The organism is Paenibacillus hunanensis, assembly GCF_014645615.1.
GTDB classification, from domain to species: domain Bacteria; phylum Bacillota; class Bacilli; order Paenibacillales; family Paenibacillaceae; genus Saccharibacillus; species Saccharibacillus hunanensis.
Map to the genome: position 1 here is coordinate 115343 of NZ_BMMB01000006.1, position 115343 is coordinate 230685.

106 protein-coding genes (2 of these 106 running past the window's edge) are annotated in these 115343 nt (G+C 45.3%); 66 read left to right on the forward strand and 40 right to left on the reverse strand.

Going from position 1 to position 115343, the window contains the following annotated elements; all coding sequences use genetic code 11:
- Both gntK and IEX62_RS14085 read left to right on the forward strand, forming a co-directional pair.
- Window positions 1–329: the end of a gluconokinase gene (gene gntK / locus IEX62_RS14080; protein WP_188776178.1), read on the forward strand. The gene continues 1252 nt to the left of window position 1, outside the view; 329 of the gene's 1581 nt are visible here — the last part of the coding sequence; its start codon lies beyond the left edge, outside the window; its stop codon occupies window positions 327–329.
- Window positions 330–844: 515 nt separating this feature from the next.
- Complete coding sequence (locus tag IEX62_RS14085; protein ID WP_188776179.1) at window positions 845–1315, forward strand: GNAT family N-acetyltransferase; 471 nt, start codon at window positions 845–847, stop codon at window positions 1313–1315.
- A 22-nt stretch (window positions 1316–1337) separates the two neighbouring features.
- On the opposite strand, the gene IEX62_RS14090 is transcribed toward IEX62_RS14085, so the two are convergent.
- Window positions 1338–1898: a GNAT family N-acetyltransferase gene (locus IEX62_RS14090; RefSeq protein WP_229685788.1), complete on the reverse strand. Its 561-nt coding sequence runs from the start codon at window positions 1896–1898 to the stop codon at window positions 1338–1340.
- Window positions 1899–2154: 256 nt separating this feature from the next.
- Between IEX62_RS14090 and IEX62_RS14095 the strand changes: the two genes are divergently transcribed.
- The 3 genes from IEX62_RS14095 to IEX62_RS14105 all read left to right on the forward strand — a co-directional run bounded on the left by IEX62_RS14095 (window position 2155) and on the right by IEX62_RS14105 (window position 6181).
- On the forward strand, window positions 2155–3618 hold the full coding sequence (locus IEX62_RS14095; RefSeq protein ID WP_188776181.1) for a carboxylesterase/lipase family protein: 1464 nt from the start codon (window positions 2155–2157) through the stop codon (window positions 3616–3618).
- Between the two features lie 788 nt (window positions 3619–4406).
- Window positions 4407–5468: an HD-GYP domain-containing protein gene (locus IEX62_RS14100; RefSeq protein ID WP_229685790.1), complete on the forward strand. Its 1062-nt coding sequence runs from the start codon at window positions 4407–4409 to the stop codon at window positions 5466–5468.
- Window positions 5469–5617: 149 nt separating this feature from the next.
- A complete protein-coding gene (locus IEX62_RS14105; RefSeq protein ID WP_229685792.1) occupies window positions 5618–6181 on the forward strand; it encodes a GNAT family N-acetyltransferase in 564 nt (187 codons plus the stop codon).
- Between the two features lie 376 nt (window positions 6182–6557).
- Here the strand turns inward: IEX62_RS14105 and IEX62_RS14110 are convergent, their stop codons facing one another.
- Window positions 6558–7271, reverse strand: a complete 714-nt coding sequence (locus IEX62_RS14110) for an S-layer homology domain-containing protein (RefSeq protein ID WP_308422646.1) — start codon at window positions 7269–7271, stop codon at window positions 6558–6560.
- A 440-nt stretch (window positions 7272–7711) separates the two neighbouring features.
- Here IEX62_RS14110 and IEX62_RS14115 point away from each other — a divergent pair, with 440 nt between their 5' ends.
- Together IEX62_RS14115 and IEX62_RS14120 are read left to right on the forward strand one after the other, a co-directional pair.
- Window positions 7712–7888, forward strand: coding sequence for a hypothetical protein (locus IEX62_RS14115; protein WP_188776183.1), 177 nt, complete (start codon window positions 7712–7714; stop codon window positions 7886–7888).
- A gap of 114 nt (window positions 7889–8002) precedes the next feature.
- Entirely contained in the window at window positions 8003–8809 is an 807-nt protein-coding gene (locus IEX62_RS14120; RefSeq protein WP_188776184.1) for an alpha/beta hydrolase, read from the forward strand.
- A 436-nt stretch (window positions 8810–9245) separates the two neighbouring features.
- Here the strand turns inward: IEX62_RS14120 and IEX62_RS14125 are convergent, their stop codons facing one another.
- The 3 genes from IEX62_RS14125 to IEX62_RS14135 all read right to left on the reverse strand — a co-directional run bounded on the left by IEX62_RS14125 (window position 9246) and on the right by IEX62_RS14135 (window position 12191).
- The gene (locus IEX62_RS14125; protein WP_188776185.1) at window positions 9246–10328 is read right to left on the reverse strand and encodes a mechanosensitive ion channel family protein; all 1083 of its coding nucleotides are present in this window, start codon (window positions 10326–10328) and stop codon (window positions 9246–9248) included.
- A 382-nt stretch (window positions 10329–10710) separates the two neighbouring features.
- Window positions 10711–10971 (reverse strand): GlsB/YeaQ/YmgE family stress response membrane protein, encoded by a 261-nt coding sequence (locus IEX62_RS14130; RefSeq protein WP_188776186.1) that lies wholly within the window; start codon window positions 10969–10971, stop codon window positions 10711–10713.
- A 320-nt stretch (window positions 10972–11291) separates the two neighbouring features.
- The gene (locus IEX62_RS14135; RefSeq protein WP_188776187.1) at window positions 11292–12191 is read right to left on the reverse strand and encodes a manganese catalase family protein; all 900 of its coding nucleotides are present in this window, start codon (window positions 12189–12191) and stop codon (window positions 11292–11294) included.
- Between the two features lie 454 nt (window positions 12192–12645).
- Here IEX62_RS14135 and deoR point away from each other — a divergent pair, with 454 nt between their 5' ends.
- The 6 genes from deoR to IEX62_RS14165 all read left to right on the forward strand — a co-directional run bounded on the left by deoR (window position 12646) and on the right by IEX62_RS14165 (window position 16513).
- On the forward strand, window positions 12646–13584 hold the full coding sequence (gene deoR, locus IEX62_RS14140; RefSeq protein WP_188776188.1) for a DNA-binding transcriptional repressor DeoR: 939 nt from the start codon (window positions 12646–12648) through the stop codon (window positions 13582–13584).
- Between the two features lie 111 nt (window positions 13585–13695).
- Window positions 13696–13938 (forward strand): DUF6953 family protein, encoded by a 243-nt coding sequence (locus tag IEX62_RS14145; protein WP_188776189.1) that lies wholly within the window; start codon window positions 13696–13698, stop codon window positions 13936–13938.
- Window positions 13939–14170: 232 nt separating this feature from the next.
- A complete protein-coding gene (locus IEX62_RS14150) occupies window positions 14171–14344 on the forward strand; it encodes a hypothetical protein (RefSeq protein WP_188776190.1) in 174 nt (57 codons plus the stop codon).
- A 404-nt stretch (window positions 14345–14748) separates the two neighbouring features.
- The gene (locus IEX62_RS14155) at window positions 14749–15015 is read left to right on the forward strand and encodes a hypothetical protein (protein ID WP_188776191.1); all 267 of its coding nucleotides are present in this window, start codon (window positions 14749–14751) and stop codon (window positions 15013–15015) included.
- 75 nt (window positions 15016–15090) lie between these two features.
- Window positions 15091–15717: a hypothetical protein gene (locus tag IEX62_RS14160; protein ID WP_188776192.1), complete on the forward strand. Its 627-nt coding sequence runs from the start codon at window positions 15091–15093 to the stop codon at window positions 15715–15717.
- A 166-nt stretch (window positions 15718–15883) separates the two neighbouring features.
- Window positions 15884–16513, forward strand: a complete 630-nt coding sequence (locus IEX62_RS14165; RefSeq protein ID WP_188776193.1) for a hypothetical protein — start codon at window positions 15884–15886, stop codon at window positions 16511–16513.
- 170 nt (window positions 16514–16683) lie between these two features.
- On the opposite strand, the gene IEX62_RS14170 is transcribed toward IEX62_RS14165, so the two are convergent.
- The 3 genes from IEX62_RS14170 to IEX62_RS14180 all read right to left on the reverse strand — a co-directional run bounded on the left by IEX62_RS14170 (window position 16684) and on the right by IEX62_RS14180 (window position 21646).
- On the reverse strand, window positions 16684–17877 hold the full coding sequence (locus IEX62_RS14170; protein ID WP_188776194.1) for a DUF418 domain-containing protein: 1194 nt from the start codon (window positions 17875–17877) through the stop codon (window positions 16684–16686).
- A 222-nt stretch (window positions 17878–18099) separates the two neighbouring features.
- A complete protein-coding gene (locus tag IEX62_RS14175; RefSeq protein WP_188776195.1) occupies window positions 18100–19920 on the reverse strand; it encodes an ABC transporter ATP-binding protein in 1821 nt (606 codons plus the stop codon).
- The gene (locus tag IEX62_RS14180) at window positions 19895–21646 is read right to left on the reverse strand and encodes an ABC transporter ATP-binding protein (RefSeq protein ID WP_188776196.1); all 1752 of its coding nucleotides are present in this window, start codon (window positions 21644–21646) and stop codon (window positions 19895–19897) included. Before IEX62_RS14180 ends, IEX62_RS14175 begins: the two co-directional genes overlap by 26 nt.
- A 137-nt stretch (window positions 21647–21783) precedes the next feature.
- On the opposite strand from IEX62_RS14180, the gene IEX62_RS14185 reads away from it, so the two are divergent.
- From IEX62_RS14185 to IEX62_RS14220, 8 genes are all read left to right on the forward strand, one after another.
- Window positions 21784–22608 carry a MerR family transcriptional regulator gene (locus IEX62_RS14185; RefSeq protein ID WP_188776197.1) on the forward strand — a complete coding sequence of 275 codons (825 nt, stop codon included), beginning with the start codon at window positions 21784–21786 and terminating at the stop codon, window positions 22606–22608.
- Window positions 22609–22910: 302 nt separating this feature from the next.
- Window positions 22911–23576: a deoxyribose-phosphate aldolase gene (deoC, locus tag IEX62_RS14190; protein WP_188776198.1), complete on the forward strand. Its 666-nt coding sequence runs from the start codon at window positions 22911–22913 to the stop codon at window positions 23574–23576.
- Window positions 23577–23699: 123 nt separating this feature from the next.
- A complete protein-coding gene (locus IEX62_RS14195; protein ID WP_188776199.1) occupies window positions 23700–24098 on the forward strand; it encodes a cytidine deaminase in 399 nt (132 codons plus the stop codon).
- A 247-nt stretch (window positions 24099–24345) separates the two neighbouring features.
- On the forward strand, window positions 24346–25527 hold the full coding sequence (locus IEX62_RS14200) for a NupC/NupG family nucleoside CNT transporter (protein ID WP_188776200.1): 1182 nt from the start codon (window positions 24346–24348) through the stop codon (window positions 25525–25527).
- Between the two features lie 141 nt (window positions 25528–25668).
- Complete coding sequence (deoB, locus tag IEX62_RS14205) at window positions 25669–26850, forward strand: phosphopentomutase (protein WP_188776201.1); 1182 nt, start codon at window positions 25669–25671, stop codon at window positions 26848–26850.
- Window positions 26851–27093: 243 nt separating this feature from the next.
- A complete protein-coding gene (gene deoD, locus IEX62_RS14210) occupies window positions 27094–27801 on the forward strand; it encodes a purine-nucleoside phosphorylase (RefSeq protein WP_188776202.1) in 708 nt (235 codons plus the stop codon).
- 263 nt (window positions 27802–28064) lie between these two features.
- On the forward strand, window positions 28065–29366 hold the full coding sequence (locus IEX62_RS14215) for a pyrimidine-nucleoside phosphorylase (protein ID WP_188776203.1): 1302 nt from the start codon (window positions 28065–28067) through the stop codon (window positions 29364–29366).
- A 477-nt stretch (window positions 29367–29843) separates the two neighbouring features.
- Window positions 29844–30023, forward strand: coding sequence for an aspartyl-phosphate phosphatase Spo0E family protein (locus IEX62_RS14220; RefSeq protein ID WP_188776204.1), 180 nt, complete (start codon window positions 29844–29846; stop codon window positions 30021–30023).
- Window positions 30024–30106: 83 nt separating this feature from the next.
- On the opposite strand, the gene IEX62_RS14225 is transcribed toward IEX62_RS14220, so the two are convergent.
- Window positions 30107–31603: an RICIN domain-containing protein gene (locus IEX62_RS14225; RefSeq protein WP_373289145.1), complete on the reverse strand. Its 1497-nt coding sequence runs from the start codon at window positions 31601–31603 to the stop codon at window positions 30107–30109.
- 502 nt (window positions 31604–32105) lie between these two features.
- Here IEX62_RS14225 and IEX62_RS14230 point away from each other — a divergent pair.
- Window positions 32106–33137 carry an FIST signal transduction protein gene (locus IEX62_RS14230; RefSeq protein WP_188776205.1) on the forward strand — a complete coding sequence of 344 codons (1032 nt, stop codon included), beginning with the start codon at window positions 32106–32108 and terminating at the stop codon, window positions 33135–33137.
- Between the two features lie 11 nt (window positions 33138–33148).
- The gene (locus IEX62_RS14235; protein ID WP_188776206.1) at window positions 33149–34135 is read left to right on the forward strand and encodes a methyl-accepting chemotaxis protein; all 987 of its coding nucleotides are present in this window, start codon (window positions 33149–33151) and stop codon (window positions 34133–34135) included.
- Window positions 34136–34409: 274 nt separating this feature from the next.
- On the opposite strand, the gene IEX62_RS14240 is transcribed toward IEX62_RS14235, so the two are convergent.
- Entirely contained in the window at window positions 34410–35117 is a 708-nt protein-coding gene (locus tag IEX62_RS14240; protein ID WP_188776207.1) for an MgtC/SapB family protein, read from the reverse strand.
- A gap of 431 nt (window positions 35118–35548) precedes the next feature.
- Between IEX62_RS14240 and IEX62_RS14245 the strand changes: the two genes are divergently transcribed.
- The 4 genes from IEX62_RS14245 to IEX62_RS14260 all read left to right on the forward strand — a co-directional run bounded on the left by IEX62_RS14245 (window position 35549) and on the right by IEX62_RS14260 (window position 39431).
- Window positions 35549–36394 carry an amino acid ABC transporter substrate-binding protein gene (locus IEX62_RS14245; protein WP_188776208.1) on the forward strand — a complete coding sequence of 282 codons (846 nt, stop codon included), beginning with the start codon at window positions 35549–35551 and terminating at the stop codon, window positions 36392–36394.
- A gap of 150 nt (window positions 36395–36544) precedes the next feature.
- Window positions 36545–37213: an amino acid ABC transporter permease gene (locus tag IEX62_RS14250; RefSeq protein WP_188776209.1), complete on the forward strand. Its 669-nt coding sequence runs from the start codon at window positions 36545–36547 to the stop codon at window positions 37211–37213.
- A gap of 136 nt (window positions 37214–37349) precedes the next feature.
- Window positions 37350–38102, forward strand: coding sequence for an amino acid ABC transporter ATP-binding protein (locus IEX62_RS14255; protein ID WP_188776210.1), 753 nt, complete (start codon window positions 37350–37352; stop codon window positions 38100–38102).
- Window positions 38103–38411: 309 nt separating this feature from the next.
- The gene (locus tag IEX62_RS14260; RefSeq protein WP_188776211.1) at window positions 38412–39431 is read left to right on the forward strand and encodes a Gfo/Idh/MocA family protein; all 1020 of its coding nucleotides are present in this window, start codon (window positions 38412–38414) and stop codon (window positions 39429–39431) included.
- A 317-nt stretch (window positions 39432–39748) separates the two neighbouring features.
- Here the strand turns inward: IEX62_RS14260 and dctA are convergent, their stop codons facing one another.
- Complete coding sequence (gene dctA / locus IEX62_RS14265) at window positions 39749–41143, reverse strand: C4-dicarboxylate transporter DctA (RefSeq protein ID WP_188776212.1); 1395 nt, start codon at window positions 41141–41143, stop codon at window positions 39749–39751.
- A gap of 540 nt (window positions 41144–41683) precedes the next feature.
- Between dctA and brfA the strand changes: the two genes are divergently transcribed.
- Window positions 41684–41914 (forward strand): ribosome rescue factor BrfA, encoded by a 231-nt coding sequence (gene brfA, locus IEX62_RS14270; RefSeq protein WP_188776213.1) that lies wholly within the window; start codon window positions 41684–41686, stop codon window positions 41912–41914.
- Here brfA and IEX62_RS14275 read toward each other — a convergent pair.
- The 3 genes from IEX62_RS14275 to fabV all read right to left on the reverse strand — a co-directional run bounded on the left by IEX62_RS14275 (window position 41911) and on the right by fabV (window position 45955).
- Complete coding sequence (locus IEX62_RS14275) at window positions 41911–43212, reverse strand: MFS transporter (protein ID WP_188776214.1); 1302 nt, start codon at window positions 43210–43212, stop codon at window positions 41911–41913. The two genes, brfA and IEX62_RS14275, sit on opposite strands and share 4 nt — an antisense overlap.
- A gap of 557 nt (window positions 43213–43769) precedes the next feature.
- Complete coding sequence (locus IEX62_RS14280) at window positions 43770–44093, reverse strand: DUF3817 domain-containing protein (RefSeq protein ID WP_188776215.1); 324 nt, start codon at window positions 44091–44093, stop codon at window positions 43770–43772.
- Between the two features lie 668 nt (window positions 44094–44761).
- The gene (fabV, locus tag IEX62_RS14285) at window positions 44762–45955 is read right to left on the reverse strand and encodes an enoyl-ACP reductase FabV (RefSeq protein WP_188776216.1); all 1194 of its coding nucleotides are present in this window, start codon (window positions 45953–45955) and stop codon (window positions 44762–44764) included.
- Between the two features lie 445 nt (window positions 45956–46400).
- Here fabV and IEX62_RS14290 point away from each other — a divergent pair, with 445 nt between their 5' ends.
- Window positions 46401–46823, forward strand: a complete 423-nt coding sequence (locus IEX62_RS14290) for a LysM peptidoglycan-binding domain-containing protein (RefSeq protein ID WP_188776217.1) — start codon at window positions 46401–46403, stop codon at window positions 46821–46823.
- Window positions 46824–47325: 502 nt separating this feature from the next.
- Here IEX62_RS14290 and IEX62_RS14295 read toward each other — a convergent pair.
- The 3 genes from IEX62_RS14295 to fdhF form a co-directional block, all read right to left on the reverse strand.
- Window positions 47326–48057, reverse strand: coding sequence for a hypothetical protein (locus tag IEX62_RS14295; RefSeq protein ID WP_188776218.1), 732 nt, complete (start codon window positions 48055–48057; stop codon window positions 47326–47328).
- 635 nt (window positions 48058–48692) lie between these two features.
- Entirely contained in the window at window positions 48693–49184 is a 492-nt protein-coding gene (locus tag IEX62_RS14300) for a helical membrane plugin domain-containing protein (RefSeq protein ID WP_188776219.1), read from the reverse strand.
- A gap of 161 nt (window positions 49185–49345) precedes the next feature.
- Complete coding sequence (gene fdhF, locus IEX62_RS14305) at window positions 49346–52288, reverse strand: formate dehydrogenase subunit alpha (RefSeq protein ID WP_188776220.1); 2943 nt, start codon at window positions 52286–52288, stop codon at window positions 49346–49348.
- Window positions 52289–52641: 353 nt separating this feature from the next.
- Here fdhF and IEX62_RS14310 point away from each other — a divergent pair, with 353 nt between their 5' ends.
- From IEX62_RS14310 to IEX62_RS14325, 4 genes are all read left to right on the forward strand, one after another.
- Window positions 52642–52989 (forward strand): Na-translocating system protein MpsC family protein, encoded by a 348-nt coding sequence (locus IEX62_RS14310; protein WP_188776221.1) that lies wholly within the window; start codon window positions 52642–52644, stop codon window positions 52987–52989.
- 4 nt (window positions 52990–52993) lie between these two features.
- Window positions 52994–53821: a formate dehydrogenase accessory sulfurtransferase FdhD gene (fdhD, locus tag IEX62_RS14315; RefSeq protein WP_188776222.1), complete on the forward strand. Its 828-nt coding sequence runs from the start codon at window positions 52994–52996 to the stop codon at window positions 53819–53821.
- Window positions 53822–53940: 119 nt separating this feature from the next.
- Entirely contained in the window at window positions 53941–54954 is a 1014-nt protein-coding gene (gene moaA, locus IEX62_RS14320; RefSeq protein ID WP_188776223.1) for a GTP 3',8-cyclase MoaA, read from the forward strand.
- Between the two features lie 440 nt (window positions 54955–55394).
- The gene (locus IEX62_RS14325) at window positions 55395–56270 is read left to right on the forward strand and encodes a formate/nitrite transporter family protein (protein WP_188776224.1); all 876 of its coding nucleotides are present in this window, start codon (window positions 55395–55397) and stop codon (window positions 56268–56270) included.
- A gap of 166 nt (window positions 56271–56436) precedes the next feature.
- Here IEX62_RS14325 and IEX62_RS14330 read toward each other — a convergent pair whose 3' ends face one another.
- Together IEX62_RS14330 and IEX62_RS14335 are read right to left on the reverse strand one after the other, a co-directional pair.
- Window positions 56437–58224, reverse strand: coding sequence for a methyl-accepting chemotaxis protein (locus IEX62_RS14330; RefSeq protein ID WP_188776225.1), 1788 nt, complete (start codon window positions 58222–58224; stop codon window positions 56437–56439).
- A gap of 42 nt (window positions 58225–58266) precedes the next feature.
- A complete protein-coding gene (locus IEX62_RS14335) occupies window positions 58267–59280 on the reverse strand; it encodes a BMP family lipoprotein (RefSeq protein WP_373289138.1) in 1014 nt (337 codons plus the stop codon).
- Window positions 59281–59533: 253 nt separating this feature from the next.
- On the opposite strand from IEX62_RS14335, the gene thrC reads away from it, so the two are divergent.
- The 5 genes from thrC to IEX62_RS14360 all read left to right on the forward strand — a co-directional run bounded on the left by thrC (window position 59534) and on the right by IEX62_RS14360 (window position 66216).
- On the forward strand, window positions 59534–60934 hold the full coding sequence (gene thrC / locus IEX62_RS14340; protein ID WP_188776226.1) for a threonine synthase: 1401 nt from the start codon (window positions 59534–59536) through the stop codon (window positions 60932–60934).
- 225 nt (window positions 60935–61159) lie between these two features.
- On the forward strand, window positions 61160–62473 hold the full coding sequence (locus IEX62_RS14345; protein ID WP_188776227.1) for an SMI1/KNR4 family protein: 1314 nt from the start codon (window positions 61160–61162) through the stop codon (window positions 62471–62473).
- 55 nt (window positions 62474–62528) lie between these two features.
- Window positions 62529–62933 carry a GNAT family N-acetyltransferase gene (locus IEX62_RS14350; RefSeq protein ID WP_229685797.1) on the forward strand — a complete coding sequence of 135 codons (405 nt, stop codon included), beginning with the start codon at window positions 62529–62531 and terminating at the stop codon, window positions 62931–62933.
- A 218-nt stretch (window positions 62934–63151) separates the two neighbouring features.
- A complete protein-coding gene (aspA, locus tag IEX62_RS14355) occupies window positions 63152–64561 on the forward strand; it encodes an aspartate ammonia-lyase (RefSeq protein WP_188776228.1) in 1410 nt (469 codons plus the stop codon).
- 377 nt (window positions 64562–64938) lie between these two features.
- A complete protein-coding gene (locus tag IEX62_RS14360) occupies window positions 64939–66216 on the forward strand; it encodes a hypothetical protein (protein WP_188776229.1) in 1278 nt (425 codons plus the stop codon).
- A gap of 179 nt (window positions 66217–66395) precedes the next feature.
- Here the strand turns inward: IEX62_RS14360 and IEX62_RS14365 are convergent, their stop codons facing one another.
- Complete coding sequence (locus tag IEX62_RS14365; protein WP_188776230.1) at window positions 66396–67349, reverse strand: FUSC family protein; 954 nt, start codon at window positions 67347–67349, stop codon at window positions 66396–66398.
- A 269-nt stretch (window positions 67350–67618) separates the two neighbouring features.
- Here IEX62_RS14365 and IEX62_RS14370 point away from each other — a divergent pair, with 269 nt between their 5' ends.
- Window positions 67619–68050, forward strand: a complete 432-nt coding sequence (locus IEX62_RS14370) for a MarR family winged helix-turn-helix transcriptional regulator (protein WP_229685799.1) — start codon at window positions 67619–67621, stop codon at window positions 68048–68050.
- Window positions 68051–68090: 40 nt separating this feature from the next.
- Window positions 68091–68738 (forward strand): nitroreductase family protein, encoded by a 648-nt coding sequence (locus IEX62_RS14375; RefSeq protein ID WP_188776232.1) that lies wholly within the window; start codon window positions 68091–68093, stop codon window positions 68736–68738.
- Between the two features lie 260 nt (window positions 68739–68998).
- Here IEX62_RS14375 and IEX62_RS14380 read toward each other — a convergent pair whose 3' ends face one another.
- The 4 genes from IEX62_RS14380 to IEX62_RS14395 form a co-directional block, all read right to left on the reverse strand.
- Window positions 68999–69760, reverse strand: a complete 762-nt coding sequence (locus tag IEX62_RS14380; protein ID WP_188776233.1) for a YdcF family protein — start codon at window positions 69758–69760, stop codon at window positions 68999–69001.
- A 247-nt stretch (window positions 69761–70007) separates the two neighbouring features.
- Window positions 70008–71354 (reverse strand): amino acid permease, encoded by a 1347-nt coding sequence (locus tag IEX62_RS14385; RefSeq protein WP_188776234.1) that lies wholly within the window; start codon window positions 71352–71354, stop codon window positions 70008–70010.
- Window positions 71355–71576: 222 nt separating this feature from the next.
- Entirely contained in the window at window positions 71577–72251 is a 675-nt protein-coding gene (locus IEX62_RS14390; protein WP_188776235.1) for a DsbA family protein, read from the reverse strand.
- 361 nt (window positions 72252–72612) lie between these two features.
- Window positions 72613–73386: an exodeoxyribonuclease III gene (locus IEX62_RS14395; protein ID WP_188776236.1), complete on the reverse strand. Its 774-nt coding sequence runs from the start codon at window positions 73384–73386 to the stop codon at window positions 72613–72615.
- Window positions 73387–73814: 428 nt separating this feature from the next.
- On the opposite strand from IEX62_RS14395, the gene IEX62_RS14400 reads away from it, so the two are divergent.
- Window positions 73815–74798, forward strand: a complete 984-nt coding sequence (locus IEX62_RS14400) for a hypothetical protein (protein ID WP_188776237.1) — start codon at window positions 73815–73817, stop codon at window positions 74796–74798.
- 91 nt (window positions 74799–74889) lie between these two features.
- Here IEX62_RS14400 and IEX62_RS14405 read toward each other — a convergent pair whose 3' ends face one another.
- A complete protein-coding gene (locus IEX62_RS14405; protein WP_188776238.1) occupies window positions 74890–75819 on the reverse strand; it encodes a helix-turn-helix transcriptional regulator in 930 nt (309 codons plus the stop codon).
- Between the two features lie 674 nt (window positions 75820–76493).
- Here IEX62_RS14405 and IEX62_RS14410 point away from each other — a divergent pair.
- Window positions 76494–77192 (forward strand): cell wall hydrolase, encoded by a 699-nt coding sequence (locus IEX62_RS14410; RefSeq protein WP_188776239.1) that lies wholly within the window; start codon window positions 76494–76496, stop codon window positions 77190–77192.
- A gap of 356 nt (window positions 77193–77548) precedes the next feature.
- On the opposite strand, the gene IEX62_RS14415 is transcribed toward IEX62_RS14410, so the two are convergent.
- Entirely contained in the window at window positions 77549–78982 is a 1434-nt protein-coding gene (locus IEX62_RS14415; protein WP_188776240.1) for a glycoside hydrolase family 1 protein, read from the reverse strand.
- 213 nt (window positions 78983–79195) lie between these two features.
- Between IEX62_RS14415 and IEX62_RS14420 the strand changes: the two genes are divergently transcribed.
- Both IEX62_RS14420 and IEX62_RS14425 read left to right on the forward strand, forming a co-directional pair.
- Window positions 79196–80164 (forward strand): LacI family DNA-binding transcriptional regulator, encoded by a 969-nt coding sequence (locus IEX62_RS14420; protein WP_188776241.1) that lies wholly within the window; start codon window positions 79196–79198, stop codon window positions 80162–80164.
- A 226-nt stretch (window positions 80165–80390) separates the two neighbouring features.
- Window positions 80391–80699, forward strand: coding sequence for a hypothetical protein (locus IEX62_RS14425; RefSeq protein WP_188776242.1), 309 nt, complete (start codon window positions 80391–80393; stop codon window positions 80697–80699).
- A 457-nt stretch (window positions 80700–81156) separates the two neighbouring features.
- Here the strand turns inward: IEX62_RS14425 and IEX62_RS14430 are convergent, their stop codons facing one another.
- From IEX62_RS14430 to IEX62_RS14445, 4 genes are all read right to left on the reverse strand, one after another.
- A complete protein-coding gene (locus tag IEX62_RS14430; protein WP_188776243.1) occupies window positions 81157–81915 on the reverse strand; it encodes an SDR family NAD(P)-dependent oxidoreductase in 759 nt (252 codons plus the stop codon).
- Between the two features lie 743 nt (window positions 81916–82658).
- Window positions 82659–83036 carry a PilZ domain-containing protein gene (locus IEX62_RS14435; RefSeq protein ID WP_188776244.1) on the reverse strand — a complete coding sequence of 126 codons (378 nt, stop codon included), beginning with the start codon at window positions 83034–83036 and terminating at the stop codon, window positions 82659–82661.
- A gap of 338 nt (window positions 83037–83374) precedes the next feature.
- The gene (locus tag IEX62_RS14440; protein WP_188776245.1) at window positions 83375–84526 is read right to left on the reverse strand and encodes a glycosyltransferase family 4 protein; all 1152 of its coding nucleotides are present in this window, start codon (window positions 84524–84526) and stop codon (window positions 83375–83377) included.
- Window positions 84527–84541: 15 nt separating this feature from the next.
- The gene (locus IEX62_RS14445; RefSeq protein ID WP_188776246.1) at window positions 84542–85171 is read right to left on the reverse strand and encodes a YfbR-like 5'-deoxynucleotidase; all 630 of its coding nucleotides are present in this window, start codon (window positions 85169–85171) and stop codon (window positions 84542–84544) included.
- A gap of 170 nt (window positions 85172–85341) precedes the next feature.
- Here IEX62_RS14445 and IEX62_RS14450 point away from each other — a divergent pair, with 170 nt between their 5' ends.
- From IEX62_RS14450 to IEX62_RS24020, 5 genes are all read left to right on the forward strand, one after another.
- The gene (locus tag IEX62_RS14450; protein WP_188776247.1) at window positions 85342–86139 is read left to right on the forward strand and encodes a hypothetical protein; all 798 of its coding nucleotides are present in this window, start codon (window positions 85342–85344) and stop codon (window positions 86137–86139) included.
- 43 nt (window positions 86140–86182) lie between these two features.
- Window positions 86183–86983 (forward strand): hypothetical protein, encoded by an 801-nt coding sequence (locus IEX62_RS14455; RefSeq protein ID WP_188776248.1) that lies wholly within the window; start codon window positions 86183–86185, stop codon window positions 86981–86983.
- Window positions 86980–87759 carry a hypothetical protein gene (locus tag IEX62_RS14460; protein WP_188776249.1) on the forward strand — a complete coding sequence of 260 codons (780 nt, stop codon included), beginning with the start codon at window positions 86980–86982 and terminating at the stop codon, window positions 87757–87759. The genes IEX62_RS14455 and IEX62_RS14460 overlap by 4 nt, the downstream gene beginning before the upstream one ends.
- A gap of 69 nt (window positions 87760–87828) precedes the next feature.
- A complete protein-coding gene (locus IEX62_RS14465; protein ID WP_188776250.1) occupies window positions 87829–88368 on the forward strand; it encodes an SMI1/KNR4 family protein in 540 nt (179 codons plus the stop codon).
- A 179-nt stretch (window positions 88369–88547) separates the two neighbouring features.
- Window positions 88548–89747, forward strand: coding sequence for a DUF2625 family protein (locus IEX62_RS24020; protein ID WP_308422647.1), 1200 nt, complete (start codon window positions 88548–88550; stop codon window positions 89745–89747).
- A gap of 422 nt (window positions 89748–90169) precedes the next feature.
- Here IEX62_RS24020 and IEX62_RS14480 read toward each other — a convergent pair whose 3' ends face one another.
- Window positions 90170–91222 carry a 2,3-butanediol dehydrogenase gene (locus IEX62_RS14480; RefSeq protein ID WP_188776251.1) on the reverse strand — a complete coding sequence of 351 codons (1053 nt, stop codon included), beginning with the start codon at window positions 91220–91222 and terminating at the stop codon, window positions 90170–90172.
- A 646-nt stretch (window positions 91223–91868) separates the two neighbouring features.
- On the opposite strand from IEX62_RS14480, the gene IEX62_RS14485 reads away from it, so the two are divergent.
- From IEX62_RS14485 to IEX62_RS14510, 7 genes are all read left to right on the forward strand, one after another.
- Window positions 91869–92906: a LacI family DNA-binding transcriptional regulator gene (locus tag IEX62_RS14485; protein WP_188776252.1), complete on the forward strand. Its 1038-nt coding sequence runs from the start codon at window positions 91869–91871 to the stop codon at window positions 92904–92906.
- A gap of 318 nt (window positions 92907–93224) precedes the next feature.
- Window positions 93225–93971: an SDR family NAD(P)-dependent oxidoreductase gene (locus tag IEX62_RS14490; RefSeq protein WP_188776253.1), complete on the forward strand. Its 747-nt coding sequence runs from the start codon at window positions 93225–93227 to the stop codon at window positions 93969–93971.
- 47 nt (window positions 93972–94018) lie between these two features.
- Window positions 94019–94594 (forward strand): TetR/AcrR family transcriptional regulator, encoded by a 576-nt coding sequence (locus IEX62_RS14495; protein WP_188776254.1) that lies wholly within the window; start codon window positions 94019–94021, stop codon window positions 94592–94594.
- Between the two features lie 35 nt (window positions 94595–94629).
- Window positions 94630–95202, forward strand: coding sequence for an AAA family ATPase (locus IEX62_RS14500; RefSeq protein ID WP_188776255.1), 573 nt, complete (start codon window positions 94630–94632; stop codon window positions 95200–95202).
- A 406-nt stretch (window positions 95203–95608) separates the two neighbouring features.
- Window positions 95609–96253 (forward strand): FusB/FusC family EF-G-binding protein, encoded by a 645-nt coding sequence (locus tag IEX62_RS14505; RefSeq protein WP_373289146.1) that lies wholly within the window; start codon window positions 95609–95611, stop codon window positions 96251–96253.
- Between the two features lie 127 nt (window positions 96254–96380).
- Complete coding sequence (locus tag IEX62_RS23810) at window positions 96381–96599, forward strand: P-loop NTPase family protein (RefSeq protein ID WP_229685801.1); 219 nt, start codon at window positions 96381–96383, stop codon at window positions 96597–96599.
- Window positions 96535–96912 carry a P-loop NTPase family protein gene (locus IEX62_RS14510; RefSeq protein WP_229685803.1) on the forward strand — a complete coding sequence of 126 codons (378 nt, stop codon included), beginning with the start codon at window positions 96535–96537 and terminating at the stop codon, window positions 96910–96912. The genes IEX62_RS23810 and IEX62_RS14510 overlap by 65 nt, the downstream gene beginning before the upstream one ends.
- A 266-nt stretch (window positions 96913–97178) precedes the next feature.
- Here the strand turns inward: IEX62_RS14510 and IEX62_RS14515 are convergent, their stop codons facing one another.
- The 7 genes from IEX62_RS14515 to IEX62_RS14545 form a co-directional block, all read right to left on the reverse strand.
- Window positions 97179–98246 carry a hemolysin family protein gene (locus IEX62_RS14515; RefSeq protein WP_188776257.1) on the reverse strand — a complete coding sequence of 356 codons (1068 nt, stop codon included), beginning with the start codon at window positions 98244–98246 and terminating at the stop codon, window positions 97179–97181.
- Between the two features lie 147 nt (window positions 98247–98393).
- Entirely contained in the window at window positions 98394–99710 is a 1317-nt protein-coding gene (locus IEX62_RS14520) for a hemolysin family protein (protein WP_188776258.1), read from the reverse strand.
- An 891-nt stretch (window positions 99711–100601) separates the two neighbouring features.
- Window positions 100602–101144: a DUF1697 domain-containing protein gene (locus tag IEX62_RS14525; protein WP_188776259.1), complete on the reverse strand. Its 543-nt coding sequence runs from the start codon at window positions 101142–101144 to the stop codon at window positions 100602–100604.
- Between the two features lie 60 nt (window positions 101145–101204).
- On the reverse strand, window positions 101205–101903 hold the full coding sequence (locus IEX62_RS14530) for a hypothetical protein (RefSeq protein ID WP_188776260.1): 699 nt from the start codon (window positions 101901–101903) through the stop codon (window positions 101205–101207).
- A 135-nt stretch (window positions 101904–102038) separates the two neighbouring features.
- On the reverse strand, window positions 102039–103688 hold the full coding sequence (locus IEX62_RS14535; protein WP_188776261.1) for a DUF6138 family protein: 1650 nt from the start codon (window positions 103686–103688) through the stop codon (window positions 102039–102041).
- A gap of 136 nt (window positions 103689–103824) precedes the next feature.
- Window positions 103825–104193 carry a hypothetical protein gene (locus IEX62_RS14540; protein WP_188776262.1) on the reverse strand — a complete coding sequence of 123 codons (369 nt, stop codon included), beginning with the start codon at window positions 104191–104193 and terminating at the stop codon, window positions 103825–103827.
- Between the two features lie 357 nt (window positions 104194–104550).
- Window positions 104551–106119: a methyl-accepting chemotaxis protein gene (locus IEX62_RS14545; protein ID WP_188776263.1), complete on the reverse strand. Its 1569-nt coding sequence runs from the start codon at window positions 106117–106119 to the stop codon at window positions 104551–104553.
- A 460-nt stretch (window positions 106120–106579) separates the two neighbouring features.
- Between IEX62_RS14545 and IEX62_RS14550 the strand changes: the two genes are divergently transcribed.
- Together IEX62_RS14550 and IEX62_RS14555 are read left to right on the forward strand one after the other, a co-directional pair.
- The gene (locus IEX62_RS14550) at window positions 106580–106981 is read left to right on the forward strand and encodes a hypothetical protein (protein WP_188776264.1); all 402 of its coding nucleotides are present in this window, start codon (window positions 106580–106582) and stop codon (window positions 106979–106981) included.
- A gap of 225 nt (window positions 106982–107206) precedes the next feature.
- A complete protein-coding gene (locus IEX62_RS14555; RefSeq protein WP_188776265.1) occupies window positions 107207–107635 on the forward strand; it encodes a hypothetical protein in 429 nt (142 codons plus the stop codon).
- Window positions 107636–108030: 395 nt separating this feature from the next.
- Here the strand turns inward: IEX62_RS14555 and IEX62_RS14560 are convergent, their stop codons facing one another.
- Window positions 108031–108318 carry a hypothetical protein gene (locus IEX62_RS14560; RefSeq protein ID WP_188776266.1) on the reverse strand — a complete coding sequence of 96 codons (288 nt, stop codon included), beginning with the start codon at window positions 108316–108318 and terminating at the stop codon, window positions 108031–108033.
- Between the two features lie 295 nt (window positions 108319–108613).
- Between IEX62_RS14560 and IEX62_RS14565 the strand changes: the two genes are divergently transcribed.
- The 8 genes from IEX62_RS14565 (at window position 108614) to IEX62_RS14600 (ending at window position 114749) form a co-directional block, all read left to right on the forward strand.
- Window positions 108614–109708, forward strand: coding sequence for a low temperature requirement protein A (locus tag IEX62_RS14565; protein WP_188776267.1), 1095 nt, complete (start codon window positions 108614–108616; stop codon window positions 109706–109708).
- A gap of 160 nt (window positions 109709–109868) precedes the next feature.
- On the forward strand, window positions 109869–110078 hold the full coding sequence (locus tag IEX62_RS14570; protein WP_188776268.1) for a hypothetical protein: 210 nt from the start codon (window positions 109869–109871) through the stop codon (window positions 110076–110078).
- A 349-nt stretch (window positions 110079–110427) separates the two neighbouring features.
- Window positions 110428–110814: a pentapeptide repeat-containing protein gene (locus IEX62_RS14575; RefSeq protein WP_188776269.1), complete on the forward strand. Its 387-nt coding sequence runs from the start codon at window positions 110428–110430 to the stop codon at window positions 110812–110814.
- 18 nt (window positions 110815–110832) lie between these two features.
- A complete protein-coding gene (locus tag IEX62_RS14580; protein WP_188776270.1) occupies window positions 110833–111300 on the forward strand; it encodes a hypothetical protein in 468 nt (155 codons plus the stop codon).
- 163 nt (window positions 111301–111463) lie between these two features.
- Window positions 111464–112300, forward strand: a complete 837-nt coding sequence (locus IEX62_RS14585) for an alpha/beta fold hydrolase (RefSeq protein ID WP_188776271.1) — start codon at window positions 111464–111466, stop codon at window positions 112298–112300.
- Between the two features lie 386 nt (window positions 112301–112686).
- Window positions 112687–113742: an ankyrin repeat domain-containing protein gene (locus IEX62_RS14590; protein WP_188776272.1), complete on the forward strand. Its 1056-nt coding sequence runs from the start codon at window positions 112687–112689 to the stop codon at window positions 113740–113742.
- Window positions 113739–114170, forward strand: a complete 432-nt coding sequence (locus IEX62_RS14595) for a GNAT family N-acetyltransferase (RefSeq protein ID WP_229685805.1) — start codon at window positions 113739–113741, stop codon at window positions 114168–114170. Before IEX62_RS14590 ends, IEX62_RS14595 begins: the two co-directional genes overlap by 4 nt.
- Before the next feature lie 21 nt (window positions 114171–114191).
- Entirely contained in the window at window positions 114192–114749 is a 558-nt protein-coding gene (locus IEX62_RS14600) for a helicase (RefSeq protein ID WP_188776273.1), read from the forward strand.
- A gap of 350 nt (window positions 114750–115099) precedes the next feature.
- Here the strand turns inward: IEX62_RS14600 and IEX62_RS14605 are convergent, their stop codons facing one another.
- Window positions 115100–115343: the 3' portion of an FAD-dependent monooxygenase gene (locus tag IEX62_RS14605; protein ID WP_188776274.1), read on the reverse strand. The gene runs 971 nt beyond the window's last position; only the last 244 of its 1215 coding nucleotides appear in the window; the start codon falls outside the window, past its right edge — the gene reads right to left on this strand; its stop codon occupies window positions 115100–115102.

A 115343-nucleotide genomic window follows, 5' to 3' on the forward strand; every position in this document is an offset into this window, starting at 1 on the left:
GCTCAGAGCTGTGGCGTCAGATGATGGCGGATATTTTTGATCAGCCTGTCATTGTACCGGAAAGTATTGAAAGCTCCTGTCTGGGTGCAGCAGTACTCGGTCTGTACGCAACAGGTCGGATCAAATCACTGGATGCGGTATCCAGTATGATCGGTACAACATATGAGCATCGACCATATAAGGAGCATGCCTCCATCTACCGCGAGCTGCTGCCGATCTATATTCGCATCTCACGTAAATTTGCTGAGGATTATGAGGATATTAGCGAATTCCAGCAACGGATGCTGGAGAAGCGTGGAGAGAAGGAGCCGGAAAAGAGTGATCTGTAAGAGAAGCAAGCAGGGTCGCTTTTGTACAGCTATTTTCTAGAAGTTGGGTGTCACCACGTTAGTCACTTCGAGATCGCTACCTTGTAGACAGCAGGCATCAGCTCTAATGAAGCCGCGTTTACTTGGCGCATGAGCTGGAAATTGAGTAAGCATAAATAGAATAAGTAATAATAAAGACGGGCAATCTACAGACGATAAAGGACTGTGGATCGCCCGTCTTTAGATTGGTAGGCAGGTCATTCAGATGAGAGTGTATAAGCTCCTTTACAGAATCGTAGATATGAAATGCAGAGCCGAGAGTGAGATCATGAAGCGCGGTATATGAAGTCTCATTTGTATACCATTCATGCCGTATCAATTTCCGTGCTCGCTGGATTTATGATAACGGTAAAGCTACAATGAATAAAGGAATACAATACCAGCTTAGCTATACAGATTTCGACGAGGCCGTACATAGTTATTTTCTACAATTGAATATCCCTTACAGCATGTGTAGACGAGAGGAGCTAGAGCAGATGATCGAATTAATACCGATGAATACGGAGCAGTTTATGACATTTCGGGAGCAATCGATGAATGATTTTGCAGCGGAAAAGGTTGCTGCGGGTGAATGGCAGGAAAGTGATGCGTTAGAGCAGGCGATCCAATCCTTTGCTAAATATTTGCCAAATGGTCTGGAGACGGAGGGCGCCTTTATTTATAATGTGCGCGATAGCCAGAGTCAGGAGGATGTGGGCTATTTGTGGGTACAGGTGAATGAGACACCACGGGGTAAAATTGCGTTTATTTACGATATTCTTATTGGGGAGCCGTATCAAAATAAAGGCTATGGTACAGGGACGATGCTCGCGCTAGAACAGGCGATGAAGGAGCAAGAGGTGCAGCGTATTGATCTGCATGTGTTCGGGCATAACGATCGTGCGCTGCATGTGTATCAAAAGGTAGGCTATCATATTACCGATTACCATATGTCCAAAGCATTATAATACACATCAAACAACCGGAGGCTTACATGCCCTCCGGTTGTTTGATCATACGCTCGTAAGCATGACCGCCGATCTCGATACAGCCGTCTGGCACATAGCCAAGTCGCTCATACAAGGCTCTGGCTCTGCTGTTCTCTACATCCACGATCAGTAATACTTTAGGATGTCCCAGCCGCACTGCTTGCTGCTCAAATTCACGAATAAGCTGTGTACCGAGTCCCTGTCCTTGAAAGGAAGGATGTACCGCAATCGAATCGAGATAGTATTCATCTGCTCTTGCTTCAGGGATGATGCCGTCATCTGGCAAGCCCAGCTGCTGCAAACGCTGCTTGATCGGCGCATCCAGCTGTTCAATATCTTTTCCATGATAAGCAAGCACGAAGCCTGCAATTGTGCCATCACGTTCCAGTACACTTACCTGATCATGACTTAAACGATTCCCCTTTTGACGGAAAAAGGATTCCAGTACGTCCAGCATCTCTGCTTCATCTGTAGCGCCAGTCAGTACATAACCAATCTCACCAATCGCGGAGCTAATCAGCGGAATGACAGCTGATGCATCCTGAGGTGTAGCTTTACGCATTCCAATCCCTCCTCTACTTTGTCGTGGCATGGATCACCATCATTTTGTATGTAAGCTGAGCGTTATCGAACTAGCTCAAACGCCACTTCTTATTATATCACAGCCCATGTCATAGTCTTCAAAGGCAATCGTGATGACGACAGCTAACAGCGTTTATTTGTATTTAAACAGGCGGAATTTGTGACGCTTCGTCTCTATATGTTTAAATGAATATATAGGCATACGCACTTATAAACCGGAAGGATGGAGATCAGTCATGGAAAATACGCTCATTCGCACGCAGTATGGAGAGGTTCAAGGGATCCGTCAAGATGGTGCTGTTATTTGGAGAGGCATTCCGTATGCTGAACCCCCTGTTGGAGATTTACGTTTTCAGCCGCCACAACCACCCAAGCCGTGGCAGGAGCCGCGTGATGCGACACAATTTGGCCCGGTATGTGAACAGCCGGATAGCGAGCTGGAGCAAGCTTTTCCTGCTCATGTTCGTCCTGTGAAGTCAGAGGATTGTCTGTATCTGAATATCTGGGCTTCGGATACCTCCACACCGGATCGTCCGGTCATGGTCTGGATTCATGGCGGCGCATTCGTCACGGGCGCGGGTAGTCTGCCATTTTATGATGGAACATCCTTTGCGGTAAATGGAGATATGGTCGTGGTGACGATTAACTATCGTCTGGGGCCGCTTGGTTTCCTGGATCTATCTTCGTATGGTATGCCCGACTCAGCGAATCTTGGATTACAGGATCAGATCGCTGCACTTAACTGGGTACGTTCTAATATTGCTGCCTTCGGCGGTGATCCAGAACGAATTACAGTGTTCGGCGAATCGGCTGGAGCGATGAGTGTTGCTTCACTGCTGGCCATGCCAGCTGCAAAAGGCTTGTTCCGCGCTGCGATTATGCAGAGTGGCGCTTCCCAGGTGCTGGCGCCAAGCACAGCGCGCGGCGTGACCGAGGCGATGATTCGCACGCTCGGCGGTCAAGCAGGTGATGCCTCCGTATTGATGGACGCATCGGCACAACAATTGCTGCAAGCCGCTTCGCGTTTACATGAATCGAGTGAAGCGGGTCTGCTCACGATGCCATTCCAGCCTGTACTGCATGCACAGACCTTACCTGTAGAGCCTGTACGAGCGATTCAGGATGGCGCAGCCAAAGGTATTGCGCTAATGATCGGAACGAATCAGGATGAAGGACGTTTGTTCATCAATCGCTCAGAACATATGATGGATAAAGGAGTAGCGGGACAACGTCTCGAAGCGATGACCGGTCAGGACGTCGAGCTGCTGCTGGAGCGTTACCCGGAAACGATAGAAGGTCAGGCGCAGATTTTGACCGATCTATTCTTCTGGCGTGCAGCGATCCAGTACGCTGAAGCCCAGCTTACGCATGCACCTGTGTGGATGTATCGCTTCGACTGGAACCAGCCTGGACATGACTTTTTCGGTACGGCCACTCATGCAACCGAAATTCCGTTCGTATTCAACAATACTGCTGTGCTAGAGCGCTCCGGCGTGAAGCTAGATGAACAGACCGTTAATCTGGCTAATCAAATGCAGCGAGCATGGATTACCTTTGCCCATACGGCAACACCAACGACACTGGAAATTCCATGGACGGATTACAATAAGCACGACCGTACAACCATGATCTTCAATCGTGAAATCGAACTTGCCCACGACCCGGACGGTGAAAAGCGTCTTGCATTGATCGGTGAGTAAGCTCAGATAGCGATGAGTACATGCAAATAACGATCAGCTACATGTATGATTAGCCTATGCAGTTCAAGGCTTGGTAATAAAAAATAACGTAGAATGGTAATGCCTTGCGCCAGTAGAGTTGTTATACAATACTGATGCTCGCAGGGGTTGCTTACATTATCTCACAAGTATAAAAGAGCAGTGCCTATGGGTGCTGCTCTTTTGGTTTATATCCGAATACACGCTAGATGAATGATACCGTAGCAATTAAAAATGATATCGTAGGAATTGAAGTAAACACACAATAGAAATCTTCAGCTATGCAATGAATCGAGCAAAGCCTTTTATGCAAATGAGTTAATACTTATCTATGAATAACGCAGTATTCATCCCATTATGCTAAACTGGAATTTGGACTTCGACGAAGTTGGGTTCTCATTTATATTGTATATAGATGATGTACTTGAATTATACATAAACTTGTATCAATGCGAGATGTAGAGAACAGAGAGAAGGAAATCCGTGAGTTCGTTCACTGGTTGCTTGGCGGAGTGGTCAATATTGCCAAGCAATGGGTTCTGTAAGCCTAATCTAGTGCAAAAGGTAACGAACCTATGCGTAAACATGTACACATTCTTTGTATGATTGAGCAGTAAGTTCTATAACATTCCCCCTCTTTCTATCCGATAAAGAGTATTATTTAGCAAGCGTCAAAACATGCCGAATTGTTACATAGTTAGCGCTTTATCTGCATATTTTGCATGATTGAAGTTGCATCCGATCCAGCATAACGAATGAATAACGGAGGGATGATTTTGCTCATACATATTGATGAAGTCAAACAGGGAGACCGTCTGTCTGCCGATGCATTTAACCGTTCCGGTGTACCTTTGCTCAAGCAGGGCACAATTTTATCACTGGACGATATTACATTATTGATGCGCCATCGCCTTGACTATGTAGATATCGATCATAGCGCTGTTGCAACTAGCGCAGCATCTACAGCCGCTGTCGCAGATTTACCAGCGATGCCGAATATGTTGCGACAAAGTATCGAAATGTCATTACAGACGTATCAGTCTCTATTTTTAGAATCGCTAACCAAAGGACGGTTCAGCGCCGATCTGACGGATCGCTTGCTTGATCCGCTGTTGCTTGATGTGGATCGCAAAAAGGATGTCGTTTCCCTACTGCTAATGCTAGAAGAAGAGGACGATCATATTTATAGCCATTCTCTCAAAGTAGGCTTGCTTAGCTATTACATTGCAGGCTGGCTGGGGCACAGCGAAGAGGAGTGCTATCGGATTAGTCGTGCCGGTTATTTACATGATATCGGCAAAAGTAGACTGCCTTCGATCTTACGTAACGGCAAGGCGAATATGAATCCGTCCGAGCTGAAGGAATATCGCAAGCATACACAATATGGCTACGATCTGATCATGGATTCGCTCAAGGACAAGGTGACCGCACTGGTCGCATTGCAGCATCATGAGCGCGGAGATGGAAGCGGTTATCCGCAGCGATTGTACAAAAATGGTATTCATGCGTACACTCGCATCGTATCGGTTGCTGATGAATTTATTAATATGGCAGTTGTGAATGAGGACGGTAGCAAACAGGGCTTGATTCGTATTTTGCAAAATATTTATGAACTGGGCTTCTCCAAGCTGCATGAGCAACCTGTACAGGCACTGATCTATCATATGTCGCCGAATCTGGTCGGCAAGCGAGTGGAGCTGGACAATGGTGAGAACGGTACAATTGTGCTGGCGAATCAAACCGATCTATTCCGTCCACTTGTGCAAATTGGTGAGCAGTTTATTGATCTAGCGAAGCAAAGACAGGTTAATATTCGTAAGGTGTTCATTTAAACACATCGATCAAACAATGGAATGGGCAAGTATAAAGTAATCACCCCGCATATATCTAAAATAGTCATTGTCCTGGGGCAATGGCTATTTTTTTATAGGTGCTCATATTACAATGGTACCAACAACACAGTCATAGCATAGGAGGTATTATGGATACCATTCAACGATACGAGGATGGCCTACTCGCAATCCGACAGATGACAGAAGCAGATACACACCGAATATGGGAGCTAGCTTTTCAAGAGGAAAGTCCACAATGGAAAAAATGGGATGCCCCTTATTATGCTCATCAAGCGCTAACCTATGAACAGTTTCTTGAACAGAAAAAGGTACAAATGATCGATAATCCAGCACGCTGGGCGATTGAAGTGGATGGCGAACTGATCGGAATGGTTAGCTATTACTGGGAGCATGAGGAATCGCTGTGGCTGGAGATGGGCATTGTGATTTTTCAGCCGGACTATTGGAGTGGCGGTTACGGGACGCGTGCACTTCGGTTATGGATCAATCATTTATTCCAGACGATGCCGCTTGTGCGAGTTGGTTATACGACATGGTCAGGCAATGAGCGCATGATTCAGGTTGGTTATAAGCTGGGTATGACGATGGAGGCACGTCTGCGTAAATGTAGATTGTATGAAGGTGTCTATTATGATTCGATTCGGATGGGCATGCTGCGTGAGGAATGGGAGCAGCAAACCGAGCAGCAATAGTTATAATGTGGTAGTCACAGATAAGGACTAAAGGTTAGCCTGCGATGTATAAGTATCGCACGCTTTGCGATTCACAGAGAAGAATGGATAAAACGGATTACTACTGTAGCGGATAGATAACGAATATACGAATGCAATAAATAACATGCTACAAAATAACGGTATACGTACAAGACATACACATAATAAATCATGCACAATACAAGTGCATGATTATATTGACTGCAAAATGAAAAGCCCGCGTACCCGATATCCGTCTGGATGATCCGGCACGCGGGCTTTTTACATATAGTACAGCTTATACCATACCAATATTAGCACATACAGCTACACAGCTTGCATCATACCGATATCAGCACATACAGCATAGCGCGTATTATTTGCTTTCCCCTGTGCTATCACTTGGCTCAAACATTCCACCGCTATTTTGCGCCTGATTCGTCAGCTCCGGATGCTTTTGCAGGTAGTCGAGTGCATTGTAGATCATAACAGCTGCTTCCGCGCGAGTGATCGATTCTTTTGGATTGAATTTACCGCTACTATCCAGCGCGTTTACCTTGAGCGCGAGTGAACGCTGGATTGCACCTTGATAGTCTGCGGTAATTTTCGATTCATCGGCAATGGCAACTGGATCGATTTTGAACATGGGCAGATTGCCTGCTTTTTGCATCGCTTCCATCAGGTAATTGGTGAACTGCTCACGAGTAAGCTTGGCAGCTGGATCGACTTCACGTGGAACATCGATGCCATTCAGCGTTGCGATAATGAACGCATCCGAATACCATACGCCATCCTTCACCTTGGTATAGGAATCGCTCGCTTGCGGTGCTTTGATAAATTGGAATTCTGCCAGGCTCAGCTGGAAGCTCTTCACGAGCATCTGTACGCCCTGTGCAGTGCTCAACGTTTGCTCTGGTTTGAATTGTGTAGCGGTTACGCCGCTAATGAAGCCACGTTCCTGCAACGATTCAATCTTTTCTTTTCCATCCACTTTTGCGATATCGCTGAATTGACTGGCTGCCAATGCATTCACCCCGATCGATAGTGTTAATACGGATGCCACAGCTAGTGAAGCCCATTTGTATTTCATTGTTATTCCCCTCTCTTTTTTCGAATTATATTCCTTATTCTTCCTGCTTACTCTATTAACGCTTAGCTCGTTCAGATTGTTGCACACGTTCGATACTTTTAATTATAAATCATAAAAATACGAATCAGTCTATAGTCACATGTAAAGAATGCTAACTAAGTGGTACTTTGGCATAGAGCTGTTACCGAACTATGTCGAAGGTTATGGGAAAAGTATCCGAGCTAAGACCCAGCAGGTTGGGTCTATTGATTCATTTATAGGAATTAATCCAAAATATGTATTTAAACTATTTTCAATAGGAAGATTTGGGGGTATAACTATAGTAACTTAAATGACATATGGTACTACCGGATAGGACTTCCTAGGAAGTGCTCCTACACATTCAATAATAAAATGAAGAATATAAAAACTGCGCATGAGCGAACAGGAGGGTGAACGATATGATTATCAACTTGAGCGTGCATCAGATGACACCATACAATCACCAGCAATTCAGACCGCAGACAACATCTGTCGAAACGAAATCGGCAAACACACATGGTGGTCAAAGCTTTGAAGAATTGCTGAGTGCACAAATGGCTGGTAGCACAGGCATTACGACTTCTCGCAAACGCTAAAACAATGAACACATGAATACGATATACGTCTGATTACATATGGACAGCTACCTTTGCGGTAAGCTGTCCTTTTTATTATGATAGAAGAGAATACAAATTCAGGGAGGTTACATAATGGCGTTGATTCAATGCGACTTTTATTCAGAAGTGCTCGGTTTATCTACATCGATGAATGTCATTTTACCGCAGGAAACGCAAACCCAGATCGGTATGGAGGGAAAAGCCAGCAGTGGTAAGCATCCAACCTTGTATTTATTGCACGGGCTATCTGACGATCATTCGATCTGGTTGCGCCGTACATCGATTGAGCGTTATGCAGCAGCCTATGGTATTGCTATCGTGATGCCGAATGCGCATCGGAGCTTTTATACCGATATGAAGGAAGGCGGACAATATTTTACGTTTATGACGGAAGAATTGCCGCGTCTGGCAGAATCCTTTTTCCCATTGTCTACGCTTCGTGAAGATCGTTTTGTTGCAGGGCTGTCTATGGGAGGCTATGGAGCGTTCAAGCTCGGCATGAGCCTGCCACATCGTTATGCAGCCGCAGCGAGTTTGTCTGGTGCAACCGATCTGAAGCATATGTATAATGTACGTGCTCAAGGTGATCCTGTCTGGAAAGCAGAGGTATATCGTATGTTCGGTACGCTGGAAGAGATGCAGGGAGGGCCCAATGATCTGTTCCATCTAGCAACCGAGCTGGCGAAGCTCAAGTCTGCGGACATTCCGAAGCTGTATCAGTGCTGTGGTACAGAGGATTTTCTATACGAGGGTAATATTGAGTTCCGTGATCACGTACGTAAGCTGGGATTGGAACTGACGTATGAGGAAGAGCGAGGCACGCATGAATGGGGCTACTGGGATATGAAGATTCAGAATGTGCTGGAATGGTTGCCAATTCGTCAACAGCAGCGTGTGTAAATACAAGTGGAGCAAGCTTGTCTATCTGGCATTCTTATCCTTAATGGTTGAAATATGGAGTAGACAGATGCAAATGGATTCTGATCATACACAATGAGTAGATAAGGTGAATAGGTGGATGTGACCTGTACGCTTCATGCCTACGATCCAAGTCAACCCGCAAGCAAGCGATCCAAGTGAACCTGAATGCTAACTGTATTATTTTGTAGCACTATTTTATTAAGCGCTTCCAAATAAAAGGACAAACTCCAAGCATAAGCAAAATAGCCTAGCTACGGATACGCGCATGATATTCGTAACAAAATATGCATAATAAAAAGCCAGAACCCGCATGTAACCATACGAGTTCTGGCTTTATTATAGTCGATTAAGATTGAACCAATACCTATCACGGTAACAATACATACTATAACAATACATACTATAACAATACCTATTACGCTTGCCCCAATCCCGTCTCTGGCTCCTGTACAAGTACACGCTGCGTTGGATACGCCAGCTTCACATCCTCTTCCTCTAGAATCTGCATCACATACAGATTCAGCTGCTGACGATATTCCAGATTGTCTCCCCAGCCTGGCGAGCGTGTAAAGCACTGTACCATGATCCCAAGACTACTTTCGTAAAACTCATTAAATTTCACCATTACTGTTCCTGGCGCTACAGCTTCGTCCTGCTCCAGATGCTCGGTTAGACGAGTTACCACGCGTTTGATTCGATCACCAGGCGTATGCAGGGATACTTTAATGTTAAAAAAGATTTTCCTTTTCCCCATCTGACTACCGTTTGTAATCGCTGAGGCAGCTAGCTTGGAGTTAGGGACAATGACGAGCGCATCAGTAAAGGTACGAATTTTCGAGCTGCGAAAGGTAATATCCTCTACGATCCCTTCGATATCCGGCGTCGAGATCCAATCTCCTTTTGAAAAGGGCTTTTCCAAAATAATAATAATGCCTGCAATCACATTACTTAGCGATTCCTGCGCAGCAAGAGCGATGGCGAGACTGCCCAGTCCCATTCCAGCTACGACACCGTTAATGCTGAATCCCCATTCAGCACCGACAATTGTCACTACAAGTAAAATAATAATAAACCGAACGACCTTGGATAGAAAAGGAATAATCATGCTGGACGCATCCAGTCCAAAGCGCTTGCCAGCGCCTTCCAGCAGGATAGAGGAGGCAGCAGACACATTGTACAAGCCCCAGCCGAGCAGTGCGATACTGATGCTACGATAAATTTTGTTCACATCAATCACAAAGCTCCATTGCTCATGCATAAAATAGCGTAGTGCCAGATACGTGCCAATCAAAATAAAAAAGTATTGGAGCGGCTTCTCAAATGCCTGTGCCCAGCGAATCAGAGCAGGATGCTCCTTAAAGCGACCGATCACAAAAGCGAATAAATATCGTGTGAACAGCTTACGAAAGGCGAGAAACAGCAGCAAAATCCCAATCGATACAAGTAGATCAATCCAGCGTATGTTGTAATACCCTTGAATGAGCCAGTCGAAATTCATATATCCCATCCTTTATCTATATATGATATGAGGTTATTCATACGGCGCTCCTATTAAAACGTTCTTCTTATGTATTACCCATTTCCGTTCAAGCCGACCTGTGTCTGCGTAATATGCTAATCGACTGATGTGCAATAGAGCCGATGATCGAGCTACAGGATATCAGATCAAGCTCTACAGCGTACAGCGATCCATCTTACCAATCTGTAATTTAATATTCATCCAGCTAGAGTAAGCAGTCTGCCCTGCTTGCTGCATACAAAAAGACCTGCTCCATTACGAAGCAGGTCTTCATATTGTACAGCGGGTTGCTCATCATTCCACCGAAGCCAAATCATGAGCAGCTAGCTGTAATCGTATCTGTGTACGAAATGTATTTCCGTTAGCTACGTGTACGACGCATAGAACGCATAACGAGACTAACTACGAATACAAGGATAACCGCACCGATAATTGCCTGGATTAAGTGGAAGCCACCCAGCTCTGGGCCCCAAGATCCCAACAGCATGTCACCCAACCAACCGCCGATGAAGCCGGCGATAATATTACCGATAACGCCACCTGGAATATCGCGACCGACGATCATACCTGCGATCCAACCAATAATACCACCAACGATTAATGCCCATAACCATCCTAACATATCATTCGCCTCCTCAATGAAGTCAATAACTTTGTTGCGATCGTTGAATGGATTCACCGCATATCCCGATGGCCATCGTTATCGGATTGGATATGCTGCTCAACTCACTCAACAATCTGTCTCGATTATTAATTAACCAACCATAACCAATTTAAACATTATGTTAAAAATTTAATAAATAAATCGCTTCAAATCTGGCATTTTAGCAGCATAACTCTAGGATCATAGTGCTACATACCGCTAGGGTAGCATCATCGCTAACAAACGATTTTCCCTTTCATATCAATGCTTGCTCGGTAACCTGCTATACTCTGAGCAGATTATTTAATATTGGCGCCTTCTTTTAAACGTTTGGAAATCGCATCAAATTCCTCCTGCGAAATACCAGGTGCAAATTCTTCCTCAACTTCCGGATATTCGGGTACAGGTACGCCCTCTGGGAAGCCATGAATAACTTCAAGCGGCTTACCATCCTCCGGGTGCGTTCCTTTCCAGATCTGGTCAATCGCTTTAAAATCTTCCGTGCTGTGTGTGTACAGCTTCGTATGGACACCTTTTTCCTCGTATTTGCGTGCTTCATTAAACGCCTTGTTGCTGAGAGAAGGAACAGGCACGAGCTTCGTTATGTTGACACCGGTCGCGATTTCAAGTGCTTTTGCATAAGCAACGACATGCACGCCACCACGCACAAGCAAAAATCCAACAACCTCACGTGCAGCCGGATGATCTGTCATTTCATATACCTTCATCTTGTGCGTACGTGCGCCGCATTCAAGAAAGAAGTTATGCAGCAGATCCTCGACCAGGTTCCCGCTATTAAATACATGATCACCTGTCCATGGACGACCCATCGAATCGCGTGGCATCGCTCCCTGTGCGCCAGCAAGATAAGGGTAACTGAGACGCATGTTTTTAACCGATTCCAGCGGTGTATCGTCCGGTTCCTTATACGTGGTAGAGCCAGCTTGAATCTTGTTGATGCCGTGTGCGACGAGCTCTACGTGTCCGAGCTCCTCTGCGGTAATGCTGGTGACAAGATCGTAAAACGGTTTGAGCTTGGACTTGTTGCGGAAGTTAAAGGACTGGTACAGATAGTTGTTCAGGGTCGACATTTCACCAAATTTACCACCCAGCAGCTCCTGGACCGCAGCGGCTGCATTCGGATCGGGACGATCTACATCCGGTATTTGGATCATGATCTGGTCAAGCCGTGTAAACATAAGCAATACCTCCATGTCGTTCATATAGGTCATACCAGCAAAGGTGACAGGTGACATCGGCAGGTGAGTTAGATCGCAAGCGGCAAGATTTTGCATAAAAACCGCGGCGGTCTATTCATACACGAACCTACACAACCAATACCCTTAAATGACATTAATAAACATTAATTAAAATCATTTACCAATTTATGCAGAAGGAGTGATTGAGAATGATGTAGATGCAGTCAGGCTTTAGTAACAGGGGAGCCTCGGTAAAATTAGAACAAGTATAGAAATAGCGAAAAGGAGCAAAATGATTCACCCTGACGATAACAGCGAGCCAGCATTTTCATCGAAATTGTAGCGATAACCATGTATAATATGTAAACGGTATAGAGATAGAACGACGGTTCCTGAAGCCTCTCCTTATACGCGATAGGCATATTATTTAATATAGAGATGTGGGATGAGACGTATGGACAATGACAAGCAACGATTAAGCGTAGAAGCAGCACGACTATACTATTTATCCGACTATAGCCAGCAGGAGATTGCGACCCGTCTGGGCGTGTCACGTCCGACGGTATCCAGACTGCTCCAGCTTGCAAAAGAAAAGGGCTATGTGCGCATCGATATCGTTGATCCATTGGAGGATCTGGATGCGCTGGGGGAACAGCTACGCAAGCAATATCGTCTGGAGGCTGTACAGGTATGCTACTCACCTGCTAATGAATATAAAGAAATCCAGCGACATATCAGCAAGCGTGCCGCTGAATATTTGTATGAGATCGTTCAGGATTCGGATATTATCGGTGTAACCTGGGGGCGTACGATGTATTCCGTGGCGCGCCAGCTGGAGCAAAAGCAGGTGCGTGGTGTCGAGGTCGTGCAGCTCAAGGGCGGAGTGAGCCATTCGCATATTAATACGTATGCGGCGGAGACGGTGAATCTGTTTGCCGAAGCATTTCATACGAGCGCGAGGTACTTACCCCTGCCTGTTATTTTCGACAGTATTGAAGTGAAGCGTATGGTCGAAGAGGATCGCCATATCCAGCGTATTATCGAGCTGGGTAGACAGGCGAATATTGCGATCTTTACGGTAGGGACGGTTAAGCAGGATGCGCTGCTGTTCCAGCTTGGTTATTTTAATGAGGAGGAGCAGCGATTACTACAACGTACAGGCGCAGGCGATATTTGCTCACGCTTCTTCGATGCGAACGGTGAAATTTGTAGCCCGGCGATTAATGAGCGGACGGTTGGTATCGATCTGCCTGATTTGCGTAAAAAAGAGAAGTCGATTCTCGTAGCAGGCAGCCAGCGTAAAATCGATGCGATCCGCGCCGCGCTCGTGGGGCGGTATGCGAATATTTTGGTGACGGATCAGTTTACGGCACAGGCGTTGTTGGCGGAGTGAAAAATTAATTTCTACTTTAATATATAAATACTAATTTGAAAATGATCTAAATTTTATAAGTATGTACAATAAGAGTGACAATCCGTTCAATCAGCTAAAGGAGAAAAACAAATGACAGACACAACAACTGAACAACACATCGCGGAATGGATGATTGAGCAGATCAAAAATCAAGGCACATTAAAGCAAGAAGATGCGATCGCTTATGTACGCGCACAGCATGGAGAAGCGTATTTATTTACAAGTGAAAGTGGAAATATATCACTATCCAAAGAGATCAAAAAGGCATTCCGCAAGCAGCATGGCGGCCGGATCGCATGGGATCGGGATGGCTTTTTCTGGGCATGGACTTAAACGGTCTTGTAAACGGATAAAGCTGTTAAAAGCAGCATCGTGATGTAATTGTAAGGACAGGCGAGATGAGCAGGAGTCATGCTAACTGAGCCGATATCTGCCCTATTGTGGCGTGCTGAGACTATTTTGCATCTGTACCGATATTCGATATACTTTACTCTAGTTTGATGGAGATGATCGTGAGATAGCAGGTGACGTACAGATCATCAATACCAATTTGGAGGGAAAACTATTGAATTCAACAGCAGTGTTAGAACGCCAAAATGAGATTTTACGACGCAATATTGAAACGATGATCATCAAAAACAACAGGGACGGATTGAGTCGCCAGGAAAGTGGCTTTTACCATACAATGGTGAAAGAATGGCATCAGAATCAACATGAAATTAATCAAATGCGTGACTAGATCGCGTAGCTGTAATTGCATATCGTTTGAATGAAAAGTGTCTACCAGGGTAGGCACTTTTTTCGTATCGTTTGGAAAATATATTTTGCGAGGCATATGATAAAAGGCATGATTATGCTACATTTTGTATATAAGATTGTGATGATAATATACATATTGAAATTCCCGCGGAACAACTAAAAAGCATTCGAATTGTAAATGATCTTCATCCATTTATCCAGTAATAATTGCCCAAGCTAAATTATGATTTATTATCTGTACTGCAATAGCTACAAGATGCTGTCTATAGCAATAAAGTAGCCTGCTGCAATGGAGACATCTTTTAACAATAGGAATATGATGATCTTCTACCCATTTCACAAGCTGATCTTGAAGCAGAATGGTTGAGTTGTAATGCTGACTATATGAGTGAATGGGAAGAAGCCAAAGCAGCAAACGAAGTAGGCAATACAGTGAAGGGGAGTATTGAGGTAATCTTTCCACAAGGAATCATTATCCATTTGAACGGGATTCAGTATCCGGGTTTGGTCGATTATTGGAAGTTTGCTCAACATGCTCAAACTGAAAATATTTATCCGAGCGTCCAGTTGATCGGTACTATTGCTGGGTACGATGAAGATAATGGCTGGATTAAACTTGAGGATGCAAGGTTATTGGATCACTCTGTTTAAAGGAATCAATAAAGAAGCAACAAGTTAAATGCAAATTATAACTAATGTGGAAATAAGCGAAATGATGACGTATATATGAAGTTATGGCTACGCGCAATCATCCTACTCATCCTTATCGAAGGTCTGGTATCTTCGATATGGTTTCTATTAGGCGCTACTCATTATTTTCAAAGAGGATTGGATCTGATAGCGACTGCTTACTTTGCTGGTCTGGCTATTCCGATGCTGATCTTCATTCTGATCTTCACCTATTTACTAGCTAAAAAGTGGACTCCACGAGATAAAGAACAACGCAGACTATTATATACTTTAGCCATAATCAATACTTTATTTGCTGTTGTTCTGGTAGGTAGCCTGTATACAGAAGGTTGGACGAATACATATACACAAACGGATTCACTCCAAACGACGGATGATCAGAAGTATGAGTATCAGATCGAATTAGTGAATCTATTTCAACGTAATAGCTATGCACAGCTGCATTTGAGAAGGATAGAATCTAATACACAGTCTTCGATTCGAATCGATATGAATACGAATGACATTAAGGCACTGGGTGTAGGAAAAATAAATCACTGGATCGAGTTAAAATCAACAGCCTCTAATGGCAAATACATTCTCCGAACGACAGAAGATCTAGGTATTCCAGAAGAATCATTCATGATCGATATGTCCACACAGAGCGCTCAAGCTGTAGATTGAAGATATAAATAAAGCTACCAAAAGAATGTTATGCATCATAATGGAATGGGCAGGTCGATAACGAATAATATACGGGCTGGTGGAAATGAAACCAATCAATCCATTGGATCAACAACTCGATTTAGAACAATGACAGCAATCTTCAAAAGGGAAGAGAGGCATCACTATGTGGTTAGTTTTTCTTTGTATGCTAATTGCATTTGGCATTGAACGGCATTTACAGGCGAAGAAGTCTGCTGCTGCATCACAGGCTATTACGCAAGCAGTCTCTTCTTTGGCACATCAGGATGAATCTCATACATATGATCTGGCTTACAAATCTGCATGGATTGCTATTCGACATGACTCTGTTTCTAGTGATGCTATCGAGCAAATGCTAACCAATCATCATAGTCGAGCAGAAGTGCTGTTATTCAAGCCGATACAGGAGTGGACTATTTTACTGGCAGATGAATTACCTGACTTGAGCGAACCAGCCGAAGACGATCGATTGCTTATGATGCTAGAGGATCTAAGTAAAATATTTGGAGAAGTACAGTATTTTGCAAATTGTCGTACAGTAGAATATTATGCATGGGTGAAGTATACAGAGGGTAAGATGCAACGTGCCTATAGTTATGTATGGGAAACTATGCTGAATGAAGGTGAGCAGACCAAGAGTGAAGAGGTTCATGTGCCTGAATATGTTTCTGAAGGCGAATTATTGCCTGATGAAGAGTTAGTTCTTGCTATCGTGCAGGATTGGAGCATTTTACCAGAAGGACTTGTTTTAGAAAAGTCTATAAAAACAAGCTGATCTATGTCTGTTTTCTTCTCATTAACTTATATCTATAAAGAAAAGCCGGGAGTATAATATTCTGGTCAGCCGACTAATTAATCGCTTGCTTTATATATAAAAAGAGGGCAATCTCCATTGCCCTCTTTCCCCAAATCTCACCGTACACCCTTTCCACCAACCCTACCTCATCAACGAACCACCGACCGATTAGCGCTCGCATTCCCACCTCGCAAGCCATCCATCTTCCCATAGGTCAATTTGCGCCATAGCCATTCTACCGGCCCATATTTAAAATACTTCATCCAAACTGTGCTAAGTACGATCAGCAATATAAATACACCGAATCCTACCGAAGCAACGCCAGTAGGTGGCAGCATTTTCCCCAACCCTAATCCATAATCGAAAAACAGAAATGTTCCAATCATAGAGTGCAGCAGATAACACGTGAGCGACATTCGTCCGACATTACCGATCAGCATTAACAACGGACGTAGCTTGCCCACATACAGGAACAGCAGCGCCAGCGAGCTCATGTAAAATAGACTACCTACGATCCCACTAACCTGACTGACCAGATCAGCAGCACCGAAGCCGCTCATTTCATTACTCGAGCCTTGCCATGTATTCCATATCGTAAACGCCTGTATAGCGACAAATAAAATGGTGAATATACTCCAGATACGTGTCCACTGTTTCTTTTTGCTCTCCATCTGGTGGAAGAGTCCTTTTTTGACAAAATACATACCAACAAGAAACATCATCAGCATAGGAATAAGCATCGTATAGGATGTGCTTAGCATCCCTTTTACCTCGGAAAAGCGTTCACCTATCGAGACGAGGTACGATGTATTGGTCGCTTCTGCGGCAAAGTCTGTGCCTTCCAGAAAGGTAGGCTGTAGCATCCAGCTTAATGAAAACAGGCTGTACGCTAGCAGCAGCACCACTGCCCAGATGAGCAGAGTGGCAGGACGACATTTGTAGAATAGAAGTAACAGCAATCCGGCTACAGCATAATAAGTTAAAATATCGCCTGACCAGATAAACGCAATATGCAGCAAGCCAAAGCCAAACAGTGCGACCAGTCTGCGTACAAATACGATACGTGGCGATTCAAATCTGGCTTCTGCCCGGTTCATAAAGATGATAAAGCCGATGCCGAATAGAAAGGAGAACAGGGTGTAGAACTTGCCTTCTGCAAACCAGTGTACAAGCGATTGCGTTATCGTTTCACCGGACGATGACGCAAATGCACCTGAACTGGCGATCAGAAAATAGTTGACCATGATAATACCGAGCATGGCAAAACCACGTACAATATCCAAAAAATGAAGACGATCACGGACAGCTACAGGAGAAAGCTGCGTTTGGGCTGGTAGGGTCATTGTTCTTAGCTCCTTTATTGATTTGGTTATACAGTTACTGTAGATGGATGTATGCGCTGATCTATTGAAAATAAAGCATGCTGGCTAGTGACCTTATATGACGCGTCATTGAGTAGGAGCAGCGCCAGGATTCCTTATTGATGCGAAGTCATAGGTTATTATTACGTTTGATAGTATGTTGTTAGTAGAGTGCGACCAGGTTTGCTTATGAGGAAGCGCACTTTACTGCCATTCAAACACTCCCGTATATAGCTGATAATAATTGCCCTTCAACTGGATCAGCTCATCATGATCCCCCCGTTCCGTAATTCTTCCTTGCTCCATCACCAGGATGGCATCCGAATTGCGCACTGTAGACAAGCGGTGGGCAATGACGAATACGGTTCGTCCTTGCATCAAATTATCCATACCGGATTGCACCAGTGCCTCGGTTCGCGTATCAATCGAAGAGGTTGCTTCATCCAGAATCATGACTGGCGGATTGGCGATGGCAGCTCGAGCGATAGCCAGCAGCTGACTTTGTCCCTGAGATAGTCCGTTTCCGCTACCATCCAAGCGTGTATCATATCCATCTGGCAAACGCTCAATAAAGTTTGCTGCATGAGACATGCGCGCCGCCTGCATAACCTGCTCATCGCTCGCTTCCAGATGACCATAACGAATATTGTCAGCTACGGTGCCTGTGAACAGATGCGTATCCTGCAATACAATGCCGAGTGAACGACGGAGATCGGCTTTGCGTATACGTTGAATCGAGATACCATCGTATAGAATTTCGCCATCGCTAATTTCATAGAAGCGATTAAGCAGATTCGTTACGGTCGTTTTCCCCGCGCCAGTCGCACCGACAAAAGCGAGCTTCTGTCCCGGCTGAGCGGTAAGTGTCATGTCGATCAGTACCTGCTTTTTGCCATCGTAGGAGAACGACACCTGCTTGAACTCGATCTTGCCCTGTAGTGGAACGAGCGAGCCATCCTCCAGCTTCCATGACCACGGATGATCGGCATCGTTCTTTTGTAATGTGACTAATCCGTGATCCTCTTCCGGTTGCTCATCCATCAGGGTGAAGATACGCTTAGCTCCTGCGAGTGCCACGACGAACATGCTCACCTGTGAGGAGATTTCAGCGATAGGCATCGTGAAACTGCGAGATAGACTCAGAAAGGCAGCAATGCTACCAAGCGTCAATGATTGATCCCAGCCCGATATCGCCATTGCGCCACCGATAATGGCAACAGCGACATACGTAAGCGTGGCTAAGTTTTCATTTAATGGCATTAATAAGTTGGCATATTTATTCGCTGTCGCGGAGCGATGGAATAGATCATCATTCAAGCGTGCGAATTGCTGGGTGACATGCTCCTCGCGACCGAACACCTGTACGACCTTTTGTCCGTGCATCATTTCTTCAATATAGCCATCTACTACACCAATCGATTCCTGCTGCTGGAAAAAGTGGTCTGTCGCCTGCGTGCCTATTTTTTTGGTCGTCCATAACATCGCACCTGCGCCTAGCAACACAATGATCGTTAGTGGAATATCGATATACAGCATCGTTCCCAGCACAACGATTAATGTAACAACAGTGGACAGGATTTGCGGCAGGCTATCCGTCAGCATCATATTTAGCGTGTCCACATCATTCGTATAATGACTCATCACATCGCCATGTGCTTTACGGTCAAAATAACGAAGCGGAAGCTTCTGCATACGGCGGAATAGCTCGTCTCGAATATGCTTCATAATGCGCTGCGAGATCGTAATCATCAGTCGCTTCGAGATAAACGTACTGATTGTACCCGCCAGATAGATGACAGCGAGAATAACCAGTGCTTGCAACAAGGCATGAAATACTGGATTTTGATTGCCGATCAGCGGCACGATAAAGTCATCAATGAGCAACCGTAAAAAGGCAGCCGACACAACAGATACGGCTGAGCTAACCAGCACGAGTAGTAGCACGAGCAGCACCTTAAATTTGAACGGCTTAAAGTAAGCAAGTAGACGGAGTGTGGTTTTACCGTAGCTGATGTCGTTCGGCATCTTCTTCACGTCCTTTCATTTGTGTAATATAGGCTTCTTGATAAATCATGCATCGTTGCATGAGCTGTACATGGGTACCGATATCGACAAGCTTGCCGTCATCCAGCACGATAATTTGATCTGCATCTTCTACCGAAGCTATCCGCTGAGCGATGATAATTTTAGTTGTTAGCGGAATCTGCTCTCGAAGTGCCTGGCGAATCTGCATGTCAGTGCGTGTATCGACTGCACTGGTGGAATCATCCAGAATCAGAATCTTCGGCTGCTTCAGCAGGGCGCGTGCGATACAGAGTCGTTGCTTTTGACCGCCAGACACATTTGTTCCTCCCTGATGAAGCGGTGTATCGTATCCATCCAGGAAGGACATAATAAAGTCATGCGCCTGAGCGGCCTTACACGCTTGGATGATCTGCTCATCGGTCGCTGCTTCATTGCCCCAGCGCAGATTATCTTTAATGGTGCCTTCGAATAGCACGTTCTTTTGCAGTACCATCGCCACCTGGCTTCGCAGGGTATGAAGCTCATAGCACTTCACATTAATGCCGCCGACCAGTACTTCACCCTCGCTAGCGTCATACAATCTGGGAATGAGCTGCACCAGAGAGGACTTGGCACTTCCGGCTCCACCAATAATGCCGATCGTCTGTCCTTCTTGAATATGAATGTTGATGTCAGATAATGCATATTTATCCGTCGCTTCGGAATAGCGAAAAGATACATTACGGAATTCGATATCTCCGCTGTACAGCTCCCTTACTGGAACAGCCGGGCTTGTAATCGCGGGCTGTTCTCGTAGCAACTCGTCAATTCGACCTGCTGACGCACGAGCGATAGCGATCATAATGACCACGATACCAAGTGTCATCAGACTCATCAAAATTTGCATCGAATAAGCAAAAATACTCGTTAGCTCACCTGTCGTCATCGTCCCACCGACGACCAGCTTCGCTCCAATCCACGAGATCAATAGCATGACCGCATAGATCATCATTTGCATGAGTGGCAACTCATAGGAGAGCAGACGCTCCGCGCTGACCATTTCGGTGAAGATTTTCTGCGATACCGCCTGAAACTTGCTAATCTCATGCTCCTCGCGCACATACGATTTCACCACACGGATGCCGCGTACATTTTCCTGTACAACCTGGTTCAGCTCATCATAGCCAGCGAAGGCACGTTCAAAGATCGGAAACGAATACTTCATAATCAACAGCACACCAATCGCAAGAACAGGCACAACAATCAGGAAGTACGAAGCGATAGTCGGACTAATCTGAAATACCATCACCGTAGCAAAGATCATCATAATCGGACTACGAAAAGCGATATGCAAAATCATCGCAAATGCGTTTTGCACATGTGTAATATCTGTCGTCAAACGAGTGACGATGCCTGAAGTGGAAAATTTATCGATATTGGAATAGGATAGTCGCTGCACATGGCGAAATAGATCATAGCGCAGATTCTTGCCAAATCCCGACATGGCAATTGCCGAGTATTTACCGCCAAGTGCACCAAACACAAGTGCAACAAGTGCATAGATAACCAGAATCAGACCATACTTTGTAATCTGATCCATTTGCCCACCCGTGATGCCCTGATCGATCAATCGGGCGATAAATAGGGGAATCGCGACCTCCATCGCTACTTCGCCGAGCAGAAATAAGATTGTAAGCCATGCCTGCTTGCGGTAGCTCCTCACGCTGTTTAATAATCTTCTTATCATAGGATGTTCACCTCTTGTCGTACTGACTAGCTCGAATTTTCATGTTGCTTACATAAGCCAGCTTCATGAATCGGTGTTATCATAAAGTGTATAGTAACTATACAGTCAACATTATTTTTTGAATGGAGATGAACGGGGTGAATCGAGCGGAATTGGTACCGATCAGTGCCTTTTCGAAGATGGCAGAAATTACACGACAAACGCTGATTTACTATGATCGTATCGGTCTGTTCAAGCCAGCACGCGTCGACGATAATGGCTACCGGTACTATCATTTGGATCAATTGGATACGATTCTAGTTATTAGTATTCTCAAGGGGCAGGGGATGTCGCTTGAGCATATTCGCGAACATCTGCACGACCGCAACCCTCAGAGCACGCTGGAGTTGTTACGCAAGCAGGAGAAATTGATTCAGCAGCAGATGATGAAGCTACAGCGCACCTTACAGATGATTGGCATACAGGCAGAGAATATCGAGCACTCTTTTCAAGTGGATATCCGTACAATGCACGTGATCTGGCAACCGGAGATTCCTTTGTTAAGAAGTGAGCGAATGCGTGTATCCAAGCAGGATTTTGCGGAGCAGCTATGGGATGATTTTCAAATGCGTTTGCAGAGAGAGCAGGCGCCAAGTGGCTATCCAGCGGGAGTCATTGTGGAGCAGGAGGATCTGTTGAACCGTAATGGAGATCGGATGTCGTATATGTTCAGCCGGATGCAGACGCATGTGGAGCCGCAGCATCATATGCCAGCAGGCTATTATCTAGTTTCGTATGCGAGAGCTGATTACGGAGATACAGATAAGATTTATCCGCGTATTTTCGATTATATCGAGCAGCAGGGCTATATCATTAATGGTCATGCCTATGAAGAATATGTACAGGACGAGATTTCACTACACAATCCAGATGAGTATCTGGCTAGAATTATGATTGGGATCGAAAAGCCAGCATTCATATGAGCAACTAACATACGATGAACGAATCACATACAGTAAAATCAGCGGCAATGTACCTTATGAAAACGAGCCGAAGAATGATCCGACAGAACTGAAATTCCATCATCATCCAGCCTGTGCAGAATAAGGACGTTACATTATCCACGATATGTGATAACATACATTCGTTTGCCCCATTTTGTCCGTATGAACTATCCTGAACAAAAGTTCAAAAACGATTTTACATTTGTTCAATCGAGTGCTATGATAGGTTTATGGTTAAAACAAAAGTGTGGCATGAATGTATATAAAAGGAGCGATAATAGATGAATGTAGCAAAACTGATCGATCATACGCTGCTGAAAGCAGACGCGACGAAGGCTGAGGTTGCGAAGCTGGTAGAAGAAGCGAAGAAGTACGAGTTTGCATCCGTATGTGTGAATCCAACATGGGTACCGTTTTGCGCACAAGAGCTGAAAGGTACAGGCGTGGATGTATGTACAGTTATCGGTTTCCCACTGGGAGCGAATACACCGGAAGTAAAAGCATTTGAAGCTTCCAATGCAATCGCTAACGGTGCAACCGAGGTCGATATGGTCATCAATATCGGCGCATTGAAAGATGGCGACGATGCACTCGTGCTGCGCGATATCCAAGCGGTCGTCGATGCAGCAAAAGGTAAAGCACTGGTAAAAGTAATCATCGAAACATGTCTGCTGACAGATGAAGAGAAGGTTCGTGCATCCCAGCTTTCCGTACAAGCAGGTGCTGACTTTGTAAAAACATCGACTGGCTTCTCAACAGGTGGTGCAACAGCGGAAGATGTAGCCCTGATGCGTAAAACAGTAGGCCCAGACGTTGGTGTAAAAGCTTCTGGTGGTGTACGTAGCGAAGAGGATCTGAACGCAATGGTCGCTGCTGGCGCAACGCGTATCGGTGCAAGCTCTGGCGTGAAGATTATGGAAGGCGGACAATCCTCGTCCTCTTACTAAGCGCCTGGATCTGACCGAGTGCAGGAGTGAAGGACGATTATCGCCTTGCATTCCTGCATGAGCGGGCAGACCTTCGTCATAACGATATAGCAAGCATGAACATCCGGGGAGGCCAACTATACAATGAAAGAACAATTGATTCAGGCAGCGATTGACGCAAGAAACCATGCCTATGTGCCCTATTCCCATTTTCAAGTAGGAGCTGCTCTACTGGCTGATAACGGTAATATTTACGGTGGAGCCAATATTGAGAATGCATCCTACGGATTGACGAACTGTGCCGAGCGTACTGCAATTTTCAAGGCGGCTTCGGAAGGTGTACGCCGTATTGAAGCGATTGCGATCGTAGCGGACACAGAAGGCCCTGTATCTCCATGTGGAGCATGTCGTCAGGTTATCGCCGAATTTAGCGATGAGAATACACGCATTTATCTGACGAATCTAAAAGGTGAGGTTAGCGAATGGAGCATGTCCGAGATTTTGCCAGGCTACTTCCAGGCGAAGGATATGGAAAAGGACTGAGCTCCTTTACAGCAAAGATAGACGGAGACGCGATCATGACAACCGATACCGATAACAGGTAGATGTTATGAAGATAAGGCTCCGTTTTTAAAAATGATTTTGGTAAAATCGCTATGCTTAAGTAAATATTGTAAGCGCTTTATGATTGTAATCAGCATTTTCATGACTATCTTTACTGCCGTCTCGATATGTGAAACCAGAAGGTTAAGCATATGAGACGGCATCACAGAACAGGAGCTAAACGCGCATGAAGTATATTATCGCTATTATCGGTATTCTGATCGTATTCGGTCTGGCTTACATTGCCAGCAATGATCGCAAAAACATTCGTTATCGTCCACTGCTTATCATGGTTGTGTTACAGGTTATTTTGACGTTCTTATTGTTGTATACACCTATTGGTGCAAAGCTAGTTGGAGGCTTCTCCGCAATATTTGAGCATTTACTTAGCTATGCTAAAGTCGGAACGGATTTTGTATTTGGCGGTCTGGTCAATGGAGAGGGCTCGATTCCATTCTTCTTCAACGTATTGATGCCAATCGTCTTCATCTCCGCACTGATCGGTATTTTGCAGTACATTAAAGTATTGCCATTTATTATCCGCATTATTGGCTGGATACTGAGTAAAGTTAATGGCATGGGTAAGCTGGAATCCTACAATGCAGTAGCATCGGCGATTCTGGGTCAGTCCGAAGTATTTATTTCGGTGAAAAAGCAGATCGGTCTGCTACCTAAGCATCGTCTGTACACACTGTGTGCATCGGCCATGTCGACCGTGTCCATGTCGATCGTCGGCTCGTACATGCAAATGCTGGAGCCACGTTATGTCGTAACTGCGCTCGTACTGAATCTGTTTGGCGGTTTTATTATTGCTTCGATTATTAATCCGTATCGTGTAACAGCGGAAGAGGATATACTGGAAGTACAGGAAGAAGAAAAACAAACCTTTTTCGAAATGCTGGGCGAATACATCATGGACGGCTTTAAAGTTGCGATTACCGTTGCAGCGATGCTGATCGGTTTTGTTGCTTTGATCGCGATGATTAATGGTCTGTTTGATCTGATCTTCGGCATCACGTTCCAGGATGTACTGGGTTATGTATTTGCACCATTTGCATTTATTATGGGCGTGCCGTGGGCAGATGCGTTTACAGCAGGTAGCCTGATGGCAACCAAGCTTGTATCGAACGAATTCGTTGCGATGCTGGAGCTGGGTAAGCATCCAGAGATGAGTGCGCGTGCAATCGGTATCGTATCCGTATTCCTTGTATCGTTCGCTAACTTCTCCTCAATCGGTATTATCTCCGGTGCGGTGAAGGGTCTGAACGAGAAGAAGGGTAATGAAGTAGCGAAGTTCGGTCTGCGCTTGCTGTATGGTGCAACACTGGTCAGCGTATTGTCCGCAACGATAGCAGGTCTGTTCCTGTAAAAGGGAGCTATAAGCACGATGCTTACGTGTACGCAATCCGCTTTATTTCCAACGCTGCGGATTTGTTGTAAAATAGATTTTTGCATCATTTTGCAGAGCGACTACACATGAAGTTGCTATAACGGAAGGAGCTATAAATCAATGACACCATTTAAACGTATACACCTGGTAGTTATGGATTCGGTCGGTATCGGTGAAGCACCGGATGCGGCAGAATTTGGAGATGTCAATGTAGATACATTCGGACATATCGCCCGCGAAAATGGCGGCTTGAATATGCCGAATATGGCGAAGCTTGGACTGTCCAACATCCGTGAGATCGAGGGCGTTCCAGTAGCAGAGCAACCACTCGCGTATTACACCAAAATGCAAGAGGCTTCCCGTGGTAAGGACACGATGACAGGTCACTGGGAGATCATGGGTCTGTACATCGATACACCATTCCGCGTCTTTCCAGATGGCTTCCCGGATGAGCTGATTCAGCGCATTGAGGAAAAAACAGGACGTAAGGTGATCGGTAATAAGCCTGCCAGCGGTACGGAAATTATCGATGAGCTTGGTGAGGAGCATGTGAAGACAGGCGCTCTCATCATCTACACCTCCGCAGACTCTGTATTGCAGATTGCTGCACATGAAGAGGTTGTACCACTCAAAGAGCTGTATGAAATTTGTGAGTTCTGTCGTGAGATTACACTGGATGATCCGTACATGCTGGGCCGCATCATTGCACGTCCATTTGTCGGTGAGCCAGGTAACTTCTCCCGTACATCCAACCGCCATGACTATGCACTGAAGCCATTCGGACCAACAACGATGAATGCTTTGCAGGATGCAGGTCTGGACGTGATCGCAATCGGTAAAATTTCCGACATTTACGATGGTGAAGGCGTAACAGAATCGATCCGTACGAAGTCCAATATGGACGGTATGGACAAGCTGGTGGAAGTTGCAGCTAAGCCATTCCACGGGTTGAGCTTCCTCAATCTGGTGGACTTTGATGCCCTATTCGGTCATCGTCGTGATCCAAAAGGCTATGCCGAAGCGCTGGAAGAGTATGATGCACGTCTACCTGAGGTGTTCGAACAGATGAACGATGATGATCTGCTAATCATCACGGCTGATCACGGTAATGATCCGACCTATACCGGTACAGATCATACGCGTGAATATGTACCACTGCTCGTATATTCCAAGCGTTTTGCTAACGGTGGCAAAGAATTGCCACTGCGTACGACATTCGCGGATATCGCTGCAACGGTAGCGGAGAACTTTGGTGTGAAAATGCCAGAGTACGGTACAAGCTTCTTTGCGGATCTGAAGTAATTAGTAAATTGATCTATGAAATGATGGGTACTAAAGCAATTCGAGCGTCAGAGCGTTCAGACCGCTTATGAATCGGACGCTAAAACGAGATGTATTTCAATCTCTTTACTGCGCTTGATGCAGATGTACAACCTGTTCTATCCATCCAGGAATAGCTCCATACAGCTGCCGGAATGGATAGAATACTACACATAAACAGGCGTCCTCTACTGACGCCTTAATTTCCATTTGGAGGTATATATTATGAGTGTTCATATCGGAGCAAAACCCGGCGATATCGCTGAAACGATCCTACTACCAGGTGACCCCCTGCGTGCGAAGTACATCGCAGATACGTATCTGGAGGATGTAACCTGCTATAACGAAGTGCGCGGTATGCTTGGCTTTACTGGCACATACAAAGGACAACGCGTGTCTGTACAGGGTACAGGTATGGGGTTGCCTTCGATCAGCATCTACGTGAACGAGCTGATCAGCGAGTATGGCGTGAAGAACCTGATTCGCGTCGGTACATGTGGCGGCATGCAGCAGCATGTGCGTGTACGTGACGTGATTTTGGCACAAGCAGCAAGCACGGATTCCAGCATGAACAACCACATTTTCGGTGGATACACATTTGCACCTGTAGCAAGCTTCCCGCTGCTCAAAGCCGCTTATGACCGTGGTGTGGAAAAGGGTCTGAATATGCACGTAGGTAATATTTTCAGCTCGGATTCGTTCTATCGTGATGATAAAACGATCACAGGTCTGATGATGGACTACGGCGTACTTGGCGTAGAGATGGAAACAAGCGCATTGTACACACTGGCTGCTAAATTCGGTGTGAATGCACTGACGATCCTGACGGTAAGTGACCACCTGTTGACTGGCGAAGAAACAACATCTGAAGAGCGCCAAACAACTTTCAACGAAATGATGGAAGTGGCACTGGATACAGCAATCTCGCTGTAAGCTATAAGGATAACGACTGCATATCATCAAACGATGATAAAGCACAATGACAAAATGCAATCAGCATAAGCCTTATGAAATAAGGCATAATACGATATGCTGTCAACTGACAGTTTGGCAGCATATCTATACTTTGCACATTTTTTAGCCGTCCAGATCAGGCAACCGACGAAGCCGACTGGCGTAAAAAATGAAGCAAATGTGCATGATGCCAGATTTATATGTTAGGTTTGTGTTAACTTTTAATATAGGAGCTGATCCATATGAGAATGGTAGACCTGATTGAGAAAAAGCGTGATGGCAAAGAACTGAGCACAGAGGAAATCAATTTTATTATCCAGGGATATACAGATGGCGAGATTCCTGATTATCAGGTTAGTGCATTTGCAATGGCGACTTTCTTCAAGGATATGACCGATCGTGAGCGTGCGGATCTGACCATGGCAATGGTAAACTCCGGTGAAACGATTGACCTGTCCGCTATCGAGGGTGTGAAGGTCGACAAGCACTCCACAGGCGGCGTTGGTGACACGACTACACTCGTACTGGCTCCACTTGTAGCAGCACTGGATATTCCAGTCGCGAAAATGTCCGGTCGTGGTCTTGGTCACACAGGCGGTACTGTGGATAAGCTGGAATCGGTCGAAGGCTTCCACGTTGAAATTACGAAGGATGAGTTCATCAAGCTCGTTAACGAAAACAAAATTGCGGTTATCGGTCAAAGTGGTAACCTGACACCCGCGGATAAAAAGCTGTATGCACTGCGTGACGTAACAGCAACAGTCAATTCGATCCCACTGATCGCCAGCTCCATCATGAGTAAAAAGATCGCTGCTGGCGCAGATGCAATCGTACTGGACGTAAAAACAGGTGCAGGCGCATTCATGAAAACGCCAGAAGCTGCAAAAGAACTGGCACATGCGATGGTAAGCATCGGTAACAATGTAGGTCGTAAAACGATGGCGGTTATTTCCGATATGAGTCAGCCACTCGGTCTGGCGATCGGTAACTCGCTGGAGATTCAAGAAGCGATTGACACGCTGAAAGGACAGGGACCAAAGGATCTGGAAGAGCTGTGCTATGCACTGGGTAGCCAGATGGTCTATCTGGCAGGCAAAGCGGACTCCCTTGAGGATGCGAAAGCGAAGCTGCAAGAAGTGATCCAAAATGGTAAAGCACTTGAAAAGTTCAAGCAATTCCTGGCAAGTCAGGGTGGAGATGCTTCCGTTGTCGATCATCCAGAGCGTCTGCCACAGGCTCAATATCGCATTGAGCTGCCTGCGAAGCAAGATGGTGTGGTAGCTGAGCTGGTAGCTGATGAGATCGGTACAGCTGCGATGCTGCTCGGCGCAGGTCGCGCAACGAAGGAATCTGAGATCGATCTGGCAGTGGGTCTAATGCTGAACAAAAAAGTAGGCGATACAGTCAAAGCTGGCGATTCACTCGTAACGATTCATGCAAATCGTGAAAACGTAGATGATGTTATGGCGAAGCTGTATGATAGCATTCGCATCGCAGATCATGCAGATGCTCCAACACTCGTATACGGTACAGTAACCGAGTAACACTAGATCATAGCCATACAAATAGCCTGTCGGATAAGCAGCACAGGCTTGTGACAGGATCAGCATAATTAAATCGATATTCAACTGGATATTCCGTGGATCAAAGTTCGCCTGCTTAGTGGCTTCGATTCACGGGATTTTTTTATTTTGTAACCGGAATGCTACCTGTAGTAGCTAATAGATTCATAAGAAAGTATGGGATTTAATTACATATTTATCATAAATAGAACTAAAGCCTCTGTATGCTTAAAGTGTTATAACCGATACATCATTTTATATGGATGAGCTTCCAAATATGTCGCACAGTCCTAGTCTATACAGATTACCGCAACATTCTTTTATTTCGATAACAGGTTGTTAGCATCATAAAAATTTTTATACAATTCCTTAATTTGGAAGTGAAATGGAAAGCGAACAGGGTATATAATGTAGACAAAGGAATAATTTACAATTTTATATTTAAGGAAGGGATGGCGTTTGGATATTTTCTGGTGCTTGCGGCGTATCGAGCAGGAGCGCAAAGAGCTGCATCTGCTCGTGGAGCTGTATGGATTCTCCGATGACCGTGTAATTATCAAGTCGCAGCAATTAGACCAGACGCTAAATGAATACGATCGGCAACGTGTATTAGCAGCCGGTCTTGAGCCTCAGCAATGAACCCCGCAGCTTATATTAAGCGACGGGGTTCAGATTTTTTAAAGGATTTTTAAAGGATTTTTAAAGGATGAATGATTAGAGGATCAATTGACTTTAACGATCTGGAAATGCTGGTTTGTGCCGCCATTATCTGTCCATTGAATCGCCTTTGCGCCATCATTAAGCGATTGATCCGAGATATCGAGCAGCTTGCCCGTTTCGCGATTTTTCAGCTTATAATAACCCCCGCCCACACTAACCGGCTGCCATTGCTGACTATTCCAGCCACCATCACTCCATTGCTCGATCGTTGCGCCATCGGTCGTACTACCATTTTCTACACCGATCAGCTTGCCCGAAGCACGATTAATTATTTTCACATAGCCATTGCCTGCACTTACGATCTGCCATTGTTGAGTCGTTGTGCCGCCGTCTGTTCGTTGCTCCAGATCCGCACCATTAGCAGAGGAGTTGTCGACTACACTTAATAGCTTGTTGCTTTTGCGACTAATCAGCTGATAGGAAGCGTTAACGTCCCAGCTATTCGTATTGGTGCTGCCGGTGATCGTACCTGCCGCCGCATCGATCGTCACCGTGTCATACCAGTTCATGGCAAGGCTCGTTGCACTTGGGAAGGATAGAGGGAGCCATACGTATTTAGAGTCCTGTACAGGGCCGCTCCAGGCACCTGCCCAGCGATCTCCCATATACAGATAGGATGTGCCCTGAGTGCCCTCTACTGGAACGACATAGGCAGATTGTGAACCATACGTCGTGTTATCGGCAAAATTGCTCAGTCCGCTCCACGCGCCGGTAATGCTCGTCGCAGTGGCGTATTTCGCCTGATTCGGATTCCAGCCCGTTGCTCCGGAGGTGACAAGGAAGTACACACCGTCCTTTTTGAACATAGCAGGGGCTTCACGATACTGACCGGACCAGAGTGTAGTGACGAGTGATTCTACACCGAGAAAATCCGGAGTGAGCTTGTAAATGTTCAGGTCTGCATTCACCCGCGTCGCTGAGATCAGATACGCCGTGCCGTTATCATTGTAGACAGTCATATCACGTGAGTCGTAGTCAAGCGGACGGAAGCTACCTTTATAATCGTAGTTGCCATCCACCGTGCTGGAGGTTGCTACAGCTACGCGTGCTTCGCCATAGTCCTTGCCATTTTCCTTATGCATCCAGAGGACGAACTTCTGGGTTGCACTATTATAAATAACCTTCGGACGCTCAATATTCGATATATTCAGTTCGGCTGCCGAGCTGCTCGTGAGCACGTCATTGCGGAATTCCCAGTTTTTCAGATCGGTAGAGCGATAGACCGATACGGCTTTGAACGTACCGTCCTGATTACGATTTTCCCCAAACCAGTAGTAGGCGCCCGCCACCTTAATCATCCCACCGCCATGCGCATGAATCACATTGCCATTTGTGTCTTTGAACTGTGTACCGTTCGTGATCGTCACGGGTGCAGCGGATGCCTCCTGTCCGGGTAGCCCCAGTGCACTAATGATCTGCAAGAGTAGCAGGGCGATTAGTCCCTGACTGCAATAGCGCAACATGCGTTTAACTGAACTGCTTTTTAACCATGAATTCATCATCTAGACACCTCTGTTCATATAATATAAAGCGCTTACATTAAAGTGAACGAAAATGACGATATGTAGATCATTTTGCTCATCATCCCGTTTGCTAGGGTACAGTTACTAAAGCTCTGCTTACCAGTACGGACATATAAGCAGTTCGTTCACCTCCTTATGGAACTATTGTATCAATGATTCCTGTTTATGGGATATAAGTAAATAATGAGAATATATAAGAATAACGAACAATAATGATTGAAATCATTTTCGTGCGAAAACCCGCAATTAACTGTTACAACAAGCAGATCAGTATAGAGCCGCGCATATACTAGACGTTACATATAAATTAAACTATCAAATACTGCGTAAATTGTCGAAATATAGGTTTTTATGTTATAAAGAAATGCTGGATACTATCCGATAATGAATTTAGTTACTTAACGATTCGATGAGCGATATCCATAAGAACGAATAGTTTATAGCAAATCAAATAGCGAATAGAAAAGAGGTTACCAGTATGGAGTCCTTATATTTTACAAGCACAGCTCAAGCGCGTGCATATATGGAGCAGCACACCGACCGTGGCATTGTCTTATTTGCAGGTGTGGAAATGGTGGAGGAATTAAGCGCAGTTGCCGGGCCGCATGTGGTGCTATCATCAACGGCAGGTGAATATACATCGAAAGGCTTTCAGGAGGGCGTAATCAGCGGCTTTACGTATCCGATCGACCAGGTCGAGGTCGTTGAGGTGGAGTCGCCTGCGATTCTAAGTGTACACGAGCTTCAAGCAGCCTATACACGCGTGAGAAATAACAAAAATGCGTTTATGTTCATTCTGTATGATGGCTTGTCTGGACAGGAAGAGAGCGTGATGACGACGCTGTTTTTTGCAGATAACGATTTTAAGGTAGTCGGTGGTAGTGCTGGTGACTATGTGCAATTTAAAGAAACCGCGATCTATATTGGAAAACGGCGCGTAGCAGGTGCTGCACTGTTTTTTAATTACAATAAGCGTACACAAGTGCTCAAGGAGAACATTTATTATACGACCGGGCAGCGCCTGCTAGTAACGGATGCCGATCCGCTTACAAGAGTCGTGCATTCCTTCAATAACCGTCCGGCTGCTACAGAATATGCGGCAGTGCTAGGTATCCAGGAGCATGAGCTGGAACGTGCTTTTATGAATAATCCACTTGGCAAGGTGATTAAAGGACAGACGTATATCACATCACCGATGAAGGTCAATCCAGATCGCTCGATTACATTTTATGCACAGGTGGTACCGAATACGTTTTTGGATGTGCTACAGCCGTCGAAGCTACAGGAAAGCTTTCAGGAGACGCTCGATTCACTTGCGTTTCGTCCATCATTTGTGTTGTCGGTGCACTGCATTTTGCGCAGTCTAAAGTTCAAAAGTGAGAACACATGGAAGCTGCTAGACAACGCTCTGCTAGGCGTCTGCTCGAATCAGGCTGGCTTTATCAGCTACGGAGAACAGCTTCAGGATAAGCATTTCAATCAGACGATGGTGCTGATCGCATTTGAATAGGAGGAACACCGATGCTAAAACAATTATTTAAAAGTAAAGCTACACCGTCATCCGATATGGCAGTGTCCACAGCATCTGCGGATGCCGCTATAACGACTCCCGTTGAGCGCGAGCTGGATACCTTGCCTTATGTATATATGCTGACCGATGAAGTTGAGAAAAATATTAAGCGCCTGCTACAAGAGGAAGGCAATATTACACATGGCTTCCGTGCCACAGCAAACTCTCTCAATGATACAACATCTGAAATCAAGCATATTGAGCATGTACTACATGATCTGGACAGCGAGACAGCGGTCATTATTAACGATGTCGCACGCAGTATCGAATTCTCGCAGCAGACGATCACAGGTACCCAGGCACTGGTGCATCAGTCTGCTGATCATATGAATGAAGTATCATCCGTATTTGAGAACTTTGTAACGGTATTCAATGCAATTGAAGAAAAGTATAAAGAAATCAGTCAATTTGCCAATACAATTACGAGCATTGCAACTCAGACGAATCTGCTGTCACTCAATGCATCGATTGAAGCTGCACGGGCAGGAGAAGCTGGCAAAGGCTTTGCTGTGGTTGCCTCTGAGATCAAATCGCTGTCGGATACAACGAAGCAAAGTGCGACGGATATTTTGGATTTGCTTGGAGATATGAGCCATATTCTGGAGTCCATTCGTTCCGAATCGCAGCAGGGTAAGGAAATTGTTCGAACTGCCGCAGATACGATGCAGCAGTCGACACAGAGCTTTAATAGCATTATGGATGCGGAGGCAGAGGTAAAGCGTCAGCTGGATACCGTCAAATCCTCGCAGCTGACCAGTATCAACAATATCGCTCGTAACATTTCTAATATCGTACAGCTATCTGATCAGCAAAATCGAAATCTGGATGATCTGATCTATAACGCGGATAAGAAGTCCGAAGGATATATGTACATTTTGAATCACCTGAACCAGATTCATATGCTCAAGGAACGTAAAGTGGCTCGTCCGAAGCATTAAATAATATAGACGGATACAGCTTGATCGTAGTTATTTGTAGATGATCCAATTGCGGTGTTAGCGATCTCCTAAGGTAGAGTTCAATGGAACATGATTTTTGTGATAGCTCAATATCTTATAGTTGTACTGCCTGGATTCACTAATAAGGAGCTACTCCCTTCATATAGATGACAAGAAAGACTGTGCTTGCTTACCCATTGGAGTAAGCGAGCACAGTCCTTTTTGATGAGTTATTTTCTTGAAATACCAGTACTAACAGCCGCAAAGCGAATGCCTATTCCAGATGAACACGGCGCACGTCCGGTTGAGCCTGCACAATTAATAGCACATCAGCAACCTTCATCGCAGCAGGGAATTTAATCTCAAGCACCAGCTCAATCTGAGATTGTAGCTGATGATCGTGAATATCGCTGTTACTCTGGGTCGCTTCATCGGTACGCGATTGAATACTTTGCACCTGTACAGAATTTTCCTCCAGCACTTCTAATAGATTTTCTACGGGATCGGTATGGTTTACTAGATGGACGGTCAGCTTATGTGAGCGAGAGCTCATTGCAGGTGAAGAATGTCCATGCATCGCAAATTGTATGAGCAGGATCAATGCAGCGACACCAATGCCGACCGCATACATACCTGCACCCACTGCCATCCCGACACCAGCTGTAGCCCAGATTCCTGCTGCTGTAGTCAGTCCCTTGATGCGCTGCTTATTCATAAAGATCGTACCTGCACCGAGGAAGCCAACACCGCTAACAATCTGTGCTGCCACACGCGAAGGGTCAAGCGATACATTCTCCCAGTTGCCCATATCGGTAAAGCCGTATTTGGAAATAACCATCATCAGCGCAGCTCCGACCGACACAATGAAGTGAGTACGAATGCCTGCTTCCTTGTGACGACTTCGACGCTCATAGCCGATCATTGCTCCGCATAGACCGGCAATAATGACCCTTAGAATATGTTCTAATGTGATCCATATCATTGCATAGTCCTCCTTTTTTTATCCTTTTCCTGTAAGTGTAACCGCCTACATGGGAAGCCGATAAATGCTATGAAATGAAGGTTTGATTAAAACCAACTAATTTTATCGGAAAAACAGTTGACGTAGCATGGAAGACGGTGTACTATTCAATTTGCAGTTCGTTATTTTTTGAGACCAGATTAAAAAGGGTACGTCACTTAATGGAACTGGTTTATAAAAAAACGAAATTATATTGCTACTGGAACGCATATACAATATGGCGTAATCAGGGCGTTTCATAACCGATACCGGAAGAGAAATAAGCATTGCAGGATAGCACTAGCAGCAGTGAAATTGGCTGGATCTGATTGTGAACTTCCTGATATGTGTATTAAACGGATAGGGACGGTTATAAACGAATGATTCATATCACCGAGGGGAGTCTTACCAAGATGAAAAAATGGAGTTCTTTAACACTAATGCTGATTCTGACCATGCTCGTAATTGCAGCATGTGGTAATAATGCGAATACAGCTACAACAGGCAGTGGAGAGCAGCAAGCTCAAACGGAAAGTAGCGCATCCACCTCCGGCGCAGCGACACTGGAATCGGTAAAAGCAAGCGGCAAGCTGCGTATCGGTACAGAAGGAACATACGCACCATTCACATACCACGATGAATCCGGTAAACTGACTGGCTTTGATGTGGATATCGCGACTGAAGTAAGTAAGCGTATTGGCGTGGAGCCAGAGTTTATTGAAACACAGTGGGACGGTATGATTGCTGGTCTGGATGCGAAGCGTTTTGACACAGTGTTCAATGAAGTAGGTATTACGGAAGAGCGTCAACAAAAATACCTGTTCTCCGATCCATACATTTCTTCTAAAGCAGTTCTTGTTGTAAAACAGGATAACAACGACATCAAATCGTTTGCTGATTTGAAAGGTAAAAAGTCTGCACAGTCTTTGACAAGTAACTTTGGTAAAATCGCTGAACAAAACGGTGCAGAGCTTGTATCTGTAGACGGTTTCCCACAAGCGGTTGAGCTGCTAGCTTCCGGTCGTGCTGACGCTACAGTTAACGATAACCTTTCATTCCTTGATTTGAAAAAACAACAGCCAGATGCTCCAATCAAAGTTGTTGCTGAAGAATCGAATGCTTCTCAAAGTGGCGCGATCTTCAATAAAGGTAGTGAAGATCTGGTTAAAGCTGTCGATAAAGCGATGAAAGATATGGTTGCCGATGGTACTTATCTGAAAATTTCTGAGAAATACTTTGGTGAAGATGTTTCCAAATAAGCTATCCGGTTTATAACTGAACAGCAGTACCGGTTCCGATATCTTGATGATCGCTTATGATCATCAAGATATCGTGCTTTCTAGGTATAATTTTTGTGAATGTAATTAGATTATAAAATACGAAGTTGTATTATTCAGGGAGGATAGAAGATGACTGATCGACAGATACAGATTGTAATCGATTCCTTTTGGCCCTTACTCAAAGCAGGGTTAATGTACACATTACCGTTGGCAATAGCCTCTTTTGTATTAGGTCTGATCGTAGCCGTGCTAACTGCATTGGCAAGAACATCCGGTATACGAATTTTAGATTTTATTGCTCAATTTTATGTATGGATTATCCGTGGTACACCATTACTTGTACAATTATTTATCATTTTCTATGGCTTACCATCTGTAGGTATCATTTTACCGCCATTCGTTGCTGCATTAATTGGCTTTACGCTCAGTGTAGGTGCATATGGCTCGGAAATTGTGCGTGCTGCTATTCAGTCGATACCAAAAGGGCAGTGGGAAGCCGCTTACTCTATCGGCATGACACGCGGACAAGCTTTGAAACGTGTCATTTTGCCACAGGCTGCTCGCGTGTCTGTACCGCCACTATCTAATTCCTTTATTAGCTTGGTAAAAGATACGTCACTAGCTTCTGTTATCACCTATATCGAGATGTTCCGACAATCCCAACAGATTGTAGCAAGAACATATGAAGCGCTTGTTCTTTATACTGAGGCGGCTGTAATTTATCTTATGTTCACGTCTGTATTGTTTGTCCTGCAAGGATGGTTAGAAAAAAGATTGAGCCGTTTTTCTGCTCAATAAAGTAACTCCATCGTAGCTCGTATGCTACGATCTGATACACATTTTACTAACTCAGTCTCTATATATTATCTAGGTGGACACAAATCGCTTTACATCCTACTTGATGATTCTGTCTGCAAAGGAGTGACATTCCATCATGCTTGAAATTCGCAATCTACACAAAGCATTCGGCTCACTTGAAGTACTCAAGGGGATCGATGTGGATCTGGAAAAAGGTAAAGTGCTTGTGATCATCGGCCCGTCAGGTTCAGGTAAAACAACGCTGCTGCGTTGTATGAATCTGCTGGAGCTACCGGATCAAGGATCGATGAAGCTGAGTGACCGTAAGCTAGAATTCAAGTCCGGGCGCAAGCTGCCGACTCGTGAAGTGACCGAGCTGCGTAAGCGTACCGGTATGGTATTCCAGTCATATAATCTATTTCCTCATAAAACAGTAATTGAGAACATTATGGAAGGCCCAGTTATCGTCCAGAAAAAAGACCGTGCTGCCGCCCGAGCTCACGCACAGGAACTGCTGACAAAAGTCGGTCTTGCCGATCGTGGCGATTATTATCCGCATCAGCTATCCGGTGGACAGCAGCAGCGTGTCGGTATCGCACGTGCGATGGCGATGGAGCCGGATGTATTGTTGTTCGATGAACCGACCTCTGCGCTTGATCCAGAGCTTGTAGGCGAGGTGCTGCGCGTCATTAAGCAGCTTGCACAGGAAGGACGTACGATGGTCATCGTAACGCATGAGATGAAGTTCGCGGCAGACGTAGCGGATCATGTGATTCTGATGGATGGTGGTTACATTATTGAGCAGGGGCCGCCTCAGCAGGTCATTAATAATCCGCAGAGTCCACGTGCTCAGCAGTTTATGAATCGTATTGCAGGTGAAGATATTTAATAGACGCTTTTACCCATTTCGCCTGCTTTGCTATACGATCATGCTATTTTTCTAAAAAATTTTATTGAATAGATTGTAAATCAATCATCCATTTATTTCACCTGATTCAGCCTATATATGGGGCAATTGCATCGATGCTTGCCTATATATAGGCTGAATTTCGTATAGAAGTGAAGTGTTCTCATTCGCTGTTGTCCGTTTTCTATTATGGTTACGCATACAAAAGCTGGATAATTGGTTGCATTTTCGTTAAGATAACTGTGGAACATATCATTGTAACCAACTTCAATCGTGGGAGGAATGGGATTCATGAGTAAAGTCAGAGTAGCAGTAGTGGGATGCGGAAGTATTTCGGAGCGTCGCCACATTCCTGAATATGCAGCACATCCAGATGTAGAATTGGTGGCTTTTGCTGATCCGATTGTGGAGCGTGCAGAGGGCTATGCGAAATTGTACAATGCGAAAGCCTATAGCGATTATAAAGAGCTGCTGGCGGCTGGTGGGTTCGATGCTGTAAGCGTATGCACACCAAACGCGCTGCATGCGGAAGTATCGATTGCGGCTGCAAATGCAGGGGCACATGTACTGGTTGAGAAGCCGATGGCGGTATCGAATGAAGAAGCACTGGAGATGATCGCAGCAGCGGAGAAGAACAATGTGTTCTTGATGGTTGCGCATAATCAGCGTCTGATGCCTCCACATGTGAAAGCGAAGGAAATTCTGAAGCAAGGTCATCTGGGTCGTGTACTTACATTCCGTACAGCTTTTGGTCACAGTGGTCCAGAAGGCTGGAGTATTGATGGTAAAAATAGCTGGTTCTTCCGTAAAGGTGAAGCGGTTATGGGTGCGATGGGCGATCTCGGCGTACATAAGTCCGATATGATCCGCTGGCTGCTGGATGATGAAGTTGTTAGCGTAAGCGCATTTATTGGAACGCTTGACAAAAAAGATACAGATGTAGATGATAACGCGATCTGCCTGTTGCGTATGGGCAGCGGTGCGATCGGCTCGCTCGTCGCTAGCTGGACATCCTATCGCGGTGAAGATAACGGTACTGTGCTATGGTGCGAAAATGGCGTGATGAAGATCGGTACAGATCCAGTAGATCAGGTAATCGTAGAGCTGACCAATGGCTCGATTGAGCGTTATCAAGTTGGTGCAATTGCAACGAATGATAAGCAGGTAACAAGTGGCGTCATGGACGAATTCATTAGCTGCATCCAGAACAATGTAGCACCGATCATTTCCGGTGAAGAAGGTCGTCGTTCGCTGGAGGTTATTCTGGCAGCATTCCGCTCACAAGAAGAAGGACGTACGATCGATCTGTAATAGGATAGTAGTTATAGTGCTGTATGGATAGCAGGTGTGAGGAAGAGGATAGAAAGGTATGCTTCATCGAATAGGGTATTGTTTAGCCGATTACGATCTAAGCTGCTATTCTATGATTTATTCCATCTTCAGCCAGCAATCCAGCAGCGTATACCGATAAGAAAGCCGACAGGAGTGTATTCCTGTCGGCTTTTGGTTATGGTGCTAGATAGTTGCTTTTACGTTTGAGCACAGCTCTATTTATATGGACATGTCAGCAGATACACAGATGTGTCTCAATATCACTATAGGTGTGATCAGCAGGAGGCTGTTAGCCTTTAAGACTTATTGATCACTGGCGTACGGTACACGGTGCTCGCAGACTCCTCTGTAGCTACTCGATGACTGGCTACTTTATGATCAGCAGGCTCCAGCTTGTCTTGTCTCGTAGCTGCTGCCTCTGCTGATAACTCTTCCTCACTCATCGCGCCAGACAGAACGGCCTTCATACGATCGGTATCCAGCATGCCTTCCCATTTGGCGACGACAAAGGTTGCTACACAGTTACCCATCAGGTTCGTAAATACACGCATCGTATCCATAAAACGATCCGCTCCGAGCAGTAGTGCAACGACTGCAACCGGGAATGCATTGAGCGCCGCTGCGGTCGCGGATAGAGCGAGGAACGCAGAACCAGGCACACCAGCCATCCCTTTCGAGCTAAGCATCAGTACAGCTAGAATTGTAATTTCCTGCATTAGGGTAAGCTCAATGCCAACCGCCTGTGCTAGAAATACGGTAGCCAGCGAGAGATAGATCGAGGCACCATCCAGATTGAAGGAATAGCCTGTCGGTACAACAAGCCCAACGACAGCGCGATTACAGCCGGCGCGAGTTAGCTTGTCCATCATTCTCGGCATAACGACCTCTGAAGAAGCTGTACCAATCGCCAGCATAATCTCCGAGCGAGTATAGCGTACGAATTGCAGTAGATTCATTCCGGTAATCCACCATGCTGCCAGTCCAAGACAGACGAGGAAGACGAGGGCGGATACATAGCACGCAATAATGAGCATTCCATACGAGGCAAGTGTTGATGCGCCATAAGCGCCTACCGTATAGGCAATCGCACCGAACGCACCGAGTGGAGCCAGCTTCATAATATAGCCGATTACCTTGAAAATAAGCTCCATGATGTTATCGACGAGTGTCAGTACATTTTGCTTAACTGCTCCTTCGCTAGCCGCCAGCGCTGTACCGAACAGACAGGCAAGGAGAAGCACCTGCAACAGAGCATTTTGAGCAAAAGCATCGACCGCGCTTGTTGGAATAATATTCATAATAAAATCTACGGTATGCGGCAATTCAGCCCCGCCTGTTTTGGCAGCAATAGCATTGGGATCGAGCGTAGCTGCATTGATATCCATACCTGCACCTGGACGCATCCAGCGTGCAGCGACCAGTCCAAGCACAAGAGCAACTGTCGTTGCAATTTCAAACCAGAGAATCGCTTTAAGCCCGATTCGGCCTACTGCCTTTAGATCACCTGCTTTGGCGATACCAGCGACTACAACAACGAAGATAAGCGGAGCGATTAGCATTTTGATCAGCTTAATAAAGCCGGTTCCGAGTGGCTGGAGCATTTCACCAAAGTTTGGCCAGACGATCCCTACCCCAATACCGATAATAACCGCCACCACAATTTGAAAAAACAACGACTTGAAAAATGACATAATCCGCCTCCTCCATAATGGTCATACGTAAATGTCAGTCATAAACATAAAGCCTGCTATAGTTGCCTGGTTATATAGATAGACTGTGCATGCTAATAAAATAGAATAGGTTGATAGCATAGCTATCAACGTCACGATCTATAGGCTATGCTCCTACGCAATCCACAGTATTCTTACGATCCTTTCTATTTATTCACTGCTCAAGTTAGGTTTTGTGTACATCGGCTTTCTTTTGAAACCTTATGTAGCTTTTTATAACATGATCATAGTTCGCATAACAGAAGATTTGATATCTTTTAATCCGATGCACAATCCATATTGCGAAAATTGAACCTGAAAACAAAAAAATAACGAACAACATGTAAAATTAATTTACAAATTGTTCGTTATTAATTGAATAAAACCATATATCTTATAATGAAACGAAGAAATAAACTGTAAAATCTATAATCTATTGATTAATGCTCACATCCTGTGTTATTTTAGAAGTGCAAAATAAATACTCTAAATATTGATCTACAGATAAGGAGAATATTCATTATGGCACGTACACAAACACAAAAAGCCGTGCGCAAAGCACAACGCAGCGGCAATCTGGCACCTGATTTTGGTCGCAAAACAAATGAAGCCTATGGAGCGATATCCCAGCATACACGCATCAAGCCAGGCAAGCAGGAAAAATTACAAAAGCTCAAACACAAGAAGCAGATCCTACGAGATGATGCTTCTTTTTTATGGTGTAGAATGAATGGGTGTAGAATCAGTGCCTAATCAAAGTTACGAATCCCTTTTGTACATAACCCTGCAACGAGTAATAGCATACCGATAATCGAAAACAAAGCAATCGTCCATATCCCACCCCTATAATCAGCAAGCCAGCCGACGAGCAGGTAACCAAATGGTAATAATGCATAGGAGCCGAGTAGATCGAGACTCGCCACACGTCCAAAGCTTTCAATCGGTACTAGCTCCTGTAGACTGGTCTCCCAGATCAGCGCAAACATCATCATGCCGAATCCTTCTAGCACCATGACAAGCACCAGCCCCGGTGCCCACGAAACGATCGAGAGCAGTAGTAGCGCTACACCACTCAATATTGCCCCACCATACCCGAGCCAGCCACGATGACGCCAGCGACTGCGCGAGCCGAACAGTAATGCAGCCAGCACGGCACCAACTCCTGTACCCGCCATTGCCAATCCATACACAACCGGAGAAAAGCCGTAATGAATTTTGAACAGCCACGGCACGAGTATGGCGATAATTCCTTGAAAGCAAATATTAAGGAGCGAGAAGATGACAATCGTAATCCATAGCCACGGATGCAATTTTAAAATGCGAAACCCTTCCAGCAGATCGGACATCATCGAGCTTTTTGTCGTTTTATCCTGTGTAAGGGTCTGCTGTTTGGTCTGCTTACGAGAGGAAACGTAGAATCTGCCGAGCCCAATAAAACAGGCTAAGGAGATCAGATACGTGAGTGAATCAAGTGCAAATCCGCTTCCCGGCGATGTGAACGTCACGATAAGTCCACCTATGGCTGGGCCGAGTAAGCGAACCGCCTGAATGCTCATCTGACTGAGCGCATTGGCTGCATTTCGAATATCTGGCGTGAAGATTTCGGCGCGTAGAGCAGAATAAGCCGGAACGAAAATACCATCCATTAATCCATACAGAGCAAGCCCCACATACAAGACGGGCAAGGACAATTGATCTATAAACATCAGCACCGCAGCGGTCAGCATGATCAGAAAACGAGTCGCATTCGTTAACCAGATTAAGCGCAGCCGATCCGTACGATCTACAATCCAGCCAGATACAGGTAAAATGAGCACATTGGGCAACATATAGATCGTCATAGCCAATCCCATCATCGTGGACGAGCCGGTTAGATTATAAATGACAATCGGCAAAATAATCATCGTAACCGAGCTGCCCAGCATCGCAATCCATTGACCTAGCCATAGATAGGTGAACGCTCTGGATTGACGAATCGGAGAAAGTAGCTTTGCCAGCGCGGAGCTGGCAGTGGCTTTAGGCGGTGTAGAGATGTAGCTATCGTTTTGCATGATACCTCCTTATGATACCTGTTGTAGTGTGGATGGCGATAAACGAGTAAGGAGCGGAAGAAGCGAACAATCCATATAGAACGATCGATATAAAGTTTTATTCGCAGCTACAGCTCCACTCCAAGCTAAATATCCAGCTAAACAATAAAGCTGTGGTCAAACTCATAGTAGGTAGTTCTAGTTACTGCTTATTATGTACTCCATGCAGTGTACCCCGACTGTTCGATTCAGACAATCCCTTACATAAAAAAAGCTCCTCTCACAGGAAAGTGAAGGGAGCTTCAGGTGCAATACGTAGTTGGAGCAGAGCAATGATTTCAAACGATGCGTTAAGTAGAATGGGATGCGCTAATTAAGAACATATACTTTTAGTTGAGAAACAGCGATACGGTGTATATTTTGACTACAATGACGGTATCGATGGTGAGTACAGAGCAATAAACACTGAACATGACAGGTAAGTGAATACTGAAATAGCATAAAAGTATAGCCTATGATCCACTCGTATGCTTGTATCTGACCTCTAGCCGATTGAGCTTATAAGTATGAGAGTGCAATCAACCCTTTTGTACTTCGGTTGCAGGCAGCTCAGGTGCAGTATGACGCTGTAAGTAGCGATCAAATACAAATGGGCCGAAAGGCAGCAGTGAAGCGATAAAGGCTAGAACAGATTGCTTGAATGTGATTTTGCGCAGGATCAGTGTAACAGCGATCGCAGCGACATAAGCGACAAATAGGATACCGTGAATCATCCCTACGTATGTAACCATTAGCGGCTGGTTAGCCAGATACTTAAGTGGCATTGCAACTAGCACGAGAAGCAGATACGAGATCGCTTCTACATGACCAACCGTGCGAAGCGTTTTGAGCATATTTCCCATGTGGAGACTCCTTTTTCCATCTGTATGAGTAAGCACAGATTTGATGTACACATTTTAACTGGCTATAGTTGTTTAATAATTGTATATGAGTGCGTACATTCTCGTCTGGCTTCCAGGAGACAGATGGCTGAATATAGTAGATTAATTGCAATTTGAATAATTTAAATATAGCGTAAATTCACATCCTATAGGCAGACTTAAAGTTACAATATTTTGAACCTGTAAGCGATTGTATATGGTGATAAAACATTGTTAAAAGAATTTTATGGAATAAATATGACATTATTAAAATATCGAATGTGTCGCTTCTGCAATGGTAACGATCTAGTTGAACAGGTTTAAGCAGTGTCTTAATTTCCTGTATGCGTAGTGTAATGCATTGAGTATACTTTTTCGAGATACGAGATACGAGATACGAGATACGAGATACGAGATACGAGATACGAGATACGAGATACGAGATACGAGATACGAGATACGAGATACGAGATACGAGATACGAAGCATAAAACCATTATAAGAACTTATTGAAAATAACAAGATAAAAAAGAAAAGCCTGACGCTCCGTTGCTAATCTCACAACGTAAGCATCAGGCTTTTGAATGATACAATACTCATCATTATCTTTCAATGACCATCCTTTGATAGCCATCCTTTAAAAAATCTTCTTAATACTTCGCGTTAGGCACCTTCACATCCGGATCAAGATCGGCTTCGTAATCGACACCATCGGTTTCAAAGCCGAACAGTTGGAAGAATTCTTTGCGATAGCCTTCCAGATCAGTCAGCTCGTATACATTATCAGTAGTGAGCTGGTTCCAGATCGTAGATACCTCGGACTGTACATCATCGCGCATTTCCCAATCATCCAGACGCAGGCGATCCTTCTCATCAACTGGAGTGTCCCCTCCATTGTACAGACGATCCGCGAACATACGGTACATCTGCTCAATACAGCCTTCATGGATGCCTTTTTCCTTCATTACCTTGTACAATGCGGACATGTAAAGAGGAACAACTGGAATAGCGGAGCTAGACTGGGTTACCAGTGCTTTACATACGGCTACATACGCTTTGCCGCCTTTGGAGCCCAGCTCCTCATTCATCTGACGAGCGGTTGCTTCCAGATGATCCTTTGCCTGACCGATCGAGCCTTGACGGTAGATGGCCTGTGTAATGTTCGAGCCAATATAGGAGAAGGCAACCGTTACAACATCATCTGTCAGCACATCCCCAGCGCTCAGCGCATCGATCCACGATTTCCAATCGTCGCCGCCCATCACGCGTACAGTTGCTTCGATCTCTTCTGGTGTTGCTGGCTCGATGCTGATCTCGCTCACTTCACCTGTGTGGAAGTTAACCGTTTTATTCGTGTATGTTTCACCGATCGGTTTGAGTGTGGACGTGTACGTTTCGCCTGTATTCGGATCGGTACGACGCGGTGCAGCTACACTGTAGATGACCATATCGACTTTACCAAACTCTTTGCGAATCGCTTCAACGGTATCTGCTTTCAGCTCATTCGTAAATGCATCGCCGATCACGCTAAATGATTTTAAGCCTGCTTCCTGTGCAGCCTGTTCAAAAGCAGCAGAGTTATACCAGCCAGCCGAAGCCGTGCGACCTTTGACAGAGCCGCCATCACGGTATACACCAATTGTGTTTGCACCTGCACCGAATGCTGCCACAATGCGTGCAGATAGTCCGTAGCCAGTCGAAGCGCCGATTACGAGCACATTACGTGGGCCTTTTACCGCAGGCTTTGATTTTACATATTCGATCTGCTCCTGTACCTGACGTGCACAGCCAGCAGGATGAGCAGTCGTACAAATAAAACCACGCGTTCTCGGTTTAATAATCATGAGTATAATTCCTCGCTTTCGTATATATAGGGATATTAAAGTCATTGTTATGCATACTCGCCTATTGTAGCATTTTTTCGGTCATATAGCACCTGGTACCAAATGGAGAAGAATGGACGTAGGAGAATCTATTGGTTAATTAGAAGCGGCACGATGTATGCGGGTGTGAATGGTGGATGAGGCAGGTCATTTTATGTGGATCAACGATCATGTCCAAATTTTGAAAAATTGCGAAATAGCGTTTAAAATGTAGATAGGTTGGTTAACTATATATCGGAAATATTAATTTTGCAAAATATAATAAATTTATTATTAGATAGGCTTGCAATATTCTTAAATTAGTTGTATATTAGATTCATAAGGTTACGAAGTGGTTATAAGTTACCTATGTAAAGTTAATTACATTTTTAAAAAATATAAAAAAATTGAAGAGGAGCCATTACTCATGAACACAAAATTCAGTAAAATCCTGATGTCCGCTACTTTAGCCGCTACACTTGGTGCAGTTGCCATTGCCCCAATCGGAGGTAGCCACGCATACGCTGCAACTGACGATCAATCGAACCATGACAAACGTAAAGACAAAGAAGAGCGTATCGCTGATAACGCAGCATTCCTGGCTGCACAAGAAGCTCAATTCCAAGCACTGTTTGGTACACAGGAAGATAACAGCAGCACAACAACACAGGAGCCTGCCAACTCCCAAGCACCAGCTACTGATGCAACAAACAAAACAATCACTGTTGTTGTTCCACAAGGTGCCAGCCTGACTGATCTTGCTGCTCAATATGGTGTAACTGTAGACGAGCTGGTTGCTGCCAACAACCTGCTGCCTGCTGGATTCCAACTGACTGTTCCACAAAAATAAGAACGTTTTGCTAGACAATGATTATTGAATACTATTTAGTGTATAAAGCTTATCTATAAAAGATTCCCCACTTGTATCGATAAGCCAGCTACATCCTTGATTGGATGAAGCACTGTTTGTACAGATTCTGTGTATACTCCTGTGTCGGATAACTCGTCCCCTTGTTTCTTCCGGAGCGCAGGAGTATCACAGAACTGCAATGATGATTCAATGAAAAGTTCCCCTTTTCAATGTTGAAATCGGCCAAAAACCCCTTGTCTGCTGCATCTGCCAAATGCAGCTGGGCAGTTCACATAAAAAGCTGACGTCCTCCCCTGAACGTCAGCTTTTTTTGCGTGTATACAATTAAATAAATAGGGTGTTCCGCAGCATAGAGTTGCCAAGCTGCAATAGTACAATTGATTCAAGCCATACAATACATTCCACTGCACTCTATGCGGGCGATGATGGATTTTGTACAAGCAGCTCATCGTGTAACTGATCTAACTCCCTGCGGTTTGTTTTAACGAACCAGATAGGAAGTAGTCAATGGTACGAATAATACTGAGCCTGGATCATATTCTGTGCTTTCTACAAAGACAGCCTTGACGCCTTTGACATCAACATCAACACCTGTCATACCTTGATCAGCTGTCAGAGATAAAGTTTTGAGTACAGTGCGATCGCCGTCATAGATCGTAATTTTCTGATTACCGCTTAGCAGAGCCATCTCAAGATGGAGCGTGCTGTATTTGTTGTCTGTCATGACCTGGAAGTCACGGAAGGATTGAGGCTGATCGTTAATATAAACCTCTTTGTAGTCTTTACCTTTGTACACGGTTTTGGCCGGATCCTTGGTACGCAGTGAAGAGCTTTCCATTGCAGTAGAGCCAAGCTGGCTTAATGTTGGTTTACTGGACGAAGGTGTTGTCGTTGAACCGCCACCAGTGCTACCACCTGATGTGCTACCGCTACCGATGCTGATCGATGAGGTAGCGCTATCATAATTGACCGGAATGTCCATCAATTGACCAACTGCGCGAACCGGCAGGTAGGTTGTACCGTTGTACGTAATAGGCAGAACCTTTTTACCATTCGCATCGGTAAGCTGAGCGGATGTACCATTCACGGTAAAAGAAAGTGCACTGTTGAGATATGCGCGAATCGGCTGGAGGCTAGTTGCCGCGATTGCGCCTGTTCCAATCCCCAACGTCAGTGTAGCCGTAATAAGTAATGCGGTGCCTTTTTTAATCATTATTATTCCTCCTTAACAAGTTGAATTCAGACTTCACTGCATCATGTAGAAAGAGTGCAAAAAGAGTGACACGCAACGAGATCGGGGAGTGTATACTGCGCGATAGTGGAAGTATGTTGTTAGGTGTATGTAAAAAGCAGTAAGTCGGATACTTTATATTTACATAGGCTTGTAAACATTGTCAATTACTGATAGCAAGGCTCACATTAGGCTAGATTAGGTATCAGCACTTCCATCATGTTATATGGATCGCTTATTGGGATGATAAAGGCGTACTATTCTTATAGAAGGAAAATATCTAGAAATGTATCGATTCAGGTGCAAGAAAAAGTTATAAAAAAATGGCGGCTGTCTACAAAATGGCGTACTAAATATGAATAACCATATACAAATAACGATCTGACTATCGCTTATACTATCGCATGTATAGGAACGCTCATAAGTATAATTATGAATAAAATAAACAACGGAGGCGCTACATATAGCGGTCTCCGTTGTTGAGATTATGGTTTTTTCCATACAAAAATAATACGGAATTAAAATAATATCTGGTGAAAAGTAATAGCTGCGCTCCGTTTCAGGATTGCGATCAATCTCTGTAAGTGAATAAAGCACAGATCAGATAGATGCATCGTTTAATGCTGAGAAGGCGTATCCTTTTTCAAGCCCTTACCAAGCCCCTTCATAAAGCGCAGACCAAATCCGAGCGCGCGCTGGATGTCAGGGTCCTTGAGTGCACGGAGCATCGTCATGAAGCCGATCTTTTCCGTTTGTGGACGAGCGGCTTCCTGTAGTCCTGCCTGTACACTGTTCATGAGCTGGGCAGTCTGGGCAGGATCAACAGCAGTTAATGCACCTGCTGCTGCCATCCCGTTATTGATCAAGTTCGTAATTTCTTTACGCGATACCTGACCAAGTACGATTTCGGCAATTTCAGCTTTAGCTTTGAGCATCGATTCAGCGGCTTCCAGCATGCCGCTGCTTTCTAGCTCACGTAAAATGGACAGCGAGCGCTCTAATGCTGCATTGGACGCAGCCAGCTCCTTTTGCAGCTGTTCAATCGTCTGTTGCTGTTGCTCCTGCTCGGTGAGCGTCTTCTTGCGAATTGCTGTAATGGGTGCAGCCATGTGCAATGCTCCTTTTAGTCCGTATTAATATCGTGAGGCGAATCGATACGAAGGCATACGTGCAAACAATTAAAATGGGACGGCCACCAGGTGGCTGACCACGTATACACGTGTGCGTATGCCCTCGTTCATCCGTATTTGCAACCCGTTAGGGCGCTGTGTTACATATCCACGAGCGATACGTAGTCAGGACGATCCCATTTCCGCTGTACTTCAACGCCATTTTGCGGGTGGCGCTTTTTGTAGCGTGGATTAATTTCCGGTAACGGGTTCACGCCTTTGACATTCAGAATTTGCATGCGTACCTTGGTCTGCTTGTACGCTGGTGTATGAGTACGCACATCAACCGCAGAGCCTGTCAGCAGATTGACCGCTGTCTCGTGGCTAACCGAGTGCATAGGTACATAAATTTCCTGTCCACGCACACGATCTGTAACGACCGCACGCAGCTTGATGGCTCCATATGGAGATTCGAGACGTACAAGTGTACCATCCTCAACGCCGCGCTCTGCCGCCAGCTCTGGGGACACCTCCACAAATACCTCGGGCAGCTTGCGGTTAATTCCCTGTGACTTGTTCGTCATATTGCCTTCATGGAAATGTTCCAGCAAGCGACCATTGTTCAGCGTCAGATCGAATTCGGCAGGATATTCAACAGGCGGTACATAGTCCACCAGTGAGAAGCGCGCTTTTTTATCCGGGAAATGGAAGCCGTCTGTATACAGAAGCGGCGTATTCGCACCATCGGATGCGCCCCAGTGGAAGCTACCCCAGCCTTCCAGTACATCATAATCACATTGTGCGAAAAACGGTGTTAGACTCGCCATCTCTGCGAAAATCTCGGATGGATGCGTATAGCCCCAGTCAAAGCCAAGCTTCTTCGCTAGCTGTGTCGTGATCCACCAGTCTGGCTTGGAATCGCCAAGCGGCTCCAGCACTTGATACAGGCGCTGCACACGGCGTTCGGTATTGGAGAATGTACCGTCCTTCTCCAGCGATGGAGCGGCTGGCAGGATTACATCTGCAAATTGAGCTGTTTTGGATAGGAATACATCCTGCACGACGAAAAATTCAAGCTGGGACAGCATCTCATGCACATGATTCACATTCGAGTCGATCCATGCCATATCCTCACCAACCAGATACATTGCCTTCATCTCGCCACGAGCGATACCATCCACCATCGCAATATTGTCTTTACCTGGTAATGGTGAGATTGGTACACCGTAAGCCTGTTCAAACTTAGCACGCGCTTCGTCATTCGATACATGCTGATAGCCCGGCAGCCATGGTGGCAATGTGCCCATATCGCATGCACCCTGTACATTGTTATGTCCACGCAGTGGGTACGCGCCTGCACCAGGGCGCATATAGTTGCCTGTAGCGAGCAGCAGATTGGAGATCGCAGCAGATGTATGGGAACCCGCGATATTTTGTGTGACACCCATGCCCCAGCAGATCGCTGTTCCATCGGCATCGCGAATCATTTCTGCAATGTTGATCAATTCTGCCTGAGCGATACCGGTCACTTCTTCTGCATAAGCGAGCGTATACGGCTCGATCAGCTTTAAATAATCCTCATATTGATTCACATGTTGCTGGATAAAGTCTGGCTGATGCCAGCCCTGCTGGATCATATAGTTCGTAATTGCGGTAATCCAGACAAAGTCTGTGCCCTGCTTTGGACGGATGAACAGATCGGAACGCTCTGCCATCTCATGCTTGCGCAGATCGGCAACAATCAGCTTTTGTCCGTGCAGCTTGTGCGCGCGCTTGATGCGAGTTGCCAGTACCGGATGACCATCCGCAGGAGCGCAGCCGATCAGAATAACCAGACCTGCCGCAGCGATATCCTTGATTGTGCCTGCGTCACCACCGATGCCAACTGTCGACATCAGACCATCGGAAGCTGGAGATTGGCAATAACGGGAGCAGTTATCCACATTGTTCGTCTGGAAAATTTGGCGAGCGAGCTTCTGGATCACGTAGTTTTCTTCGTTTGTAATTTTGGAGGACGAGATAAAGCCGACTTTATCACTTCCATGCTCATTGCGAATAGCATTCAGGCGGTCAGCTACATAGGTTAACGCTTCATCCCATGTCGCTTCCACGAATTCTGCACCCTGACGAATGAGTGGCATCGTCAGACGCTGATCACTATTGACGAAGTCCCAGCCAAATTTCCCTTTCACACAGGTCGAGATGGCATTGACCGGCGCATCATGGGTAGGCTGTACCTTTAGAATTTCGCGACCTTTGGTCCAAACTTCAAAGGAGCAGCCTACGCCGCAGAAGGTGCAGACTGTTTTCGTTTTGCGTGTGCGTGTATCACGCATTGCCGCTTCAACCTCGGAGATTGCAAAAATACCGCTATAACCCGGTTCAACCTCCTTGATCACATCGATCATCGGATTCAGCATATTTTCACCGATACCGGACATAAAGCCAGCCTGACCGAGCATGGATTTCTCCATCAGTGCATTACATGGGCAGATCGTAACACATTGTCCGCAGCTTACACAGGATGATTCATTGATCGCTACACCATCATCCCAGACGACACGAGGGCGATCCGCTTCCCAATCAATGGATAGCGTTTCGTTTACCTGCAAGTTCTGACATACCTCTACACACTGACCGCAGGCGATACACTGGTTCGGATCATAGCGGTAAAAGGGATGTGACATATCAACTTCGTTGGCAGGTGCCTTGGGCTTGTATGGGTACTTCTGATGCTCGATGCCCATCGCTTCAACGGTATTGTGCAAGGTACAATTGCCGTTATTGTTATCGCAAACGGTGCAATACAGCATATGGTTTTCGAGTAGACGATCCATGCCTTCCGTCTGTGCCGCTTTGGCAGAAAGGGAATCGGTCTGTACGCTCATGCCTGCGGTTACAGGAGTAGAGCAGGCGCGAGTTAGCTTGCCATCGATTTCGACGATACACGTATCGCAGGTCTGAATCGGATCAACCTCAGGCACATAGCAGACCTGTGGATGCTGAATCTGTGCTAGATTGATCGCTTGCAGGACGGTCATGCCTGGCTGGGCTTCATAGTCTTGTCCGTTAATGATAAGTTTGACGGATGAGGATTCGTTCATGTGGAGACTCCTTCGTTATCAATTTGCAGGTGCATTATCGGGTTCGGGGTGAAAACGGCATAAAAAAACTCCACCTTAAAGTCGACGCCTGGATCAGGCAGCAAGTTTAAAGTGGAGTAATCCGTTAGCAATGACATACTAACCAATCAACCCAAAATCATTGACAATCATGTGACTAAAAATATTATACTCCTCCTGTAAAGAAATTCAAGACACAACTTGTTCAAACTTAACATGATAGGTGATACACAAGTCGTAAATCTTCAGAAAATAAAGCAACACTTGAATTTCAGAGGATCAGGTGTATGATCATTAACGTACTGTTGAGCAACAACAGGCAGGGAGGAACGGCGATGAAAAAAGAGGCAGCATTTAACGAGATTGTACGTAAAGTGCGTAAGGATACATTTGGCAAAGGGCCGGAGCGCATTCATACGACCTTTGTTGATAATATGGCTATTACGAAGATGTGGGGCAATTTTACACCGACAGAGAAATTTATTGCCGGGACGGCAGAGGGCAAGGAGATGGTGCACCGCGCACGTACTCAAATGGTGCAGAAGCTATATGAGCAGCATGTACCGGACGGAATGGAGGAGCTATGCGGTTCAAAGCTTCAACATCTGTTTACCGATATTAAAGTGGAGGATGATTTTGCCATCTCCGTGTTTGTGTTTGAAAAAAATATTGAACAGGGATGATATCATGGACGCGGAGTTTAAGCAGCAACGCACAATGATCCGCTATGAAGGCGGACGATTCGAGGAAAAGCAGGATCTAGTCGTATCGGAGCAGCCGATTACCGTCAAGGTGAATGGTGAGGAGTTTGTCACACTTGTATGCACACCCGAATATGTGGAGGATATGACGATTGGCTTTCTCGCATCAGAAGGTGTGATCCAGCGATATAGCGATATCAATGAGCTGTGGATGCAGGAAGAGGAAGGCTTTGTGCATGTGCGTACGGATCGCTGGAAGCCACAGCATCGACAGCTATTCACCAAGCGGTATATTACATCCTGCTGTGGAACAAGCCGTCAGGGGTTTGTTTTTTTCAACGATGCACGTACAGCGAAGCGGATGGATGAAGTTAGAGTACAGCTTACTTTTCAGCAATGCTTTGCGCTGATGGATGAGGTGCAGCAGCAGAGTGAGCTATTCAAGCAGACCGGTGGTGTACACACGGCGGCATTATGCGATCCAGATGGAGTGGTACTCGCTCGTAGCGATATCGGTCGTCACAACGCACTGGACAAAATTTACGGCTGGTGTCTGAAAAATGATATGAATCCACAGGGGAAAATTATCGCCTTTAGCGGACGGATTTCCTCGGAAATTTTGACCAAGGTATCGAAGATTGGCTGTGAGGTTATTTTATCCAAGTCGGCACCGACTGAGCTGGCGCTTGATCTGGCAGATCATCTTGGCATTACGACAGTAGGCTTTATCCGCGGCGACAGCTGTAATGTGTATACACATCCTCAGCGTTTGAAAGAATATGCGGACAAGCAGGAAAGCACTGTGTTATTCTAAAAGGAATCACTTTCAGGCGATATCGCCCTGAATCGCCGGCGCAATGACGCGTCTGGCTGAGGCAGGCGGTAGGCGCCTTATTATATATCGGGCATGGAGCGAGGATTGGAGGAGAGACGATGGCTATCTATGATCAGCATAACCGTATCATGCGGGATTTACGGATCTCCGTCACAGACCGCTGTAATTTCCGTTGTCGGTATTGTATGCCGGAGGAGATTTTCGGCAAGGACTATGCTTTTTTGTCCAATGAGCATGTGCTGAGTGAGGAAGAGATTGGGCGTATGGCAGCGATCTTCGTTGGACTCGGCACGCAAAAGCTGCGCATTACAGGCGGCGAGCCGCTACTGCGCAAGGATCTTGCTAGCATTATTGAGCGATTGTCGTCACTCGGGGCAGAGGATCTATCGCTGACAACGAATGGCAGTCTGCTTGCACGTAAGGCAACCGAGCTGAAGGCAGCCGGACTACACCGGATTACGGTCAGTCTGGACAGCCTGGAGGACGATCTATTCCTGAAAATGAATGGTGGACGCAGCCGCGTGAAGCCTGTGCTGGAAGGCATTGATGCCGCGGCAGCAGCTGGATTATCGGTCAAGGTCAATATGGTCGTTCAGCGTGGCTTTAATGAGGATGCCGTCGTACCGATGGTGAATTATTTCCGAGAGCGCGGTCATATTTTGCGCCTGGTTGAATATATGGATGTAGGGAATACGAATGGCTGGAATCGGGAGCATGTGGTCAGTAAGCAGGAACTACTGGATCGGATCGGCGAGCATTGGCCGCTGGAAGCGATGGCGCCGAACTATGCTGGAGAGGTAGCGACACGTTATCGTTTTACCGATGGTAAAGGGGAGGTTGGCTTTATCTCGTCCGTAACTGAAGCCTTCTGCGGCTCCTGTACACGAGCGCGATTATCGGCAGAGGGCAAGCTGTATACATGCTTGTTTGCGACCAAGGGGCATGATCTGCGCGCCCTGCTACGCTCCGATATGACTGATGCAGAGCTTGCACAGCATGTATCCGATATCTGGAATGGTCGACATGATCGATATTCACTGGATCGCGGAACTGAAGCAGCGCCAGATCGTCAGGGTGGCAGCAAGGTTGAGATGTCTCATATTGGCGGATAAATCTGGAAAGCAAGCCCTTCAGCAGGTAATGAAAATAACAGCTATACGATAGCAATGGAAAATAGAGGGCGATTGCCTTCTATTTTTTTGTCACAATATTGACAAATAAAAGGTAGTCCATTACTCTTAGAAAGCAGCTAAAGCTGGCTTGGAGCGGATTCATGTATTGTCTCGGCTCTAAGCGTGAATGCAATACCGTTGATTGATGACCTTATACGTGAAAATGTAAGGGAATTAACCAGCATTACCGGTTCCTCTGTATGTTATGACACATGTCTTATGTCAGCAGGATGAGGGCTTGTTATGGTGGTTTTTTGTGCTGTAATGATTCGCTGTTTGGCATTGCAATCTGGCGCCGGAAATGTAATCACAATGAGCGAGTCCCTGTCTGCACACAACCGTATGCTAACAACGAAGATGACATGGATGGAGGATATACAATGGCTTATTATACACCGCAGGAAATTATGAAGATGTCCGCTGAGGTTGGCTTGAAAAAATCCAAGCTGCCAGTATGGACGGTACTGATTCTTGGTTTTCTGGGCGGAGCCTTTATTTCACTAGGATTTCTCGCGGATATTCGCGTAATCGGAACTGCTCCCAAGGAGCTTGGCTCGATCGCTGGATTTTTCGGAGCAGCTGTATTTCCAGTTGGCTTGATGCTGACTGTACTGGCAGGAGCAGAGCTTCTGACGGGTAATATGATGACAATGGCTGCGGCACTATTTTCCAAAAAGATCGGTATTGCTCAATTGCTGAAAAACTGGGTGCTGGTACTCGTTTCTAACTTTGTCGGTGCCATTGCAGTTGCCTACTTTTTCGGGCATGTGGTTGGACTGGTAGAAGGAGATTTTCTCGCGAAAACACTGTCGATCGCACATGCCAAAGTTCACGATGGTTTTGTGGAATCCTTTATATCAGCGATTGGCTGTAACTGGCTCGTTTGTCTTGCCGTCTGGATTGCTTATGGCAGTAAAGATTCGTTTGGCAAATTTGCAGGCATCTGGTTCCCGATCATGGCGTTTGTCGCGATTGGCTTCCAGCACGTTGTAGCTAACATGTTCATCATTCCGGCAGCGATTTTTGCAGGCTCGGACATTACATGGCTTCAATATATCGAGAACTTTGTACCTGTATTTCTCGGTAATGTTGTCGGGGGTTCGATCTTTGTCGGACTGGCGTATTTCCTGGCTTACCGTCATACCTTTGATAGCGCGGCAGCTCCAGTGGAACAGACCACAGCAACGACGGCTTCGGCTTCTGCACGAGCGATTCCAGACGCTAACTTGAATAATACGCGTGCAGTGAAGCACTAAACCATCATCCTTTTTATCAAAAGGGAACGATGACATGATCGACGATAGGTTTAGGCTTCTCTATACAATAAAGCACAACAGTTAATCAAAAATCCCCGTTTCTGAAATTCAGAGAACGGGGATTTTTCTGTTGCAGATATTCATGTGTTACGACTTATTTTAAAAGTTAAACAGCGTGCTTATCTGTTGGAATGCTGTCAGACGCTTCTTCGTTACTACCTGCATCGTTAGATGTTACGGGAGTAAGTGGTGACACCGAAGCGGGCGATACAGAGGACTCGCTACCAGACGCAGCATGCTCATCCAGCTGGAAGCGATCAAGCTCATGATGCATTTCGCCGCGAATTTGACGAAGCTGCTTCACCTGCTCGCTCGACTGCTGGAAGGCATGGCGCTGCTCGACGGTGGAAGCAGTAATCTCCTGACTACCTGCCGCAGACTGTTCGGTAATGGCACTAATATTTTCAATCGCTTGCTGTACCTGATTACTCAGCTCATGCGAGCTTTGCATATCGTCAGACAGGCGATGAATATGTGAAGCAATCTGCTGAATTTGCTGACTGATCTCGGCAAAGGAGGCATCGGTAAGCACGGTTGCCTGTTCCTGCTGTACAAACAGATCTACGCTGTTCGTGACGGAGGCATGCACCTGACCTACCGCTGAGGTGATTGCTTCGACCGCTGCGAAGATTTGACGTGCAGCTTGAACGGATTGATCGGCCAGCTTCTTCACTTCACCAGCTACGACCGCAAAGCCACGTCCAGCATCGCCAGCGCGAGCCGCTTCAATAGAAGCATTCAGGGACAACAGATTCGTTTGCGATGCGATATCGGATACGAGCTGCGTCATGCTGGCGATCTGTCCAGCATTTTGCTCCAGTGATTGTACGGTTTGTTGCAATTCACTCATCGCTTGACGGTTATTCGTTACGATCGCGAGCTGTTGCTGCATACGGCTGCTGCCTTCCTGAATCGAACGTAATACTTCATTGCTATAAGCGGCTGATTCGGATGTCGTTTCCAGATTAGAGCGGAATTTATCCTGCATCTGATCGACAACTTCAACTGTTACGCTCAGATCCTCAGCAATCTTCTGACTACCTACCGCCAGCTCCTCAATCGATTGAGCAACCTGACTTACGATATCCTGCATCCGATCATTACTACGATCAATATCCTGTGCCATATCGTCTACACGGTTACCCGCCTGGCCAATGGAGCTGACGATACTGCGCAGATTAGCAATCATCTGGTGGAACGCACGATTCAGCTCGTCCAGCTCATCGCGTCCTTTGGCTGCCTGTAGCTTCACAGTCAGGTCGCCACCTGCGATACGCTGCGCTGCATCGGTCAATACCTGAGTACGACGTGCCAGTTGTCTTGCTGTATAGGTATTGAAAATACCTACAGCAATAACGAGGATGATCGCGCCTACGAGTGCGATTTGCCATGTTAGCGTGATGCTAGAGGTCAGCTCGGTAGTATAATTTTGATAGTCTGCTTTGGTTTGCAATTTCAGCAGGTAGACATCGTTTTGAATACCTTCGATTCGAATGCTCTCACGTTTGGCATCGGCACCATTCTGATTTTGCATCGCGGTTGTGCTGGCTGTAGCGAGCTGCTTGAATTTGTTCTGAACCCGAGCCAGCAGCTGTGTTTCTGCGGGAGTAGGTAAGCCAGCTGCTTGTAGCGTATCCAACGTTGTTTGTACTTTTGTCAGCTGTTTCTCTACAATTGAACGATTACTTTCCGATATAGAAAAGGAATAGTTGTTCAGCGCCTGACCGGTGGACACCAGATCACTGTCCAGCTGCTGTACATTCAGCATATTAGGCACCAGATCGCTCGTTTGTGCGTTGATACTTAATAGCTGGAAGATGATATAACCGACCAGTATGAGCGAAGCGAGTAGCGAGATGAGCGCATTTCGCACCAGTTTTCCTTGTAATTTCATGGGGGATTTCCTCCAGTAGTTAAAAAGTAAGGGCCGTGCGAATTACGAGCCTTGCAGCGTGATTTTGATATCACCCGAGATCAGCTTTTGCTTCAGGTCCTCCAGCTGCTTTTGCTGGTCATCCGATAGCTCAACGAGATGAATTGGAGCCAGACCGACACCGCCATCTTGCAGACCGAATACCATGTCTTTTTTCGGGAATGTTTTATTGCTTTGAATATATGTTTGTGTCGCATTATATAGTGCGACATCGATATTTTTAACCATGGAGGAGATGACCGATTTTTCAGCTAAGAAGAATTGATCGCTATCTACACCGATCGAGTAAATGCCTTTTTTCTGAGCTTCTTCTAATCCACCGACACCGGTCAGACCTGCAACGGTATAAATCACATCGGTTCCATCATCATCAATCATTTTGGTAGCAGCGGCAGAGCCAAGCTCTGGCTTACCAAAGTCTCCAGTATAATTCACAACGACGCTGGAGGATGGATTGACCGCAAGTGCGCCCTGTTCAAAGCCACTTTGGAATTTATGGAGAAGAGGAGTTTCGATTCCGCCAATAAAGCCGAGCTTGCCTGTTTTACTAGCCATTGCTGCAAGCGCGCCGGCAAGGAAGCTGCCTTCTTCTTCTTTAAATGTAATCGAAGCAACATTGGGCAAATCTGATTTTTCGTCAATAAGTATAAACTGACGATCTGGATGACTCTTGGCAGCGGTTTCCAGACTGTCCTTTACAGCATACCCAAGTCCGATAATCAGGTCATTGTTATTTGCAAGAAGCTGATTAAAGCCTTCGTCATACGTTTTGGTGTCTGAAATCTCTCTGTAGTCAAACAGAATCTTGCCTTCATCGCGAGCACGAATAAGGCCATTAAAAGCACCGTCACTGAAGGACTGATCACCAAGTCCGATATCAGATAACACGATACCAACTTTGAGCCTTCCCGTGTCTGCCGAAGCGACAGGTTGTTTGTTCGAGCAGGCACTAAGAAGCAGAACTGCGGCTAGAATGATAAGCCCGCTAATTTTTTTCCAATGATTGTTTGTATACACTGGCGATTTCCTCTCTGATTCGAAATACGTTTCAAAGGGTATATCGGATATCCAAGTCAGTTAGTTAAGATGCTACACCAATGTAAACGTTAACAATTCAAAAGTTAATCTTCCGATGACGCTTTAGGGTAACTTTATCAAATTAATGCTTGGATGCAGACCTGTGACAGGGTATGATAGGAGTTAATCAATTTTGCAACATCTGCATATGCGATGCATAGGGATGAATACTATCGTTAACTGGGGGAAGAGTATGAAGTATATCAGCACGAGAGGACAGGTTGAGCCAAAGGGCTTTATCGATACTGTACTGATGGGACTTGCCGATGATGGCGGTTTGATGGTGCCAGAGAAGGTGCCGACCGTTTCGGAAAGCACGCTTCAAGCATGGAGCAAGCTAAGCTATATTGACCTGTTCCTGAATATATTTGCTCTGTATGTAGAGGATGAGATTCCGGCAGACGATCTACGTCAGCTTGCAGAACGCAGCTATGCGAACTTCCGCCATCCAGAGGTTGCTCCGGTGCGGCAAATTAACGATTCGCTTCATATTATGGAGCTGTTCCATGGCCCTACCTTTGCGTTTAAGGATGTAGCGCTTCAATTCATGGGTGAATTTTATTCTTACATTTCCAAAAAATACGGTGAAGTCATTCACATTCTGGGTGCTACCTCCGGCGATACCGGCGCAGCAGCCATTCAAGGTGTACGTGGTAAAGAAGGCATCAAAATCTGTATCCTGCATCCACACAATCGGGTGAGTAAAGTACAGGAGCTACAAATGACGACAGTAGACGATCAAAACGTGCTCAATCTGTCGGTCAAAGGCAACTTTGATGATTGCCAGAAAATTATTAAAGATCTGTTCGCTGATCTGCCATTCAAAAAGCAGCATCATCTGCGTGCGATCAACTCCATTAACTTTGTACGGATTCTGGCACAGACCGTGTACTACTTCTACGCTTACTTCCGCGTGGAGGAAGCAGCGGCAGGTCGCAAAATCAATATCTGTGTGCCATCCGGTAACTTTGGTAACATCTTCTCTGGTTTCCTGGCGCAGAAGATGGGACTGCCGATCCATAAGCTGATCATTGCGACGAATGAAAATAATATTCTGGAGCGCTTTGTGAAAACAGGCGAATATGAGCCTGGTGATTTCCGCAGCACACATAGCCCATCGATGGACATTCAGGTGGCAAGTAACTTTGAGCGTTATCTGTACTATTTCCTGAACGAGGATGCTTCCAAAGTAGCGGCCTACATGCAGCAGCTACAACGTGAAGGTCAAATCGTACTGTCCGGTGCGGATCTGGAGCAGGTGCAGCGCGACTTTGTCGCACATGGCGCATCCAATGCAGAATGCCTGGACGAGATTCGTAAATATAAGCAGGAATATGACTATCTGCTTGATCCACACACCGCCTGCGGTATTGCGGCATACGAGCAATACAATGGTGAGGATGAAGTGTGTGTAACACTGGCAACGGCGCATCCTGCCAAGTTTGACGAGGCGATTATCTTATGTGATATAAAGCAGGAATTCCCTGCACCAATCGCTGCGCTGTTCGATATGCCACAGCATCAGACGGTGATCGACCATGATAAGGATGAGGTTGTACGCCAGCTTGAATCGTTTTATACATTGCAGGTGTAATTACAAAATATAAGTATTCCGAAACCGTAGCCTATGGCTGCGGTTTTTTGATTTGTAAATAGAATGGATGAATAACAGATAACGATTCCAACTCTGTTTGGGTGAACATCTTCATAATATTGTGTTTTCACAAAAAACTAGGCATAGTAGATGTAGAAGCCGTAAAACGCATAAAAAATAAACTGATTCATAGGGATTTGTGCAGAGCATGAAGGGATGAGACAAATGACATTTCAACATCAACTGGAACGCTTGAAACTACAATGGAATGATCTGTTAGAGACGTTGCAGCATAAAGGTGCAGACGTAATCCATATATATGAAGAACCTGTAAAAGATAATCAGCTTGCTGAACTGGAGCAACAGCTTGGGATAGAGTTACCTGATGAGCTAAGACAGATGCTGGCTATGGCATCTGAAGCAAGAATGGGATGGACGCTGCCACATGAATCTTTGGTGCCATTTGGTGCCAATGGAGATTGGGGATGGTCGTTTCAGGCAATATACTGGCTGGATGTGTGGCAACTGGAGGAAGCCGTGAATCCTACACGCTATCTTACTTTTTGCCCTGGCTACAATGGAGATAGTCTTGTGCTTGATATGCACGCACCATCCAAGCAACATGCAGTGTTAAGCTGGAATCATGAGACAGGCGATTTTCAATTTCTTGCACCTTCACTCGGTGAATTTTTTGAGCGTGTGACAATCATGTATGGAATTGGAGCAGAATCATGGCAATATGAACCGTTTATCGATTATAGCGGCTTGAACGTCGATCATCCTCATTCACTAAAGTGGCGTGCTTGGATGCATGATTATGTGCATCTAACACTCGAAAAGGCACAGGCAACATTGGAGGGACTTATTCGTTATACTGAGGTGTCTGGTGTAGTAGACGTTTCATTGCGCTCAGCGTTTCATCATTTTGCACCGGAACTTATACTTCAAGCATGGCAGAAACGCATTAATGAGGAATCAGATCGTGGTATACGTGAGACATTGATGAAGTACATCGGTGATATTTGTTATACACATGCGGCAGATTGGGTACGTTCGCTGTGGAGATCACACGCTGAGGAGCGAATCAATGCGTCCGTGTTGACGTATTTGACAGTACGATGTTTACCAGAATCTGAAGGTTTGAAACTTGTGTTTAACGAGCTAGAGCAGATGGAGCAGACAAGTCGCCTCAATGGATATACGGCATGTGCATGGCTGAAGCCTTTTACAAGTCGTAAGGTGATTGAGTGGATGTTCCTTGGTCAGCGTGTCAGCTATCCCTATGATGGCTGGGATCGTCTCTTTGCCTGTTCTGCACCGTCAGCGGAGGATATCTGGCAATGGCTTGGTGGGAGTACGGTGCAGCAACAAGTCGTCATTAGTGCACTGGCAATGCTAGAAAATGTACAGACGATTTTTCCAGAGCAGGCTCAGTTGCAGCATACGCTGGGATTGCTGGAACAACAATTAGACAAAGCCGTTACGAAAAAAGAAAAAAATCTGGTGAACGGTGCTGTTCACGCGCTGAACAAACTATAAATACAGTCTTATTATAGACACGACAACATTTCATACATCAAAGGTGGTCATTACATTGGAAATTCAGCATCGTATTCCGTCAATCGACGAGTATTTGCATTTGCGTAAGATTGCTGGCTTGAGTGAGATGAGCCAGGAAGGTGCGGCAAAGGGATTGCCGCTCAGTCTGTTTGCAGTTGTACTGGAGGAGCAGGGCGAAGCGATTGGCATGGGACGTGTAGTAGGCGATGGCGGTTTATTTTTCCATGTGACCGATATTGCTGTGCATCCCGATCATCAGGGGAAAGGCTATGGAAAAGCCATCATGGGCGAGATTAGAGATTATTTGCAACAACATATGCCACCGCGTGCAATGGCTACATTGTTCGCCGATGTACCGGCAGATCGACTGTACGCGCAATTCGGATTTGAATACGCGGCACCAGCATCGCTGGGCATGTGGTTACGGCAGTCGTCATAAAGAAATGACGGTATAGCCTGACAGCGATAAGAAGTGGCGTGAGCAGAAGCTATATAAGAATAGGAATGATTTGACTTTTTACTGGAACGTTATGCAAGGCAGACGTATAATAGGACTGTTGTTGTAAAATGAAAACCGTTCGGGGATCGGTAGCCTGAAACGGACATGAATGATGTGCCGTCAGACTGCGCTGCCCCGCACAGTCGGAGGAATGAGTAGTGAGAATAGAGAAAGATTTTCTGGGCACCAAAGAAGTTCCCGATGAGGCGTATTATGGCATTCAGACCCTGCGTGCAGTAGAGAACTTTCCGATTACTGGACAGAAGCTGCATCCTGAATTGATCCGCGCGATGGCAATGGTCAAAAAAGGAGCGGCACTGGCGAATATGGAGCTGTCCCGTCTGTATGGACCAAAAGGCGAAGCGATTGTACAGGCAGCCGATGAGATTCTGGAAGGTCGCTGGATTGACCAGTTTATCGTCGATCCGATTCAGGGTGGTGCTGGAACATCGATCAATATGAATACGAATGAAGTGATTGCGAACCGTGCGCTTGAGATTATGGGTAAGGAAAAAGGCGCATACGTTGATATTAGTCCGAATAACCATGTGAATATGGCGCAATCTACGAATGATGCATTCCCGACAGCGATTCATATCGCTACACTGTCTATGATCGAGAAGCTGCTCGTAGCGATGCGTGAGCTACAGCAATCGTTCCAGACCAAAGCAGATGAATTTGATACGGTTATTAAAATGGGGCGTACGCATCTACAGGATGCTGTGCCGATTCGTCTTGGTCAGGAGTTCCAATCGTATGCACGCGTGCTTGGTCGTGACATTCAGCGTGTAGAGAATACACGCGAGAATCTGCTACATATTAATATGGGCGCAACCGCAGTCGGTACAGGTCTGAATGCGGATCGCCGTTATATTGTGCGTGTGGCTGAGATTCTAGCAGACATTAGTGGCTTCCCACTGGCAGCATCCGATCATCTGGTCGATGCCACGCAAAATACCGATGCCTACACCGAGGTATCGGCTGCACTAAAAATCTGTATGATGAACATGTCCAAAGTGGCAAACGATATCCGTCTGATGGCTTCTGGTCCCTATGCAGGCTTGAATGAGCTGAACCTGCCAGCACGTCAGCCAGGCTCCTCGATCATGCCGGGTAAGGTCAATCCAGTGATGTGCGAAGTGATTAATCAGATTGCCTTCCAGGTTATCGGTAACGATAATACGATCTGCCTTGCATCTGAAGCTGGACAGCTGGAGCTGAACGTTATGGAGCCAGTACTGGTGTACAATCTGCTGCAATCGCTGGAAATTATGAAGCAGGGCTTCACGGTGTTCCGTTTGCATTGCATCGATGGTATTCAGGCCAATGTCGAGCGTTGCCGTCAGTATGTGGAGCGTAGTGTCGGTGTCATTACTGCACTCAACCCGCATCTGGGCTATGAGGTGGTATCCCGTATTGCGCGTGAAGCGATTCAAACGGGCAAATCAGTACGTGAGCTGTGCTTGCTGTACAACGTATTGACCGAAGAAGAACTGAACATTATTCTTGATCCGTATCAGATGACCGAGCCGGGCATTGCTGGCGAAGAGCTGCTGCATAAGGATTAAGACTAACGATAGCATCATATTTTTCTAAGCCATGTGTACGGTATTGCTTAGCCGATACAGTTTGCTTTCAGGCAAGCTATAGCGAATAAAAGTATCTTAATACAGGCGCTCGTTAAAAGGCTATTCCTTCAGTAGAATAGCCTTTTTTACATGGTTCTGTCATTTTCGCATCGTACTGGCAAATATGTTATAGTGCATGTAGGCATCTGGCTGTATACGTTTACTTGCATAGATCATGCCTGTCATTTTACCGAAAACGTATCGAAAAGCCTTGTTTTACGTGCCCTGTGCAGTATTCTATTATTCAGAACGGAGGGATAGCTAAGTAACTCATTGAAACAGAGCTTGTACATCGTGGACAGAGAGGAAGGATATTAATGAAGATGAAACGTTACCTGCTACAATCAACGATTGGAATTGGCGTGAGTGCAGCACTGCTAAGTGGAAGCGTATGGCTGCCAGCTGCAAGTCATGCACCGGTTGCTAGTGCCGCGGCATCCTCTGGCGTCGATGTGACCTCCAGTATGGAGAAATTAGGACAGCCATTCAAGGGCGGCCCTTATGCGCGTAATGTATGGGATATGCAGGTGTATGATGGCAAAATCTATCTGGGTAGTGGGAACAGCAGTAATTCCGGGCCGTCGCCTAATGCTGGGCCTGTGCCGATTATTTACTTTGATCCATCCAGCAGTAAGTTTGTAACTGAAAAGGTGGTATCGACAGACAGCAAAACAGGGGAGTCGGTCACACGCGAGCTGACTGCGGATGAGCAGATCGATACGTTTAAAATTTTGAAGGGCAAGCTGTACATACCGGGGAACGATTCGGTCGTACCGGGCTGGAAATACGGCAACTTCTACGAATTAGGCAAGGATAGCTGGACGGAGTATCAAAACATTCCTGATGCCCTGCACGTTTACGATATGGCGTACTATCAGGGGAAGATGTTCGCCGCTGTTGGCACGGAGGATAGCCCGGTCGTGATGATGTCCGGTGATGACGGCAAGACATGGGAGCAATTTGCCCGTATCGATGGCTATGGTAGCCGTGCGTATAAATTCTTCCAATTCAAAGGTAAGCTATACGCCGCCGCGATCATTATGCCAGACAACAAAATCTGGGGTGACGAGACCCATGTACTCGCAATTGATAAAAGTCTAAAGGCAACGCAGGAAAAGGTAAATGGTAAAAACATCTTGCCCGGCATGACCTTCGTGCAGGAAGCGGGCAAAACGCCATACAGCCGAATTAGTAAAACGGTCGTTGTGAACAATAAGCTCGTCTATATTGCTGGTGAGTTATACAATGATTCGCAAACGATGCCAGAGGCGTTAATCGCAGCTAGTGATGTGAATAATGGCAAGCGTGTAGAGCTACCCGATGCCAAGGCAATTCCAACCGATATGATCGTGCGTAATAATGTGCTGTATGTGCTCACGTATACGAAGCAAGCGGATGGAAGCTATATGAATCGGGTGTACAAAACACGCAATGTAAATCAATGGTACCCGGTGCTGCAATTCAAGCAGAGCACCTATGCCAAATCACTTGAAGAGCTGAATGGCGACTTTTACTTTGGTCTGGGTACAGATACCGAGCCGCTTGCCGAATCAGCTGGACAGATTCTGCGTGTAAAGGCTGCTGCACTGAAATGATTAAGAAGCTGTGATGCATCTTTATGGAATACATCTGTATAAATGATCTAGATGCACTATCTTTGACTGAGCTATACGCTTTGAATGAATAATCGGTACAGGATATCAGATCGTTCCGTTATAGAGCATATTATCTTATGTATCGACAATAGAATAGACGAACAATAAGCCGTCTGTTGTCACATTTTATTGTGACAGACAGACGGCTTATTGTTATTATACTGCTGCTTTCCCTCAGGATGCAGGTTCATCGGCGGTGCAATTTTACGTGGTAGCATAAGTCCAAGTCGCTGTAGCTCCTGCAAAATGCAGCGCACGTGATAACGATAGATCATTAGCAGGTCTTCACCATGAGAGGTGAGCGGACGAGAGGAGGTAAACTGCACATCCAGCTTATTCGTTGCCTCTAATGAAGGCTCATCTGTTAGCAGCCGGAGCTGACGCATATGGGAGTACGTATTATGATAAATATCGATCTCTTCCTCCAGATGCTCCATCATCGTGCGCTTTTTCTTATTCAGATGGAATTCCGATGTATATGTCTCATACACCTTTTCCAGCTCGGACATGTCTGCTTTCAGTGAGCTAATATGCACACCACCACCCTGACCGAGTAGCTCATGTGCAAGCTGAGTGAAATGCCGACGAAGAATTTTGCGCCGATGCTCCATTTGACGCTCATGCTTGGGTGGGAAAACGAGATAATTCACCGCCACCGCCACACCGATACCGATCAGCGTATCGATTACCCGATTCATTCCATAAAACCATGGACTTTCACCGGGCTGCAAATTGAGCATAATCGCGAGAAAGACGATGCTGGCGATCGAGATTGATTTGTTCCATTGCAGTAGATTACAAATATAAATCACGACGACAATCCCAATCGCCGAGAAGAAGGCACTGTACGGATCGATCAGCGCAAAGGCAAGGCCGCAGATCGCACCTACAATCGTACCCATCACTCGATTTTTGCCGACTGTGTAGGAGTTGGTGACTGAATTTTCCATGGCAATGATCGTAGCGATTACCGCATAAAATGGATATTGCAGATGAAGTGCCTGTGAGATGAACAGACAGATAAACACCGCAAGTGCTGTTTTAATATTGCGCATACCAATAGCGTATTTCATAGCAACAATCGTTTCCTTCCTATATTCCGTTTATTCCGTTTGAATCATGAGGATTTATACTATAAAGGATTACCCGTTTATTGTCTATGTGGTTAATCTCAGTGTAGAATATTTGTGTAAAATTGATATTTTTGATTTTTAGCAATTTAATTTACATAAATGTAATTGCAATTTTTACATAGGTATGTTATTATTTGATATGTCAATGATTGATGGGTCACATAATATGGATTGCATCGATCACGCTGGCCAGAAAGGAGTGTAGACTTGTGTCAACTTCCACCACAGATGAGGTTTTCAATCAGATACAGAGTCTTCAACGTCAACTGGCCTGCACCTTTGAGAAATGCGCGGGCATTAGCGCTTCGCGTCTGCAATTGCTCTGTCAGCTATCCCATACTGAAGAGATTAGCCAAAGCTCGTTGCAGAAGCTAGTCGGTATTGATCATGCCGCGATTACGCGACATCTCAAGCAATTGGAGGCTGAGCAGGTGGTCGTACGTCGGAATAATCCAGACGATAATCGCATCACACTCGTACAGCTGACTGATCTTGGTCGCGAGCGTATCATCGCCTTTCGTGAAGAACGAGAGCAGTTTGTTGCGCGCATGTTTCATGGCTTTAATGCAGGGGAGCAGGAGCAGTTGCTGGATATGCTACAGCGCTTGAACGCTAATATTAGCGGAGCGATGAAGCTGTAAGCAGCATCCCACAGAATGATAAATAGAGGAGAAAATTCATATGACAACAACTAATACTGTAAACAAAACCAATGATTTTAACAAAATCGCGCTGGAACGCCGTTCCATTAAGAGCTACGATCCATCCGTAAAAATTAGCCGTGAGGAAATGAACGAAATCCTGACTGAAGCTACACGTGCACCATCTTCGATCAACCTGCAACCTTGGCGCTTCCTTGTAATCGAAAGTGAAGAAGCTAAAGCAAAACTGCTGCCACTGGCGAAATTCAACAGCCATCAAGTGGAAACAGCAGCAGCTGTTATCGCTATTTTCGGCGATCTGAAGCATGAACAAAATGCAGAATACATCTTTGACAAAGCAGTAGAACTGGGCTATATGCCAGCAGAAGTAAAAGAACGCCAGCTTCCATTTGCACTGGGCTACTATGAAAACCTGTCCGAGCAAGCTCGTAAAGATATCGCTATGATTGACAGTGGTCTGGTTGCGATGCAAATGATGCTCGTTGCACGTGCACACGGCTACGATACGAACCCAATCGGTGGTTATGAAAAAGACCAGATCGCAGAAGTATTCGGTATGGATAAAGACCGTTATGTGCCTGTAATGCTGCTGAGCATGGGTAAAGCAGCGAACGAAGGCTACCCTTCGATGCGTCTGCCACTGGATATGGTTGCTGAATTTAAATAAGAGTGAAGTGATTCTAAGCTGATCCCCTTCATCTTGGAATAATAAAACGCCCTGCTATGGCTAGCTTGCGCTCTGTTTCTGGATACCTAGAAATGGAGCACAAGCCGCCAGGCAGGGCGTTTTTGCTATTGGGAAAGTAGTGAGCAATGATCGAAAAGGTCGAGTAGATGTATTACAAAAATAAATACGAGGGCAGCTCATCATACATAATCAAGTCACCTTACAGAGTAGAACGCCGATCATGCTAAAGATGCTATAGGCTATACTAGCGATTTTATCCAGATCACCAGCATCCCAACATACTCCTTACAGGCTGTTCCAGTCGAGCTTATCGCACTACCAGAGGGAGAGAACTTACCTGCATACATTGAACCAGGCTGACTCACCCAGTAATCCGTTGGATAAGGCTGTACCTTCATACCAGCGCGCTCAAATTCCATTACGGATCGTGGCATATGAAAGGCAGAGGTGATCAGCAGCGGCTTACTCCAGTTATGCTGCTGCAATAGCTGCGCTGTATTATCGGCATTTTGCGCCGTATTCAGTGAACGATTCTCTGCGTATACATCCTGTGGAGGAACACCCATACCAATCAGCTGACGACGCGCAATATCAGCTTCATTGCCGCTATCCGTAAATACCTGACCACCGGAGAAAATAATCGGTAGCCCTGTTTGGCGATACAGTCGTACCGCTGTAATCAGACGATTGCCTGCTGCACCTGACAGATTGCCTTCGCCATCGATATCCGGTGTACCACTAGTAGCACCGCCGCCCAGTACAACGATCACGTCGCTTTGTATAGTAGTCGCGGGCGTATATTGACGCTCCAGACTGCCAATCAATGCATCCGATACAAGCGACGTCATGCTGGCATATAGTAGCAGGTTAATGATCAGCAAGGCGAATGCCTGCCTTGCTTGACGCTTAACCCCTAGCCAGATGGAGAGAGCTAGTAGAAGCAATACGAATAGACCGGGTGGAAGCAGAAAGCTATAGAGAAATTTGATTATGTAGAGCATGAGCGTGTAGACACCGCCTTTGATAAGTTGTTCATGTAGGGCGCTGAGGCCTGCTTATCATTGTACAACAAATAGAAGCTAAATAAAGCTTAGGATAGGCTGAGCGTGGTAGAGAGGAGGAGGCTGGATGTACTGTATGGGTAAGTAGTATAACCAATAATGCTCCTAGCGATGGGTAGCAAATCGAAGTATACATACAAAAACAGCCTGTCCTACATCGTGTGGAGGACAGGCTGTTGAATGATCATTACGCTTCTTTTTTACGGAATTTGAACAGTGCGCTGATCAATAGCACGATCAGAAACGCTATACATGTACCAATACTAATCCGGTTATTCGCATCGAACAGGAACAACACTGCAATCACCGCCAGTGTCAGAGCGGTTAATCCAGAAATGTAAGGATACCCCCAGATACGGAACTGCGGCTGAACTGGATAGTTACGGCGCAGCTTGAGCTGGGACAGGCAAATGCTGATCCAGACGAGCAATACGACAAAGCCCGGTACAGCGATCAGAATGCTGAATACCTGATCCTGTGCAATATAGGCAAGCCATGCACCGATTAGCAATACGATCGCGCATAGCACAAGGCTGTTGATCGGCACGCCGCGTCGATTGGTACGAGCTAACAGAGCAGGCGCTTCATTATTGATCGCCATCGAATGCAGCATACGTGTGGCACCGTAGATACCAGAGTTAGCAGCCGACAATACAGCTGTAACCAGGATAAAGTTCATAATATGAGCTGCACCCTTCAAGCCTGTAGCTGTCAGCACCTGCACGAACGGGCTTTCCTGTCCGCTCAGCTGATTCCACGGAATCAATCCACAGATGATTAGAATCGGCAGTGTGTAGAACAACACGATCCGCAAAATAAAGCTTTTCACAATGCGAGGCAATACTTTAGCAGCATCCGGTGTTTCATTAAGCGTGAGACCAATCAGCTCGGAGCCACCATACGAAAACATAACGACCAGCAACGCCGATACGATCGCCATCCAGCCATTTGGCAAAAAGCCGCCATGTGCCGTAAAGTTGCTCAAATACGGTGTATCATTACTTGGAATAATGCCAAACAGCAGACATGCACCAAGGATAATAAACACAATAATCATCGCAATTTTGATACCGGCAAGCCAGAATTCCAGCTCACCGAGTCGTCCTACACTCAGCAGATTGACGAGCAGAACGAAGATTGCACTTGCAAGACTGAGCACCCAGAGTGGTGTGTCGGCAAACCAGAACTGCAAAAAGCTCCCGGCAGCGATAACCTCAATCACGCAAACCGCCAGCCACATAAAGCAGTACAGCCATCCGACAATAAATGCCAGACGCTGACCGAAGGCAAGCGAGATAAAGTCTTTCATATTGCGATTCGGGTACACGGTTGCCATCTCAGCAATCGCACCCATCACGACCAGCAGTAGCAAGCCAGCAAAAATATACGTGAAAATAACGCCGGGCCCTGCAAGGCCAATCGTGTCGGAACTACCTTTGAAAATACCAGTTCCGATAACTCCACCCATCGCCATAAACGTGATGTGGCGAGGCAGAAGTCGTTTTTGTAATGATGCTTCCGGGGTTGCCTTCAAACTAAAATCCTCCTTAATCAAGCTACAATAGTAATGCTTTAAATCAATCCAGTAATACTATCTTACCTGATTATCGGTTTTTCTAACACTGAATGAGATATTATTTTTAATATTTCAGCTAATTTGCTTGCAATGGTGACATCATACTTCAAATTATCGTAAAAAAGCTCTGACTGCACAGATGGCAGATCAGAGCTTTTTTGTTCAACATATGAGGACGATTTAACAACCTTCAGGGCTATCCATTGCGCAATAGAGCGCTGCTTCAGGCTGTACATTATGGAGTTTCGCCAAGCGTGCCTCGATCTCCTCGACATTCATCGTTCCGCCAATCGATGTATATTCATTGCCGCTACGAAGCAGCAGAGTCGGATAGCTGTTCACACCGAGCGCACTTACGTCAGCAAATTCTGCACGTGCAGCCTCTTGACTGGCTGGATCATGGAATAGGGTCAGCACAGCCTCTGCATCGATATGATTCGCCAGTGCGATTGTGCGATACGTCTCAGGCTCGCTCAAGCTTTTGCCTTCAACGTAAAAGGCGTGTTGCATCGCTGCTGCAAGCTCGATTGCATGCTCAGGTGCGACAGAGCGCAGAGCGTAGAAGCCAATGGCTGCCAGCTCCGAATCCATTACAAAGCTTCCATCATGTAAAAGCTCCTGATAACCAGAGCCGAATTCTGCACCAGTTAGCTGGCTAATCCGCTGATTTGCTTCTGCAATATGCGGGAAGGCACCAATCGCTTGACTGCGGTTCCCTGTAAATAATCCACCACTCAGGATAGTGAGCGGTAATTCAGGGTGGTTGTTATGCAGACGATGAACCGTTTTAGAAAAACCATGACACCAGCCACAGTAAGCGTCCCATATATAAATAAGCTCTTGATCTGAATTCATTGTATTAATCTCCAATCTATTTGTGGAATATTGGGTGTATCATTTATCGATAACAATCGGTGAATGTAGAATCTGTGATACAGTAAATGTAACTAAATTTGTTACATGTAACTATAATAGTTACAATTAATTTGTTTGTCAATTATTTTATGTATATTATGTGGGCTACATTTTTTGCTAAAAACAAAAGCAGAACTGTCCAAGTTCAACAGTTCTGCTTGATAGATGCTCGATAGAGACATGTAACTGTAATCCGTTTTTAAAAAATAACGGTAGAATGTAGCTGTATAAAGCTCATTAAAATAAGTCCAAAATACAGTGTATGTCCGTTTTTATAGCATGTATCTAATTGAATGGTGGATTAAAGCTGTGCCAGCTTTTGCTCATCCAGCTCTAACAGCACCGGACAATGATCACTGCCCATAATTTCAACATCAATCTGGGCATCAACCAGACAAGGCGCTAACCGTTTGGAAGCAAGGAAATAGTCGATACGCCAGCCGATATTGCGTTCGCGTACCTTTGCCATATATGACCACCAGCTATATACATCGCTACGTTGGGGGTAGAAGTAGCGGAACGTATCGATAAATCCAGATTCCAGCAGCAAAGACATTTTGCCACGTTCTTCATGCGTAAAGCCGGAATTGCCAATATTAGAACGTGCATTTTTGAGATCGATTTCCTGATGAGCTACGTTTAGATCGCCGCAAATGATGACAGGCTTGATCTGATCAAGCTGCATCACATAATGGCGAAACCGCTCCTCCCATTCCAGACGATACGGTAGACGCAGCAGATCGCGACGTGCGTTAGGTGTATACACGTTAATCAGATAAAAATGTTGAAATTCCAGCGTCAGCATGCGCCCTTCTTCCTCATAATCCTCCTCCATCCCGTAGCGCACAGATAGGGGTTCCACACGCGTAAAGACAGCGGTGCCGGAATAGCCCTTTTTCACGGCATAATTCCAGTAAGGAAAATACGTATCACCATGATCTAGCTCAATCTGTCCAGCTTGCAGCTTCGTTTCCTGTAGACAGAAAATATCCGCATCGATTGCGGTAAAATAATCGTTAAATCCTTTTTTAACAGCGGCACGCAGGCCGTTTACATTCCATGATACGAGCTTCATTATCTAACTTCTCCCTTATGCATACAATCTATAGAGCCTATTTTAGATGCAGACAGAGCTGCATGTAGACCGATTGGCTTATTGTAACATGTCTGCGTGATCGTCGAAATGAAGGATCGGTGAAGATGAATGAGGGGAACAAGCGTGTCTGGCGAATAATCAAAAGTAATTTAAAGTAACAGGGAGTAGCAACAGTGTAGTGAGAGTGTAGTGAGAGAGTAATGAAGGAGTAGTGAAAGAGTGGGAACGCATGCTCTTATTTTTATTGACAATGCTGTAAGGCTCGGTTATAGTGAAATCAAATTGAATGCTGAGCGGGAGAAGCACCTCGCAGAAACGGTATAATGCCGATTCTGGAGGTGCTTTTTGTCGTTTATATGCTCAGATTCATCATGATGATGGATGATATTAAAGGAGGAATAAGCACTATGAAAATGAATTTGAAGTCGATGAAGTTTACGGAGACGGAGGCGCAGCATGGCACGAAGGAAGTAAGTATTGATCAACGTGACACGCAGAAAGAGCAAAAGATCGCAATGCTACCATTCGCTAATTCAGCTACAGTCGCAGGTATGACGGGTGACGATGTAATGAACCGAAGCAGCATCAAAGCCAAAGCAAGAGTAACGAGTCAAAGTCGTTTCATACATAAGCTAGCTATAGCCAGTCTATGCCTCGTATTATTTTTGACAGGTATGCCGCTTTCCGGGGTTCAAGCTGCCAGTTCCAACTCGGCGATGAGCAGTATAGATACGCTGTACGATAGCATTACCGCCCTTGAGCGTGTGCTGGAGCTACAAAATGTTCAAATTCGTGCGCTACGTCAGCAGAATAACGCCAGCCTGAAGGGAGTACAGGAGCGTATCCGTCAGCTGGATACATCTCGTCTAGCTACGATGCAGACCGCATTGAAGCAATTAGAAAATCGTCATGCACCGCTACTCAAGCGCTATACCGATCTGGGCAAAAGAATTGCAGAGGCACGTAAGAAAAAGGATGATCGAAATGTACAATCGCTATTATTAGAACGAAATGGGATTAAAGCCCAGGTCGAAGCAGCCCGCGCCGAGCTGAAACATAAACGAACAGAGCTGGCAGCCGCACGCAAAGCAAGCACGGTTCGTAAGCAGCAATTGCGAAGCCTGCTACAGCCTGTTCAAACCTTGAAAAAGCAAATCACCTCTGAAAATAAAGCCATCACTGCCGCATGGAAAATTCGTACCTCCGCACGCAAAGGTTATCATGCAGCTGTGCGTCAGGGGAATGCAGTAACTGCGCTTGCTCATCTCACTGTAGTATATAAGCAGCTGGGGCAGGTACAGGCATCACGTCAAAAAATACTAAACTGGGAGCAACAGATAACGAAGACGATTCAGACGGTTGCTTCTCGTCCAGATCTGACGAATGGATAGCCTGCCAGCTAACAATATCGAATGCTGTGGATCGCATCCGAGCTGCCGTAGCTATCAAATTCAAGTTTCCAACCTGTGACCTGTGCAAGTATTATTGCTCAAAGTCCAGATTTTGCGGTGCTGCGGGTAGGTCAGCATCGGGATCAAGATTGGTCAGTGGTACATCGAGCCCGACCTCTTCAAAACGTAAGCTGTCGATCCATACATGCCCTTTGCCAACCAGCATCACGCCAAAAGCGATAATTGTACTTTCCGGTGGAATATCCAGTACAATCGCATAATGATTCCAATCACAGTCACCTGTAATCGGACGATTATGCATATTATCGAATTGTAGTACATTCTCATAGCGATCATCGACTCGCATCCATAGCCCGCAGCTTTGCTGTACCGCACTTGTTTTCACAAAACCAGAAAAGCGCATACGTTTCCCACGATAGGCATGGGCTTGAAATTGCTGCATCAATGTGCCAAACTGCTGCTCCTGCATTGCCATTGAGGGAGCCTGATCCGTAGAAGGCGTGTACAGGTGAGCCGATTGGCGTCCCGTGTGAACCTGCGCTCCATCTAGCTCGATAGCATAATGGTGCATAGAGGTTCCGCTTAAAAACCAGCCTTCAATCGGGGATTCAGATGGGGAAGTGTAAGTCATGTTCATAGTCGATTCTCCTTTGTGATAGGTGAGAGTAGCGTCTTGCTGGAATAGCTTGCGATAACGTCCTGGGGGCAGAGCATATTCTTTTTTGAAGGCACGAGTAAAGGCTTCCTGACTTTCAAAGCCACATTGCATAGCAATATCCAAAATGCCCTGCTCAGTAGTGATAAGCAGTAATGCCGACTGACACAATCGACGCTGCCGAATATAGTCAGCGATGCCTCTGCCTACCGCCCGACTGAACAAATGATGAAAGTAATTTGGGGCAAAGCCAACCTGTGCAGCGATATGCTGTAGGCTAAGCTGTTCATGCAGATGGGCTTCGATATATTCGATACTATGCTGAATGTGTCGGGTATGCTTCAAGGGGTTCGACCTCCTTGGATAGGTTTTCTTATGCTGCTGAGTAGAGTGGATTAGATTAGTGATCAACAGGTGATTATACAATCAGCCTATAAAGCATAAAGTGTAGAGTATAATCTTCGCATGTAGAGCGGCTTTGCTACGAACAGCATACCAAAGTGATTTTGATCGATTTTGATTATTTTTACGGAAAAAAGAATCAATTTGTTCTTTTCGTGTTAATACATGATGGGTACATAGAGATGCTGTAATTTTGCTTTTGGAAAAAAATCTGATATACTGCTTTATGTTAATGACAAAATTGAAACTATTACGTGGGCATATACCTATTCAAACGTCCTTGAAAAATGTAACTACAGCCCCAGTTTAATTTGTCAATTTGCGGATAATGCTTGAAAATGATAGATAAACCAAGAATTGTTAGGTCTGTGGCAGGGAGATAGATGTATAGGGCTATGCTATACTGCTACCAGTAGGAGTACTTTACTGGCTCCATGATTTGTTCTTGAAGTTACAATATCGTCATTTTTGATTTCCAATTGATTAGTGAAGCTAGTGGCATTACGATTGCATGTATTGTAGCAGGCAAGTTCCGCTAACGGCGAATTTCGTATCTTCACATCCAGAACACAGCCAATCCGCACATTTATTACTGAATATGGAGGTTATACCGAACGATGAGAAAACTACCCGCTTTGATTGCATCCTGTGCCTGTGCAGTAGGCATTACTTTTTTAGCAGCTCCGGCAGATGCCGCTTTGCTGACGCAGGGAATGCGTAGCTCGGATGTGGTGCAATTGCAACGTCAGCTTGCTAATCATGGTTATTTTTATGCCAATACGACTGGCTATTATGGCAGCATCACCTCGAATGCTGTAAAACAATTTCAGCGTGACCACGGATTAAGTGTAGATGGTGTGGCTGGCCCTGCAACATTGTCCAAGCTGGGCACGAAGAGCAGTAGCGGCATCGTCACTGCAAGTGCATCCGCAAGCTCTGGCTCCAAAGGTACATATCGTGCTGATCAGGATTCACTCGATATTCTGGCCCATATTATTTATGGTGAAGCACGTGGGGAGTCCTTTGAAGGACAGGTAGCGGTTGGAGCGGTTGTATTGAACCGTGTACAATCCGGTGAATTCCCGAATACGATCTGGGGTGTTGTGATGCAGCCTGGACAATTCACAGCTGTTGCTGATGGACAATATTACTTGAAGCCTAACAAAGCTGCCTATGATGCTGCAAGACAGGCGCTTCGTGGTGTTGATCCAACCAATGGCTCACTATATTACTATAACCCGCGTATCGCTACCTCCGAGTGGAGCATGCGCCGTCCGGCTGTGATTACGCTGGGACAACATATTTTCACCAACTGATATCATTAGCACCATCTAATGTGCAGTAGCAGGAATGGTCTGCTCAAACTCAATTCATAAGCGTTATCCTAAGTGATTATGTATTACTTATATGTATTACCTAAACGATGTGAATGAATTTGGTGCATTGTATAACAGATTTCCGCCTCAGCTTTAAAGGTTATACGAAAAGGCCTTTCGTCCATATGAAATATGGAGGAAAGGCCTTTTTTGTGATCCGTATTCAGTGATCCGTATTCAACCGATATCGCTAGGATGGATCATTTGTATGGATAATCGGTAGCTCTGATTAACTGCAATCACAATGCACCCATGCTAATTAGCTTCCGATCATATCATAGTATTAGCACATCGTATTAACGCTTCAGGCTACGACCGTTGGTGCTGATCACTTCTTTATACCAGTGGAATGACTTTTTGCGATAACGCTCCAGTGTGCCTGATCCGTCATCATGACGGTCAACGTAGATGTAGCCGTAGCGCTTTTTCAGCTGGGCAGAGGACGCACTGACAACGTCGATACAGCCCCAAGATGTAAAGCCCATCACTTCAACGCCATCTTCTACCGCTTCAGCAACCTGCACCAGATGGTCGTTCAAATATTGGATACGATAATCGTCTTCGACTGTTTTCTCGCCATCCGGGCCGGTTACCAGCTCATCGACGGCACCCAGTCCATTTTCAACGATAAAGAGCGGTTTTTGATAGCGATCATAAAACATATTGAGTACATAACGCAGTCCCTGTGGATCGATCTGCCAGCCCCATTCGCTTGCTTGCAGATAAGGGTTAGGCACGCCGCTGAACAGATTGCCCTGTCCTTCTTCTTTTTGGGAAGGATCAGCCGTTTCACAAATGCTGACATAGTAGCTAAATGAGATAAAGTCTACCGTATGCAGCAGCGTTTCCTCGTCGCCAGCTTCCATTTTGATCTCAATACCGTGCTCACGGAAGTAACGCTTCATGTAGCCAGGGTAGCGTCCACGTACATGTACATCGCCGAAGAAATAGTTTTTATGCTCTGCCTGCATGGCCGCAATCACATCATCCGGGTTCGGCGTAAGCGGATAAGTTGGCATACTCAGAATCATACAACCAATCTGTGCATCTGGAATGATCTCGTGACACAGCTTCACTGCTGTTGCACTGGCTACCAGCTCGTGGTGAATCGCTTGATACAGATCCTGCTTGCTCAGTTTATCCTTCGGAGTGTAAATACCGCCGCTCATAAATGGTGCTTCCAAAATCGAGTTGATCTCGTTGAATGTGAGCCAGTATTTTACTTTATCCTTATAGCGACGGAATACCGTTTCCGCGTAGCGTGCATAGAAGCCGATCAGCTTACGATTGACCCAGCCATCGTATTCTTTGGATAGATGCAGTGGTGTCTCATAGTGGGAAAGAGTAACAAGCGGCTGAATACCATATTTCAGACACTCATCAAATAGATCATCGTAGAACTGTAAGCCTTCTTCATTCGGTTCGGTTTCATCCCCTTTTGGGAAAATACGCGACCAGGCGATCGAAGTACGGAACACCTTGAAGCCCATCTCTGCAAACAGCTTCACATCTTCTTTGTAACGATGATAAAAATCAATACCCACCAGCTTCATATTGTCTTCTGTTGGAGTTTCAGTAATCGGCCCCATAACGCCCTTAGGCGCGACATCCTGGGTAGACCAGCCTTTACCATATTGATCAAATGCGCCTTCTGCCTGGTTGGCTGCAATCGCGCCACCCCATAGAAAGCCATCCGGGAAATTCAGTACATTATTGTGAGAGTTACTCATGCTCAGCACTCCATTCATGGTCTGTTTTTTGTGCTACACTAATTAGCAGCACCGCATAAAAAGCGTAATCGTTGTAACGGGTTACATGTCAAGTATCATTTTGCGGTAAAATAAAAATGACCTGTGAAATACGCTGAACATAGATTGTGACACCTCACCAAGTGGACGTATTTCACAATAGGCGTGATAGCAATAATTAAAGGAGATTGAGCAATGTCCAAGTTTGATCAAATTATAAAATTATCAGGCTACTCCAGAGCAACCGTCTCACGCGTCATTAATCATTCTCCTCATGTGAGCGATGAGGCAAGAGAGAAGATTACAGCGATTATGGAGCAGCTTAACTATATTCCGAACCGTAATGCAGTCTCATTATCGACCGGACAAACAAAGCAAATCGGTATGGTAATGGCGAATACAAGCGAGGTCGTGCTAGCATTTTTGGAGCGATTTATTGATATTGCGATGGATTATGGCTTTCAGACGATCATTTATACGACACGTGAGGATAAAGCGAGTGAGCTGCGTGCATTTGAGGATTTACGTAGTAAACGAGTGGATGGGCTGGTCATTATCACCTGTGTGAACGATCCGAAAATGCTAAAAACCTACTGCCAGTATGGACCCATCGTATCGTGGCAACGGATGGGCAATGATGAGATTCCATCAATTGCGATGGATCAGGGGATGGGCTATACGCTTGTGTTAGAGCATCTAGTAGCACGCGGCTATACGCGTATTGCTAATATGTTTGGTCGGTCAGACAGTCTGAATACGCGTAGCCGCCGCGAAGCTTATGAGCGCTTTATGGAAAGTCAGGGACTGCCGATAAGGCAGGATTGGTATCATTATTCGGTATTTACGAGCGCGAATGGAGAGCAGATGGTACACAAGCTTATGGCTGAGGGAGAGCTACCAGAGGCTGTATTATGTGCGAATGATTATGTAGCGATTGGCATGCTGTCAGAAGCGCGACGACAGGGACTACGTGTGCCAGAGCAGCTAGCGATTGTAGGGTTTGACGATAGCGAGCTATCACGCGCGCTGGGCATTACTACGATCCGTAATCCGATTGGCGATCAGGCAGTGCATGCTTTTTATCGATTATGGGAAGTGCTGGGACGTGAGCATATGGAGCCGAAGCGATTGGAATATGAGCTGATTGCTAGAGAGACAACATGATTGGTAGCTGGCAGATTACAGGCTCACATTCCCTCTAATTTTATTATTTTTGAAATTGAATCAAGAAATCTGAAATTTTTGGCATCTTTTTGGGTAAGTAGACATTATAAATAATGCGCTTTTGTCGATATTAATAGTATTCATTGCGGCAATGGTGTGTAAATGTCATGATCCAATATCAGTTTAAGAGACCGAATACGATTTCTTGAAGAGGGCGGGGATGTATGTGAAGCCGATTGCTGTACAGCCATATTACAAAATTGAGCGCAAACTGAATAGCACTGGACAGCAGTATTTAACTGACGAACGTGAGATGGTGCTATATGAGGATCGGCTCATCACCCATCGTCGTGAGTTTCCTCTGATGGACGTTTTCGATATGTCCTATCGCAGACTCGGTGCTGGAGAAGGATTGTTCTACCTGCATACGAGCAAAGGTGTATTTTCATATACAATTCGGCATGATCCAGCACGATTCATTCGCGCATTTCAAGATCATGAGCGTTCGAAGCAACAGGTTAGAGTAAGAGGATAATAAAAGAACAAGACTTTTGTCTGGACTGCTGAAACAAAGGCAGGAGAGCAGAAGTCTTTTTTTGTTGAAATGGTATGGCATATTTCTGCATAATTCAGTTTATGTTTAGGATTAATGCACCTATTTATAAATATAAATCCTCCCTAGCTATAATGATAATCATTTTGCCAGGGAGGATTTGAAGATATTGTTGAGATATCGAGAAATAAAGACATAAAGACATAAAGACATAAAGACATAAATACATGGAGTAAATCAGGACAAATTAGATTGGATCGCAAGGTTTAATCTCATTCTGCATGTTCAGCTATTGCATATTTAGCCTCGTATGATATTCATGTTGAGTAACATGTTTTAGAACCTTTAATATGCAAAATTCCCTACACACTATTCCATTACCCAAGCCCCAATGCTTCGCACAAAATAAATCCATTCGCAATCTACCCGACGATCATTATTACTGCGCCGTAAAGCCTCCATCGATCGGCACAACGACACCATTAATATAGCTTGCACGCTCGCTTAGCAGGAAAGCGACCAGATCAGCGATCTCTTCGGGTTGACCGAGACGGCGCTGAGGAATGGCGGCTTCGACGGCCTGGAAGGTTTCTGGATTGTCCTGACGATATTGCTTCACCATTGGCGTTTCGGTTGTACCGGGAGCGATGGCGTTAATACGGATATTTTGAGCTGCGTATTCGACTGCAATCGTTTTGGTGATACCAATCAAACCATGCTTGGTTGCAGAATACGAGCCCACTGTAGCCTGACCGACCAGACCTGCTGTAGAGGAGGTGTTCACGATCGCACCGCCACCGTTTTGCAGCATAACCTCTAGTACATATTTCAAACCGTACAGACCACCGAGCAAATTAATACCGATCACCTGCTCAATCTGTTCGATCGTATTATCGGCGAATTTGGTACCAGGACCAGAAATTCCGGCGTTATTGAAAAACATATCGATTTTGCCAAATGTAGCTACCGTCTCATCAACATAGCGCTTCACATCCTCAGCCTTGCTCACATCGGCTCGTACAAATAGTGCCTTCACGCCTTTGGCTTCCAGCTGAGCGACTGCGGCAAGTCCTGCTTGTTCCGAAATATCTACGATGGTTGAATTCACTCCAGCCTCAGCTAGCTTGAGCGCTGTCGCTAATCCAAGACCGCTCGCTCCACCGGTAATGATTGCTACTTTGTTTTGAGTTGTATCCATATGTATAGCCTCCTATTCCAATTATCCATCCAATTGAGAAGTCTTCCGTAGCGCATCGAGCATGAATCGTATCCACCGATCTATATGACTCCATTCAGCCTATGCTAAGGTCATACTTACTACGAAATAACGATATGTATATTATGAAAGACATAGCCTTAAAATACAAATAAATATGCAATTACATTAGTTGCACTACTATGCCCCATTATGAGTACATCTCTATAATTTCTATACACTATTTTATAGCAAGTTGTTAGATGAACTGATAGAGGAATGATCTATACAATCGATTAGAAAGGTCTATACAATCAACTGGCAAAATGTACACATATTGACTAGTTTAAAACCCCTTTTTTATCATGGAGGCTTTTTCATAAAGAACGTTCATAAAGAATGTTAGAAAGAATGGACTGCATAATCTAGCCAGTGCAGCTATATACAGAGGAGAAATGGTCACACGAGGCGAACAGAAAGGCGAGAGGGAGAAAATTGTCATACCCTACATGAACACAGCATCCTAAAACAAGCTGTCAAAACAAGCTACATAAGCTACCCAAACAAGCCAATAGACTCATTCACAAAACAACTCATCAAACAGCCAGCCATTGGTTCATTCGTATCATTTCGTGGAATACAGAAGGATAAAGCATAGTGCCGAACGAAGCAGAGGCAGGATGCAGATCCATTGCTTTGACTTGTACATCCTTCCTAATATGAAAGGTGAACGCATACAAGCACATTCAGGTAATAATAATCCGATCCTTACTCGCCAGTAAACGTAGCTCACGCAGAAGCTGATCGCGGCTAAAGGATAATACATCCAGATGCACACCATAGTGGAAACGTCCCGCTTCTTCCCGATGCCATTGCAGCTTGCCTTCCATTTGAAGTGGCTGTTCATGCAAAAGCATGCTGATGCTTACATGGACTTCATTATCTCTGGCTGGAATTTCTACAGGTAGTGAGATGCGACAACCGGAACGACTGAGATCCAGTAACATCGCTTCGATCGGCTTGGATGTGACATGCTGGTTATTCATTTTGAGAATAAATAGATCAAAGGCGACAGGCTGTTTTAATACATATCGAAATGGTGATTTTCTGCGATTGTGTAACATATAGACCCCTCCAATCCGTGTACGAATTGTAATACACTGATATGTTCATTGTGTTTATATTTTGTTATGTATGTAACTTACTATCGACATTTCAGCGAAAGTTGTGAAGTGTTGTTATGTAAATATGCATAAATTTCAATAATTACAGAGGTTACAACACTATATTTACAAAATGACAAAACGGAGTGAATATGCATAAATCCCGCATATCACTCCGCTATTTATCGTTATACTTATCTTCATATTTCATCCATTCTAATCTATTGCGACTCTATCCCTTGTATATTCTATTCAGTCTGAAGGGTATCTACAATCCAGACCCAGGCTCAAGCTCATACTCAGACGGAGTCGCGACTAGTCTTATTGCGTGGCATGGCTTTTTTAGCAGCTTCCTGTAATAACGAATCGTAAAAGGATAGTAGCTGTCGACTTGGCCCATCCCAGCCTAATTGAAGCGCAGACTGTCTAGCCGCTGTGCCAAGCTTATGCCGAAGGGACTCATCGACCAGCTCTAGCATAAGCTCACGAAAGGATTCGGGTATTTTCGGATCATACAGCATTCCTGTTACTCGATGCTGCACCTGTTCCAGTGTAGGGCCACTCTGAGCGGCTACGATCGGCAAGCCTGCTGCCATAGCTTCTAGCAGTACAAGCCCTAACGTTTCTGTTGTCGATGGGAAAATAAAAATATCGCTGGACGCATACGCCTCGGATAACTCTTCACCATGCAAAAATCCAGTAAATATCGTAGCTGTCCCAGCAAAATGTTGCTCTAACGCTGCGCGATGAGGCCCATCGCCTACAATCGCAAGCCGAAAGCGATCCGAGTGCTCCAGCACATTACGAATCCGCTCGATTTGCTTTTCAGCGGCGAGTCGGCCCACATACAGTAACAGCACCTTTTCAGGCTCGCCATCACTTAATTGTTTACGCATCGACTCACTGCGGAAAGCAGGATCAAAGCGCTCGGTATCTACGCCGCGTTGCCATAGCTTGACCCGATGGAATCGCTGGCTGTGCAGCTCCTGCATGACGGTATCCGAGGTACACAGATTCAGCTGTGCCTGATTATGCAGTACACGTAAATACCACCACAGCACTGGCTTCATCCAGCCGACGCGATAATGATCCGCATAATGGGGAATATGCGTATGGTAGGAAGCGACCAGAGGCCATTTTTTCCCAAACAAAATACCGGCAGCACCAAGTATAGCCGGGTTCACAACGTGTACCAGATCAGGCTCAAACTCACGGAGCAATCTGGCAATGCGGGGAAGGGGAAGAGCGAGTTTTTTCGAACGATAGAGGAAGAAGCGATAGGCCGGAATGCCTGCGATCGTAGCTCCTTCAAATTCGTGCAAGTCGGATTCAGGAGCGATAATCAGCACATCATGTCCCTGCTTGCGGAGCCAGCGAATCACAGCGGTCAGGCGTGTGACAATACCGTCTGTTGAGGGAAGAAAGGTTTCGGTGATCATAGCGATTTTCATGCACACGCGCTCCTTTTACTGGGCCAGCGCCTCCTCGGTAATACGTTTAATATCGATAGTAGAGAAGGTGCCCTCGTGAACCATATCCGGCAAAATGTGCTCCAGAAAGTAGTCCACACAGTGCAGCCGAATATTTTTGATTTTGACGATGGCGTTGCGATACATCGCGATAAATTCCTTCTCCGTATTACCGCGCTGGAGCTCAGAAAATGCTTCGTAGACCTGATCCATTTTATCAGCGACTTCAAGAATCAAGCCTTCGGTCGAATCGTCCTTGCCCTCATGTAGCTGATGACGGAAGATCTGCTTGAATTCCTCGGGTATATTTTCTTCAATAAAGTGCTCGATCATGCCCTCTTCCACCTTTTGCAGAAGGGAGCGCAGTTCGAGGGAAGAATGCTTAACCGGAGTTTTAATATCACCGATAAAAATTTCGCCATAGTCATGGCTACTTGTGATCTCATATAGCTTTTTCCAATCGATGGATACGCCGTGCATTTCTTCAATGTCAGCGAGTGTTTTAGCGTACTGAACGACTTTCCATGAATGGGCAGAGACGCTATGCTCCTCGAACTTGAATTTGCCCGGGCAGCGAATGATCCGTTCCAGATCGTCGAGTGAACGGAAGTAGGTATGAATTCCCATAAGACTAACCATCCTTTGATTACAGTGAGTTGTATGAAATAATAACAATATCTGCTTACATGAAGTGGAGAAGATATCATGTCCAGCATAGTGCTTCATTGTTAACGATACATTAAACAGGCGTCAATTCTTGTGTAAACACAAGAAAGCGCTATTTTAGAAGGAGGAATATGATGATCGAGAGCTGGGTGAAGGTGGAAGCATTGCTGGATTCTCTTGAACGTAATAGTATGGCACATACCATTTGCGTCTGGGCGCTGCCGCGATTGGAAGAATTACTGTTGCAGCTAGAGGACATGATCGAGAAGCAGGATTTGAGCGAGGTGAAGGAAGAGAAGACTCCTGATCAGGTGCTAGATGAGCATCCCCAACAATCATTAAATATGACTCTGAATAGACAGGCGATTGGGCAGGTGCGGAAGTTGATTCAGCGACTGGTTATTATGGTTGATGCTACAGAGAAGACAGTGATCCGTTCATTACAAAGGCAATTGCATGAAGATACACGGCAGCTCAGAAAATGGATAGAGCAGCATTGTACGTATACGATCGATCAGCTCCAGCCCTGGCTGATACAAGAGCAGATTGAGGATTTTTACGTGTTGCGTCAGACAGAATGGGGTCGGCTGGTGATCGCAGGTAGCCGAGATTATAGCTATTATCACAATGTAGAGCTGATCTTTCATGAGGTACAGTTTTTAATGCTACCTACTCAGGTGTTCACAGTGGAACGGATACGACTGGCGACAGCAGAAGAGCGAGCAGATCTGAATCGATCCATGCATGGACATGAGCAGATGGGACGTGTATTTTGTTTGGAATCATCATTTGAAGGAACTCGCTATTATGTCGTTGCTCGTCAACTGGAGTACAATACAGATACCGTATATTACTACAACCGTCCAGAGCTTGGACAGGGTGAGCGTATTGCTGAATATTTACTCGATCCGAATAAGCCTGACATGTAGCTTGTAGCATGAAAGGATAAATTATAGTAGCAGGAGGATACATATGGATAAAAAAGCACAACAAATTCTAATCAAGACCTTCTGGCAAAGCAGTGGCTGGAAATCAGGGCCGAAGGTGTTTGCCGGGCCTGATTTTGAATATGCACGTAGTCAGGGTGTGATGTTTGATCCGATTACGATTACATATGATGAGTTGTTAAGTGAGCTACGCACGCTACATGAAGAGATCACATGGGAACAGGTGAGCGAGAAATTTTTACATAGCTTATCTACCCGAAAGGTACATCTACGAAGTGCATTGTCCAGCTGGGTATTGACGCGCCGACTGTTGGCGCATACCGATGGGAGCGAGCGCTGGTCGTTGCCGCTAGCAGCGCAGCATATACCAGAGGTTGAGTGGATGCATCCGCAGCAGCAATATACTACAGAGGATTTGAATGTATTGAATTTTGAACGGATCAAGTGGGGTGGCGTAAGGCTGACCTGGCTGCTGTATTGCTGGCTTGATCTGAAGCTTTTTCATCTGGAACAGCCTGTGCGCTGCACCGAGGAAGATGTGAATATGCTCCAGCATATGCTGATGGAGGCTACATGCTGCGCGCCTGCGGATAGTGCTCGGAAGCTGGAGAAGCGCTGGAAGGATATTTTTCCATCCAATAAAAATGAGCGTGATGTGGTCATGGAAATTCTCGGCTATATTGGTGTGCTAGCAACAACGGATGCGCCGCGCATCGGGCGAGGGCATGATAGTGATCTGGTGTCGATGGCTACGTGGCAGGGACAGGATGGCTATAATGTTGATGCAGTGTCCGCATATTTTGGCAGATGGGGGATAGGAAAATGAATGGAGAATTTCATCAGATGCTACTGGTAACGGCGCTTGGGAATGGCTATTTGATCAGTGGCACCGAGCCGTCCAGTAAGGAGCTGGAGCAGACGAGTACACTGGAAGTGAGCTTTACCGAGGGTGGAGATCAGCCGCACTATAGCTGGCGAGAATGGATTGAACAGCGCCGTACGAATGGCGATCAGCGGTTAATGATGGTGAGCGCGGCGATGGAAGGCTCCGAATGGCAGACAAGCGGCTTTGCGGGAGGCGGTGCACCGAGCGCGATTGCCACACTCGGTACCGATCGTCCATTACTGTGGCGCCCTGACTGGAAGGTGGAGCGCCAACGCTCGCAGTCACGCTGGCGTGTTGTGTATACAGGCTATGAATATACGCCCGCGATGCAGGCAGGGCATGAATTTATTTCGATGAGTGATATGTTTGTAAGGCTCGGCAAGGCGCTCTGGCAGATTGGACAGCTAGCCGAAGAGATTGGGGAAGGCTTCTGGAAGCAGAACTTTTTCGATCCGGCGATTGAAATGCTGGATGATCGTACGCCATCTCGTAAATTTGCGTTTGAGCTGCCGCCTGTATATACGGATGATTCCTGGCGATTGCTCAATGCTATTTATAAAAGCTGGGTGTTCGGCGGTATGGGATCATGGAATGATGTACCTCCTGCCTCTGCACATGACTATGGTAAAGGTGCGGAGTATGATCGCTGCTCTGGTGAATTGTATGCAGCTTTGCTGCAAGGGGCAAGAACAGCGGTGAATTCGGTTATTTTTTAATCGAATAGATCTGGCGGTAGTGCTACGCGAGCGAACAATCACAGATGATAGCCAATAAGGAGAACGGATATGAACTGGGCATCGATATTTGAACGTGTATTTTCAACGAACGAGGGTGCAACTGAGGAGCAATTGCGTCAATGGGCTGGGGATTGGAATAGGGCGCTTAGCGAAGAGGAGATTAAGCTGGTTCATGATCAGCAGCGGAATCCTTTCCCGCTAACCTCTCCATTGTATGAGCAGTATCAACCGCTAGATGCAACACACTGGAGCTTTCCGCAAAAGCCGTTGCCTGACAGCTACCTTGATCTGTTGCGCTGGTCTACTCGTGGAGAATATCAGACGGGGGAGCGGTCATTTCAATTTTTCAGTATAGATGAGCTACGCGAAATGAATTTGGTGTATGAATTTCCACATTATATGCCAGGAGCGCTCTCATTCGCTATGGATGGTGGCGGCTATCATTATGTATTTGATATGCGTCAGGCTCCTGTGAATGGGGAGTATCCCATTTTGCTCGCAGATTCGGGTAATTTGAATTACGAGGATGCCCTGCATGCGGCGGATTCGTTGGTGGAGCTGTGCAGTCATGGTGAGGAATTGGTATAGTTCATTCGCTCCTATTTATCCCCTTTGGTATACTGGGAGGATGAATATCCAGACTTATCCAGCAGGATTCTATGCTATAGATATCGAATCGACATAATCATAGTCCATATAGTCAAACGCGATGCTTCTTTCCCGTATTAGCCAATGCTCATTACATTAACGATAAAGGGGTTAGACTTATGCATTCATTATCCGCAGATCAACTGATTGACCATGAACATCATGCCTGGGATGAATTGATGCAGCTGTTCACAGGCGGCAGACATACATATGTGATTTTACCTGTTGATCGAGAAGAGAGTAGACAGACGCTGGAGCGACTACAGATGAGTACCCGTTCCTATCTGGGCGCGATCGCCTACGAAACGGGTGGTGTACTCGTCGATCATGGCTGGATTAAGCTGCTCGGCTCGGGAGCGCCGGGAATTTACGGTAGCTTGCGTTCGTGGAATGGATTGCATGATCAGCCTGTATTGACGGAAGTGCCGGGTATGCTGACTGTTGCATATGATGCGGCGGGTGGCTTTTTTGCACTGGATACAGGTCGATTTGGTCAGACGGGGCATATTTATTATTTTGCACCGGATACACTGGAATGGGAGTCGACTGAGCTTGCGTATTCTGGCTTTATCAACTGGCTGGCTGTAGGGGATTTGCAGCAGTTTTATGAGACATTTCGCTGGGAAGGCTGGCAGCAGGAGTCGGCTCAGCTGGGTGCTGAGCGTGTATTCTCGTATTATCCGCCGCTATGGACAAAGGAAGGTAGCGGTATAGCAAGCTATAAATCGCCAGTGCCTGTACGTGAGGCGTGGAGCTTCGTATTGGAGCAATTCGAAGATACACAGACCCATACGGTTCAGCCAGCCGATGAGCCCGTTCATGTAGAGCAAGCGCAGCAAAGTCTGGAGCAGCATATCGATCGGATTGAGAAGCATTATGGCATTTGCTTTCCACTGGATTATTTGAATCAGCTTCAAGATGCGGTGAAGCGGGAATATCAGTATGCAGATGCAGAGGGCCATGTCGATTGGAGTATTCATTTTGCGAAGCTGGATGATCGTTTTATTGCGAACAATGAGGCGCTCGTCGATGAGATGAATCCGAATCCACAGCGTATCATTCCATTTGCTTGGAGTGTGAGCAGTGGGAATTATTATTTACTAGATTATCGTCAGCATCCCGAGCAGCCTGCTGTACTGCTGATGGAACATGAGGAAGCGATCGTGCGCGAGGATGCAGAAGCCGAAGCGGAATATCCAGAGCAGGTTCAGGAAATGCTAGAGGGTAATGTACGTCAGATTGCGAACAGCTTTGAGGAGTTTGCGGCGAATCTGAAGGAGCAGGAGCAAACGATGTTACTGGACGATGAAGAGGAATAGAGACACTAAAAGCACTATTCAGCTTGAGCATGCTCAGTAAGCTGGATATAAAAAAAGAAGCCCGCGAAGAATCTCTCGCGGGCTTTTCAGCGCATCGATACAGCCATAGCTATATATCGCGCTGAATGGTACTACTGAGGATGAAGAAACAGATACAGCTTATGCATAATCACACCTGTAACCAGCAGACATTGTAGACGGATGCCTGCTGGAATCATATGTCCATGACAGACTGAATGATAGGGTGTGGATTTGCCATCGTAAGCAGGCTATTCATTCATAACATCATGAATATACCTTAATAGAATACGTAGAGGACATGAGTGCCTTCCATCACTACTCACATCTACTCTCGTTCGTTAGCTCAGATGCACCGAAATAGTCCTTTCCATGCAATCCATATTCCAATCCACAGTGATGTATTACTCGTTTGGCGAAACGAGAATTTTCACCTGATTTTTCTCCTTCAGCAGTGCTTCAAAGCCCTGCTCTACAATGCTGCTCAGTCCGATACGCTTTGTAACGAGCTTCTCAGGAGCAAAGTAGCCCTGACTCATCAGGCTAATAACAGCTGGGAATACATCACGATAACCGATAATACCGGTAATATTGCGCTCCTGCATAACAATGCGGTTCGGATGAATCGGTGCTTCTTTTTCAAAAATGCTGACGATCATAATCTGTCCACTCAGCTTTGTTGATTCGATCGCCTGTGTCAGTACAACCGGTACACCGGTTACCTCAAATGCTACATCGGCTCCACCATCTGTCAGACGATGGATTTCCTTCACTACGTCCACCTCGGCTGGATTCAAGCCAATCGCACCGAGTGATTCTGCTGTGCTGCGACGTTCTTCAGACAGCTCAACTGCATAAATATCCGATGCGCCCGAAGCCTTGAGTGCTTCAATCACAAGCAAGCCGATTGGGCCTGCGCCGAACACAACTGCACGATCACCAACCTTGAACTGGCTTTGACGTACAGCATACAGTGCTACCGCGGAAGGCTCCACAAGTGCGCCCTGTTCAAACGATACGCTATCCGGAATCTGGTGAACCATATGCTCGTCGGCAGTTACATATTCAGAGAAGCCACCGCCACCGCCGGCAAGTCCGAGAAAGCCCATTTTTTCGCACAGATTGTATTTGCCCTGCTTACAGGCTGTACACTGACCGCACGCAAAAATAGGCTCCACTACAACGCGATCGCCAGTCTTGAAACGAGTAACACCCTCGCCAACCTCAACGACCTGTCCGGAAAACTCATGACCCATAACGACAGGAGCTTCTTCACCAGTGAGTGGGTGCTTACCGCCCTGTGGAATGAAAATTGGGCCTGCTGCGTACTCGTGTAGATCACTACCACAAATACCACACCATTGTACCTTGATCTTTACTTTTCCTTTTTGTACATTCGGTTCTTCAATCTGTTCTACACGTAAATCCTTTACACCATGCCATCGTAATGCTTGCATCGAAGTCATCTCCCTATACGGCTATAAATTGAGTTTGCATCTATGGCTGGAGCAGGTTCAGCTACGGCACAGCGGATACGCTCCTCCTTATCTCACAACAAAAAACAGTATGCTCGATAAAGCAGAAGGCTCGACTGCGGCGACTGAAGATGCTTGAACCAGCGGAATAATAAAACAAAACAGGAAACGTTTCCGAAATAAATCATGTCATATTTTTGTGTGGATGTCAAACGGATATCCGGTGTAAAAGCAACACTTCGTATCCTTCGTGTATTTTACTCCATACTGATAAAATCGAAGCTAATATAACCATAGGAGATGGATCGAAGATCGCTGGATAGTGGCAGTATAGGATATTTGGCAGAAGCTAATTATATCTGGTCATTTACCTGATCGTTATTGCTAATCATCTTGCCATGGAGCGAACCGAATCGAATCGAATCGTCAATCGCTAATCACCTAGCAAAAGTAACCAATCAGCAGAAGATCTCCATCTTCTGGTGCAATTAAATTTCCATCGCCAGCATCGTCCCAACCGAACCATTTCTCCATTACCGAACATCTATTCTATGCTATAATGTAAGCAACGTATGAAAATTTCAACTTGATTCGGAAACATTTCCGGTGTGAAGGAGAATCATCCAGAATGGCAGACAAGAAGAAGGTAACGATCGAGGATGTGGCGCGTGAAGCCGGTGTAGGTATTGCAACGGTTTCGCGTGCATTGAACAATAGCGATGGGATCAGCGCGAAAACAAAAGCGCGCATTTTAGAAATTGTCGAGCAAATGGGCTTTATTCCAAACACGTCTGCTCAAAGCTTGAAAATCCGTCAAACGCGCCAGATTGCACTCGCAGTACCGGATATCCGCAATGCGATTATTCCGGATATTGCCTGGTCCGTTGAACAGGCAGCGAAGCAGCATGGCTATCGTGTTGTGCAGATCAATATGCTCGGTAATGCACGTTTGGAGCTGGAGACACTGCGTGAGGTGAAAAAGCTACATGTGGATGGCTTGGTCATGATGCCACTTGCCTATCCGAAGTCTCTGGAGCATTTGATCAATCAATCCAGTCTGCCGATCTCAGTCATCAACTACAGTAAAAAGCTCAGCCCAGAGCTAAAAGCCGACATTGTCGGTATGGCAAGACCCGAGGGTAGACTCGTTATGGAGCATTTGCTACAGATTGGTCGTACACGCATTGCCTATGCTGGAGCGCCAAAGGATAAGATTGAAGAACGTTATCTGGCCTATGAACAGGCATTGCCGCATGTGGATACCTCACTCGTTTATTTTGGTGAGGACTTTAACTTTGAAACGGGCAGACAGGCAGCTGATTATTTTTATAATCTCAAGCATATGCCGGACGCGATCTATGCCGTTAATGATATGGTGGCGATCGGGATCGTGAATCGATTCAAGGAGCTGGGTGTACGGGTGCCCGATGATGTCGCTGTAGTCGGGATCGATAATAACCTCTGGACGACGATTACAACACCGCAGATTAGCTCGGTATCGATTATGGGTGCGGAGGTAGGACGACTTGCAACAGAGCTGCTACTCAAACGCATCCAGTCTACAGACCCTTTACCTTATGAGCGTGTCGAATTCGAGCCGCGCTTGATTGTGCGTGAGTCGAGTCTGGCGGCGCATCGCTATACACATACGGAACACGAATCCTAAACAAACATATAACATGTAAATGCACCGATTCACACTATTTGGTATAACGTAATTACAAGTGCAGCCATGAAAAGGCTGTGCTTGTTTGCTATTTAATGCAGATTAGGATTACCTGTACAGAATAAGATAAAGACCTGCAAAGCATCCTATTTGTAGACAATCTGTATTATCCTCGTTAAAGCCGACTCCTATATAGAAATAGAAGCTAGAAAAATAGTTCTTTACCGATCGTTCTACAAATGATATGATGATCGCGAAATCAAATTTGTAAAGCTACACCCATTATAGAATGATCGTTCTAAAAAAGGAGAGATAACGATGAAATACACCGTAATTACAGGAGCTAGCTCGGGGATTGGTTATGAAAGTGCGTTGGCATTTGCCGCAAAAGGAAAAAATCTGATTCTGGTGGCCAGACGTGTAGAGAAGCTGGAGCAACTTCAGCACCAGATTATGCAATCCCATCCGCAGCTGGATGTGAAGGCTGTACAGAGTGATCTTTCGTCGACGGAGCAGGTGTACGCATTATATAATGAGCTGAAGGCATACGAGATTGAGACGTGGATTAATAATGCTGGACTTGGCGAAGCTGCATTGGTAACAGGGCATCGTCTGGATACGATTGAGATGATGCTGCGCGTTAACATTGAAGCCCTTACGATTCTGTCCACACTCTATGTACGAGATTATGCTAATGTAGAAGGAACACAGCTAATTAATGTCTCATCCGCGCTCGGCTATATGATCGCGATAGGTTCGGTTGCCTATTCGGCATCGAAATATTATGTGAGTGCCTTTACAGAAGGATTAGCGAAGGAGCTTCAACTGAGCGGTGCCAAGCTTCAGGCTAAAGTGCTGGCTCCAGCAATTACAGACACAGAATTTGCTCAAAAATCGATGCACCATCCAGGTGATGATTATCATTTCAGTTCACCCAAGCATCATACAGCTCAGGAAATGGCAGCATTTATGGTACAGCTTTATGATAGCAATGAGGTCGTTGGCATTGTGGATCTGGAGTATCAATTTAATCTCAGCGCTCCCATTTATCCTACAATCGGTTAACCTGAAGCAAAGCCTGCTGTCTGCAATGCACAGATAGGGGGAGAAGAATGGCTAGACCAAAAGAATTTGAAATTAATGAGGTGTTGGATCGAGCCTTGCTTCTATTCTGGGAGCAAGGCTATGAGAAAACATCCATGCAGGAGCTAGTCGATACAATGGGCATTCATCGCAAAAGTATATATGATACTTTCGGGGATAAGCATGCCTTATTCATTCAGGCGCTCCAGCTGTATATTAAGCGTCAAAGCGAGCATTTGAAGAAGCCTGCTCTGGCGGAGCAATCGGTGAAAGAAATCATTCGCCAGGCTTTAGATGTGAAGAAGAGTAATGATGAGACACCGATCGGCTGTTTTATGGTCAATACTGGGGTAGAGCTAGGTACGCTTGATCCGCTTAGTGCATCATTAGTGCAGGATGGTTATGGGAGGATTGAAGAATTTTTTCGCTACCTGATTGAATATGGGCAGAAGCGCGGTGAATTGAATGCGACACTGAATGCGACCATGCTATCTCATTATTTGATGAATGCCTGGCTAGGCATACGCACGATGGCGAAAACAAACTATGATTCGCAGCAAGTAGCTAATACGATCGCTATTACCCTGAGTGTACTGGATTCGTAGACTCAGGGATATACATATGCAGGGAGAGGCTTACGATGAGATTCGTTATTTTATTTGGTCCGCAGGCCGTAGGCAAGATGACAATCGGACAACAGCTAGCCGCTCGTACAGGCATGAAGCTGTTCCACAATCATATGTCGATCGAGCTGGTAACGGCTTTGTTTGAATATGCTTCACCGTCCGGTCAGCGCCTGATTGAGCTCATTCGCCGTGAGGTATTTGAAGAGGCATCGCGGAGTGAAAATGGGCTGAGTGGACTCATTTTTACTTATGTATGGGCATTTGACCTGCCGAGTGAACGTGAATATATCGAGGGAATCAGTTGTCTATTTAGAGAACGTGGAGCAGAGATATGCTGGGTCGAGCTGGAAGCAGATGTAGAGGAACGTCGGCGTCGTAATACGACGGAGAATCGCCTGCTCCACAAACCGAGCAAGCGCAATATTGAATGGTCAGACAATGAGCTCGTTGAGAGTCACCAGAAGTATCGACTGAACTCTCTACCAGGTGAAATTACAGAGCCCTATTATATGCGGCTGAATACGACTCAGATCGAGCCAGATGAAGCAGCAGCACAAATTATTGCTCATTTTAAAATGGACAAGTAGAGGGAAGGCCTACATAATTTGAGCAACAAGCAACAAGCAACAAGCAACAAGCAACAAGCAACAAGCAACAAGCAGTTCTTGCTGTTTGCTCGATCTAAACACTACCCATATAAACGATCACCGCACCAAATCCTCTCCAGCCGTTGCGCCTGCGCCCGGACTACTGGTATACTTTGGATACTCTATGAACTGGGGGGTTATGCCCGTGGCAACAGCCGTACTGGATTGCTCGTTAGCTAGAACCGCCTTACGCAGAGCCTAAACGGGGCGAGCTTTTGCGTAGGGCGCGGTCAAAATTGTAAAGCTTGATCGCCCTTCACACGTATATGTTGGACCTGTTGCGGCTTTGCACCTTATTGAATGATCCAATACAAATAAGGGGCTGAATGTCATGCAAACACCATCTATACTGCAACCATTTATTCATAATCATCAATTGAACATCATTCAAAAACAGGCTAATTTTCTACTGAAAACGATGCGTAGCGTAGCAGACCGCAAGGTACTCGCTACCGTGCGAGATACTGCCGTGAACAATGTGGTCGATGCTTTTGGAGCATTGACGCCAGAGCAGTACGAGCTGTTAGAGCAGCTATCTAGTTACGAAGCAGCGCATGAGCTACAGCAATATGTCGATCAGCTGGATCGCTATGTTGTTCCTTTTCCAGCGGTATCGCCTCAGCACATTCAGAAGTTATTTCCTAAGACCAAGAAGCTCAAGGTGCCGAATCTGGAAACGATCGATTGGCTGCATACGACCTATTTACGCTGGATCGATATTGCGACGAACCGACTGTATATCGTCTATCCGCATGAAGGCAAGCTGATCGGACTGGAAGGTCAGATTACACCGATGAACAAAAATGGCTTTTGCATGTTCTGTCATCGTAATCAGGAGCTGGGCTTTTTCAATGTTAAAATGAAAAAGGGGAGCTCGCCAGACAACTTTGCTTCTCTCGGTCAATATGTCTGCATGGATAATGAAGCGTGTAATCACAATATAACCAGTACATTTGCGTTAGAGCGATTCATTCAATCTGCTAGCAAATGATTAATGATCATCCGAATGGGACTGCTTACATGAGCAGTCCTTTTCTGGTGCCTGGGTGTTTAATTTAATCAGGTAAACAAAGCATGATCTATCAAGCAACATATATATGAAATGGAGGGATCCACCAATGCAACGCGTACTCATTATAGGCTGTTCTGGCTCTGGCAAATCGACCTTGTCTACACAATTACAACCGATATTGAAGCTACCGCTCATTCATTTGGATCGATATTTTTGGAAGCCCAACTGGGAGGCGACACAGGACGAGGAATGGGATCAGCGTGTTGCCGAATTTGCGGCAGGAGAAAAAATGGATTATCGATGGCAATTATTCCAGAACGCTTGATTTGCGACTGCAGCGAGCCGATCTGATCATATGGCTCGATATACCCAGGCGAGTCTGTCTGTATCGCGCGATCAAGCGCTGGATTCAGTATTACGGTCGAACACGCCCGGATCTGAATGAAGGTTGTCCTGAAAAGATCGATTGGGCTTTTTTACGCTGGATCTGGAATTATCCTACACGTACACGTTCTCGTACAATAGGAAAATTACAAGAGCTTGAACCACATCAACAGGTCATTATCATTAAAAATCGTAAACAGCTGCATGCCTATATCGAGCAGCTGCGACAGCAACATACAGATACTCACACATAGAATACCTACTCCTATACATACTAGCTGCAAAGAAGCTCAACCACCCGTCTGCGTATCTTGTTTCTAATTGCCTGCCTGCTACAACCACATCAACACATCGTATGAGCACAGCACAACACAACATCCAGATGTTAGTCTTAATTGTTGTTATAGCCTATACGTATGGAATACTTTTAAATGAAAAAGCCATTCTCGGTCACCATAGGGTGAATCAGAGAATGGCTTTATACGTTCCAGCTTCATTCTAGTCTTAATCTACCTGCATATTAAAATGACATCGTTGGCGCCTTAATATCGTCTGCTTCATCACGAATATCACCGACGATTTCCTCCAAAATATCCTCCATCGTAACCAGACCTGCCATGCGTCCGTCGATACCGTTGATTGCCGCGATATGCACACGATGCTGCTGCATGCTCAGCAATACTTCACGTAATGACGCTGTCTCTACAAAGCGAGGCAGCTTATGCAGGAAGCCGGATAAATCACCGGAGCGTCCAGCCGCAATGGCAGTCAGCACTTCTTTGCTATGGATAAATCCAATCAGCTTATTGCTGTCAGCGGCAGAAGTCACCGGATAACGTGTATATTCATACTGGCTCAAACGGGACACCAGCTCTGCTTGCGGCAGATCGGCAGCGATTGTAATGACTTTGCTAGCAGGAATCATAATTTCACGTAATGTACGATCATCAAACGCGAAAATATTGCGTAAATATGTCTGCTCGGTCTGGTTAATCTGACCGCTCTCATAGCTCTGCTCAACCAGCCATTTCAGTTCTTCTTCAGAGTGAACCGTATCATGTCCAGCTGGTTTTACACCAAATAGACGAAGTAGCAAGGTAGCCGAACCATTCAGCAAACGAATCACCGGCGCCATCAGACGACCAAAACGATAGAGCGAAGGAGCAAGCATAAGCGTCATACGCTCAGCAAACTGGATCGCCAGCGTTTTGGGTGCAAGCTCACCGATAACGACGTGCAAGAATGTGATCACAGCAAGCGCGATACCATAAGAGAGCACAGTAGAGATCGCTGCGGGGATATCAAAGCGATCAAAGATCGGATGCAAAATACGCTCAACCGTCGGTTCACCGAGCGCACCGAGTACGAGCGCCGTAATCGTAATCCCGAGCTGACAGGCAGACAGATAGTAATCCAGGTCAGTAGCAACCTTTTTTGCCATGACTGCCTTTTTATTGCCGTCTGCAATCAGCTGATCCAGACGTGACATACGTACCTTCAAAATTGCAAATTCCGCACCGACGAAAAAAGCCGTAAGGCCGATAAACACAGCCACTAAAAACAAGTTTAATCCAATCGTTCCGTCCAATGATTTCCCTCAGATGAGGGATTCACCTCCATATAGTGAGTAGTGGACAGCTCAGCAGGCATTGCTGAATCTGTCGGTATAGCACGTTAGTCGTTACATTATGAGATAGGAACAGGATGATACATATTCGATCATAGACTACAGAAGTTACAGAGCCTCGCTAACCTCGCTGTATGTGAGTGCGACCCATTTGATCTGCAAATCTTCCTTCTCGGTAATTGTCCATACATGCTCCGGCTGCTCCAGCGTATCGCCTTCGCTAATCTCCGTGCCTTTATGGTGCAAAATCCAACCACCGATCGTATCTGTATCATGACGATCATCAAAGGTAATACCAAAGCGGCGCTCCAGATCGTCCAGCAATACGCGACCATTAATCAGGTACTGACCCTCGCCAACCGGACGAATATCGTTCACCTCGTCAGCATCGAATTCGTCTCGAATCTCACCGACCAGCTCCTCCAGCACATCCTCCATTGTCAGCAATCCGGCTGTACCACCGTATTCATCAACGACAAGCGCCATATGCACGCGCTTTTGCTGCATTTGCAGCATCGCTTCCTGAATAGATAATGATTCAGCGATAAAAGGAAGCGGACGAATGAAGTCCTGTAGCTTACGTGTAGTTTGATTGATCATGTGAGGAAGCATTTTTTTGGCATTGACCATACCGACAATCTGGTCTTTATCATCATCGGTCGTAACCGGATAGCGCGTATAGTAGTTAGCATCCAGAATCTCAATAATTTCGTCATAATTCATATCTTGATCCAGTACGACCATCTGTGTACGTGGAATCATAATATCGCGTGCTACCCGCTCATCGAACGAGAATACATTTTCCATATAGGACAGCTTGGTTTCGTTAATCTCGCCGCCCTCATAGCTTTGCGTCATAATAATCTTCAATTCGTCTTCCGAGTATACCTGTTCATGACCAGCAGCTTGAACACCGAATCCACGTAATACGAGTCGGGAGGCACCGTTTAATGCCCAGATGAATGGATACATGAGACGTCCAAACCAGTAGAGTGGAGGCGCAAGCAGCAAGGTCATCCGCTCCGAGAACTGAATTGCCAGTGTCTTTGGTGCCATCTCTCCGACGACAACGTGTAAGAACGTTACAAGGAAAAAGGCGATTGCATACGAAGCAACCGAAGATGCTGAATCCGATACGTTGAAAAAGTCGAATACCGGATAGAGCAGTAACTCCACCGCTGGTTTACCAATTGCACCCAGACCGAGTGCTGTAACGGTAATACCAAGCTGACAGGCAGACAGGTAGTAGTCCAGATCATGAGCTACCTTTTTGGCGATGACAGCCTTTTTATTGCCTTCTTGAATCAATTGATCCAGTCGTGATGCTCGTACTTTAACGACAGCAAACTCCGAAGCAACAAAGAATGCGGTTAACGCCAGTAACACAGCTAGAACTAACAAATTGATGATCGTTATTAGGTCCAATGATTTCCCTCAATTGAGGGATTCACCTCCACAAATTTAGATTTATACAAAGAACAGTTTTACTACATTTACTATGCAATCCTATTCAAGCCCATCCGACGAGTGAACATTCTGCATTGTTATCGCCTATCCTGTACAGCATCCGTATGAAGGAGACAATATACAGGAATGGAGAAATCAATGGACATCGCTAACGCCTTCCCAAGTCTGTTGCCTCCTTCCATAAAGTAATTGCTTTATAGTATAACATAAACACATTCATACCATACAGTAACACGTTATGGTTTTGAAAATTGTCATTTTTATTGGATTGTTAAGTAGGGGAATTGTCTTTGTGTGCAAAGTGATGCGGTGGGAGATGCATCACTGCGGGAAGGAATAAGCGGACGGGCTCCCGTCTCACACAGGAATCTACGGATTAGGAGTACATGGTAGATTCCTGTGCTCAAAAGTCGCCCTTTCCTCTTATTTCCTTCCCTTCGTTCCGTGCGCCTTGCATTTATACGAGTTTGTATATACACTGCTAATACCCTAATAGCTTGACTAGTGCACAATCAAAGTCTAATGTACTCCGCCTTATGAAATAATGTCTGCATCAAACCATAAGTTCGTTAATGGCGTACAATCTCAAATGTAAGTATTGTACAATGTCAAACTTACTATACATCATCAAATTTTATGATTTAGCTCGGCTAAGGGACTGGTGGTTGGACTGAAATTCATTAGATTTTGAAGCCGATTCAATCCTGGAATAGAGCAATATCAGCCAACAACAAAATTCAAACAAATAATGAGACTCACATTTATGGTGTAGGCTAACGAAAATAAACTGCATTGAACGTCGTTCAATGCAGTTTGAAACTAGGATCTAGTCTTCTACGGTAGATTCTTCTATTCAGCTATACTACGCATCAAACGATAAATTTCTCTTGTCGTATTCACATTACGGATCGTCATATAACGATACAGCTTGGAGCCAACTAGCTTGTTCATCCTACTCTGAGCAGCATTTTCACGAGGAATGTTTAGTAGCACAGCGCCAGGAATATAGTGTGCTGTACCCATATTCGGCTTGAGCGGTAGCTTATCGATAATCGACGGATCATCAATCTCGTTCCAGAGGAATAGCACATCACTTTTCATCTGGTCATCGTTCGTCCAATCTTCGGGTAAGGCTTCGATTACTGCTGTGATTTCAATAAGATTGCGAATCATCACTGGAATATCAAGTGAAAATACCTCGCGAATCTTTTTCTCCAGCAGGGGAGATAGCTCATGCTGTGGTAGCTCGCTCGCAAAGATAATATTGCCTGAGTTGATGTACGTAACGACCGCTGTCATGCCTGCTTGCTCAAATGCTTGCTTGAGCTGCTTCATATCGATCTTATTTTTCCCGCCGACATTAATGCCACGTAGTAGAGCGACATAGATCATGAGCTTGACCTCATTTCATAAGGGATGGGATAGCATAGCATGAAGCTTCGTATCCAAAAGTTATTCCCAGCTTTCCCAACGCAGTGACAAATACAGTAGTAGCTCATTTGCCGCTTGTTCACCCAGTAGCTCATCCAATTTGGATTCGATCTGTTCCAGGTATTGTGGCTTCACTTCATCGGTATCCTCGTCTCGAATCTCACCGCCTAGTTCTGTAGCGGCTTCAATCAAAATCGCTAGCGCTGCAAAAAAATCTGCCAGCGATGCTGCTGCAAGTGCGGGCTTACCCGTGTCATACGCGACATAGATGGGAGTACCGGGTGTAGATGTATCGGCAATGACGGGATCATCATTAAACGTGGCGATGACCACATGCTCTGCACGCCAATTTTCCGACTCCTGTAGCTGATCCGGATCGCCTACCCCCACCCAGCGACGCCCCAATTGTAAATCATATAAATCCTCTGGAGCGGCAAAGAAAAGCAGGATACCGTCCCCGATTAAGACGGCTGCATTTTTTCGAGGATTTTCTCCGGGTTTCTTAGGATCGATCATCTCATAATGACTGTACCAGTATTCTAGCTCAGGTGAGAGTGGAATCCGTTCATCGCTCTCAAACGGTGTAGACTCTGCAAAAGCGATAATCCCATTTCCTTCAAATAATCCATACTTCTCATTGTATAGCTGATGCTGCTGAACAAATGCAGAAGCCGCAGCTTGTAAGGTTGATTGATTCGATTGATTCGATTGATTCGTCATGGCAATTACTCCTTCATCCTAAAATGTTGTGTGATCTATATTCTGTGTTTGATCGTATGCTATGGAAATTTGAGACTGGAGATTTAGCATTCGAGTTTCGACAATTGATCGTCATCGTCATCGTCATCGTCATCGTCATCGTTGCTCGGAGCGTAATTTTTCTACGAATTTTGCGTATTTTTTCTGTTTGCTATCACTACCGAAGATCAAGTACATTAGTTGCTCACGTTCATAGCCTTCACATTGTGCTAACTGACGATCTAGCTCCAGTGCCAGCTCGACTTGCTCAAAATGATCAGCCAGCCCTTTGACAGGCTTCGCCGATTGACCGCTACCCGCGAGGATAATTAGCAGCAGTGGTAATAGCTCCGTAGTGAGCGGATAGGTATCGAGAAAGGCTAGCACGAATCCATCATGTGCAGACTGATGCTCTGTATCGACCAGCCGCATATAATCCGTCAGCAGTGGGAAATACTTTTGATCCTGCAATGCAAGTCCCAGCACCGCGTACGTGCCTGTCATAACCGATTTCTCACCCGGCTCCACATCGTTATAAAAGGCAAATTCCTTCATCACCAGTCTCGCATATTGCTCCAGTAGAGGATGCAGCTCTGGATATTGCAATGCATTAGCGAAAAATCGATGCAGTGCTGATCTGGCAAGTGCCTTCACAGGAAGGAAGCTTTTGATCTTACTGCCACTAAGCTTGAGCGTGTACTCAAATGGAAAGTTCTGTTGCATCAGATCACATATGTATTGCAGCCCATCCCGATAGCTATCAACGGTATCACCCGTGAGCTTTAACTGAATCGTTTGTAAAATATCATTGGCCTGTCCTTGCATATGTGGTGTCTTGCGCTTGCTTTCGATCTGCCCGCTACCTTCCTTCAAAAACTGCGTTGCCTGCTGTGAACCAAGCTGCGACGCGATCTCCAAAAATTCCTGCCGCGTAACGGTATCATCCCCACCAATACGAAGTGCCGCGTAAATAAATAGCTCAAGCTGCTGTTCATCCAGCTCAGGACGTTCTTCTGCTGGCTTGAGTGACATGCGATACCTGTTGTCATTTTCAATATAAGGCGGCAAAAATTGCTCATTTGCCCAAAATTTCAGTGCCATTCGTAAGCAACGCTTCCATTCCTCAAGTAGCTTCGGTATAGCAGCTAGCTTCTGATCCGTTTGTTCACAGAGCTGAATTCGCTCGGCTGTCGCTACAGGATGGACGTCTACATTGAGGAGCAATCGACTGAAAAAGAACAGGTCTTTCTGTGCTGGATAGTGGGGCAGAGGCGAGGCGATTTTATCAGCGATGAATTGCTGGAATACGTCCTGTATTTGCTTTAATTTCGTTTGATTGATCCAGTGCTCCTGTGCTTCCAGATGATCCTTCACTTGCTCACGCTCAATATAGAGCTTGAATTCTAATTGATAATCAAAAAATATACCGCCGTAGCGGTCAGCCTCAAATGCTTCTCGTACGCGCTCGCCCAGCACAGGCCACCATTCGTGTACTAGCTGTTCATCGGTAAGCGCGGTAATATCTACCTCCGATTCCCATGTATATGCGTTATCGCTCCATGAAAAAGGACGTTCAATCTCCACAAACATCAATCCTGCACTGCTACTGAATTTGCCTTTACGATAACCAAAACGAATATAGTCACGCGCTCCTGTCTGTAGCTTGCTTCGTTGGCCCATATCCTCCAGATGCTTTTGCGTGCGTTGACAAGCCTGATCCAGCTGCTCCCAGCACTCGGCAAGTAACACGGTTAATGCTTCATTCATGAATAAACGCCCCTTTGCATACATAATGTGATTGCTGATTGTTATTTAGTATCATCGACTCTGCGATTGCTAGTGCTTGAATAATAAGCTCTTTATTAACTTCTAATCAGCTTTGTAAGCATTTCAGCAATATCGCCTAATTTACAATCCGAAACTGGAGAAATTCAAGAAAATCACGCTGCATCGAGCCCAGCGTAAGAATCGTCCACATAATCTGGAATCGCCAGCTGGCTCCGTTTACTTGAAATGACCAGACCGCTTCCAGGCCTACGCCAGACCTGAACTTCTGCTCCTGTAGATCGGCAATGGCTAGTTCAGAACAATGCACAACACGAGTAGAAAACAGATTAAGAAACAAGACGACCAGCTTGTCCTGATTGACCAGCAATAAAGCGCGTGTTGAATACGTATGTAGATGCTGTGGTGTGGCATAGCACATGAACATATCTGGCTCACGATATGGCTCAGCGAGTCGCTGCATGGCTTTTTTTCTAATAAAGAACATAGGGTGTGACCTCTCTTATCTAGGATGAATAGTGGTATAGGAATAAGATTCTTCATTATTATACTCAATTTGGTAGGTGAACTGTAAATTGTGGAGCGAGATGTGGAAACAGAGGTTGAATAGATGACAGCCTAAGGACATACTGGTCGAGTAGAAGTAGAAGTAGAAGTAGAAGTAGAAGTAGAAGTAGAAGTAGAAGTAGAAGTAGAAGGTTATGCTATGGCAAAAGAGAAAAGCCGCTCCTCTAAGAGAAGCGGCTAGGGGTCGATCTTATTCTCAACTTTAATACGGTAGATATTTCGATGTCATATAAACGTAATAGCTGGAAGTAACAACTAACTGTAGTAGCTATCGCCTTTACGCAACGGTTGCTGTAGAAGACGAAGCAGCTGGAACATCCTTTTTATGCTTTGGTTGCCCAGCATTCATTTGGGATGGTGTGGAAGAAGCAGATGCTGCTGCTTGCCCATGCTCCTCAGTCAATACCAGATCGTTCAAGCCTTTGAACAGAACTTCAAGCTCAGCGAAGCTATTCACCATTTGCTGAGTCAGATGCTGCTGCTGTTCCATACTTGCTAGAATTTCTTCAGCCGCTGCACTGGATTGCTGGGTCATGCTGGAGATTTCGGTTACTTCGTTAACGACACGCGCTGACGAATCCTTCATTGTAGCGGAGCTGCTCTCAATATCTACAGCTTGAGTCAGTACCTGCTGAGAGCTAGTATTCACGTCACGGAATACGTCAGCCGCCAATTGTACTGAGGTGCGACCTTCCTCCAGCGAGCTTTGAATATTGTGGAAGCGCTCGTTCAGATCACGTGTACGAGCTTGCAGGCGATTCAGAATTTCAGCAATATTCGTTGCTGATTGACCGGAGCTCTCTGCCAGCTTACGCACTTCATCGGCAACGACAGCGAAGCCTTTACCATGCTCGCCTGCACGCGCCGATTCAATCGCTGCATTCAGCGCCAGTAGATTCGTTTGACGTGCAATATCAGAGATGCTGTTCAGCATCGAGCTCATCGATTGGCTTTCCTCGTTGAACTTTTGCATATCCTGAGTCGCCTGATTCGTCATGTCATGCAGCTGACCCATCTGAGTATTCAGCTGTTCCATACGCTGACTACCTGATTCTGTGCTGGTCGTCATCGTGTCAGATAGCTGCTTCATCTGGTAGGAGTATGCAGCCACATCCTGAATATGACGATCGGATACAGATAGGGATTCCGAGATTTCAAATACATTGCTTGCCTGTTGCTCTACACTGCGTGCTACCTGATTGAAGCCAGCAGTCACTTCAGTTGTGATCGTGCCTGTTTCATTCACCTTCTGCTTGAGCTGTTCAGTAAAGCGTGCTAGCCCGATAACCGATTGCTTCACCTGCTGCATCACCAGCTCCATACGCGACTGAGATTGCTCGATTTCGACGCGACGAATTTCACTTGCATGGAACAGCTTGCGGTTGACACTGGATACTGTAATGAAAATAATACCTGCGACCAAAAACATACTGAGATTGATTAGATCGGTAACGACCAGCGTCGGCGTAGCTGCCGGAGCAATGATAATGTGCAAAATAAAATAAATCAGTAGACTGGAAAACGCAATATTATAATATTTGCTATTTGGATAAAGCAGGAGTGGAGCAACGATCAGGAGTCCTTGCATAGTGCTAATGGATTCCAGACTTACATAGATTCCACTTGCAATGATGCTAATCGTAACAAACCACGGAATGACATGTACGCCTTTTTTAGTCAGATTCAAGCCTGTAATAATTAACGCTACGATAATCGAAACGAGTGTAGAAATCCATAACGTAGGAATGAGGAAGGTAATGCCTGCACTAATGGCGGTGATCGCCCACAGCATATAGCTGATTAGTTTGTTACGTTGCCAGATGATCTCGGTGTTAGGGTTATTCATGTGTGAGTTGTCCTTTCTGTCAGTGCTGTTAGATTTAAGCTGGATATCATGCCTGTTCGAATAAATTTTTTACTGATTTTTTTAAAAAATAGGTACATAGTAACAATATCAACTAAATCTATATCGGACGTAATTCCTAAAAGTGAATAGATTATAAAAATTAGTTACTTAGTAATATGCAGATGATGAATATATACTGCTGTACCAATGTAACATCATATTTGGGATAAATTCTCACATGTTCAAATGACATTAGGGAGCGTTCATATCTCTTGTGAAATACTTCTTTTATTGACTTTAAAATGGGTGTGGAATGATATTATGAAGTCATTTAAATGAACGAATAGTAATATTGGTGTTGCGCTAAGAGCGAGGTTATTTTACGATGAAGCAAGCTGCTTAGCAATATAGCAAGCAATATATGGTTTAACTCAGTTGAGTTGGGATAAGGAGTGTATGTGTGGTTAAAAGACCGTGGTCTGTAGCGTTAATTTCGATTGTTCTCATCGTGTATTCAGTGATTAGAGTTATTATGTATACGGCTGTATTGATAAAGTCACCTATTACAGAACGAACACCTGATGAGCTTCCTCTTCTCTTTGTACTCCTTTTAGTTATGCTAGCTAGCGTATGCTTTTTATTAGCAGGAGGCATTTTATCATTTATTGGTATGAGTTTGGGACGTTGGTTTATCATTGGTTGGGGAATCGTTGCGCTTATTGTCCAGCATGACTATATGATTCCTAGAATTATTTTTCTAATTATTGCTTTGTTAATGCTATTCAATAAGCCAGCTAATCAGTTCTTTAGATCAAGAAAAATGCCTAAATCCAGTATTATGGAAAGCGAATTAAATACATAACACGAATAAAAGAAGCTTGGCTGTACTAGCATATATACATGCTATGCTACAACCAAGCTTCTTTTATTTTGTTAGTCTGGTTGGTAGGTAGTACGTTTAGGCAACACTTGTATTATGTAATTTCTACGTTGTTTATACAGTAGTTCTATTTCATATCGAAGCTATCGTATACTGGGCTCATATCTAATGAACGGGTATGTTGTGAGTAGAAGAAAACCTAAGGAGATGAATCAGATCAATACCTCAGCGATTATCGTCAAGATTGAAAACGCAGCATTGAACCATCATCTAGCTGATCTGGAGCACTGGATCAATAAGCTTGATCTATCGGATCAGCTAGAGCTACATCGTCATTTAAGTCGGAATGCTTTGCAGATCATTAGAGAACAGAGGCACCAGCTTGCCGTTAACGATGGTGTGAAGGAGCATATCATATGGTATGAATTGAGTAATCAGCCATGGTCGGATGCTGTCCTGGTTGAAACGATCGCCATTTATCAGGAGACATCATGGGTAGCAATGGAAAGTATCGTACTGGTTGCACTGAAGCAAAATAAAGCTACAGCGCAGCAGGTGCGGCATATTGGAGATGTGTTTGCTAGTGAGGAAGTGACCCGGCAGATTCAGCGGTGGAAGGAACGACAGGGGTTGTAGTGACTGATATAACTCTATGCCCTACACTATTAAAAATAAACATGTGGATCAACACAGTTTTTGAATGAGCATCATGTGAGTTTTTATGTACATATCAAGTCTAATCGTTATATCGTATTCGATATGCCTAAAGGACAAAAAGTCTCTAACTATGTCATGGAAGTTAATGATACTTTTAGCTTCACAGGTATTCACAGGTAATAGTAAAGCAGTCATTCAATTGCCTAAAAAGAAGATAGAAGCATAGACGCATGAGTGAGGCTTTAGCTATAAAGTAAAACAGCGTTTAATATAGCACCAAAGCATACCAGTAAAGCGACGACTCTTTTCGAATGAACCGAGAAGACATCGTCGCTTTTTTGCGCGTTCATTCTGGAAGCGACTCCATATCGCTCCTATGCAGGTGGATGAGCAGAGTCATACTCGATCATGACGGGAAAGAAGCTAGGGGATAAGGATATGCCACTTCTTTCACCATTGTCATTCACAATAACTGCAATATAATTTCCAAATGCGGCCACATACTCGATATCTATAATACTTCGATGTTCCTGTTGTAGTGTAAGGTAAATCCATATACTGGCGTAGGCAACCTTCCCCTGTAAATAGGAGCTTTGCGAGACAATGCCTACTAGAATAATGATGATCAGAGCGAAGCGAATTAATTTTCTTTTTATTGTCATAGGATGCTCTCCATATCAGCAGTATGTATGATTATAGCTATAGCTTCATTCAAGTATACAAATAGAATCCTACTATTAACAAATATAGGCAGACAAGAATTGATTATTGATTATTATCGTATAAATGCGTCAAACAGAGTGATAGTACATGAAGTAAAACGTACAGCATTTTCATCTTCATAGCACCAGCAGTAAACCAAGCAAAAACTATAACGAATACCCTTCAAATTAGCTATAATGGGAAATAAAACAAAGAAGGTGAATTCAGATTACACACCCTATTGTTCATAAAAAAGTGACGTGGCTTGAGCTGTTCTACGATCTGATCTATGTTGCGGCGATCTCGATCACTGCACATGTGCTCACCCATGCTCATCATGGTGCGATTGAAGCGTCCATTATTTTAAAATACATACTGATTTTTGTGCCGCTATGGTGGGCCTGGACGGGCTTTACCGTATATGTGAATCGATTTGGAAAAGATGATACCGCGCAGCGTGTGAACTATTTTGTACAAATGGCATTTGTTATCGTGATGGCGGCGAGTATTAATATTGATTTTGAAGCGTATTATTTATATTTTATGATCGGCTATGTGGGGATTCGGTTGTCAACGGTATTCATGTATGCCCGTGTATGGAAAAATGGACAAAGTGTGCCTCGGCAGATTGCACGCTTTTTGACCTTGAGCTTTCTGGTCGGGGCGCTGATTAGCTTTAGCTCAGTATTATTGCCGGGAGATTGGAAATTTATCGCGCTCTATTTTGGTATTTTTCTGGATATTGCGTTGCCATTGGTTGGTCGACGTATTCTGATCAGGCTGCCGGTGCATCATCCGCATCTGTTAGAACGGTATGGGCTGGCGACGATTATTTTGCTTGGTGAAATGATTCTAGTCATTGTAAATGGGCTGCGTGAGGAAACGGTAACGATGAATACGATTGCAGCTGCGCTGATCGGCTTTGTGATGGCAGTGGCGATCTGGTGGCATTATTTTGAGTCGTCTGAGCATACAGCTGAGGAAGAACAGAAAAATTCAGGACAGCTCATTATTTATGGTCATCTGTTTATGTATATGTCGCTCGGAATTATCGCGAGCGTTGTGTATTATGGGTTTCATCATGGTCTGAGTGTACGAAGCTTTGGCTGGTTGGGGTTGTCAGGCTTTGGGCTGTATACGTTATCGGCGGCGCTTGTATTCCATAATCGAGCGAAGTCGAAGCGTCAGCGTGTGTTTGCATTTTATATGCCGGCTGGCCTGCTAGTATTGGCTGCGGTGGTGTTGCTGGTGTTGCCGACAGTTATGGCAGTGTATGCGGCATTGGCAGGATGTTTTGTGGTGCAGGCGTTGTTAGTTGTGATGGGGTTGAGAAAGAAGGTACTGGGGTAGAGGAGTATCGAATAAATAGCATAATGAATGTTGTGGAAAATAGTATCATGTAGTAGCGGAGAGAGAGCTTTAGACTATTCGCATAAGGCTCTTTTTACTATTGAATAAGAAAGGGCTTGTACAGCGTATGCCATCAAGTTCTGTAAAAGGAGAGTGGGATATGGGGGTAGCAGGAACATTAAGCTGTACCAATTGTGAGTATAGTCAACATGTCTTTGTCGGTATTGGATTTCGTTGTCTGGATTTGCGGTCTATTCTGGAATGGTATAAGCCAGAGGAAGGTCGTGAACAGATAAAGGCATTTATGCGTGAGGAAGATGCCCATGTCGTTTGTTATAAAGGGGTGTATGCTTGTGAGCATTGCGGATAACTGCTGAATGAAGTCTATCTATATATTGAGTCGCCTAAGAACATGTATAGAGCAAGTGGTAGGTCGTTTTATTACTGCGTATACACTGTACTGGATACCTGATGACGGTACAGATTTTTTTACGTTATTGGTAGATGGCAAAATTATTATTTGTATGGAGATTGAGTATGAGCAATATTCTAGCTTACAAGAGAAAGGGAGTCCGAAGTTAGTTGACTATAGTAGCTGTACGACCAATGATTACATCAAAGGGCTAAGTAAAACGCATCGAATCAAGTTCGAAGTTGCTAGGGAAATGTGTCACAAGGATATGAATCAATAAAAAAGGAAGGAGTAAAATTATAAATATATGAAAAAACTAACAAATGTAGAAATTACATTGGAGCAATTCATGCATTATATCCAAAGCGGCTATAATCATTTTATAAACGTTGAAGTTCAGGATACGGGCGAGATGAAGTATTTAGATTTAAGCGGGATGACGTTTGAATATTGCTATCTAGCGCTGGACTTTACAGGATCGATGTTTAGAGAAACTAATTTTAAAGCATGCAATTTGAAAACTTGTGTGTTTGAAAGTGCAGATTTAAGTTGTTCTTGTTTTCTTGATTGCGCTCTATGTTCCACTAATTTCAAAAACGCTAAAGTAGATCATATTGTATTTGAGAGAAACTACTTTCATTTATACTTGTTGGATATTACAGATTTATATAGCATGATTAATGAGGAATTATAGAAGTAAGGAGGTAGTAAAATGCTGAATATATTAGAGGTTGTCCAGATGAAGACTATGTACATAGATGCTGAACATACCGTAATAACCATAGATGGAATGCCATTAGATGAACTACTCCAAAAGCTCTATCCTGATCAATTATTACGTGGACTCATTCCTATGATCGTCGATTGGATGGATAGCAAAGAGGCAAAGCTTGTTATTGAACGTTTTTATTCAGATGATTCTCCAAGCATACTCCCTGTTTTGATGTGCCCGGATGATTGTGACTTATCATGCACTATTATAGTGGCAGAAGTAATCAGATCCAATGATAAAATAATTTGGAATCGTACAGGATATGACAATAGTGAATGTAATCAAAATACAGGCATGATCGATATTGGAACTAAAGTTAAGTGGTTCGATAAAGTGAATTGTATGATATTTGATAGAGAAACATACTATACTAGTCTAGAATCAATATACACACTTCATATTAAATAAGTTAAATCAATTGGAGCAAAATGCCCGTTCACAAGATTCACAAGCATGGATCAGACGCTCAAAAAAGCTACTCGAACACCCCCGAAATTATACCGATGCTTACTGGGGATTAACTAGTGAATATGTATAATTAAACATAAAAAATCATTGGAGGAATCTACATATGATCAATATCCACCGACATACGATACAGTTACGTGAAGTGAAATTATTTTATCTCGACACCCATACAGAAGGCCCTGTCATTCTCTGCCTGCATGGTCGATACGGACGAGCAGAGACATGGTATGACTTTATGCAGCAATATGGAGGGCAATACCGGATTATTGCACCGGAGCATCGTGGGCATGGGCTGAGTGATAAGCCTTTAGGACGCTATACGGTAGAGGAATTGGCTGATGATGCGTGTCAGCTGCTGGATGCACTTGGAGTAGAACACGTAATTGTGATCGGACATTCACTTGGTGGGCAGGTCGGCGCTTATCTAACAGCAGCTCATCCAGACAAAGTCATCTCGCTGGCGATTTTGGATAAAGCAGCATTCGGACCAGAGGAGCGGGTATCCATTCCACTGGAGCAACTACCCGAAGCTGATCCGGTAACGGCAGATTGGCCGCTTCCTTTTATTAGTCGAACTGCGGCAGAGCAGTATTTGCGCGCAACACAGGATACAGAGATTAGCTGTCAGTATTTTATGAAAAGTCTGGTGGAGACGGAGGAAGGGGTTACCTTTTTGTTCAGTCGGCAGGCGATGGCGGCGAATATATTGCACAATGTGAGTTGGTATCATATTTTGGAGCAGATTAATTGTTTGACATTGGTCGTGCGGGCGCATAACAGTGAATCATTACCGGATGACGAGTGGAAGAAGATGAAGAGTCTGTTATCTTGTGTGATGCCCTATGAGATGACGACCGAGGATCATAATGTGCATTTGAGTGAGCCAGAATTATTTTACCGATACGTGGACAATTTTTTGAAGGTATCGTTTAATGCTTAATGGTTGAGGTGGGCAAAATGAGAAGTAAAAAATAAGGTGGAGCGTTGGTATTCCTTTTTGGGATATTAACGCTTTATTTTTAATCGCTTGCTGGTAGGGTTGAGATTGATTGGAAGACTTCTTTTTTTCAGACAGGCTTAGACGTACATAGCAAAGGATAGAGCGATCAAGGATGCAGGATCACAAAAATAGTGCCGATTGCAGGGTTGTTCAAGTGCAGCATAGATTGGATAATGGTATCTGAATACATATGTAGATGGATTTAGAGTTTGCAGGATACAGGTAGATTGATAAGTTAGAAAAGCAGTATACGATCAGCGGTTTACTATAGGTTAGATGAAATAATGTAAGACGATATCACTTGAGCATAAGGAGCGCGTATACATATGGCTAAGAAAAGAAAAACATTACCGAAAAATTTCGATGAGCTTATCAAAGCTGGTGATCTGAGTGTGTTAGAAGAGGTATTCACCAAAAGTGACATTAATGCTTATGGTGGCTATAGCAAACAGCCCGCATTGAGCTTCTATTCCATCTCACCGGAATGGATTCGCTGGTTAGTGGAGCATGGTGCAGATATTGAAGCAAGAGATGAATATGGCAAAACACCGTTGCACAGCCATGCGCAAAGCTGGTGTGGACATGCCGAGCTGCTGATCGAGCTGGGTGCAGATATCGAAGCGCTGGATCGCGATAGAGAGACACCATTGTTTAGGGCGGCAACGTCATTTCATCCGAATACGGTGCGTATGCTGCTGGATCGAGGGGCACAGGTGAATGCGGTGAATAAGTCAGGTCAAACACCGCTACAAGAAGCATTATCTCGCTGCTCGAATAACAATATTACAGGAATGGCACCGATTGCGAAGATGCTATTGGAAGCTGGAGCGATCAGAACGCCTGATATGCAGGGGTATGTAGAGCGCATTGGAGCGAATTTTGAATTTCACCGAGCGGGCTTCAATAAGGATTCTGTCGACGAGACGGATGCTGCACTGCGACGTTTATATGAGATCTTCGATGTAACACCCATCGAAAAGCGCCATATGCATGATGGTGTCTCGCCGATTACGGTATCGAAAACAAGCTGGCAGGAGCAGCACGATGAGCTATGGAGCTGGCTGGTTCCATCTCAAGGTGCTGCACAGACAGTACAGGGTGAGGTCATTCGGGTAACCGGGAAAATCTCATATGAGATTATGAATAATGGCGGCGGCAACTGGGATAAAGAATTTCGCAAAATACTCAAAGCGGTTCTGCATTATTTTAGCATGGGTGTTCCACTGGAACCTGACCTGCTTGAGGAAGCAGCGGTATTAGCGAAGGATCTTCAGCATGGAGATGATTATGAAGCACCAGCAAGATTGTGTGAGCTGGCTGTGAAATGGGTGCTGACGAATCCAACGCCAATCGCTCTACCAGAGCCGGATTATCGGAGATGATGAGTGAATGGATGGATCTAAAAACTTATCATGATCACGTTGCTATCATGCGCTTATTGTCAGATTGTATGTATGCAGATGAGGAAGCTATTCTTCGAGAATTGGTAGAGTATCAACGTATGGAATCAAGGCAATTATACGGTAAGAGCGATGCAGGTGAATTAATCGGATTAATAGGGATCGAGCATCATTCTGAATGTGTAGCAGAGCTCCGTCATATCGCTGTTCGATCCGATTACAGAAGGTATGGGATTGGACGTGATATGCTCATGAATTATATAAAGGATAGTAAGATACAGATTCTGAAAGCAGAAACAGATCAAGATGCCGTACACTTTTATGAAAAAGTTGGATTTGATATTGTAAGTTTAGGTGAGAAATATCCAGGTATTGAGCGGTTTCAATGTGTGTTTTATGCTAAGCAATAACCGAGAAGGAGCGTATAGCCTATGCCTGACTTACACGAAAATATATATCCTGCTTGTTCTGTCGCTGAACGAATCATTACACTGGGCGGATTAGACAGAACCGAGCTACTTCAGCGACTCCACCAGCATTCGATCCATCTCAATACCTATGCAGAGCTGCTGCTCAATGATGCACGCATGGTACTTTCTCCTACTCGATATAGCCTGTGCACCGTTGAGCTAGCCGCTCACAATCTAGGATTTCCAGATGGAGCGACAACAGCACGTATTTTCGCTACAGCTCAGCAGCTCGGTCTGACACTATGTCCACTTGAGTTGGCGCCTTATCTTAGAATGCAGTACACGGATCAGCTAGAAGATGTAGACGGGAAGTTACGCAAAAATCAAGCCCCTTCTGGTTCTGTTACCGTTGCATCTGATCCGATTAGCCAAGATGATACGTTCCCGAAGGGCTTTTATGTACTACACATGAATGGTGAGCTATGGCTACGCGGTTATTGCGCGGATGACCTGCATTGCTGGAATGCGGAAGATCGCTTTATTTTCGTAAAAGAAGTGGTTAGAGGAGATCATATGTAGCGCGTTAGCGCGATGATTAAGAGCGCGCAATAATAGCATATTGTATCGCCTCACATGCTAATCAGTTTATATTAAAATCCCAAATCATACCCCTGTATGAGATAAGAATATACGCGACATTCTTTCTCCTACAGGGGCGAATAATAAAAACTACTCTAGATTAAGCTAACGCTATCTCAATAGGGGATAGCTCAGTTGAAGCATAGTCTCACATATTCAAATTACTGTTATAGATACTACATAAATACTAGATAATAGATACGGTCAAACAAGCCTAAACGGCGCGTCGTATTCATTGGCTACCGACTGGCTAAACGGCGTTTATACAAACCTAGCTGTAATAACTGTACCTACGGCGTAGCCTGCACCATCTGAATCTCTGGCAGCTCCTGCTTCGTACGCGCGACATGACCGATACGTGAAGCAAGTTTGCGGAATGGGCCGAAGCTGGCGATTCGGATAAAGGTTTGCATCGTACCTACGCCGACTTTGGTTTGCGGGTAAAAGAGATCTGGCGTGCCAGGCGGCAAGCTTTGCGCTTTATCGACCATCGGGCGCATCCAGTGCTCGTATTGGGTCAGGCTACTTTCAATG

What these genes read in the sequence shown, in the direction of transcription:
- IEX62_RS14085 (WP_188776179.1), top strand. Translation starts at nt 845, where the DNA reads ATGATCGAATTAATACCGATGAATACGGAGCAGTTTATGACATTTCGG.
- IEX62_RS14090 (WP_229685788.1), bottom strand. Translation starts at nt 1,898, where the DNA reads ATGCGTAAAGCTACACCTCAGGATGCATCAGCTGTCATTCCGCTGATT.
- IEX62_RS14095 (WP_188776181.1), top strand. Translation starts at nt 2,155, where the DNA reads ATGGAAAATACGCTCATTCGCACGCAGTATGGAGAGGTTCAAGGGATC.
- IEX62_RS14100 (WP_229685790.1), top strand. Translation starts at nt 4,407, where the DNA reads ATGATTTTGCTCATACATATTGATGAAGTCAAACAGGGAGACCGTCTG.
- IEX62_RS14105 (WP_229685792.1), top strand. Translation starts at nt 5,618, where the DNA reads ATGGATACCATTCAACGATACGAGGATGGCCTACTCGCAATCCGACAG.
- IEX62_RS14110 (WP_308422646.1), bottom strand. Translation starts at nt 7,271, where the DNA reads ATGAAATACAAATGGGCTTCACTAGCTGTGGCATCCGTATTAACACTA.
- IEX62_RS14115 (WP_188776183.1), top strand. Translation starts at nt 7,712, where the DNA reads ATGATTATCAACTTGAGCGTGCATCAGATGACACCATACAATCACCAG.
- IEX62_RS14120 (WP_188776184.1), top strand. Translation starts at nt 8,003, where the DNA reads ATGGCGTTGATTCAATGCGACTTTTATTCAGAAGTGCTCGGTTTATCT.
- IEX62_RS14125 (WP_188776185.1), bottom strand. Translation starts at nt 10,328, where the DNA reads ATGAATTTCGACTGGCTCATTCAAGGGTATTACAACATACGCTGGATT.
- IEX62_RS14130 (WP_188776186.1), bottom strand. Translation starts at nt 10,971, where the DNA reads ATGTTAGGATGGTTATGGGCATTAATCGTTGGTGGTATTATTGGTTGG.
- IEX62_RS14135 (WP_188776187.1), bottom strand. Translation starts at nt 12,191, where the DNA reads ATGTTTACACGGCTTGACCAGATCATGATCCAAATACCGGATGTAGAT.
- deoR (WP_188776188.1), top strand. Translation starts at nt 12,646, where the DNA reads ATGGACAATGACAAGCAACGATTAAGCGTAGAAGCAGCACGACTATAC.
- IEX62_RS14145 (WP_188776189.1), top strand. Translation starts at nt 13,696, where the DNA reads ATGACAGACACAACAACTGAACAACACATCGCGGAATGGATGATTGAG.
- IEX62_RS14155 (WP_188776191.1), top strand. Translation starts at nt 14,749, where the DNA reads ATGAGTGAATGGGAAGAAGCCAAAGCAGCAAACGAAGTAGGCAATACA.
- IEX62_RS14160 (WP_188776192.1), top strand. Translation starts at nt 15,091, where the DNA reads ATGAAGTTATGGCTACGCGCAATCATCCTACTCATCCTTATCGAAGGT.
- IEX62_RS14165 (WP_188776193.1), top strand. Translation starts at nt 15,884, where the DNA reads ATGTGGTTAGTTTTTCTTTGTATGCTAATTGCATTTGGCATTGAACGG.
- IEX62_RS14170 (WP_188776194.1), bottom strand. Translation starts at nt 17,877, where the DNA reads ATGACCCTACCAGCCCAAACGCAGCTTTCTCCTGTAGCTGTCCGTGAT.
- IEX62_RS14175 (WP_188776195.1), bottom strand. Translation starts at nt 19,920, where the DNA reads ATGCCGAACGACATCAGCTACGGTAAAACCACACTCCGTCTACTTGCT.
- IEX62_RS14180 (WP_188776196.1), bottom strand. Translation starts at nt 21,646, where the DNA reads ATGATAAGAAGATTATTAAACAGCGTGAGGAGCTACCGCAAGCAGGCA.
- deoC (WP_188776198.1), top strand. Translation starts at nt 22,911, where the DNA reads ATGAATGTAGCAAAACTGATCGATCATACGCTGCTGAAAGCAGACGCG.
- IEX62_RS14195 (WP_188776199.1), top strand. Translation starts at nt 23,700, where the DNA reads ATGAAAGAACAATTGATTCAGGCAGCGATTGACGCAAGAAACCATGCC.
- IEX62_RS14200 (WP_188776200.1), top strand. Translation starts at nt 24,346, where the DNA reads ATGAAGTATATTATCGCTATTATCGGTATTCTGATCGTATTCGGTCTG.
- deoB (WP_188776201.1), top strand. Translation starts at nt 25,669, where the DNA reads ATGACACCATTTAAACGTATACACCTGGTAGTTATGGATTCGGTCGGT.
- deoD (WP_188776202.1), top strand. Translation starts at nt 27,094, where the DNA reads ATGAGTGTTCATATCGGAGCAAAACCCGGCGATATCGCTGAAACGATC.
- IEX62_RS14215 (WP_188776203.1), top strand. Translation starts at nt 28,065, where the DNA reads ATGAGAATGGTAGACCTGATTGAGAAAAAGCGTGATGGCAAAGAACTG.
- IEX62_RS14225 (WP_373289145.1), bottom strand. Translation starts at nt 31,603, where the DNA reads ATGAATTCATGGTTAAAAAGCAGTTCAGTTAAACGCATGTTGCGCTAT.
- IEX62_RS14230 (WP_188776205.1), top strand. Translation starts at nt 32,106, where the DNA reads ATGGAGTCCTTATATTTTACAAGCACAGCTCAAGCGCGTGCATATATG.
- IEX62_RS14235 (WP_188776206.1), top strand. Translation starts at nt 33,149, where the DNA reads ATGCTAAAACAATTATTTAAAAGTAAAGCTACACCGTCATCCGATATG.
- IEX62_RS14240 (WP_188776207.1), bottom strand. Translation starts at nt 35,117, where the DNA reads ATGATATGGATCACATTAGAACATATTCTAAGGGTCATTATTGCCGGT.
- IEX62_RS14245 (WP_188776208.1), top strand. Translation starts at nt 35,549, where the DNA reads ATGAAAAAATGGAGTTCTTTAACACTAATGCTGATTCTGACCATGCTC.
- IEX62_RS14250 (WP_188776209.1), top strand. Translation starts at nt 36,545, where the DNA reads ATGACTGATCGACAGATACAGATTGTAATCGATTCCTTTTGGCCCTTA.
- IEX62_RS14255 (WP_188776210.1), top strand. Translation starts at nt 37,350, where the DNA reads ATGCTTGAAATTCGCAATCTACACAAAGCATTCGGCTCACTTGAAGTA.
- IEX62_RS14260 (WP_188776211.1), top strand. Translation starts at nt 38,412, where the DNA reads ATGAGTAAAGTCAGAGTAGCAGTAGTGGGATGCGGAAGTATTTCGGAG.
- dctA (WP_188776212.1), bottom strand. Translation starts at nt 41,143, where the DNA reads ATGTCATTTTTCAAGTCGTTGTTTTTTCAAATTGTGGTGGCGGTTATT.
- brfA (WP_188776213.1), top strand. Translation starts at nt 41,684, where the DNA reads ATGGCACGTACACAAACACAAAAAGCCGTGCGCAAAGCACAACGCAGC.
- IEX62_RS14275 (WP_188776214.1), bottom strand. Translation starts at nt 43,212, where the DNA reads ATGCAAAACGATAGCTACATCTCTACACCGCCTAAAGCCACTGCCAGC.
- IEX62_RS14280 (WP_188776215.1), bottom strand. Translation starts at nt 44,093, where the DNA reads ATGGGAAATATGCTCAAAACGCTTCGCACGGTTGGTCATGTAGAAGCG.
- fabV (WP_188776216.1), bottom strand. Translation starts at nt 45,955, where the DNA reads ATGATTATTAAACCGAGAACGCGTGGTTTTATTTGTACGACTGCTCAT.
- IEX62_RS14290 (WP_188776217.1), top strand. Translation starts at nt 46,401, where the DNA reads ATGAACACAAAATTCAGTAAAATCCTGATGTCCGCTACTTTAGCCGCT.
- IEX62_RS14295 (WP_188776218.1), bottom strand. Translation starts at nt 48,057, where the DNA reads ATGATTAAAAAAGGCACCGCATTACTTATTACGGCTACACTGACGTTG.
- IEX62_RS14300 (WP_188776219.1), bottom strand. Translation starts at nt 49,184, where the DNA reads ATGGCTGCACCCATTACAGCAATTCGCAAGAAGACGCTCACCGAGCAG.
- fdhF (WP_188776220.1), bottom strand. Translation starts at nt 52,288, where the DNA reads ATGAACGAATCCTCATCCGTCAAACTTATCATTAACGGACAAGACTAT.
- IEX62_RS14310 (WP_188776221.1), top strand. Translation starts at nt 52,642, where the DNA reads ATGAAAAAAGAGGCAGCATTTAACGAGATTGTACGTAAAGTGCGTAAG.
- fdhD (WP_188776222.1), top strand. Translation starts at nt 52,994, where the DNA reads ATGGACGCGGAGTTTAAGCAGCAACGCACAATGATCCGCTATGAAGGC.
- moaA (WP_188776223.1), top strand. Translation starts at nt 53,941, where the DNA reads ATGGCTATCTATGATCAGCATAACCGTATCATGCGGGATTTACGGATC.
- IEX62_RS14325 (WP_188776224.1), top strand. Translation starts at nt 55,395, where the DNA reads ATGGCTTATTATACACCGCAGGAAATTATGAAGATGTCCGCTGAGGTT.
- IEX62_RS14330 (WP_188776225.1), bottom strand. Translation starts at nt 58,224, where the DNA reads ATGAAATTACAAGGAAAACTGGTGCGAAATGCGCTCATCTCGCTACTC.
- thrC (WP_188776226.1), top strand. Translation starts at nt 59,534, where the DNA reads ATGAAGTATATCAGCACGAGAGGACAGGTTGAGCCAAAGGGCTTTATC.
- IEX62_RS14345 (WP_188776227.1), top strand. Translation starts at nt 61,160, where the DNA reads ATGACATTTCAACATCAACTGGAACGCTTGAAACTACAATGGAATGAT.
- IEX62_RS14360 (WP_188776229.1), top strand. Translation starts at nt 64,939, where the DNA reads ATGAAGATGAAACGTTACCTGCTACAATCAACGATTGGAATTGGCGTG.
- IEX62_RS14365 (WP_188776230.1), bottom strand. Translation starts at nt 67,349, where the DNA reads ATGAAATACGCTATTGGTATGCGCAATATTAAAACAGCACTTGCGGTG.
- IEX62_RS14375 (WP_188776232.1), top strand. Translation starts at nt 68,091, where the DNA reads ATGACAACAACTAATACTGTAAACAAAACCAATGATTTTAACAAAATC.
- IEX62_RS14380 (WP_188776233.1), bottom strand. Translation starts at nt 69,760, where the DNA reads ATGCTCTACATAATCAAATTTCTCTATAGCTTTCTGCTTCCACCCGGT.
- IEX62_RS14390 (WP_188776235.1), bottom strand. Translation starts at nt 72,251, where the DNA reads ATGAATTCAGATCAAGAGCTTATTTATATATGGGACGCTTACTGTGGC.
- IEX62_RS14395 (WP_188776236.1), bottom strand. Translation starts at nt 73,386, where the DNA reads ATGAAGCTCGTATCATGGAATGTAAACGGCCTGCGTGCCGCTGTTAAA.
- IEX62_RS14400 (WP_188776237.1), top strand. Translation starts at nt 73,815, where the DNA reads ATGAAAATGAATTTGAAGTCGATGAAGTTTACGGAGACGGAGGCGCAG.
- IEX62_RS14410 (WP_188776239.1), top strand. Translation starts at nt 76,494, where the DNA reads ATGAGAAAACTACCCGCTTTGATTGCATCCTGTGCCTGTGCAGTAGGC.
- IEX62_RS14415 (WP_188776240.1), bottom strand. Translation starts at nt 78,982, where the DNA reads ATGAGTAACTCTCACAATAATGTACTGAATTTCCCGGATGGCTTTCTA.
- IEX62_RS14420 (WP_188776241.1), top strand. Translation starts at nt 79,196, where the DNA reads ATGTCCAAGTTTGATCAAATTATAAAATTATCAGGCTACTCCAGAGCA.
- IEX62_RS14430 (WP_188776243.1), bottom strand. Translation starts at nt 81,915, where the DNA reads ATGGATACAACTCAAAACAAAGTAGCAATCATTACCGGTGGAGCGAGC.
- IEX62_RS14435 (WP_188776244.1), bottom strand. Translation starts at nt 83,036, where the DNA reads ATGTTACACAATCGCAGAAAATCACCATTTCGATATGTATTAAAACAG.
- IEX62_RS14440 (WP_188776245.1), bottom strand. Translation starts at nt 84,526, where the DNA reads ATGAAAATCGCTATGATCACCGAAACCTTTCTTCCCTCAACAGACGGT.
- IEX62_RS14445 (WP_188776246.1), bottom strand. Translation starts at nt 85,171, where the DNA reads ATGGGAATTCATACCTACTTCCGTTCACTCGACGATCTGGAACGGATC.
- IEX62_RS14450 (WP_188776247.1), top strand. Translation starts at nt 85,342, where the DNA reads ATGATGATCGAGAGCTGGGTGAAGGTGGAAGCATTGCTGGATTCTCTT.
- IEX62_RS14455 (WP_188776248.1), top strand. Translation starts at nt 86,183, where the DNA reads ATGGATAAAAAAGCACAACAAATTCTAATCAAGACCTTCTGGCAAAGC.
- IEX62_RS14460 (WP_188776249.1), top strand. Translation starts at nt 86,980, where the DNA reads ATGAATGGAGAATTTCATCAGATGCTACTGGTAACGGCGCTTGGGAAT.
- IEX62_RS14465 (WP_188776250.1), top strand. Translation starts at nt 87,829, where the DNA reads ATGAACTGGGCATCGATATTTGAACGTGTATTTTCAACGAACGAGGGT.
- IEX62_RS24020 (WP_308422647.1), top strand. Translation starts at nt 88,548, where the DNA reads ATGCATTCATTATCCGCAGATCAACTGATTGACCATGAACATCATGCC.
- IEX62_RS14480 (WP_188776251.1), bottom strand. Translation starts at nt 91,222, where the DNA reads ATGCAAGCATTACGATGGCATGGTGTAAAGGATTTACGTGTAGAACAG.
- IEX62_RS14485 (WP_188776252.1), top strand. Translation starts at nt 91,869, where the DNA reads ATGGCAGACAAGAAGAAGGTAACGATCGAGGATGTGGCGCGTGAAGCC.
- IEX62_RS14490 (WP_188776253.1), top strand. Translation starts at nt 93,225, where the DNA reads ATGAAATACACCGTAATTACAGGAGCTAGCTCGGGGATTGGTTATGAA.
- IEX62_RS14495 (WP_188776254.1), top strand. Translation starts at nt 94,019, where the DNA reads ATGGCTAGACCAAAAGAATTTGAAATTAATGAGGTGTTGGATCGAGCC.
- IEX62_RS14500 (WP_188776255.1), top strand. Translation starts at nt 94,630, where the DNA reads ATGAGATTCGTTATTTTATTTGGTCCGCAGGCCGTAGGCAAGATGACA.
- IEX62_RS23810 (WP_229685801.1), top strand. Translation starts at nt 96,381, where the DNA reads ATGCAACGCGTACTCATTATAGGCTGTTCTGGCTCTGGCAAATCGACC.
- IEX62_RS14525 (WP_188776259.1), bottom strand. Translation starts at nt 101,144, where the DNA reads ATGATCTATGTCGCTCTACTACGTGGCATTAATGTCGGCGGGAAAAAT.
- IEX62_RS14530 (WP_188776260.1), bottom strand. Translation starts at nt 101,903, where the DNA reads ATGACGAATCAATCGAATCAATCGAATCAATCAACCTTACAAGCTGCG.
- IEX62_RS14535 (WP_188776261.1), bottom strand. Translation starts at nt 103,688, where the DNA reads ATGAATGAAGCATTAACCGTGTTACTTGCCGAGTGCTGGGAGCAGCTG.
- IEX62_RS14540 (WP_188776262.1), bottom strand. Translation starts at nt 104,193, where the DNA reads ATGTTCTTTATTAGAAAAAAAGCCATGCAGCGACTCGCTGAGCCATAT.
- IEX62_RS14545 (WP_188776263.1), bottom strand. Translation starts at nt 106,119, where the DNA reads ATGAATAACCCTAACACCGAGATCATCTGGCAACGTAACAAACTAATC.
- IEX62_RS14555 (WP_188776265.1), top strand. Translation starts at nt 107,207, where the DNA reads ATGAATCAGATCAATACCTCAGCGATTATCGTCAAGATTGAAAACGCA.
- IEX62_RS14560 (WP_188776266.1), bottom strand. Translation starts at nt 108,318, where the DNA reads ATGACAATAAAAAGAAAATTAATTCGCTTCGCTCTGATCATCATTATT.
- IEX62_RS14570 (WP_188776268.1), top strand. Translation starts at nt 109,869, where the DNA reads ATGGGGGTAGCAGGAACATTAAGCTGTACCAATTGTGAGTATAGTCAA.
- IEX62_RS14575 (WP_188776269.1), top strand. Translation starts at nt 110,428, where the DNA reads ATGAAAAAACTAACAAATGTAGAAATTACATTGGAGCAATTCATGCAT.
- IEX62_RS14580 (WP_188776270.1), top strand. Translation starts at nt 110,833, where the DNA reads ATGCTGAATATATTAGAGGTTGTCCAGATGAAGACTATGTACATAGAT.
- IEX62_RS14585 (WP_188776271.1), top strand. Translation starts at nt 111,464, where the DNA reads ATGATCAATATCCACCGACATACGATACAGTTACGTGAAGTGAAATTA.
- IEX62_RS14590 (WP_188776272.1), top strand. Translation starts at nt 112,687, where the DNA reads ATGGCTAAGAAAAGAAAAACATTACCGAAAAATTTCGATGAGCTTATC.
- IEX62_RS14595 (WP_229685805.1), top strand. Translation starts at nt 113,739, where the DNA reads ATGATGAGTGAATGGATGGATCTAAAAACTTATCATGATCACGTTGCT.
- IEX62_RS14600 (WP_188776273.1), top strand. Translation starts at nt 114,192, where the DNA reads ATGCCTGACTTACACGAAAATATATATCCTGCTTGTTCTGTCGCTGAA.